The organism is Paenibacillus sp. PvP094, from assembly GCF_040546835.1.
Classification (GTDB): domain Bacteria; phylum Bacillota; class Bacilli; order Paenibacillales; family Paenibacillaceae; genus Paenibacillus; species Paenibacillus illinoisensis.
Map to the genome: position 1 here is coordinate 346,030 of NZ_JBEPOM010000001.1, position 115,343 is coordinate 461,372.

Genomic DNA, 115,343 nt, shown 5'->3' on the forward strand with positions numbered 1-115,343 from the left:
AGTGAGAATGGTACGGACGATACGCCGGCGACAGTTGGGTCAGCCGAAGCCGAAGCTGCTTTTGCCAAAGGAAAATATGATCCGCCCATTGAGTTCAGTTCGGTTCGTATGCCGAAGAAATACGTTCAGGGCGATACCAAAGAAAATAACGTACACGACCGCTGGATGCTCGAAACGCTGGGCATGAAGCATAAGGATTCGTGGTATCCGGCCAATGACGATCAATACAGACAAAAGCTGCAGCTGGCCATCGCCTCTGGCGAGAAGCTGCCTGACTTTGTATCCGTTCCAACAAACGCGGTACTCACTAACCAGCTGATCGACTCGGGTCAATTCATCGCCATTGATGAACTGTTCGACAAGTACGCCAACAAAATCCTGAAGGATCACGCTGCAGCGCATCCCGAGCTGTGGTACCCGTTCACCAAGGATGGCAAGAGATACAACATGCCGATCCTGGAGTACACCGATAACGACGATACCCTGCTCTGGCTCAGAGAAGACTGGATGGAGAAGCTGAACCTCGAAGCACCTAAGACCATCGCAGATCTTGAGAATATCATGGACAAATTCAAAAACGAGAACCCGGACGGCCTGTCTCCGGATAAAGTATTCCCTCTGGCGATCTCGCTGAAAAATAACACTAACACCTGGATGGGCTCGCTCGACTGGTTATTCGGCGCTTACGGAACGATTCAGGAACAATGGAACAAAGACGCAAACGGCAATCTGGAGTACGGCTCCATTAATCCCGGTGCCAAACAAGCCCTCGCCAAGCTGAATGAATGGATGAACAAAGGGTATATCCACACCGATTCGGCACTATGGGACGAAGGTAAGTCGGCTGAAAGCTGGACTGCTGGCACGGCTGGCATCCTGCCTGGTGCAAACTGGGTACCCGACTGGCCTGCACCGGATCTGCTCAAGAACGTACCTGGCGCGAAATACAAAGCCTACCCTATTCCGTCTGGTCCAGACGGCAAGATCGGTACGAAGTGGCAGAACTCTGGCGTCAACGCCAGTATCATGATCAACAAGGATGCCAAGCATCCGGAAGCCATTTTCCTATACTACAACTACCTGCTCGATAACCTGGCCAACCCGGCAGCGGGCAGTCCATATGAGTACGGCTTTGCCAAAGGATACGACTGGGATATCGTAGACGGTCAACCGACCAGTGACAAAGAGAAGATCAAAGACTTCTCCAACGAGTTCCCGTTCCTGACTGGTCCGGCTCGTATTCCAGATCTGTATATGAAAACCCTCGTGAAGCTGGCTGACGGCGAGAAGCCTGAAACCCCATACGAGAAACAAATGGCCGAGTTCCGCAAACCCGAAAACTGGGCCGCTGCCAAAGTCGTGATGTCGCAGCTCGACATTCGTAAACAAAACTACTTCACCGGTGCCGCCACACCAACCATGGTCTCCAAGTGGAACCTGCTTCGCCAGTCCGAGATGGAAACCTTCAACAAAATCATCTACGGCAAGCTGCCGATCGATGCCTTTGATCAATTCGTCGCCAACTGGAAGTCCAATGGCGGTGATCAGATCACGCAAGAAGTGAATGATTGGTTTAAGTCGGTGAGCGCGAAGTAAGATTGGGTTAGAGTTTAGGTTAAAAGGAAACAAACAAAAACAAGCCGAAGCGTGTAATTCTGCCGCTTCGGCTTGTTTTTTCATTTAAGATTAAGAAACAACCCTTTGTTTATGAGAACCTCTGAGTGGATTGAAGAATGATAACCAGTTTTATTTTCCGGTCAACTCATACCAAGTCTCGTACCCCTCAATGTTTGTATCTGAGTGGTCACTGGCGTCGGATGTCTTGAAATACCTAGCATAATACGCATGTTCAGTTGTCTTTTTATTTTTATCCGTATTGATATCCAGATAGATATTGGATATTTCCAAGCCCCATTTGACACTACGAGCAATTTCGTTGATGTTATCTACAGTTGAAAATTCATCCAGTTCCGTAAGAATGGACTCCAGTTCCTCTTTACTCGGCTCCTCACTCATATCTATTCTGCAAGAAAGGATTGGACGAGTAAATGTAAATTGGACTCTTTCGATTGACGGAGAAAGTTCTTTCAAGTTTTTAGTTAATTCTTTGGTTGTATCGGTGTTGATATTGTATGTAGTACTGCAACCTGTTGCAAATAGAAGGAAACAAATTAAGATTATGATCCATTTATTCATTTCGCACCTTCTCAAAGATCTCATACAACGTTCTTGTACTGACGACGCTCAAGCGACTTATGCGAAATAGGGAGCGAACACGATGCTCAGCCGATGCGGATGTGCCCGATGAGCTGCTTCCCTGCCAATCGTTTCCCGTGGACCGAGGATCCGTTAGGCTCCGATGTGTGGATATGATTTTAGTATATGTCTCCTGCAATCTAGATTAACTTTCAGCAATTCTTTACCTGTTCCGTTATATACAATCCTTCTTGGAAAATTAAACAATTCAACTGCATCCCATATGCACACCCGCCATCAATTCCGATCTTGTCATCACTAAACCAAATATCTGATGTGCCATGGATATCCATGGTTCGTGTATGTCCAAAGATAACTTTTTTGTTTAGATCCTCAAAAGTGTGTCGAATGAATTCATCTTTAATATACATAAAATCATGCTCCGACTGGTTCTTCCAGTCCATAACACTGGGATTCAATCCCGCATGAACATAAATGTGATTATGGTCTTCGTAATATAAAGGTAATTTACTTAAAAAATCGATGTGGTGACCATAAGAAGTCTTCATTGTATCCTTCACTTCATTTAATATCTCATTAGACATTTCGCAATTTATGTTATTCGTATCACAATAACTTTGAAGGGTTGGTACTCCCCCATGTTCAATAAATTTAGATCTAATCAATTCGCTATCATTATTTATTAAATCAACCAATCGTTGGTCATGATTACCCCGTAAAGCAATGGCATGATGCATAGTTACTAATTCGATTACTTTATCAACTACTGCTTTACTATTAGGCCCTCTATCTACATAATCCCCGAGCAAAATCAACTGATCATCTTTCGAATTATATTTGATAAGATTCAACATTTGATTTAATTGATCAATACATCCATGAATATCGCTAATCATAATTGTTCGCTTCATAGAGGCTCCTCCTCTTTGAGTTACTTAAGAATCCCATGAGGTAAACAAGCATGAACTCCTTTAACTCCGTTGACGATTTGATTTATTTTTATGAAATCGCTCCCAAGGTATTGGACTTTACGCCAATTTCGTATAACGTTCCTGTATTCACGACGTCTCACCGAATTAAGGCCCGTCAAACTCCTGCCGGACCGAGGACGAATGCCCGATGCGTAAGTACCGTGTTATGTAACGTAGTTCACTTCCTAGAAGCCACCTTCAAAACTTTGTCCATTCGTACTTTATATCATCAAGCTTCTCTTCATTATCATTTCCTCTGCCAATAATTCTAAATCCGTTTCTCTCATAAAATTGCTGCGCTTTTTTGTTGACTTCAAATGTATATAAAAATAGCCTGCCTTCCGAACACTGTTTGGCGTGATCCAGGAGTTTTTTCCCTATTCCTTTCCCTTGAAATTGAGTATGAATGTATAGCTGATTTACCCAATTCTCGTTACATGCTAGAATGCCTACTACTTGCTCCTCTGAAGTATCAATTGCAATATATACTTTATTATCTTGAACTAAAATGTTATTCAGATAAAATACATGATCTTCAAAAGAATGTATCTCTTTTTGCCCTATCGCTTGTTCCTTGCTTTCTCTCCACATTTTCACAGTTTGTAAAGAATAGGAAGGATCATATTCGATAATTACAAATTCCATGTATATCAACTCCAGTTTATATTAGTGAATATTTAATTCAAGGATGTCAGTGGCTTCGAAGATATATTTAAAAATCCTCATAATCTCTCCCATGTTCGTTCAATATTGTCCGACGCTATTCTTGTATCCTTTCCCATGTATTTATAGGCAATTTCTAGTATTACCTTTTCGTCCCCAAGCCTCTCTAGAAGTTCACTGTATCTACTAACCCAAGAGGCTTAAAGGAGCGTTATCAACTAGGTCCGACTGACTTAGCCTCGCAGGGTTGTGAGCTGAATCCTCTTCTCTGGTTACCTCAACTTGTAAATCAAGGGCCGAATGCCACGTAGCGTAGAAACTTTGTTATCAGATGTCTTCGTCGTCCTAAAATACACTTAAATATCTTGGTATTCATTCATTAATCTCGTAATAAATTCTGTCTTTCCAGCAGTATAGGCTTGGCGATTGTTTCTGTATTGATTAGCTAGTTGGAACTTTAAATTCGCATATTCAGACACTAATAAGGGATTCTTTCTTAGTATATCTCTGAACATTAGATGTCTTTTCAATTCTTCACTTTCCCTATTGCATACGTATAGATGATGTTCGTGCTTCTCATTGCCTTCACTAGTATAGGGTACATAAACGTCCTTTCTTGCAAATGCTTCTCTGTTTTTAATCCCCAAATCGCCTTCATGAATATATCCCAATTCTTCTAGCTTTTTGATTAGCTGTGGCAGGCAGTTCATAGATTCTAATACTACATCTATATCAATAATTGGTTTGGCTGAAAGACTCGGGATTGATGTACTTCCAACGTGTTCAATTCGTAATACCAGACCATTTAATTTGTTGGATATAATCGATTCTATTATATTGAACGCTCTTGGCCATTCATTATTGTAGCCTTCAATAATTACTGGTTTTTCAATATTCATTGAAATGCTCCTTGCGTAATTATTATTTACGGAAATTTCTGATAATGTTCTTGTATTCACGAAAAACGACCCAGCATTAGATAACTCTTATCTTAGGCAGGGTCGTTTATTGTTCGAGTGTTCTTCCATGATTATACATCTAAAAACTAAGGGGTGGTACCCCGAAGCTTGAAATATAGTGTTAAGCGCCGTTAATACTTTCGAAGCATGACCTAACAACTTTTGAGCAAGATTCCAACTCTATTTTTTATCTTGGTAAACAAACTCAACTTCACCATCTAGTAAATATCGATATTCAAATAATTGCATTGTTCTTTCCCTAATTCTCTCCTTTATAGCCGTTGTTAGGCTTACTGGTCCTTTTGATCCAAGATAACCATTATAAATAAATGTCTCCTCTACAAATTTTGTTTCCTTTAAGTGATATTGTAACCATTCTTTCTGCGATTCAATTAGTGCTTCTCTTGGTTCTCTATCCAACTTAGAAAGAAGCGTTTTATATATTTGATTCAACTCTTTATCCCAAATCTCTGTATATTTGCTTTCAAATGCCCCCCATTCCAATGTTGTAATAATCTCTTTGGAATTTTGAAATTCATTAAATTCCACTTCATAATCATGATCTATTGGATTACGAAGCATTTCATCATAAAATTCTCCTTTCAAATCAAGCTTTCCAATGCTCATGGGTAATATTTTATTGTTTGCAGGATCTGATCGACCTTCCGTTATTTCTTTTGACTCTGTTCCATCACCTGTACTCACTACATCAGAAGGCAGATCAGAATTCTTTATTGAATTAGTTTCACTGTTCAAAGTAGTCGATTGACTACTATCTTGACAAGATGAAAACATTATCGTAATAAAAAATAATAAGAGTATCTTTCCTTTCATAAGTTATCTCCTTAAATATTATCTTTAATATTACCGTTAATGGCGCATAACGTTCCTGTTAACGATTTTGCCAATGCTGAGTATCCGGCGTATGCCAGATCAAGAACGAACGTCAGCTGCGTAAACATTATGTTATACGAAGTAATTTACATCAACGAACTTCATTCAAAATCTCTATTACTAAAATGGCTTCTTCTTTATATCCTTCAAGATCGTTTAATTTAATCCATTCAGGTTCATTATCTCTGATTTGATAGAACCTAATAACGACATCTTCTCCTTCAATTGTAGAACTTAAAATTAAAATAAAGTCCCTTTCTGGATAGCTCAACTTTAATTTCTCTTCCCAATTAGAAATGAGTTTTAATCCAGTCCTTAGGTCGTCTAGATGGTAATGATTAATTGAGGCTTCCAAATCCGTACGATCATGATAAATGGTTTCTTCAATAGAACCTCTCTCTCGTAAACTTGAAGCATCAATTACAATGCAATTATCCCATACACAAAAATCGGGGTTGAATAGATTCAAACTTATCAATTCGTTTGGCTGAGCTAACCCATTCAATAAATTTTTCATTGCCTTGTTTATTTTCATACTATTCCTGCTTTCGAAATATTACGTATAACGTTCCTGTGTTCATGACGTCTCACCGACTTAGAGCAAAGCCTCGGATTCGGCCGGGAGAGGGGCCAATGCCCTGAATCTAAAATCTTTGTTATGAGATCATGGCCCCCACGGAAATACAATCACTTTTCTTAATTCGTTTTAGTTAATCTTGCTAGTACTCCGTCTATATTATCCCATTCATAAATCAATTCATTAAGGACTTTTCCTCCAATTTTAATTTGAACTGATTTACATAAGTGAGCACCATAATACTCATAAAAATAGCGTGCCTTGTTATCCTCTAGAACATTAACAAATATCTTCTGATACCCCAATACATTGGATCGAAAAAATATACTTTTAAGTAATTCCTTCCCTAACCCAATCCCTTGATATTCTTTGAGTATGTAAATTGAGGTCAAATCGCTTGAGTTGGATACCGTATTTGTTTCTCTCTTCCAACAATCTGCAAATCCAATGATTTCCCCTTCTTTATTTTCTGCAATTATCACAAAATTGTCTGTTCTTCCGATATTTTTAATCCATAATTCAGTTCTTTGTTTATACGATAGATTGCTTAAGAATTCCTCAGGAATAATCCCCTTGTATGTAGTTCTCCAACTATCCACATGAACTTTTGCAATTCCTTCGGCATCATTAATCGTAGCTTCTCTGATATGCAACATAATCATCCCCTAAATTTTCTAGTTAAACTAATTTGTTATAAAATACAATTACTGATTTATACTATTTAGAGAGATTTCTCATAGATGATGTTGGACCTTCTTGAATTACTATCACATTAATCTCTGTTATTTTTCCACCATTTCTTTTAAATCTTCAATTGTAATTTCACTTGAGTATTGAGTGTTTTTCAAAAAAATAATTCCTTCAATATTTGCATTCCTAAACACACAAGCATCAATACTATTATTAAAAAATTCCGAATTAGATAAATCTGTTTCACTAAAAATTGAAGCTTTAATGTTTGAGTTAATAAACTTAGCACTTCTAAATGAAGAACCAGTAAAATCTAATGACAACATGCATTCTTCAAATATCACTTCACTAAAATTAAAATTTCGTATTTTTCCGTACTCCGTTATTTCGACTCGTTTAAAATGCTTTTTCCCTGAACTAACAAGCTCTTTTAATATTTTGATTGTCATTTCAGTTTCTATTATCATAAATTACTCCTGTTTAAATTTCACTTTCGCACTTCGCTAAATTTATTCTATCGTTCTTGTATTCACGAAACGGCACAGCCTTAGATAGCTCTTATCTTAGGCAGGGCGTTTGTTGTCTGAGCCCCTTCTATGTTTATACATCTGACAATCGAGGGCAATAGAGCATCCATACGTGAATGCGTAGTTGTAGGATGTCAGCATCTTTTTTGAATCGACCACAATACCAAGAGTTACTCTTTTTTTATTCACCAGTTTTCATCTGCCCTTGAATTCTTTTTGTGATTAGGACAATGAGGTTTAGACCTACAATTAAAAATGAGAATGAATTAATAGTCAGTAATAGCCCTAAATCCATGCTATTTTTATCTTTCTTCAATACATAAAGAATTGCTCCCGCAGAAACAATGAATGTTACTCCAAAAAAAAATGTTATCAGCATTCTTATTCTATTGCTTTTCATCATTCTAAGCCTCTATTCTTTAAGCATTAGTATTAGCTTTTTCAGCTTTATGCTTTAAACGTTTGTGTTGATTTCCTAATAACGTTCCTGTATTCACGACCCAGCGCATGCTGGGTGTCCGGAGTATGCCCCACCAAGGGCGCATGCCCGCAGCGTGAATATGTATTTGAGAAATTACACATAACGTTAACGTTCTTGTATTCATGAACCCGTCAGGGTTGTCTGCTGAAGTGCCTCTTCGATATTTTTCCCGCAGACCAAGGCTCCAAAGGAGCCGTTGCTTGAATATTATGTTATGTGATGCCACATCTTCTTCGAACTTTCTACCTACAATTATTTATGGATTTGAAATTTGATTTTAGAAATTTGTTTATCTATTAATTTATAGATTTTTTCGATTTCATCTTCTTTAATCTTATTTTTCACCAATTCATTTTTAATTTCTTGTTGAAGTTCAATTAATGCTTCAAGTTTCAATGTTATATACCATCCTGTCCATTCCGTAACTAGGCTATCGTCAAAGCATTCTCCATCGGTATAAAAGAACATTCTATAATAACCTATTCTCTTTTTTTTGTAGTAAATGTCTAACGTAGATATAACCTGCTGAGAATAGTAACTGTCTGCGATCTGATAATCGGAATGAAAAATAGTTTTATACTCAATTGTATCTATTGAAGGCTTAATATCTTCTAGATTCAATTCATCAAAAAACAAACTAATTTCTTCTGGACATTCTTTCATGTAGTTATTGAATGCTACCCAAAAACCTTCTAAGGTTCTATCCATAATTTTATGTGTATCAATCCAGCTCTCTAGCGCTAAATTATCCAATTGAATCATCCATCCTTTAAAATCTTATGTGGTTTCACATAACGTTCTCGTATTCACGACGCCGGACCAAGGGGCGAATGCCCCGATGCGTGAACATGGTGTTATGTGATTCCAACGACTTCCTCGAATTACTTAATGGGTTTAACGTGAAGCAGTCATATACAAATTATATAAATTAGTACATTGGTCAAAACATTCCAGATATAAAATTCTGATTTCATCATTAGAGCATAACTTTAGATAACTTTCTGAATTTATGATCTCTTTGATGGGTAACATCTCAAGATAATATTCCGGGCTATTCTCCTTCATTAAGATATCTTTATATCTACTAAGTACCTTTACATAAACATTATCAATAAGTCGATATTGACACTTACTGAGCTCCATCAGGAAGAATTTCTGTATTTCTCTCGCCAAAAACGAACCATTATTATAGGGAGGAGTACCGAAAAAGCAATTACTTACAGGAGACCTGTACCAGTACTGACCTTTGTGCCAATGCTTTGTAACAATAAAAGAGTGCCACTTTCGAATATCTTCATAACGAGATGCCAACACTTGATAGTGGCTTGAATACAGTCGCTCAGTGGATTGTGATAGCAAGTAATTGATTATTTCTTCATTAGTATTTAATTGTGTGACCTTGGTTATCGAACACCAGCAAATATAGTTATTATCTATTTTTCCCAATAGGCATACTTCTTCACCAGGGCTAACATATATCTCAAAATAAAAATCTTTATTACTAATATCATAATTCGGCTTAACACTATTCTTTGTTGTAATAAGGTTGTATTCAATCATTATAATGACTCCTTTATCAGAGTTTTCGCTGGTTTCACATAACGTTTCTGTATCCACGACGTCCTACCGACTTAAGGCTCCGTCAGGAGCCGGCCGCGATGCGGTTAGTCGGTGCGGAAGTGTCCGCCTGATTCCACTTCTCTGCCATCCCCTTCGGGCGGACCGAGGAGTTGAAAGGCTCCGATGCGTGGATATGATGTTATAAGATGGCCCCGCCTTCGAAGCTTAAGCTATACCATTTCTCTTTTTCCATCTTTCAATTTGCTTTTGAAACTCCTTTGAACTAAATATACTTTCTAGTTTTTGAATTTGACTATCAATTATTTCATCTGATTTTATTGCACTTATTACTCTACTTTCTAATGCCAGGTAACGTTCCTCTTTATAAATTTTAATTAGTTGATCCATCATTCCATCTGACCAAGTTAAGTTATAAAAATGAAACCAAATGATATGCTCCTTTACACTTGAGGCGATATTGATTTCATCCTTATTTTCAGTAATTGCTTCAATAGTTGATTCATGCAATAAGCTATGTATTTCATGTTGGTCGCTGATGTCCATTAAGTTAATTAGCTTTTCAATTTCTTTATATTTCTTTTGAACTGCAGCCATATCAATCGTTTTAATTATAGTACTGAGATCAGACATTCAGATTCACCTTCAATTATTTATCATGCGGGGATTTCACATAACATCTAATTTATGTACTTCGTAGATACAACAAATTCCTTCCATAATCTGAACTACGTATATGATATCCCCATATTATTACATTTACGAAGAAAAGGTTCAAGAATAAAGGGGGACTTCGAGTAGCCTTAATCTCCCGAAGCCAACCGATCCAGGGATTTTGAATACGCTGGATATTTTTCGTACTACCAAGTTGTTCGCGCAGTCGTATGACCAAGTAGCTCCTTAATGTAGCGAAGGTCTGTCCCGTTTTCTAGCAAATGAGTGGCAAATGAATGCCTTAATAAATGAATACTAACCTTCTTCACAATTCCTGAGCGTTGTCTAGCTTTAGCTCATAAACCAAGCAATCAAATCGTCTCTTCATCTGCTTCGCTGCTCATTCTTTCCCGCTCATCCACTTGCACCTCATCGATAACAAAAAAGAGCCCCACACAAGTTGTATCAACTCATGTGAAGCCCTCTTCTACTTCATATTTCCTACGACTTTCACTCGAAGCCTTGTCGCATTTCCCGGATGATAAGCGAGCGGGGTTTCTTCCACTTCCACGAGCTCAACCGTCACCGGATCGGCGCCAGCAAGTTCCGCCTGTTTCACGGCTTTTTCCCGAGCATCTCTTAATGCTGCCTCACGGGGCTCTGTAGAATAGATGTAAATCTGCTCATATTGGCCGCTGATTTGGGCAATACACGCACCAATGGCATTAGCCACGCCCCCGTTCTCAGGCTTAATCATATGGGATACTCCGCGGATGGTGTCCGGAATCACGACACTGCCTCCGCCTACCAACACAAGCTCAACATCACCTGAAGATGTCTTCATTTTATCAATGGTCTGTTCAATGATGGCTGCAATTTCGCCCTGCACCTGTTTAGCAAAGTCTTCATCCAGATGCGCTACCAGGCTCTGATCCCCGACATCTGCAAGACCCAGCCGAACGGCAATGTCCGTTGTCGTAAGTGTATTCCCGCCAAAGACAAGCGCCTCTTTTCCGATCCTGTATCCTACGCTGTCCGGGCCAACTGTAATTTTGCCATTCTCCGAGCGTACGATGCTTCCGCCGCCCAGTCCCACTGAGATAATATCCGGCATGCGGAAATTCGTGCGGATATCGCCAACCTCGACTGCAACCGACGATTCCCTCGGGAAGCCGTCCTGCAAAACGCCGATGTCCGATGTCGTGCCGCCCACATCAAGAACCATCGTATCTTTGATTTTTGCCAAATAAGAGGCACCGCGTATGCTGTTCGTAGGTCCACAGGCAATGGTCAGGATCGGAAACTGTTTAGCATAATCTACTGACATCAAGGTACCGTCATTTTGGCATAAAAACACCGCTGCATCCAATATGCCTTCTTCTTCTAATGCCTGTACAAAGCCCTCGGTTGTCGTTTCAATGACCTTGCACAATGCCGCATTGAGGATGGTCGCATTTTCCCGTTCGATTAAACCAACCGAACCAATCAATGAAGAACAGGAAACAGGAAATTCTGCTCCGTACATTTGATGAATGAGATCGCGAACGTGGAACTCCTGATCATTTTTAAGGGATGAAAATACGCCGATGACCGCTATCGATTCAATACTACCGCGCCACTCCTCCAGAAGAGCCGTGATTTCGCCTTCATCGACTTCTCCGAGCAATTGGCCATCGTATTCGTATCCGCCCTGTACGAGAGCATATTTACCCGATAGCTTCTGAACCATATCCTCAGGCCAGGACGTGTACGGAGCAACGGAAGCCGTTGCTGGGTACCCCAGACGAATGACACCGACTTGGGCCAGCTTTTTTCGTTCAACAATGGCATTTGTGCATTGTGTTGTGCCTAACATGGCATGTGTGATTTGATTTTTATCAATATTCGCCCCCTGCAGCAGCTGCCGGAGCGAGGTTTCAATCCCTGTGCGAATATCCAAGGTTGTTGGGGATTTCACCGCATGGATCAACTGATGATCCTCGTTCAAAATGATGGCATCTGTGTTGGTGCCGCCTACATCGATCCCGATTCTATACATTCTCAGCCACCGCCTTTTTCACCATTTCCTCAAGTGGTACATAATCGTAATCATAGCCGAAGTATCTTGGACCTGCCGTCTGGATTCCCTTATCCGTTCTCCACTTTTCATGAGCGGGCAATCCAATAACCCGTACGCGTTTACCGTATTTCAGGCTCTCTGTGGTCACAGGCAACAAGGTTTCGTAATCAACCAGACAGATCAAATCGGGCGTCATCGCTACCACCTGACCATTCTTTTCAGCAATCAGGTTTTCATTTTGAAAATGAACCTTCATCTCTCCGGCTTTAAACGCCTCAATGCCTTCAAGATGCATGCAGCCGAGATTAAATCCGCCCTTGGTTTCACGGATGACATCCACAATTTTCCCTTGGAATAGCTCATAGCCGGATACCCGTTTCAACAGTTCCTCAAGCTTGTCCTTGGCATCTCGGTTCTTCGATGTAATGATTGCTCCGATCTGTTCGGACAGGGTTACGATGTGATGGACACCACTCTGCTTCATTTGTGCACCCGTTGCCGGATACAGGCTGACTAAAGAACTGGCACCCATTTCGACTGTAGCTACCCTGGCGAGCCGTTCTGTCCATTTGTTGTCAATGGTCTCAAAGATGCCAATATTCCCTTTCTCATCCGTTATGGCCATCGGTGTCGCTGGAATGCCGTCCAGGTTAAACGTCACCATCTGAAGCTCCGGGAACGCCCGGCCCATACCGTCACAGTCAATCAGAGGCAACCCCAGCTGTGCCGCAACAACAATAGGAATCATAGAATTGACGCCACCCGCTTCCATCGGAAACGTACCCGCAATCTTGTCTTTTCCTAAATAATTCGCTAATTTCTGAAAAACCTTCACAAACTCGTCACCACGAGGGAATTTCTCCACTAATACGGAAGGTGCCCCCATCATCGCGGCAGGAATGAAAAAGTCCTCATCCCCTATCTCGTCCACGGAATATAGTTTGACAGGTCCAAACTTCTTAATGGCCGAGAGAGCCATCAATTTTCCGATATATGGGTCTCCCCCTCCACCCGTTCCCAGAAATGCTGCTCCGACAGCAATATGTTCAACAGCTGTTTCATCTAAATATCTCATTTATGATTCCTCCAATATAACTGTCTTCTGAGCAAATAAACGATAGCCGATATAATATATGACAAAAGAAATGATAATTCCGGTCAACGGCTGATTTGGTAACTGCGGCAGGCTTGGGAACAAGGATAACACGACAGGCGTGCAGGCTATGATCGCGCCCACAAGCCATGAGACAACGCCCAACACGTTCACGCCCTCAACCTCTTGCCAGCGTCTCTTATCCCCTTTGCCAAGCACCCAATACGAAGCAATCATCACGCCTGCCACCGGCGGAATCATAGCCGACAGAATGGACATGATCGGAGTAAAATAGTTAAGTATGCCAACGACAGCGAGTACGGTTCCAAGGGTTCCCGCAATGCCGACAGCCCACTTTTCCTTCTCCTTCGAAACGTTGAACACGTTAATTAAGGCAAAACCACCTGAAATCACATTCACAAGATTCGTTTTCCATGTAGCCAAGATCAAAATCACACCGCCAACAAACGGCGTCATGATGCTCAAAAAGGTTGCTGTGATATCGCTGGCTTGGTAAGCAATTGTCAGGACGGCTCCTGCACCAATCATCAGCAAGCCTGCCGGAACAATCCCGAATAGCGCGGCTTTCAGGACATCAGACCGTTTTTTCGAAAATTGCGAATAATCTCCCGCGATGACTGCCCCCAGCGCAAATGAACCTAGGGTTACGGCCAGTCCATCGGTAAAATCCATAACGGCCGCAGGCTTATAATTTTGGATGATCTGCAGAGACTCCCCAGTCAATGCTTCGACCAGACCGTACACGCTGATTCCGATCAATAAAGGGACGGCAATATAACTGATCACCCGCAGCACTTTAACGCCGTACATGGCCGAAATGACCATCACGAGACCGCAGATGAGTGATGCCAGCGGTACAGGAATAGTTATACCGATCTCGGCGAGCAGATTGGCCAAAGCTTCCCCGCATACATTCGCCTGAATCCCGAACCAGCCAAGACACGCAATAGCGAGGATAATGGACAAAATCGTTCGAGACCCTGTTTTGCCAAACACCTGACCTGCGACCTGAACCGTCGGCCTTCCCAAATCCGTGCTTTGAATCCCCTGCAAAATCATGAGCAGCACAATAATGGAGTAACCTACTAACGTGACAAGCAATACCTTCGATACTCCCATGCCAGCAATCAGCGCATTCCCTACCAACAAACTTGGGATGCTGATGACTGCGCCAGCCCAGATGATCCCGAGACTGAACCAGGATTGATGCTCTTTAACGGCTTTCATATGATCTCCCCCAATCCTGTTCGTTCGAATATTGTTTTCTTATTGTAAAAGATGAAGGAGGTCAGCGTCTTTTTCAGAAAACAAAAAAAAATCCGATGTTTTTGTCTTATTGGACAAAACATCGGAACTTTTTAGTCATGAATGAGACGGTAGACCATGCAGGCGGTATAAACATCGTACGATTCCGAATTGATGGTCACATCATATCCGATGAGCTCGCAAATCTTTTTAATGCGATATTTCACCGTATTTTTGTGGACGAACAACAGCTTGCTGCAATCATCCATATTCCCCTTCGCATCCAGCAGAAAAGTCATCAGCGTTTTCAACGCGTCAGGGTCGTCCATAATTGGCTCCATGACGGACAAGCATTCTTCAGTGATCTCTTCCCCTTGTTTACTGAGGTCTATGGCTCGTTTCATGGAACGAACTTCAGCTGCGGTGTACAGTTTGCGGTGATGATAAATGCGGTGAACCTCTTTAGAGACTCCGTTAACGAGCTGATACATTCGGCGTACGTCCTGTGTGTTACGCATTCTCGGAGAATAAACGATGCTTGATATGTCAGCAATGAGACTCGTCGTTTCGATATATTCTGCTGCGATTTCATACTCATTGTATTTAGAGGAACAATTCCCTAGCAGCACGACAACGCAGTGATCGATCGTTTGAATGACCGCGGTTTTATAATATTGCAGGAGATGCGCTTTTAAGTCTTCCCTTACCCTTCTTTCCTCCGACAAATCCCGAACGTACACGAGCCACATCATTTGAATCCCGGAAACGTCAATATGGAGCAAACTGGCCAATCTGCGCATTTTTTCGCTTTCATCATTCACGATGGCTTTCACCAAAGCGTACTCGCTGACCTCATTATGCTTATCTCCCCACAAATTGATGGCCACCTGCACCACTTCGCTGATTTGATCCATTGTCTTCGGAGGCAGCTTCGTATTCTCTTTAATGAGAAACAGGTAAAGGACCTCCCCGTTTTTTTGATGAACACGTTTGTATTCAACAAAGCAGGACGAATCCAGCTCATCTTCTCCCATTCTGCCGTTTAAAATGGAAGGCGCCATGGACCGGATCAGACTCGTCACATCAAGCGATGAATTGCGCGGCCACATGACACGATTGATGATATCCAGATTGCTATTTGTCAGAACGATGTTCGCTTTCATCCGGTCGGACAGCAGTTTAAGGGTAATTTCCACACTCCGCAAATGTTCCGGCAGCAGCGAGACCTTTTCCAGTGATTCATTCACGAAATGCTCATTCACCTTCTGATTGCTTACGATTGCTTCCATGGCTTCATAAATGACTTCATTATACCTAAGCGAGTAATCGTTTCTCGGCATGCAAATGATAATAAAATTCAGCGATTCTGCCAGCTCAAGCACTTCATCGGCGATATCCGGCAATACAATGCCAACATAGTACAAAATTAATCCCATTTCACCAAGGTCATGCAAGTATTGAACCGTTTGACATTGCTGCTCCACGCTGTCCTTAATCGAATAAAAAGAGCTGATGACCAGCTCTTCAGCGTACCATTCTTCTTGAACGGTTTGAATAATTTGCGAGAAGAAATTGACATCCGCCACTTCCAACACAGATAAAGAGGAAACGGTCTGATGAAGCCTGCTTGTCCCTGTGACCACCTGAGCTCCTCTAAATGAAGGAAGCTGCAGTAAATCTTTAACGGTTACCCCAATTCAACCACCACTTTTTTGTTCAATTCATGCTGCTTCTATTGTATCTGTACGTAATCTATATCTATGATAGATCATTTCATCCAGAAGGAGTTTCTCTTCGTAAAAGCTTGTTAAAACCAGACTATGATGCTCGGCATAACGAAGCAGCCTAAGATAGCTTTCATTATATATTAGTATAACCTTAGCTATGATAAGTAACCAAGTGAGTTCCCTGGCCAACTATGAAATTTATTGCATACTCGGCTGCTTAGTCCACTAAGACGCTGAGTCGGGTATCGAGCCGTACCGATAACGCAATTTGTAAACTGCTTTATAATTTTCTCATTGCATTTAGAGCGTTCTCAAAATAGCTATAGACTTCATCTGCAATTCCCAGAAAGTCTTCAACAAGTACATCACTATCCAAGTAACAAGCATACAGATACTCAACTAAAGCGGAGTCAATCTCGCAATACTTTATTATGGCATTCTTCATCTCAATAATGTCATCTTGCCATACACCTGTATCTACTATAACCAAAGAGTACAATGCACGAATTAATCTCTTCGAATACCCTTTAATATATCTAGTTTTCAGCGTGTCATCACTAGCAGTAGAAAGTGAACGACGTATACGATCTACTTCTTCCTTGGTCTCTGTATTTAAGTCTAGAATGAACGCTGGTGAAATAACGATCGGTGGTACTTTTTCACCAATATCATTGCCATATACGCAAACACAGATGATCTTAACCCAAAAACCCCACTCATTCGGTTTACTTAATACATCGTCAATCGAGCAAATGATCGTATCAATCTTAGTGACTATTGGATATTCTTTCAAAAGCCTGTCTTTAATATTTGTCAATCTTTCGTAATCAATATCCTTGGGATTTGCACAGACAATAGTAAAGTCCGCATCTGACTTAAAAGGTGTAGCAGTTCCTTTGGGAATCGAGCCACACATATAAATGCTATGAATCTTACCTTTAAATTCGGTAAGGATCTGATCTATATACTTATCAACCAAATCCTTATATTCACTTTGTATTTCAATTTTATTTATAACTTTTTCTAGTATCATATAGACTCCTCCTAAATTAAGAACTTCTTTCGGGCTAACGTTCCCGCATTCACGACGCTTGGCGTATGCCAAGTATGTCCGGCAGCCTCTGCTTTATCTCCTGCGAAAATAATGTTCTTTATTACTTGACGCCTTTGAGAAAATACCTGAATTGACTGCTCTGCTAATGTGCGAAATTCCTGAATCCCCTTAGTTTCCGAATTCACTTCACCTTTAGAAATGTTTCGAAAATGAATATTTTTCATTTAAAACTCCTATCATTCCATCAATGTTAAACGTGTTATATGCGCTCAGGTATTTTTCAATAAGATCTTTTAGATTTGAGTTCTCCAAGTCGAATCACACTCCTAGATTTTGATATTACATATTTGTCCTGATTTCAGATAACGTTGCTGTATTCACGAATCCGAGAGGGTTAAAGGAGCGTAGCGACTGGGTCCGTCAGAACTTGCCTCTCAGTGGTTGTCGCCTGATTCCGCTCTTATCTTAGGCTGGGGCGTTTGTTGACTGAGATTTCTTCCATGATTATACATCTGTCAATCAAGGGGCGATAGCCCCGCAGCTTGAATACTGTGTTAAACGCAGTTGCTGACTTCATCGAATTATCAAATACTAGCTTTCAGTTTGTTTTATATGATGCAGCATATGGTTTATACTCTATAAAATTGTCTATCCCACCAACGGAGGCGTTTAGTTAAGCAGGACTTCGAAAAGTACACTGTATCTCGCGGCAATAATAAATGAGTAAAATTAGTTTGAATAGATTCTCCCAATTATCCATCGAAATACTCCTTTCATCAGGAATGCCAATGAAATAGATAACATTCATCCCGTGATGCATTTATGACCCGATATGGCCTTCTTTATCCATAACCATTCGCAACACGCTTTGCTTTCCTCGAGACACAAAAAAAGACAAGGCGATCTAAATGGTATTGATCATAAAAAAGTACTGGATAAGGAGAGAACCATATTAGGAATAAGTAAATGGCATACAGGAAAACATAAATCCGGGAACTTCATTAACTAACGGATCTAGGAGGTTGGCAAATGGCAAAGTTTTTCATTTTAACAATATTATTATTGGTGGCAGGCTGTTCGTCCCATAACAATATGATGCAAAAACAAGTGACTCCTGAGCAAAAACAAATTTCAATTCATGATCATGCTGCTGCACCAAACTCTGTCCTCACACAAGCATCATCAACAGCTACATCTAGGCAAGAGGGATCTATTACAACAAAAGAAGCCCAAAATGGAATTCCATTGGATTTGTTGGATCTGATTCGAACACCGGATGGAAATACAGTAAACCAGGCACCTGCAGGAAATCTTGAAAATAAGGAGCCAACAGGACAAGTACAGGAAGGTAAAAAAAATGCTACGGATAAAACAGATTTTGAGCAGCAGGTTCTGGATCTGGTCAATCAAGAAAGGGCCAAGACGGGATTAAGTTCCTTGAGTAGGAATGAAGAATTATCAAATGTGGCTATGGTCAAGGCACAGGACATGTACAACCACAGTTACTTTGATCATAATTCGCCAACACATGGATCCCCCTTCGATATGATGAAGGAATTCGGGATCACATATAATACCGCTGGAGAAAACATCGCAAAAGGGCAAACCACCCCTACCCAGGTTATGAAGGAGTGGATGAATAGCCCTGGCCACAAAGCAAATATACTGAATAATAGTTATACTCATATCGGTATTGCTTATTATAACAACACATGGGTCCAGGAATTTACTGGGTAGCGCCTTTCATCTCCCAACAATAAAGTATCAAAAACCCGCAATTCATGTCGGGTTTTTGATACTTACAGATCCTGCATACGCCACCAGTAGTTTTGTTTCCTCGAACCGGATTAAAGTAAAGATGAGCACAGCCAGTTCAATAAGAAATTGCCACTCCATATAGCTTTACCAAAGCACACACTACTGATCAATCATGGATAACAGTAGACGATTGAACCGGCTGGTACTTCTTCTGGGGAAATTTCTTTCCCCAAACATATACCGATATTCTTTTTGCCGGCTACAAATGATTAATTTGAATAGAAACGACTCCATACACTTGCTCTTCCCCGTCCATTTTTTTGATGATAATCTGGTCACCGATCATCTCTTTGATTTTTGACGGAAGTTTTTCATCCAACTCTTCATTGGCCCCCATAACGATGGTTCCGAATTCAGGTGTTTCAAAGACTAAACCAACGCCAAACAACATTTTTGCTTCCATTCTTTGACCACCTTATCCCTGATCTATGAATAACTCACCTTTGAAATCTCACACTCTGAGGGTGGCATTACGAAGTCTAACCTTGGCATCTCTCAATTATGCTTAAGTCATCCTTTTATCTCTTCCCGCTTTTTCTAAACATACAAATTCCAACCCACAACAAAAGCAGCCAAGATAAATGCCGAGATGCCAGACATAATGTACATCACCTTTTGCTTTTTGGCGTAACTACTCTTCCGCAGTTTGTAAATGAGCAAACCAAGATACGCCACTGCCAGGACTACATATAGCAGATTAAACCCTAAATTGATGCGTAATGAAGAATAAGCAGGATAACTTGGAAGTCTGGTAAGGATGATAAAAAGATTGAGTAGGAGCAACCCACCTGTGAAATTAATGGCAAAATAATATTTATCGAAATGGGTTGAAAGATTTCCTCGTTTTTTAAGTTTGTAAAGAAGCATCCGGATTATGTAACCGATCAGAGCACCTAAGCTGAAAATGATGGCTAGCGCAACAGGAATAAGCGATATTGTAATCAAATTCACCTTTAGATTCGATACAGGTAAGTAATCCATGTAAGGAGTATAGGAAATTTTCTCAACAATGCCATGATGCTCGACCACATTATAAACACTACTTAACTCCGCTTTTGAAAATTTGCTTATATCAAGCAGCCTAAATAAATCGGTAAATCTAGAGGCGGGCCGTCTTGCAGATTGAAAATATCCCCCTCCCTCAGAAGTAACCGAATTAACGTATGTGCTGTTACCGAAAATCTTGCTAATAAGTCCATAATAATAGACTTCCTCAAAAGCAATGTTTGTCATGACCACCATTCCAAATTTGGATTCTGGATCAAAGACAACTTTGCTTGAAAACCCTTTTAAATTCCCCTCATGAAGCAGTGTAGGTACCCAATATTCCATCTCAGCGAACCCATGCGCAAATCGTGGAATCGAAGTTCCGTCATAATACAAACTGGTTGACAACATTTCGTCTAACGTATCTCTCTTGGCAAATAATACACTGTTATCATCAACAGGCATCAGCGCTGCAAGGAATTTCCCTAAATCTTCAGCTGTCCCCATGGCTGCCCCTGTAGGATAGAACGTTACGTATACTCTGTTCTCAGAGATCCGTTTTAAATCTTTCGTGTACCCTTCAATCTCATTCCTTCTCTGCACGAGGTCTGGACGATCCTGCCCCGTTGGATGAACCGTAGTGTCGTTCATATGAAGCGGTTCAAAAATATGTTGATTAACATATTCATAATAAGGTTGGCCACTTACCAATTCCACGATGTATCCACCTAGACCAACGCCATAGTTCGAATAACCGACGACGCTATTCGGTTTGTATATCTGTTTCGGCTCATTTTTACGCAGCGTTTCTCCTAAATCATAATCTTCATTCTCGTCGTAATAATACACTTCGGTCACTGTTTGATCTTCCCAACCCGCATTGTGATGCATCAGGTTCAATAGGGTAATTGGTTCATCGTATTTGAGCTTTTTGAAAAATCCTTCTGGCAGATATTCTCTAATATCCGTTTCCAGATCAAGCTTCCCTTGTTCGACAAGCTGCATAAGACTCGTATAGACCAACAGTTTAGAGATAGAAGCCCATTCAAAAACAGTGGAGGTATCTGCCTTTCGCTGATTCTCAATATCCGCAAAGCCATATGCTTTATTTACTATGAACTCGCCATCTTTGATCGCCACAACAGAAACGGCAGCGGTATACTTCTCATACGACTCAACATAAGAATCAATGGTTTTCTCTAACTCTGTTAAAGGAATCCTGGATGGTGTTGTCTGAATCAGTTCTTCTTCCGCGTTGACAGGTACCGCACATGCGATAATGACGAGCACGAGTGTCAAAACACAAGCGATTACTTTGTTTACCGTGTGAAAACTACGATCTTTTGGGCGATTTTTCTGCATCAGCAACTCTCCTAATATATAAATGTATGTCACATACTCTATTTTTTACGTATGCGTTTTCAAATGAGTTCCCACTAATTTAAGTTATTCTCAAATGCAATTAAACTCCATTCAGGAGAGAGCGCAAAGAATTTAACCTTTTAGGTAAACCTAGATCATGGTACAACACAGCACCTGTACGATGAGCAGCAGAGTGCACGCGCACGCGAGAATCTTATTAGACGGATCAGGGCCACAACTTTGCCTGCCAGTATCGAAGCCAGTTCTTCGGACAGCAAGCCGTTCGTCGGTGATAATTCGTAATAGTCTGCTTAGCCTCGGTCAGTTCACCGAAAAGGCTCAGGATGGTCTATTTCATTAAAATCACAACTCATATTGTATAACTGTACACATAAAAATGCCCCCTCACTGTAGCAGGTTTAGCTATACACCTGTTAACAATGAGAGGGACAAATCTTAGTCTTACATCTGCTCAGTTTAGAAGCTATGAGCTATTTTGTGGTTAACCCAGCAATTGATCTATTGTTGGATTCTCTCTCAGCATGCGCATGATCACCGTTAAGGCTTCCGCCCTCGTGAGATTGGCGTCCGGTTCAAACCGGTTCTGGCTCTTGCCCTCGAGCAGCCCCGCCTTTGCAGCCGCTTCAATGATCTCCTTCGCCCAATGCTTGGGTGCTACATCAACGAATGTGGCAGCATCGCCAGATGGAGTATTCTGAAAAATCAGGATTTTCGAGATCATAGCAGCCATCTCGGCTCGTGTAATCCTGTAATCAGCGTGGAAGGTTCCATCAGAGTACCCGTTGATAACTCCATTGGAAGCAAGAATTTCTATAGAGTCTCGCGCCCAGGAGTTCTGAATATCCCGTAACTCAAACGTTCCGCTTCCTGAACGCAGGGCAAATGCTTTAACAAGAAGTGTGCTGAACTCTGCTCTTGTAATAGAAGCATCCGGTTTGAATCTGCCATCTGGATAGCCCTTAATCATGCCTATCTTGGCAGCGGTTAAAATATCTTTGGAAGCCCAATGGGACGCCGCGTCCTGGAATGTCACAGCGTTACCGGCCAATGCTTCTTGAATAAAAGCTACGAGCCGATCAGTTTCAACAAGATCGTGAAAATACTTGGTCTCCTGAACTGGGGGCGTTGAAGAGTCTGTTTCAGCCGGAGTGCTCGTATCGATTGAAGTGCTTGTATTGTTTGGACTGCTCGGAGAGGATCCTGACCCCGAAACTGGCGTACCGGTTACTGTTACGTTTATATCTACCGATTGGGTTCCATACACAGCACTGACGACAGTACTGCCCGCTGTCTTACCTGTAACCCTGCCGCTGGTAACATTAGCAATTGACGGATTGCGAACAGTCCAGGTTACCAATGAGGTCACATCTCTTTGCGACTGATCTGAAAAAACAGCTGTAATGGCCACGGATGCAGTCTGTCCGCTCAGTACCTTTAACGTATTTGGAGTAGCCCTTAAACTGCTTAATGCCTGCAAGGTAATGCTCTTTGTTGCGATGCTGCTCATTTTGTCACCATCGCTTACGGTAAAGCTGATCGTGTGCGTCGTCATATTCGTAGAAACTTGTGTGTTTTTGTAAGTAACTGCTCGCAATGCGTTCTGCCACTCCGCCAACGTTGCGGTTCCACCAGCGGACGTCAGCATCAGCACGCCATTAAGTGCATCATAATTCGCCGCAATATTACCCATGCTCGCTCCATCATTCATGAAAGCAAGCACATCTTTTTCCGGGTCGAAATGACTCGTAATGCTAACCGTTGCGCTAGCTAAGGTTGTATTATCCAGGTCGGCTACCATTACACCGCTGTCAATAGCTGTCGGAGTCGAAGCTCCAGAGATGTAATTAGTCGAACCACCACTTGTGGTCACAATTGGTGTCTGATTGATAGCTGTGACCGTTACAGTTCGTGTCGCTGTATTGCTTGAATTGACGCCGTTCGTAAACGTGAAGCTAACCATACGTGTCGCCGTATTTGGCGTGATCGCCGTATCTGTATAAGTAATTGATCTCAAGGCAGCTTGCCACTCCGCCGACGTTGCAGTTCCGCCCGCTGATGTCAGCGTCAACACACCCGTAACTGCATTATAACTGGCCGTAATGTTACCCATAGTTTGCCTGTCATTGGTGAATCCCAGCACATCTTCTCCAACATGAAGATTACCTGTAATGGCCACTGTTGCGCTTGCAAGAGTAGTACTGCTATCTGCTGTTACCGTTATGCCAGAGTCGATAACGACTGGAGTTGAGGGCGCATTATCCCCAGCCACGAATGAAGCCGAACCGCTACTTGTGGTCAGACTCGGAGGCGTCATCACAGCTACTTGTACTGTATGTGTAACAGCAGCGCTGGTCTTCGTTCCGTCGTTTACAGTGTAGTTAATGTTGCGTTGCCCTGGCGTGGCGCTCGTACTCGAGAACGTAATTCCTCGCAACGCACTCTGCCACTGCGCCAGCGTTGCGGTTGCGCCTGATGATGTCAGCGTCAGCACGCCAGTGAAAGCATCATAACTCGCTGTAATATTTCCCATCGTCGCCCCATCATTGGTGTAAGCCAGTACATCTTTTCCCGCGTCGAAATGGCTCGTAATGCTAACCGTTGCGCTGCTCAATGTCGTATTGTCCAGGTCTGCTATCGTCAAACCGTTGTCCATAGTCACCGGAGTCGAAACTCCAGAAATGTAATTAGTCGAACCACCACTCGTGTTCACGATTGGTGTCTGGTCGGTTTCCGTCACCGTTACAGTTCTTGTCGCCGTACTACTTTTATTGACGCCGTCCGTCACCGTGATGCTAACCGTACGTGTCGCCGTATTTGGCGTGACCGCCGTATCTGTATAAGTAATTGATCTCAAAGCAGCTTGCCACTCCGCCAACGTTGTAATGGCGCCTGCTGATGTCAGCGTTAGCACACCAGTAGATGCATTATAACTAGCTGTTATATTCCCCATGGTCAGCCCGTCATTGATGAAATTCAGTACATCCTCTCCAGCATGAAAATTGCCTGTGATCGCCACTGTTGCGCTTGGAAGCGTAATACCGCTATCTCCGGTTAACATTATGCCGGAGTCGATAACGACCGGAGTTGAGGGCGCATTATCCCCAGCCACGAATGAAGCCGAACCGCTGCTTGTAGTCAGACTGAGAGGCACGATCACTGTTACATCCATAGTATGTGTAGCAGCAGCGCTGGTCTTCGTTCCGTCGCTTACAGCGTAGCTGATGTTGCGCTGCCCTGGCGTGGCACTCGTGCTTGAAAACGTAATTCCTCGCAACGCACTCTGCCACTGTGCCAACGATGCGGTTGCGCCTGATGATATCAGCGTCATCACGCCTGTAGATGCATTATAAGTCGCCGTAATGTTTCCCATGGTCGCCCCATCATTAATGTAAGCCAGTACATCTTTTCCCGCGTCGAAGTGGCTCGTGATGCTAACCGTTGCGCTACTCAAGGTTGCATTGTCCAGGTCTGATACCGTCAGACCGCCGTCAATAGCAACCGAAGTCGAAGTTCCAGAGATGTAATGGGTCGAACCACCACTCGTGGTCACCATTGGTGTCTGGTCGGTATCCGTCACCGTCACCGTTCGCGTAGCCGCACTGCTTGTATTAACGCCGTCCGTCACCGTCATGCTAACCGTACGTGTCGCCGTAATTGGCGTGACCGCCGTATTTGTATAAGTAATTGACCTCAAAGCGGCTTGCCACTGCTCCAACGCTGCGGTTCCGCCCGCGGATGTCAACGTCAGCACGCCAGTGGATACATTATAACTAGCTGTAATATTCCCCATGGTCCGCCCGTCATTAATGAAAATCAACACATCTTCTCCAACATGAAGATTGCCTGTAATCGCCACTGTTGCGCTTTCAAGGGTAGTGCTGCTATCCGCGGTTACCGTTATGCCAGAGTCGATAGCAACCGGAGTTGAGGACGAATTATCTCCAGCCACGAATGAAGCCGAACCTCCAGATACAGACAACACAGGACCCGTGGCTGCAAAAGTGGTCGGTGTAATATAATTACCGAGTCCCGTCTGGAAGGTTAATGCAATGGTAAGCAGGACCATCAATTTGCGTATTACGTTCTTCATTGACTATTTCCCCCGTCATTTAGAGTTAATCCTGAATTTGTAACCATTGCTGTAAGGTAAGCATCAGACTATATCTAGACAATGTGTTCTCATATTCGATGGATACTATATCTCCTTTTTTACTTAGATAAAACCCATTTTGCGACATTCTCGTAGAGAATTCCTGTGCTTTACGAACTATTTTTAGGACTTTAAGCATGTTTTTTCGATTTTTCTTTAGTGTAGTATTGATCTAGCTTTTATAACGTCTGCATTGTGAATTTGGACTATATTAAATCGTATGGAATATAATGTTCCGATGACGAAGCTTACTCTTTTTTTATCTGTCCTCGCTAAAAACTAATAAAACAGGCCACTTTTCCCCCTCCAGAGACAAAAGATGACCTGTCTATACGTCTTGTTAGATAATTCACTAGACTCTCTATGGGTGCAACAGGATTCACCCTCAGCCCCTCCAACCATTCCCAAGACCCGTTGCTCTATGGTCAATATCCCATCCTGCATAAGCTGAGTACTCTGCAGGAAAATGACTCGCTTGTACAGCCGATAATCTCTCAACCGAGATATGATAGGTATATAGGCATTATGATCTCTATAAAAAAGTATGGGACAATGCCCTCTCCCACGGCCCTATCAAAAGAACCAAGTTTGAACGAGGGTCATCATCCCAATGTGTCAGTACGGTGTTTTTTCCAAGCCTCTTATCCATGTTTCCCAATGCTTTATATAACCCATTATTCCAGTGTTATTTCCCGCTACGCTCATACCAATAACCAGGAATATCATGCGCAAGACGCATTAACGCTTCCAGGTAAAAGTAGTCGCCCCAGATCATATAATCATCAGGGGATAAGCCGCCATGAATATGATAAGACCCATGTTTAAGAAATCCTTCTGCTTCATCGTCACCGATCGTGGCATAGTTATTGATCAGCGATTCCATGCTTGTTGCCAACATCTGCTCAAAATACAGACGATCTGGATCACCAGCAGGCAAATGGGTGATAAGCTCCGCCAGTCCGGCAGCGACGATCGCTGAGGCTGAACTGTCCCGGTAAGTATCCGCAGCTATAGGAGCATTGAAGTCCCAATAAGCAACACTGTCCTCGGGTAAATGTTCAAGGAAGTAGCGGGCCATACGCTTGGAAGTCTCCAGAAATGCTTTATTTCCAGTATAGCGATAAGATAGCGCGAAGCCATATACACCCCAGGCTTGACCCCGCGTCCACGTCGAACCGTTGCTGTAGCCTTGATGAGTGGCACCGCCGATGGGAACACCCGACTTCGCATCGAAGAAAAACGTATGATACGAACTATCATCCCCTCTAACGATATAACGCCGTGTTTTCTCTGCTTGGATCTGTGCTATTTCAGCGTACGTTGGATCACCCGTCTGTTCACTTGCCCAATACAATAACGGCAGATTAAGCAGGCAATCAATAATAATCCTCCCCGCTTCTTGCTCGTTATCTGGGGCTCCCCAAGCTTGAATATAACCGCTGCCGTCACTCGTAGTCCGCCATCGTTTCATTAATACATCAGCTGCAGCAAGAGCCAGCTCCCGAGCGCCTTCATCGCCAGTGATGATCCACTGGGCTTTGGCCGATAAGCTGTATAAGAATCCGATATCATGGTGATCCAGAGAGTCATGCTGCTCAAGCCGCTGACGTAAACTTGCCACTGCCCCTTCTGCTGCCTTCCGGTAGCGTTCATCGTGTGAATATTCATAGCACAACCACAATATCCCCGGCCAGAAGCCATTTGTCCAGTCGTCGTTATCATTCAAAATATAAGTTCCATTCAGACTAACATGGGGAAACCGGGTCCCGAACTTATCCATATTATTTAGCGTTTTCGATAGAATGTCCTCAATGGCTTGTATATAACGTTGTTTTCCTTGTAATTTCGTTGTTTGCATTCCCTCGGTAGACATCAGACTTCAGTCCTCTCTTCATCTATTATGAGAAATGATCCAGAGAATGACAGTAAAAAAGGGATCAACCGAGCTCGGTCAGTTGGCCTGCCGCAAGCTCTACGACGTCCGTTTCCACGCTTACCCATACACTTTGTGCAGAGGGATTATGGACGATCCGGTAATCTGCCGAGAATCGGAGCTGCCGCAATGCATGCATATACGAAACGATTTCAGCATTCGTAGCAAACCAGATATTTTCGTTTCCGGCAACGAGTTCTCCAAATCGATCGATCAGCTCCCAGTTGTTGTCGTTCTCAAATTCATAGCTGTGCCCCCACACATACAGCAATGCCATCTTGGTATGCCTCTGCTTTAAAGCAAGTAACTGCTGCGCGTACTCCACCATTTGCCGATAATGGCAGGTCGGATGCCATCTCAGGAAGTCTGAAGGCATATTGAATCCGAACTCGTTTGCGGCAGTCCGTGCATACTCGATCCCCAGCGAAGGCAGCAGCGAGACAAGCTGGTCGTTATATGTACCAAAAGGGTAGCTCATCCCCCGCACAGGATAACCAACCAGAGCCTCCAATCCCTTTCGATCCTCCGTGATTTCCTGAACCATTTGTTCGACCGGGGACTGTTCGAGAAAAGGATGGCTGACGGTATGTGCAGATACTTCATGCCCTGTGAACAGGGGGCGTATCTCCTCCCGTGCAATAAATCCCTCTTTTCCGAGCGTACCGCTGTTTAGGTGAAACGTGCCTTTGATACCATATTCATTAAACCTCTCGACCAGCCTTCTGTCATGAATCTGCCCATCATCAAAACTCAGAGTGATGGCCTTATGCACGCCACCCGGAAAGCGATCATATCGAATTCTCATGCCAATTCCTCCTAACGTTGGTTCAAGCAAGCGTATACGAGATTTCTCAAGCGTGGATGCACATAGGGCTCTTGATTGTTCAACATATGCTGCGCATACATGACGGTCAGCTGAGAAGACGGGTCCATGATCGCCAGAGCACCGGCTGCGCCGCTCCAGCCAAATTCACCAAGCGGACTGAGCGACCCGCTGGTCTGCTTGGAACGATGTGTGCGAACACCGAGCCCGTAACCATACCCCGCAAGCTGCGACCACGTGAAATGACTGCGATTGGCCTCCGTCAGATGATCTGTTCTCATGAGATTCACCGTCTCGGCTGCGAGGATTCGAACGCCTTCGGGGCTTGTTCCTTGATGGGTAAGTGCATTCAGAAAGACGGCGTAGTCATCCACCGTAGAGAATAACCCGGCACCGCCGCTCTCATATTCCGTACCGATCCGGTAATCGTTCCCCTCCTTGGGAATAGGTTTGCCTAAGGACTCGCTATATTCATACTGTGGGGCCAAACGGCTCCGTTTCTCTTCCGATACATCGAAGCCGGTATCACACATCCCGAGCGGGCCGGTAATTTCATCCCGAACATAGGCGCCGAACCGTCTTCCATCGACAACTTCGACCACAGCGGCAAGAACATCATGGCTTAAACTGTAGCTCCACCTCTCCCCCGGTTCAAACAACAGCGGTTCTTCGGCGATGGCCGCCGCTACTTCGCGGGTTGGCGCTCTTCCGCTTGTGCGTCTTACGACTTCCAGGATTGAAGGGGAACGGATATCATAAGAGAGTCCGGCCGACATGGTAAAGAGATCCCGTACCCGGATCGCTCTCTGGGCTTTCTCCAATACCATTTCACCGCTGGGCAAGGTCACTTTCACGGCCATCTCGCCATATTCCGGAAGATAGTCCGACAACGGATCATTTAACAGGAGCACTCCCTTTTCTACCAGCTGAAGGGCTGCCGTACAGGTCAGAATTTTGGTCAGTGAATACAGCCGAATGATGTGCCTGTCGTGGATGGGAATACGTTGTTCCAAGTCAGCATAACCGCTGCGGTAGCGGAAGACCTCTTGATTGCGGTACAAAACCAAAACCTCCGCCCATGGAATACGCCAATCCGTTAGGCGGTCGATAAATATGGATAGCGGTTTGAAGTCCATCGCTTTGCTTCCTTCCTGTCTCAATATCACTCGTAATCGATAACCACCATCTGATGGCATTCAAGCTTCGGAACGGTGTAGCTAACCGAACCCTTCTCCCATTTAAAGGGAATGGACTGGACTTGCGGCGCCAAATACACATTCTTCACTTGATGGGGAGTCCGGATGGACACCTCAACATCATGTAGGGGGATGATATCCTCAATTACTTCGATATGTTTGCCACGGCGGACCGGTGACGCATACAGCAGATGATGGACCAGCCTTTTTTCTTGCTTTTGCTCCTGCAGGGTGGTTACGCCCTGGGCAGGCAGATCGGTGTTCAGCGTTTTATTAGGCAGCAGGCGGTTCAGCGCAAACAGGATCGTCTCCTTCAGGATCAGACTTCCTTGATTCGCATAATCCTCAAACACGTTCCAGGCCAGATAGATGCCACTGGCGCTCTCTACCATGCCCGGTCCTCCATAAACATCGCTGCTTGGCGTATGCTGGTGCGAACAGAAGGTAAAGACATCGCGGTTAAAGTACGGATCTTTCCTGCTTCCAAGCTCCGTTCCGCCGGCAAGTTCAAGCTTCTGGCCTTCCGTATACATGACAAAGGAAGCTTCCCCCAGGCTCGCAGGCTTGAACAACGGATGAAAAAAGTCCGGACGGTATGGATTCACTCCCACATATCTCACTCCGAAATCAATGGCGAAGGACGTGCCGTCCTGGTCCAGACCCGACCAGCCTGTGGCAAGAACCTTACCTCCCTGCTGCAAAAACAAATCCAGCTTACCCTTCAGCTCGTCATTCACCGCCACATAATCCGGTAAAATCAGCACCTGGTAATTCGAAAAATCATGCTCCGTATCAATCACATCAAATAGGATATTGCCCTCCAGCAGCATGCGTACAGCCCCTGCATCCGAATCGTTCCGACTTGCTTCTTCTTGGGCTTTAGGGTGCACACCCGCTGCTTCCAAGGACAACAACGCTACATCCGCAATGTTCGCGGCATTCACGCACCATGCTTCCTTACTTTCGACTTCACCGTAAGCCGTACCGATCAATTCATAGGTTGCCGGATCCATCCGGCCGTCAGGCTGAAGCTGATCCCCAATTGAACATTTTGCACCATTTGCAAGACTGAGAGCGGTTTCATACCGAAGTGCGTTTGGATGTTTATATCCGCCGAATTCTCCCCAAGCGGTATGAAATTTCCCGGTCATGCCAAGAAATTCGAATCCGAGCGTTTGTACGTACCTGGCCGAAAGAGGAAAATGGTCATAACCCCATCCACCTGTAGGCAGCGACTCCAGTTCCAAATGGGTATTCATTGCAGCCAAATCGCGACGACCGCGCTTGATATGTCCGCCATTATGGAAGATGGGCAGACCTGGTTTTATCGATTCCACCGCTTCCTTCACCCTGGCTGTGTAATTGGCATATGTGCTCTCCCATAGGCTCTTCATCGCTTCCTCATTGCGAGGGTCATTCTCTATACGCCGTATGGTATCCACACAGTTATGACAGTAACATTTGCGTATACCCACAATATCGAGAAACAATCCGTCTACATCATATCGGAGTATAACCTCCCGAATCTGTTCGATCAGGATATCGAGATAAGGAGAGTTCATGCAAAACTGATGATAGCCTGGCTGCATGAAGCCTTCGGCCCAATTTGTTCGATCATTCATGTCACGGATCAGCCACTCGGGATGACGCCGGGCTAGCTTTTCATCCAAACCGGCCGAAAGATACACTGGTGTTTTTACGTTGATTTCATGGGCTGCCTCGATCTGTGCCGCAAGCAAATCGAAGCTTAAACCCGGATGAATCTCATTAGCTTCCGAAGGATGATACGCCCAGCCATGATGGCACTTGGAGAACACTGTAATTGAGTCGACATGCCCAAGCTTCAACATGTCTTGAAACTGCCTTTTGTCAAAACGCTCCCCAATGGGAACAATGGCTTCCGAGGTATGGAAATCCAGATGGACTTGACGGAATCGCATGATTTCGCTTCCTTTCTCGTTCATATATCCCTAATATAGGCCTTCCAGCATTGAACGAATAGGTGTAAAGACGACTTTTTATAGCACAATTCCGACCATTCGCAATTCAGTGCATGATACAATAGGTGCATCATGAAGTAATGGAAAGGGCTGGCCTTATGAATTGTCTGGAGCTAACCATCCCCCCACTTCCGCAATTAGTGACGATTGGTCACTCCATCTGGAATCCGGGACAGCAGCACTTGAGTCGTTCGTTCAACTTGTATGACATGCTCTTTGTGATGAAGGGTACCTTGTACATGACGGAAGATGATGTGCCATTCGAAATCACAGCAGGCTCCTTGCTTGTGCTTGAGCCGAATCGTCTGCATGTCGGGCACCGCCCTTGCGAAGAAGAAACGGAAATATACTGGCTCCACTTGGCCCACCCTGAGCCTGTCCGAACGATGGACAGCGGACATATTCCATGGTCGACCCCCTTCGCGAAAGGCTCCAACCTGGATGTCACTCCGCACCGGCAGGTCATGTACATTCCCAAATTCACAAGCCTGCACACCCCGAGCATTCTTCCCTACCTGCATCGAATGATGGAGCTTCACCTAAGCTTGTCGCCCGCAACGTCCTTGCCGCTGCAGGGGCAGCTCGCTGGCTTGTTGACCGAATTGCAGTCGGCTATGCGCCTGCAGTATGCTCCACGCTCGAGAATACTGTGCGATCAAACGATAAGCTATCTCGAGGAGCATATCACCCGTCCCTTCGATGCGAAGCATATGGAAGAAACGCTCCATTTCCATGTGGACTATCTCTCCCGCTGCCTGAAGAAATATACAGGACTGAGTCCACTTCAATACCTGCATGAGCTGCAGATGAACAAAGCTAAATCTCTTTTGGAAAATACAAGCCTCCCCGTATCCGAGATTGGTGTGCTGATCGGGATTGAGAACGCCAATTACTTTATTCGCTTATTCCGAAAAAAGCTGGGAATGACACCCGGTCAATATCGAAGCACCCGCTTGGGCCGCACATGACAAAAACAGCAGGAACGTAATCGTTCATGCTGTTTTGTTATGGGTCCCTATTATTTTGTTATGAGTTCCGTTCCTATTGTTTTCCTATGAGTTCCTGTTGTCTTCTTATGAAAACGTTTAGATGTATTTGTCCCGGTATTCCGTAGGCGTACACAGGTAAATCTTCTTGAACTGGCGGGCGTAATAATTCTGATCCCGGAATCCGCTCTCTTGAGCCACTTGCAAAATGGACAAATTGGGATTACGCAGAAGCGTACAGGAATAATCCAGCCTCCGCCGGATCACATAGTCCATGGGCGTTGTTTGGAAGTTCCTTGCGAACTCGCGAAGAAACTGCCTTTTGGACAAATACGCCCTTTCCGCTAGCATATCCAGATTGAGCGGCTCCTGAAAGTGTTCCTCCAAGTACGTAATGGACTCGGCGATTCGCAGCGCTTTATTCTGAGGCCACCCGTTGTTCGCCACATAATAGCGGGAGAGCACACCCATGAGTGCCGTAAAGTAGGAGCGGATCAGCATTCGGTAACCTTCTGGCCGCTGATCATGCTCACTCAGAATGACATCCAGCAGACCGGTGACCTGCCGCAGCTGTTCATCATTCAGGGTAAGCATTCCTTTGAAGTTCATTTCCTTCCGGTAGAACGGCTCGAAATAAAATAATGCCTGGAAGCCAGCCATCAGCTTCAGTTCCTGCAGCTGAGTCATCTGGTCAGGATGAAACATGACGTTGACGTACTCGATATGATCCACGTCTTTATAGCCGTGAGACACATTGCCATGGATGAAGAACACCTGCCCGGCGGAGATCGGATACTCCCTTCCTTCGATAATGTGAGTTGCGGTACCTCCAAGAATGACAACGAGCTCGGAATAGTCATGCTGGTGGACATCAAAGTCATGAGTTAGAGGGCACTTCTCAATGCGAAAAATAAAATCCGGTTCAAGCCCCAGATCCAGATAATGGCTTTTTCTATTCATGTCGCTATTATGCTAAAGAAGGTCATTATCGTCAAGGAATTATGAAGCCATTTACAGTAACATGGGGATAAACGACATGAAACTGAGGTGGCTTATGTACCGCTATCATTTCCGTGCGCAGTGCCGCGAGAATATGGACCCGAAGCAATTGTTCCGCGAAGCTTTACCCGTACTTCAAATCCAGATGCAGGAACTCGGCGCCCGTCAACTTAGTCTGTTCCATTTCGGGACACAGCTGTTTCTTTATTATGAAAGCCCGGCTCAGTCGGTTGATCCTCATGAACTGTTCGCTCACTGCGAACACGCTTTGGAAATCTGGCCCGGAACGGGCAGTGCTAGAAGATGGGTGCCGATGACAGATATTTTCCACTATCACAAACCAGTCAGCGAGCAGCAATGGTCAAGACAAAACGCTTCGGCCCGGCCTTATGTTAGAATCGCCCATCTCAAGCCGGATCAAGTCGCCAGTTATGTGTTTTACCATTACCAATACCAAGAGGAGAAGCCGGGCGATGGAGATAAGTACGGGATAATTGCCCTGCATGAGAATCTGATGTTCTTCTACTCGGAAGATCCGGCAACCATCGAGAAGCCGTCCTATTCAGGCAAGCTTTCCACATCCCATACGCCGTCCGACTGGGCGGGAACGATGGAGCCACACTTCATACCCTGGGATTCGTCCGATGGGAACTCCAGGATCTGGCTGGAAATTCCGCTCGTGATCCGGGCATAACGATTGTCAAACGAAAGGAGTATTCCTACCATGCGAACTCAATATTGTTTAAACGGTGAATGGAATTTCATGCCTTTGTATGAGCAGGGCACTGGCTTCGAGCTTCCTGCAGAGCTGGTTTACGAAGAGCAGAAGGTTCAAGTGCCCTCCAGCTGGAGAAGCTCCTACGAAAGGCTGCCGGGAAAGAACTTCGGGATCATTCCTGAGTACGAATATGCGCCATATGATGTATTTCAATATCCGAAGGAGTGGGCGCAAGCCGAAGCGGGAGTTCTTCACCGTTCATTCCGGGTGCCTCCATCCATGAATGAACCAGGGACACGGTTCTTCCTCCGTATGGACGGGATCATGCAAAAGGCTGCCGTGTATCTCGACCATCATCTCGTAGCCATGTGGGAGGATGGTTACCTGCCTCTTCTCGTGGAGATTACCGAACTGGTCAGAAAGGATACGGAGCACGAATTTCATGTAGTCTGCGGCAGCTTTGACAAGGTGGAGATTCCTTCTGGTCAACAGAAGATCACGGGCCTTGCAGGCTCGTGGTTCGGTTCGATTGCCAGAGGGATATGGCAGGACGTATATCTGGAAAGTCGGCCGGAGATTTCACTTGCGGATGTAACGATCCGAACGTCGGTACGGGAGAATCTGCTGGACGTAGATGCTGCGGTAATCCATCCCTTGGCTTCCTCCTTAAAGACATGCCACAAGGCTATTCTTCATGTGCGCGAAAACGGTGATTCGGCGTCCTCCCCCATTCTTCAGGCTGAAGCTGATGTGTTAGCCGTGAGCGGCCAAGGGGATTCAAGCCGGCTCACGTTCCGACTGGATTGGGAGGACGCCAAGTACTGGAATCCGGAGCAGCCTTTCTTGTACAGCTTGGAGCTTGTGCTTCTGGACGGTGAGCGGGTTATCGACCGGGTGGAACAGCCATTCGGCTTCCGTGAGATCTGGACCGAGGGTTCGCAGTTTATCCTTAACGGTACGCCCATAAACTTGCGCGGTGACTCCTGGCATTTCCAGGGTGCCATTCAACAAACGCAGGAGTACGTACGCACCTGGTATGGCATGTGCAAGGAGGCCGGGGTGAACTGTGTTCGTCTGCATGCCGCGCCTCATCCGATCTATTATCTGGATATCGCCGATGAGATGGGCATGCTGATTGTGGATGAAACGGCCATCTACGGTTCGAGCAAATCTATGCCTGCCGATCATCCTGCTTATATTGCCAACTGCACAGCCCATGTCGGCAGACTGGTAGAGCGTGACCGTAATCATCCATCCATTATCCTGTGGAGCTTGCAGAACGAGATGCGCTGGGTGGACGGCCGCGATATATTCAAGCAGCATATGCCTTCCATGATGAATCTCATTCGTGAGTTAGATCCTACCCGCCCGATCATTGCAGAAGGCGATAACCGTCTCCTCCCCAAAGAACTCACGGAGGTGGAGAGCAGGCACTATAACATAGATGGCACTATTGACGCATGGGATCGGAAGGCTCCTCTCGTATTCGGCGAGCATGGCGGCTGGTGGTATGTCTGTCCGCAGAACAGCAGCATGTACGTAGGCTTTGCCGCGTATCGAAACACGGATGAATGTATCCAAGGTCTGGCCGAGAAGGAGCGGCTGTTCGTGGAGTATGCGAGGCGGCAAGGAGTTTCGGGAATCTCCACCTTCAACTTCGCCCATTATTTCATGCGGGCCATGCCGGAGCACGATATTGTGCTTCCTCCATCCGCTCCAGATACGCCGGGGCCGAAACCAAAAGTCATTCCGAAATACGCGCTAACGCTGAATAACGGTCTTCTTCCGAAGGAATATCCGCTCTATATGAAGAACCCGTCCTTCCCGATCATGGAGGCCTCTTTCAAGCCCGCTACCATGATACCGGCAGAATACAATCGTTCCTTCTTCGATGATGTGCCCATTTCCAGAAGCTTCGATGTCTATAACGATACGTTCCATTCAAGCCAAACTCGGATTGAATGTGAAGTACGTCAGGAAGGCAGACTCCTTCACCAGGAGCACTTCCTATTCGACCAAGAACCGGCGGATCATGAGATCGTGACCGTTACATGGAAACCTGAGCCTGTTAAGGATGTAACCGCTATACACGTTCATGCCGTAATGTTTCACGATGACAAGCTCGTTCATGAGCTGAATTTGCAGTACAAACTGTATCCCTCACATTATAAAACCACCCCGGTCTCTATAGGCCGACCTGTGGCCTACATAGGTCGGGACGAAGACTTCGATCGGATAAACGTCCTTGTCCCGGAATGCAGACGAATCCGGCTTGAACAGCTTGGTGAGCTTTCACCTAATCACCTCGTCGTTGCAGGCAGCGGACTGGAGGATGAGGACGGTCAACTGGAGATTACGCTCCAAAATTATGTACGGAGGGGCGGGCGTCTTCTGCTGTTGGAGCAGCTCCATCTGTCTCTGGGTCATTTGACGATTTCGCGGCAGGATTTCATCCGTGCCCACGCGGGCAGCTATACCCATCCCATCCTTCAGGGCTTGGACAATGATGATTTGATGTTTTGGGACGAAAAGATCCGTGAGGATGGCCCCCCTCCTATCATCCACGCCGCTTTCGAGAAACCGATCAAGGGCAATTTCAATATGATCTTGGAGTGCAGCGCAGGGGATTTTGGAGATGGCGGGGATCTGTGGTCACCTCTACTGGAATACCGGAACGGCAGCGGCCTCTTCATCGCTAATCAACTGCAGCTCATGGAGCACTTCGATACCGTCCCTGCGGCCTGCTGCTTGCTGCGCAACATGCTCACTTATGCAGGAAACGTCGAAGCGATATCGATCCGAACGGGTGCATGGGTTGGATCGGGAGGAACAGCAGAGCATTTCCTGCGGTCCCTTGGCCTTTCCTTCGACGTGCTCGAGAATATCACGAGCAGCCTTCTTGGGACATATCAACTTGTTGTCGTGGAGCCAAACCTCCTGTTAGATTCGAATTCCATAGCCGTTTTGAATGAATATGTTCGGCATGGCGGTAAACTCGTTGTCCTTCCCGCTGTTCCTGGTCATGAAGCCGCCCTATCTGCACTATTGAAGCGCCCTGTCTCGATCCTGAAGCATGAAACGTACCACTTGGAGGCGAATTACGATAGGCCTGCGGTCCAAGGACTAAGTCCGGTTGACCTGTTCGGTTTCGACAAGGTTTTTCTCTCGCCCAGAGAAGTCGTTAATCGTCCCTTGGCCTCTTACCGTCTGGATACGACCGATGCGGCGGTACTATGTGCAAGCGTAGAAGGGACTGCGTGGAAGGATTATTTTGTACATGGGCATACGTCGGAATACAGCAGGCTGGCATTGGTGGAGTTAAACCGGGATCATCAGCGTCCTGCCGGGAGTTTCGTACTGCAAGCGGAACAGGAACAAGGATGTATCATTTTATCTCAACTGCTCCTTGAACCGGATTCCGCCAAGTCCATACGCTTTTATAGCCGACTCTTGGCCAATCTGGGGGCTGCCATAGACGACGGTCTTCTTCACAGATCCAAAACAGACGCGCACTGGTCCGTTGAAAAGGTCATGGCCCTGCCTTGCAAGCCTTGGGTCAATTACGAGGCGATGAAGGCCTATTATACGGACCCGGAATTCTCGCTGAACAATCTGGGCGAGGGGCTCTACGGCTGGATGCTCAAGAAAGAACGAAGCTCTTCGGACGGTGCCTTTCTTATCCAGGATCCTGGGGATGAGCGCTGGTTCCTCAGCTGTTTCGTTCATGGTTTGGACCCTTCATGCAATCCGGTCGATGGTATCCTTCAAGGTAAGCTTCAAGTCAACACAAACTGCGAATATGAGATTTATCTAAACGGGAGTCATGTTCCCGAACCGGAGAGACATATCGAGCTGCGTGCGGGTATTAATCGTCTGATCGCCATCGTGCAAGGAGCCGGTGAGGACATCCGGTTTGGTATGGTATTTAGGAACTCAGCCGGTTCATATATGAGGCATCTTCAATATCGTCTGACCCTGGATGATGTAGAGCCCAAGTAAGTTTACTTTTCCGTATCTGATACTGCGACAACGGTATTAATGAATCATTCCATTTCAAAAGAGGTGGGCTGCATGCATATGAATCATCCGACTGCACTTGAAGTTCTTCTTGATCAAGCAAACGAGAGTCTATCTGCGAACAGCCATGCGATTGCCACTTGGGGGATTCCCGGCTTTTACCAGGATACGGAGGGACACACGCTCGCGAAGCGGCGGATGGAAAAGGATGCCCAGACGGCCTATACGACTGCACTGGCCTACCGGCTGACAGGAACAGCTGCTTATGCAGGCAAAGCGAAGGAAATCATCATGGGCTGGGCAGTGGTTAATCGGGAGATTACAGGTGCGGATGGACCATTGGTATCCGCCTATCTGGGGGTTGGACTCCTTCTGGCGGCGAATGAAATCAAAGAATACGTGGACTGGAGCAAAAAGGAGCGAGAAATGTTCACCCAATGGATGACCCGGGTGTGCCTGCCGGAGTGGGATCGAATCCCCCTCCGCAACAACTGGTGGAGCTGGAGTCTGTATGCCCAGTTAGCGCTGTATCGTTTTATGGATGATAAGCTTCGTTTGGCAGAAGAGGTGACCGCGCTCAAAGAACATCTCGAACACTCCCTCTCCATCGAAGGATTCATTCCGGAAGAAGCGTCCAGAGGCAAGCATTCCATGTGGTATCATTATTTCGCTCTCGCTCCGGTAACGGCCGCCGCCAAGCTCGTCCTGGACACGACGGGAGAGGATTTGTTCCGCTGGGTCTCACCTGGAGGTAAAAGCCTCAAGTATGCCGTCGAACAATTCTTCCATTATGTCAACGGACATCTGAAGGAATGGCCGTATGACGATAATCCGATCTTCCCGGCAAAGCTATCTGGCAATACATGGCCCCTTGATCTGGTTGAGGCGATGGCAAACATCTATAAGAATCCGGACTTTGAACGTTTTGTCGCCCCTTACCGTCCAATCACAGGCAATATTAATATCAACAGCGGCCTTTATCATGCTTATGCCTGGATCTATCCCGAGCTGCAATTCCAACGTTAGCTATAAGAAAAGAGCCTTTCCGAATATGATCGGAAAGGCTTCTTTCTGTCGTCTATTCTGTTGTTACCGCCTGCCCATCTCGAAGCAGGAAGGCTGCTGCTTCCTCCGTAATATGTTTGCCACTCTGGGCTTGAACCTCATGGAGGAACGCTTCCGTATTCCCATTATCCAGCTTCTTGATCAGGCTATTAGCGATCCCGCCATTATCAATCCAGGACTTCTCCCGAAAGAGGGTTACCAGTGCTTTCAGTGAGCTGACATTTGCATAAGTGGAGACCGTCACAACCGCTTCCTGTTCATTCCCCGCTTCGTCTGTGGCGATTACTTTGAAGGTGTGAGCTCCCAGGGGCAGCATATAGAGAAGCACCGCCGCTCCCTGCTCGATCTGCTGATCATCAAGCCTTGCTGTACTCTTCAATTCATCAACCCCGGACACCTCATCGACAGCTGTCCACGACAGATTCAGGGAGTCTGCGCTTGTATAATCTCCAGCAAGCGGCTCTGCCACCGAAATCATGGGTGCCGAAGCATCCAGATTAAACTCCAGCGATTTCGCTTCCTCCGCGTTTCCGGATGAATCCAGTGAACGGTATAGAATGGAATAACGGCCGTCCTGACTGAAGGTCAGAGAGTCCTGATAGGCCAGCCAGGTATCCCCTCCATCCAGACTATATTCTGTCGATGCGGATGCAGAAGAGCCTTCAGAAGAATGCAAGGCAAGGGTTACAGGCTGTGTATACCAACCATTCATACCGTTCGGTTCTGCCGGACTCATCACCGCCGTGGTCTCAGGAGCAGTTCGATCCGTATCAATCAGGGAAAATTGGATGTCATCGAACCACATTTCGCTGAACCCGCCAACATAGAAACCTACCGTTCCAGAAGGGTTGTGCTTGGTATCCGACCCTTCAAGTCTAAGTTCCCCGTTTACGTACACGCGGATGTCGGCACCTTCGACCCGAATGCGGATCGTATACTCCGTATCAGGCTTCAGATCCTCATCAGGCAGATTCGTCGTTTTCAGAGCTGTCCATGCTCCATTATAAAGAATCCATTGTGAAGTGCCATCCGCCAGCTTCTTGTATGTAATTTTCCCGGATGTGCTGGAGACGGAACGATCATATACATATAGAGTTCCCGTATCCGTCATGACCGCCGGCGTCTTCAGCTTGAAGGTAAGGTCATAGTCGGTATATGTCTTCGGATGAAGGGCCGAGGCGCCTTTGAGAATTTTATACTTTTTGTTGCCATCCACAGTTACGATACTGCGGTTCGGGTCCACCGGCCATCCATTCGCTCCCGAATCGAAATCCGTAAAGTGCATCACATCGGATACCTGAATGCGTACGGATGCTGATGCTTCCGGGTTGGCGACTGATGTTACGGTGATTTCAGCCTCACCTTCCGCCAAAGCGGTTACCAATCCATGTTCATCCACAGCGGCAATTCCCGGTTGGGAGGTATGAAAGATAACCTCCTTATTCTCCGCATCAAGCGGATCAAATTGAACTTGCAGCTGCTTTTGTTCCCCCTTGACCATGTTGACATGGCTCTCACCCAGTAGCAAACCCGATACTTCCCTGCTTGGAACGGTAAATTTGATGTCCTCAAACAGAAGCTCACTGAAGCCGCCGGCATAGAACCCAACCTGGCCGGATGCATTGAATGTCGAATCGCTCGCCTTTAGCTTCAATTTGTTATCCACGTAAACACTAATCTCCGGACCCTTAACGATGACTTTCATGTTATAGACCGTATCCGGCTGCAGATCAGGAGCAGCCAGCGTATTCTGCTTCACTGCTGCCCAGGCCGCATTATACAAGAGCCAGGCAGATGTTCCATTTGCATACTTCCGGTAACCAATCCTGCCGCCGCTTCCGCCAGAGTTCAACCGGTCAAACACATAGAATGTGGCATCATCTGCAATGATTTTCGGCGTCTTCATCTTAAAAGTCAGCTCATAATGGTTGAACTCGTTCTCATTTAACGTTGTTGCTCCTTTAACGAGCTTATACATATGGTTACCGCCTTCAACCTCAACAATGCTCCGGTTCGGGTCTGTCGGCCAGCTGTTTCTCCCGTTTTCGAAATCGGTATAATCGATAATGCCATCCCCAACTTCAACGGTAACCTGAAGCTCATCCGTTAAGGACGGGTTGTCAGCAGAAACGGCTGTAATCGTAGCATTCCCTATACTAACCCCCTTCAGCTTGCCGCTTGCATCCACCTTAACAATCGAAGGGTCGCTCGACGTGTATTGAATAGCGGGGTTCGTTGCGTTCCAGGGAATGACTGCGGAATACAGAGCGAATGACTTCCCAATCCCAATGGTTACGCTTTCGTTATACAATTGGATTCGATCCACAGCAATGTGATCCGGAGCCAGGTATGGACCCGCTTTTCCCTGAGTCCCCATCTCACTGAAAGGGATGGCCGGGAAGCCAGGAATCTTTTGGAACACTTCTGCATCCGCCTTCAAATTCAGATCCCCATTTGCCAGATTAACGAAGCCAGGGTCATGATCCGTAATCCAGTTGTTCGCATACTGGAGCAGGTTTCGCTTGTCATTTGCTCCCTGATTATTCGTGCCGCTTAATTTCCTCGTCGGGTTATAGATCACATTGTTCTGAAACGTGTTGGTATCCGGAAAATACCGGTTCTCCGTGAAGAAATCCGCCAGTTCCGGGTATTTCTCCATATGCGGCGTGCCTTCGAAATTATTGTTCTTTTCAAACAACGCCTTCCATTTGGGCATATAGTTTTTGGATATTTGCTGATCCGGTTGATCGCCTAGATACATGTCCGAATATTCATACGGTACTTTGGCATCAATAAAAAGATTGTTTCGGGTCCTGATATGAGCACCGCCGTTATTGAGAATGGCATCGTTACCCATGCCGTTAAATATATTCTCTTCAATGGTAATGCCCATGGTAAAGTTATCGGGATATACCCCTTGAACCCCTGCCTTGCCTTCCCCGATATTGTGGAAATAATTCCGGCGGATCACCGATCCCCGTTCCTGAGGCGACTCGCCCAGATTCATATAGATGGCACCGAGATCCGAGAAGGTTTTGCAGACGTCATAAATATTGTTGTATTCCACGAGATGGTCATTGCCAAAGATCAGCATTCCCGGATGAGGAGCGTCATGAATTTCGTTGTGTGAAACCTTGTTCCCCGCACCGGTCAGGAAGATGCTCGGATTATAGGCTTTATGGTAATAAGCAAAATCATGGATATGGCTGTTCTCCACGATATTGTTGCCTGGCTCAAGCGTCTTCTTATCTCCACCATTCAGAATCACCCCGGTCCCTCCGATGTGATGAATATGGGAGCTGATCACCGCATGATTCACTCCGTCCACTTTGGCAAAGTCGTTATACAACCAGCGGCTCTGCGTATTAATCAATACGCCCCCATTGGAGAAATTCCGTATTTCGCAGTGCTCCAATCGGACGCTGTCCCCTCCCATAATGACTGCTGCGGAGTCCCGGCCATTCTCCAGGATCAGGTCCTCAAAGGTCACATGCGACAAATTGTTCGCGTTAATCATCGGTGTTTTAAGCATTGTAACCATGATCTCAGGATGATCACTTTCAAAGGCAGCCGTAGGCATAAAGTAGAGTTTGCCTTGCTTCCGGTCGATGTAATATTCACCTGGCATATCGATCTCCTCAAGCAGGTTCTGGGCAAAATGGAAGTCCGGGTACCAGTTGGTAAACAGACCGCTCATCTCTCCGTATGCCAAGGTAATCGTCTTGTTGCTTGTATCGATGGATGCCACTTGGTTGTACGACCATTCCCAGCTGTAACCGAATATGCCATCCAACCAGATGTCATCCGCCTCTTCCCAGAGATCCGGTCTTTCGTAATTGTAGGTAAAGGTCCCGCCGCGTGTCTGCAAATCCGGGTCACTGCGGGTAGGTCCGGGATCGGTGATGGTGCCCATCTGGACCGTTCCATTGTTTGGCCAGCGGGCAAGGGTCATGCCTTGACCTTCGACATACAGCTCCATCGGAGGAACCTGACTGATGTCATTGGCTTTGTAATAACCATGCCGGCTCATTACACCGTAATCGGTGATGCCTTGAGCTTTCAGGTCTACCTGAAGAACCTTCGTTCTGGCATCCGCACTGATAATTCGGTCCAGGACATTCGTGTCCGTTACCGGAGAAAACCAGTTTTTTTGAAGTTCCAGACCGCCGTTTAACCGTACGCTTTCTCCGGGATAAGCCTTGTAGGTTATCCGCTTATTCTCCGTACCGGAGTCCTGCTCCTCCAGAAGAAAACTTTCGCTTCGATTATAGGTGCCGCCCCTTAAATAGACCGTCACACCGCCTTCAGGCAGCCCGGAACCCTTCTTCAATTGCCGGATTGCATCCCTGGCCTTTTCAAGTGTACGGAATGGAGCGGCTTCCGTTCCCGGATTCGAATCGTCACCATCATTTGAAATATAAAAGACAGCACCAGGGTTCACCGCATCTTCCGCATTCGCTCCCGTAACCGGCAGACACCCCACCAACAAGACCAGGATTAATGCAATAATGATTGGTCTCCTCATCATCTTTGGAAATACCTCCCTTATAAGATCAATCAGATAAAATGCACATGATCACTACCCTTTTACAGATCCAATCATGGTTCCTTTTTCGAAATATCGAAGCAGGAAAGGATACATGACGATCACCGGCAAGGAGCTGACAATGACTGCCGCCATTTTCAAGCTCTCCGGAGCAGGCGGGGTTGCAAGCGTCGCCGTAGTAAACGGGTCCAGTTTGCTCTCGATGAGGATCTGCCGGACAACCTGCTGCAGCACGAATTTGGATGAATCGGTGACGTAAAGCAGGTTATCCATAAACGCATTAATGTGGTAAACCAGATTCCAGAGCCCGATCGTCACAAGTGACGGAATGGACAGCGGGAGCAGGATACGGAACAGAATTCGCAAGTCCCTTGCCCCGTCGATACGAGCTGCTTCGATCAGCGCATCCGGAACGGAGCGAAAAAATGAGATCATTACAAGCACATGAAAAGCATTGGCAGCGGATGGCAGCACATAGACCCAGTGCGTGTTAAGCAGATGCAGTTCTTTGATTAATAGATATTGCGGGACAATCCCGCCATCGAAGATCATCGTGAACAACAGCAGCATGATCAGCAGCCGCTTCATGGGCAGATCGGGACGGGAGAGCGGATAAGCGGCGCAGACGGTAACCAGAAGTGTTAAGGTCGTCCCTACGACCATTCGAAACAGCGTATTCGCATATCCTGACCAGATTAGAGGATAGTCCAGAAGCCCGCGGTATGCTTCCCACTCGAAATCCCGAGGATAAAAATGAAATCCGCTTCGAAGTGCTTCTCCTCTTCCGCTGAATGAGACGGACAGAACATGAATGAACGGGTACACAACGATGAGTGCCAGGATGGACAATATAAGGTAAATCATGGCTGGTGCAATGAGCTCTTGCCATCTTTTTATTTTCATGACTGTCTTCCTCCTGCCTTTACCATAGACCGCTCTCGCCGCGGCTCAATTTTCGCACGGTCAGATTAGCCCCCAGAATCAACAGGAGCCCCACCAGCGATTTAAACAAACCTATGGCCGCGGTGTAACTGTACTGAAACTGCTGCAGACCTACCCGGTAGACATAAGTATCGATGACGTCACCTGTTTCGTAATTGACCGGATTTAACAGATTGATGATTTGTTCAAAATTTGCGCTCAGGAAACCACCAAGACTCAGAATAAACATAATAGCGACCGTGGGCATAATGGACGGGATATTAATTCGAATGATTCGCTGCCAACGGTTGGCTCCGTCAATGACGGCCGATTCATGCAGCTCCGGGTTGATCGCCGCCAAAGCAGCAAAGTAGATGATCGAGCCCCAGCCGATATCCTTGAGGATCGAAGAAATGACCACAATCGGGCGGAAATATTCCTTCTTTCCCATATAAAAGACAGGTTCCCCTCCAAACCACTTCACAATTTCCCCTACAACGCCGGACGTTGGAGAGAGAAAATAAATAATCAGGCCGGACATGACGACCCACGATACGAAATGAGGCAAGTACATGGTCGTTTGGATGAACCGCTGGAAATACCTTGACCTCACCTCGTTAAGCAAAATCGCCAGTACGATTGGTGCGGGAAAAGCAAAGATCATCTGATACAAATTCAGGAGCAGCGTATTTTTAAGTAATCGATAAAAGTCCCCATTCTGAAACAATTCTTGGAAATGGCGGAATCCCACCCACGGACTTCCCCATATCCCGTCGACGACCCGGAAATCCTTGAAGGCAATGACGACTCCATATAATGGGCCGTATTTAAATACGACGAAGAATGCGAAGGCGAACAGAAATAATAAAAGCAGCTCTCCGTGTTTTTTTATCGTTTTCATGGCGCACTTCCTTGTTAAACCGAACCTGGAAGACCTCCCGCAAGGGATCATTAATCCCTCACGGGTGCCCAGGCCAAGTCCGGGTTATTTTTTGAATTGAGCTTGGTACATTTCATTGGCTTCCTTCGTTAATTCATCGCCGCCTTTTGCCTTCCATTCCGTTACGAATGTATCAAATTCAGTCAGAGGAATTTCGCCGCTGATGATTTGCGCGAAATATTTTTGCATGAGTGACGTCAATTCCTGTTTGTATTTTCCGTCCGAAGGCAGTACAGAGAATAGCAGCGCATCAGTCCATCTTGGAGCAGATGAATACGTTTTGACCGCCTCATTCAGCTTCGGATCGGAATATTTGTCCCGATAAGCCTGGGTGGTAATGTTACCAAAAGAGAACAGACGGATTCCCAGTTGATCACGTTGCTCCTGCTTATCGAATCCAGGCAAAAATGTAGTCGCCCCCGAGGTAGCACCACTCTCAGCAAAATCCCATTGCTCCCCCTTTACACCAAGGCTGGTCATATTGATGGTCTCTTCATCATTGCTCTGTGCCTGTAAAATTTCGAACAGCTTCTCAAGCTTCTCAGGCTGATCCTTGACTTTGCTGCCGATAACCAGGAAATTGCTCTTGATTCCCCAATCCCATGAGCCGTCACCGCCAGGGCCCTTCGGATTTTTGGAGAATGCCATTTTGGCATCCGGATTCAATGCCAGCATTTCCTTGACTGTGGCAGATTCCGGCAGGGCGCCTTTGCTGATCTGCTCTTCAATGACACCGATCCGATTGTTATACAGTTTCTTACGATAGGAATCCTGTGTATCTGTAATAAATTCAGGATCGATGACCCCATCCGCATACCATTTGCGCAGCTTCGCCAAGGCTTCCTTGGTCTCAGGCATGATCGATCCATTTACAATCTGACCATCCCTCTCCATCCACATGGTCGGCTCGACACCGAATGCACCGAAGATGGAATAGAACCCGGATGACCACGTGGACGTAGCTGTTCCTGTCAACCCGTACGTATCCTTCACACCGTTACCGTCCGGATCCTTTTGTGCAAAGGCATAAACGGCTTCCTCGAATTCATCCAACGTCTCCGGGACTTTCTGAATGCCGACCTGATCCAGCCAGTCTTTACGCCACAACATCCCCAGATCGTAAGGCTTCAAATCGATAAACATCGGGATAGCCCACAGCTCGTTATTAACGGTAACGGTCTGGAAAAGCTCTTTCTTTTTCTCTATATCCGCGTAATACTCAGGCATTTTCTCCTTCAACATGTTCTGGTCAATGCTCATTAACACGCCCTGATTTTGGTAAGCGATTACATTAGAAGGATCACCGAGCATGAATATGTCTGGTATATCCCCGGAAGCTATACTGGCGTCCGTTACCTTCACGGGTTTGATCTTTACATTAAACTTCTGCTCCAGCCACTTCTGAACCTCCGAGTCATTGACAACTCCATCTGCGGCAAAGTGAATGCCCCAGGAGATTTCGATCGGATCGGAGTTTGCCCCCGGCGTTTCTCCTGCATTTGAACTCGGGCTTGAGGTATTCGTCTCGGAAGTGCATCCGGTAAGCAAGCTTGCCGTTAAACTTACAGCCAGTAAGATAACGCTTACAAATTTGATTCTTTTACTCAAAAGAACCTACCCCCTGTTGTTGGATTGGTTTTGGATTCGAGAATCCCGCATCCTGCATCACGACCCGGCCGGGTATTGGAAACGGTTTTTACATACTTAAAATTTAAGCTTTATACCTTCTGGCGCACAATCCTCTCATTCCATTTTTTTTATGTTTTTGGCTTCAGAAGCCGCGTAGAGTCACTGACGTTATTCCGTTTTTTGTATGTTTTTCAATTTCGATCTGTTCTAATTCCGCTGGTGTGATATATAATGGACTGCACAACTGTTGAGATCATCAAATTTTATTGTAAGCGCTACCACCACTGAGGTTAGGAGGGGATTGCCATGAGGGGACTTTTAGCCATGAAAAATAACTCCATGTTCGTGAAACTGCTCCTATCGATGACTGCCATAGCTTTGATCACTGTTATTCTCATTTCTTCGGTCACTTACATGATTTCGGCTGATAACAGTGTCCGTAACGCCATCGGTTATAATGAATCTGTCTTGACTCAGCAGAAGGAGCTGATTCATAAGGAGCTGACAACCATCGGAAATGCGGCCAATAGTCTGCTGATGGCTCAATCCTATGTGTACCATACCATCGGAGGCAAGCTCTCTGTAAGTTCATTAATTGATCTATCCACTCTAGTAGAAGAGCAAAAAAAGCTCAGTCCCTACATCGATTCCATTTATCTGTACTATGCCCCGCTCGAACTTGTCCTGACATCACGTCCGGAGGTAAAGACATCTCCTATAGCCGACTTTGCTGACCAATCTTGGATGGATACCTTAAATCAAGACTCAACATCTCGTACCGTCTGGTTAACGGGAAGAACGAATGGATTTTCTCCGGATCATTCTGCGACCTCCCTCATTCAGAAGATGCCACTGATTGGCCAAGTGGAGGGCGCGATCGTCATTAATTTGAATCTGGATCGACTCTTCGCTGACTACTTAAGTCATTACAATAGCAAGAAAGGCACCATCATGGTCATTGGCCCACAGGGTGAACTTCTCTATTCCGATGCTCATGACAGAGAAGCACTCCTTCAGGAATGGGATGCCGAACAGGTCACATCGGACAGCGGCTACTATATTGGCGATTCTGATCAGATCGTATCCTACACTTCATCAAATATGACAGGCTGGCGATTCGTCGATATCACCGAACGATCCGTCCTTCTGCAAGGAATGAACCGAATTAAAGTCCTCATTTGGACAGTCGCCATCCTATATATAACGGCTGCTGTTGCTATTTCCTATTTTTTATCGAGAAGACTATATCGCCCGCTGCAAAGTGTGATTTCCTATATTGTGAGCTCTGAAGGATCCGAACGGCGCGACAGATCCGGCGCCCCTAGCAGCACGGATGAAGCAGGCTTTATCCGTCATTCATTTGAGCAGATGACACGTAACCGCGATATGTTAATCAAAGAAAAGCTAAAAGTGGATGAACTCCTCACCGGAAATCGCACGGCTATTAAGGAAAAGTATTTGAACGATTTAATCCAGGGAAACGTACAGGAGGAAGCACCAAACAGACCGGACCATGCGGCAGAGCTGCTTAGATTACAGGTTAATTTCAATCGTTTTGCCGTCCTGACCCTTGAACTCGAGGAGCATCAGCCGATGAGCGGATCGGAGGATATATTCCATTCCCATCTGCTCCAATACGGTCTGATGGAAGAGCTGGGAAAGGATATCGACGGAGAAATTTTTGTCAAAGACAGCAGGCACACGGTCATCCTTCTCTCCTTACATCCGGATGCCGATGATACCTTTCCTGTGGAACAAGCCAGAAGCCTCAAATCATATTTTCTCAGTCGTTATGGGATCTCTGTGACCATCGCTGTCAGCCGCATTCACTCCGGAGAACAAGCCGTACGTGCAGCTTACAACGAGACCCAAGAGGCACTAAATATGAAAATCTACATTGGGAAGGGCGAAATTCTGCCCTATTCGATCCTTGATGAATGGAAATCGGAAGAAGGTACCTACTATTATCCGTACGACCTCGAAACGAAGCTGCAGCAATCCCTGCTGAAGACGGATAAAGAGGAATGTACTGCCGTGATCCGGGCCATCACCCGGGAGGTGCTGAAGCAAAGGCTAGGTAAGGCCAATATTCATCAGCTGTATGTTCAATTGAGCGGGGAGCTGGTTAAAACACTCGTTCAGACTGGCGGCGAGGTGACCGCTGTTATCGGTGAAGGATCGTCCTATACCGATGCTCTGGCACGCGCAGAAACCGTTCAGGATATGGAGACATGTGTGTTAACAATATGCAGTAAGATCATCGACTACCACCGGGAGAAGCGCTCCAAAATGACGGATGTGACCCTTCAGCTGGCAACCGAATTCATGGACAACCATTACAATAAGAATATTTCTGTGGATAACGTGGCAGAACACGTAAAGCGCAGCTCTTCCTACTTGGGTCGCATCTTCAAAGAGTCAACGGGCATGACGGTTAATGACTATCTCATCCAGCTGCGCATCAAGCGTGCCATGGAGCTGTTGAAGCAGACAGATGCTTCCGTTGAGGAGGTTTGCCGGGAGATTGGGTACTCAAACGTCAGCTATTTCAACAAAATATTCAAGGCCAGAACAGGACTTACCCCGGGGCAATTCCGGCACCAACACGCGGCAGACCAACGGTTAACTCAAGGAAAGGGGCCGAAGACATCCTAATTGGAACCATTTCCGAATGAAGAGCCGATCAGACCCGACCTCAACATTCCGTTGTTCTTGGCATTCCGTAAAGAGCGATATACCCTAAGATGACTCGCCTAGGTATGTTAAATGTAAAAAGAAACCGTCCCTTTGGTATGTGATTGCGCACACTTCCATTTTACAAGGAACGGTTTCTTTGGGTTTTATCATTTTCAGGAGGGGCTCTCAAGCCAACAAAGCCTGAGCAATCTGATCAATGATGCCATTGATGCCGGTTGGTCCATAACAGCCGATCCATGTCGCGGCATCTACGGAATATATATGCTGTCGCTCTTCGGTATCCAGCATCCCCCTGACACTTTGCTCTGTCGCAGACATTCCCTCCTGCATGATTTCACTGCTAAGCAAAAAGTAGTGGCTGGCATGTACGGCCGGCAGTCTGTCAACCGAGATATGATAAGCCGTGTCGGAGGGATCGGCTACAAATAGCGGGGCTGGCAGACCCAGGTCTCGATAGAGCACAGCGCCTGTACGATGTGAGGCTGTATGCACCCGAACCATAGACTCGAACGGGCGAATTAGTGCCACGCTCTTACCTGCCAGTACAGGAGCAAGTTCTTCTGACAGCAATGCAGTTCGTCGATGATAATCTGCAACGATCCGCTTGGCCTCTGCTCGCTTGCCTGTCAGCTCACCGAACAGACTCAGAATGGTCTGCCAGCTCTCATTGCGTTTAAACATGAGAACCGGAGCGATCCGGCTTAACCGTTCATAGTGCGGTTCATGCACCTCGGTACATATAATCAGATCCGGATACAGTCGTTCCACCGCTGGCAGATCGGGATACTCATACGTTCCGAGTAATTCGGTACCCTGAAGCCTTGCCCTGATATATTGAGGGAAATGGAACGCCGCACTTCCGGATCCTACACTGCCTGCAGGGGACAACCCAAGTGCAAGCAGATGATCCGCATATTGTACATCGAGTACGGCAATACGCTGTGGAGATATGGTGACATCATATTGACCTCGCAGATGGCAAATCACGGTGCCTTTTGACGACTCATACCAGGAAGCCATGCGGTTCTGCGGCAAGGGATACATAGAGAGAGCACTTGCTCTCGAAGCAGCAGTTTGCCTATAGAACTGCGGAGGAACTCCATGGTATTTCTTAAACGCCCTGCTGAAATAATACATATCGCGATAACCCATTCTCTCTGCAATTTCCCCAATAGGAGCATCAGTATGACGGAGCATCCGTGATGCACTCTCCATCCGCAGCTGGATGACGTACTCCATCGGTCCAATTTGCTTCTCCTGTTTGAACCGTCGCTGCAGCTGTCTTACGCTGCATCCCGCAATTGCCGCCAGCTCTTTCATCTCCAGATTCTGGCGATAATGCCCCGCTATATACGCAGCGACAACATCCACCATGTCTGATGCAGTCCCGCCCTGACCACGTTCATACTCCATAATGAGTTCGTAGAGCATCACCTGCAGCAGTGCATTGGCGTGAAAACGTTCCAGCCCTTCGCCCCTACTCCATTTCGCTGCAATTTTTTCCGCCATCTGAACCCATTCCGCCTGAGTTCCCGGGTGCTCAACAAACGAAGTACGCAGCGGGTGATTGCGGTGCGGGGGCAGAACAAGGGAGACTCCTTCCATGGAGACTGCCTTATACATGATCAAGATATAATCCATGTTGTCTGAGGTGGCAGTCAGTGTAAAGGAGGATCCCTCTATCACATGAGCAGCAAAAGAAGCTCCAATGTGGCAAACCTCACCATTCATTGCAAGCTTCCCTTCGCCGCCGGCCAGCAGCAACAGATTTGATGTTAATTTGGCTTCGCTAAGACTACTGCCTGGCTGCAACGTACCGCTATGCACGTCAAGCATCTTGATCGCCGTTTCACTCCATAGACTTGTCTGTTCTTGCAGCGGCATTTCTCTCATCTCCTGACAATAGCAAAGGTAAGGTTGTTGCTGCTGTCATTTTAATTGAGATTCATTCTCATTGTCAATTTTCGGACATTTGTTGCAATACTCCTCTGACATCTGATAGTAAAAGCAGCAGGTAATGCGCTTGCTCTTCGCAACAGGAACGTTGTTTTTGGTTTCTGTAAATCGGGTAAACGGATTACGTTTTACACCGAACACCTGCCCTGGCGCGCCTTGTGTCAGGTAAGTAAAATCATTCTGAACGTGCTGGCTTTCCAGCCCATCATCTGCATCAGTTGTATACAACCGGCCAATACGTACCATGATATTCTCCCAGAGAATACTCATGGATAGAGGTGCAATCGCCGCAAGGGACTTTAACAGCGGTGTAAGCTGTACCGCAAACATCTCTTCGACCACCTTTTCCCGCCACACTTCCCTGTCTCCTGTCACTGCATCTGCCTGAAGCCGATTCACCGCCAGAAAAGGAAAACGTGTACCTCCCTCATGAGCGGAGAGCGTCGGATGATAGAGGAAACTGTTCTCCAGCTCAAAGGAAACATGCTGATGATGAAAGGTCATCGCGGTCACCAGCGGAGCGGTCCACAGATAGCCAATCCGCTTGGCTAACATTGAAGCAGCAACCTTCATGTCAGGCGCATTGATATACTCCTGAAACCAGCTTATATACTCTCGGCATGCAGATTCTTCATGCAGCTCGCTCAAAGCAATGGTACGGACACTATGTTCAGGCGGCTCACCAAGCCATATCGAATGATCCTCCACCGTTTGTTGCCATAAGTCTGTCGAGAGATATTGGTTCATGTTAATTCGATCCGAGCAGGGCTTCCGAAGCCTGATCTACAATCAGATTAATAGCAAGAGGTCCGTAGTATGCGATCCAAAGTGTTGAATTTACATCATACGCACGGTTATTTTTCACGGCATCAAGAGACTTCCATACTGGATTGTTAATCATAGCCTCTGCTTCTGCGGCAAACAGCTCATCCGACAGTACGAAATAACGATCTGCGCCAATCTCAGGAACCTTCTCCATTGAGATTTCAACAGAGGTATCATCCTTGATTCCCTCAACGGTTGCAGGCATGTTCAAGCCCAGATCCTGATACAGAATACCGCCTGTACGATGCTCAATACCATGGACACGAATACCTTCTTTTCTCGGACGGATCAGGGCTACCGTTTCATCTCCCATTTTCTCTGACAGCTTCGCCTTCAGTCCAGCGACTTTGTCCTCATACGCCTGACGCACCGTCTCTGCCTCGTCCTGTTTGTCTGTAATCTTAGCGACCGTGGCTAACGTATCGCGCCAATCTTCGTAGAAATCGAGTACGAGGGTCGGTGCAATTTTGCTTACATTCTCATACTGTTTCTCCTGAAAGTCCGTCATGATAATCAGATCGGGGTCCAAGGCTACAATTGCTTCCAGATTGGGCTCGTCCCGTGTACCCAGAACCTGTACGTCACTTGGCTGATCACCTAGATATTCTGGAAAATCGGTGTTACCTCCAGCGATAACACTGCCTGCCGGCTTCTCGCCAATGGCTAACATTTGATCCAGAAACTTAACATCAAGCACAGCAATTTTATTTGGTTTTTCGTTTAGGGTCAGCTCACCCTTCATGTGCGTGATCGTTACAGGGAAAGCTCCATCGGTCTGAGTTCCTGCATTCACAGGTGTCTCCGCTGGCGTTGCCGCAGACTGCTTACCGCTATCTGTACCTGTTCCGGCACCGCAAGCCGTCAGGACAAGAATCAGGGCCAGCATCAAGCCCATTAACAATCGTGATTGGCGGGCAGTGTAGGCATTGCTTCCAGCCGCTTGCCCCTTCGTTCCTTGATTCATAATGAATCCCCCTTATGTATAATACTGATAATGATTTTCATTATCGAAACATAAGGAGAGTATAAACGATCTACACATCGCGTTACCATGTACTTTTGCGACATTTCAACCGGACTAATGCGACATCAACGAGCCCTTACCCGCCTTTTAATGTTTCAGCAAACTACGCTTGCAGTTGGTAAATGTCTGAAAAAGCTCTTCCTCCTCCGGCGTATTTCCCTATTCACCTTGCCGACAATAATAAAAACAAAAAAGGAAGGCCCTTCTCTATTCCATAGAGACTGAGACGACCTTCCAATCTTCTTTTCGAAACTGCATTAACACGTTTGATATAGAACTCACCATTTCCAAGCTACTCTGGATACTCCCTTGAGGCCTCGATCAATTCATCTTCTTCATCAAAAACGTTCAGAACTCTCTCAATATCACTCACTTCATAGCTTCTAACAACAATAAGCTGTTGCATATGAAGACCTGGTGGGTCTATGTCCGGTCGTGACAAGTTATTTAGTAAACGTTCTGGTGTATATAAGATGCTCCACCTTCTGGAGCCGTCCGTGAAATACATTGTGATCTCTATCCAATTCCATTCTTCTGGATGATCCGATCTCACTTCATCATCAAAATGCCACTTGATCAACCTTTGTCTTGAATTCCGTTCTTTTACGATAGTATAACCTCTCTTCTACTCAACTTCTTAAATGCCAAGAATTCCTGCTCGGAATTGATATAATCTAATATCTTTGCGGCACAGTCCGCTGAACGGAGTTCTTCCGTGTTCACTTCAAGATCATATTCATCATAGGCATATATGTAGTCAAACTGGGAATGGGCAAGTCCAATTGCACGATCTCCCCTGCTTTGCTCTCTTCTGGTGAGTTCTTCCTTGGAGCAGTGCACGCCCACAAACAATATCGGATAATCTGAAAGCAAATCATAAAAACCGTTAAACCACTTGTCATTGGTAATCACCGTATCCACGATGACATTCAAACCCATCTCCGAAAACAGTTTAATGGTTGAATAGAACAATGAGACAATCGGGTCAAAAAGGATATCTGTCATCACATGAGGTTCCAATTCTCTTGTAGGTTTCATATCCGGGTATGTATTGTCGATAAACTGGTCATAATTCTGGAAAAATTGATCTACAGACAAATGATGTAAGGGAATGTCTCCCTGCTTTTTCATTTCCATCGCGATACTTGTCTTTCCCGAACTTGACGTTCCGTTCAAAAAGATAATCAGTCCTCGTTCCACATGAATCACCCTCACGTATTGGCGTATCTTTCAGAAACATGTTCCCGTATCCTTGTGCTGGGTAGCCAGCACCTGTCAAATCAAGGCCCTATGCCTGCAGCTTGAATATGATGTTATGTGTAGTCATCTGCTCTTATGAAGCAGATTTACATATTCTTGCTCAATGATAAGAATGCAGCGACATTAAGCTCCACTTTCTTTATCGAGGCTTACATTAAACGAAGCTGGTATAGGTTTTTGTCCAGAATCATTGGGTATCACAATAATTTCAACCGTTAGATTTAGAGAATCAGGCAGTTCGTTTTCATTTATATTCTCAATACCAACCAAGTAATAATGCTTTTCGTCCAGCTCTATCAGACCTCCACCTGTCGAGCCAGAAGTTGAAATTAAATTCCCGTCATTATAAAGCTTACAAGAAATATTATTCTCCTTCAAACTGAACCCTTTTACTTCATATCCAACCTTGATTTCATTTTCGGTGTAATAAGCATTTCTTAAATTAATCGTACCACCATCAACCATTTGGGTCTGAATCTCAATATTTGCGTTGGGCATCTCTGGTTTTCTTAATAAATACCCCACTCTAAAATACCATATCGTCACCAATACAATTACTAGAAGAACAGTAATAGCGATAATATACTTCTTTTCTTTTATATACATCTTAATTACTCCTTACATCTTCAGTCTCCTTCAAGTTCTTGTCCAAACCTGTGCTTCAAATAATATATTATTCCTGCGCGATCAACATCTGAGAACTGTCTTGGATCATTGACCATACGCTCATAGACCTCATCAATCGTTCTCCATCCGATATTTGTCGTTTCGTCACCCTCTTGCAAGAGCTCCCCCTCCACCTGACATATAAAATACATGCCGATAGAATCCACAGGCCCTTTAATGGTTTGATATACACAATACGGCTCCAAACATTCAACTTCAAAATTCGGGTTGATTCCACATGTATCTATTCGCTTGTGACTACCTTCTACGGTTACAACGGTCAAACCTGTCTCTTCATATACTTCTCTTTTCAATGCATCTATGATGGATTCGTAAAGTTCCAATCTGCCGCCCGGCAATTCCAATGACTCCTCATTCTTTTTATTTCGAGTCTGAACTATGATTTCTGTTCTATCCCTATCATGGCGTTCAATAAAAGCTCTGGCATTAACATAGAACATGAATGATTCTCCTTTAGTTAACGTCTCATATCAAAGGGTTCATGAACATCTAATGAAGTTGTGTCTATACTAACCAAACCAGAAAATCACTCGTACATCTTTGGCGTCTCCTAATGCTGAAAGCTTTGGGATCGTTTCAAAAATGAAATCGGAGCAGGTCTGTTTAACATTTCTGTATTCCATGAATGAATCACAATAAAAACGTTCATCCCAGTTGAATTGCAAGATCTCTTCTAATAGAAGCCAGCTGTGGTCATAGAAATCGTCCTTATTCTCCATTGCAAATTCGAGCAATTCAGGAGAGAGATCCGAAGGAAGTCCTCGCGGAGAAGATATGAATTTAAGATCGTGATCATTTCTTGTATTGGACAAAATACCAAATAGATCATAATTTCTATTCCCGCTATAAAATAAACTTGGATCACTCGGTATCAGTTGGGATATTTTTTCTTCTGGATACAGGTAGTGGTTGGGATTAACATTCCAGCGATCCGCACTGATCCAGCAGGCCGTATTGTTCAGTTCTTCCTCACTCTTTGGAATTTCAATCAAGCGACCATCAGTCCATTGATATTCTCTTCGATAGTGTCTTTTCTCTACATAAAACCAAATGTCTGTCCCCATAGTCCCCTCCTGAAAAGGTTCCAAAATGATTTGAATTCAATACTTTTATAAGTCGCTGTCTTTCACATAATTATAGACATTAAAATCATCGTACTTCACGTAGAACCCTTCTCGTATAAGCTTCTGTTCTTCTGGATCGATTCCAAAAGAGAATGACGCGCCCGGACCAACACCTGTCTGACCTACGGAGAATTCTTTCATGTTCTTATCAAACAATCTCACATTCGCTGAAGTGTAAGTAGAGATTCCATCCTCATGAAAAATACCATTATATATGAACACCCCCGAGGGATTCTCCATATTAAACGCAATCCTAAACGTAAAGTAAATATCACTGCCTCTGTTCAGCACATCCAACAACAGATTAGAGTTGTGGAGCTCTGCTACACGGATATCTTGTTTCATTGGATCATTTACGTTAAAAGTAATCCATTCAGGCTTCACAAAAATTTCGACTGGAATATGTTCTGATCGTAGTGTGACTGTATACCCATCTTGATTCAAAACCTTGTCCGCTATGCCCTCATTGGTATAGTTTGACATGTAGTATTGATAAATGAATATAACGGCTAAGATAAATATAGCAAACAAAAGTATCGTCCATCTTTTTTTGTTCATATCTATCCTTTCATTTTCTGTGTTGTAACTGGAACCCATCAATTATGCAATTTAGAGGAAATCCTCTTTTGATCTTTCCTTCCAATTAAGCTCACATGACAGTGCCTTACGGTAGGTCCCACAGAGAATTCGACTGTATGCAATGAAATGTGTAACTTTTATTTTCCCCATCCACCCTTTAACTTCTCAGCAATGTATAACTGCAATCTGTGGATGTCCGAACAAACCTCTTCTTCCTCAGGTGTATTCCCATATTCCCCAAGCCAACGGGGTGTGTTGATATGCCACTCGTTTGACATATATTGTTTACGATTCCGATATTCTATCATATGGTTCAAGAGATACTCCAAAGAGCCGAAGGATTGCTTACTTCTATCGTTAACTATGATTTGTATTTTTTCAATGATCGCCTGTAGCATGTGTTGGATATATTCTTCTGTACTCATGAGCGTCTACCGATAAATAGCTTACTCTGAGTCCAATGAAGATTATAGCCATAGCGATATAGCTCAAAGTATGGATACAGGCAGTCTTCTGCTTCCTGCAAACCTTGATAGCGAGGCCACTGCAAGTAATAGGCTACCCAATAATCGCATGCGATGGAATAGTATGCTTCACTCAACAGCTCGATATTTTCGTTGTAATCGCTACGCGAGCGAAGAAGGTCTCCAAGCGCTTCGTAAACGACCTCACTATCCTCTTCATCCGCACCTTGAATCAATCTTTGCTCTAACTTACCAATTTCCCCTGGCTGTAATACAACAACTTCCTTCATACATGATAAAGCCTGGAATGCTTCCTTAGCTGCGCCAACCGCTTCGTCATCCTCCGGTACCTTGGAGAACAGGAGCTTCAAGCTTTGGATTAACTCCTCCCCCAGACTACGCAATGTGTCCTCGGAAGCATCCTCATTCCCGCCATTGAAATAACCTGGGACATATTCGCCGGCGAAATCCTCTGGATTCAACATCTCATAGATCGGACGTATTCTGTCCAGAAAACGCTGACCGTCTGGAATCGGCTCAAATACTCGTTCAACCCCTGCTCCCGTTGGCATAAACCACTGAAATAATCCATAGAAATGGTCTGCTTCAACCTCCTCATCATCTTCTGGCTCGAATTCGTCTCCGCCCATTGCTAGTAAATAGCGGCCGTATTCCTGTTGTTCCATCCATACCATCCCTCTCTTGGTTCAACCCAATCACTACTCTCTCTACCAATTACTTTTACCCTATGCTTCCCATAACCTTGTCACTTGCTCTAATTCCATCCCTTCAAATTGAAGCTTATAGATATCGGGTTTGCTGGTTTGATTCGAAAAATCAAAGCCGTAGCTTGCATCAAAGTAATTCATCATCAACGTCATGACATGTCCGTGCGTGCCAATAGCTACCTTTTTCCCCTGGTATTCTTCTAGAATTTGCTTGAACACATTTACAGCTCTATTCTGGCAAACCGTATTAGACTCTCCTCCTGGTAAAGCATAATCAAGGTCTTCAAACATTCGCTTCGAAGCAGGCATAAATTCTTCATTCCTAATATTATCATCTGAAAAATGCCTTTCCCGCAGGTCCTCCATAATATGAATGTCTATTCCCAATGCTGTTGCCAGCCCCTCCAAGGTTAAGACAGCCCGGGCATACGGACTTGAAAAGATGGTATGTATTCCTTCGTCCTTTAATATTTCTGTTATTTGGGCTGCATTCCCTTGGCCCTTCAAGGTAAGTCCTCTCGTTCTTTCCGTTCCTTCCGTATACGGTGATTCCGCATGCCTAACCATATAAATGATAGTCTTCATATGCCCTCCTTGAAAGTTAGTGACGTAGAACTCTACGTAACTTCACATGATTGATCTCTTGTAATATTCACGAATTTTTTCGGGGTAACCTTGAATATCCAACCCAAAAGTGGACATTACGGCGTAGACCCAGCGATCGATACCAAATGCTACACAACCAGAATGCAGATATTTTTTATCCATTGCGGATGTGATATCAAACTCCCTGCATAGTGTATCTTTGACATTATTAAATGAGGCAATGGAAAAGGAAATATCTGAATTGGGGATCTCCACAACTAATTCGTATTTCATATCTGCAAGCATTTGATGTTGGGCTCGTGAGGAATCCTGAGGAAAATAAAACGGGTCGTGTGCAGTTTCTATTCTACCGCAAAAACCTAATTCATTGAACAGATCCCAGATCTCCTCTAAAATATCATTTCGTATTTGAGTAACAAATTCAGGTTGTCCGAAATATATGATCTCTCTCATTGAAAATTCATTCATTCGATGTTGCCCAATTCTCCATGCTGCTTCGTGTCTAAAGCAGCTTCCTTCAGCCGTGAAAACAATTGGATCCTTGATTTCTTGATTTTTCAGCTCTTGGTAACAATGAAAACATACAGCAGGCGAAAGCATAAATTCATTTATCCTAACGAGATTTTCAATATCTTGTTCATTTTGAACTTGTTTGAGTGCGTAATAGTCATGAGGCAGTTCAGCTACAAAGTATGCATTTTGAGGAAAGTAATTTACATATTTACAAATATCCATTACTTCACGCGGTATAAGAGAGGAATACTTTCTGTTTTTTGCATTGTACTTCTGGCTGATGCTATGAAAAAGCAAATCAAATATGGAATACAGTTCTGCTGCAAGTTCTTTTTTCATTGTTCCATTCAAAACGAAGTCATTTGCCATTTCCATTTGATCTATTTTAGGATAGGTTTGCTTTGGTTGATCTTGCGTTCTAATCAAACGAGATCCCATTGCTCTTATTTCTTTTTCTTCAAGGATCATTTTGTGGACAATACCAAGCAAATATTCCGTATTCGCTTCGTTTTCACTTTCAATCAAGATCTCGCTGTTGATTTCGTCATATGTACATCCGAATATTCCCTCCATACTATAAGCCAATTTTAAAGTAAGTGCATGTGCTTGTTTATCATTCAGTACCCCTGTAACAGGAACCCGGATAGACATGATGGATGACCTCCTTCGAATTGAAATGTGATTAGACTCTGAACAGCGGAGCATAACTATTCAAATTAAAATCAAGCAGGACTTTCGATATGCTCTAGGAAAGTCCTGCTGCTGATCTGATCAGTGGCTATATTCATTGTTTTGTTTGCGACGCTCATAAATGGCCGGCATAATCATGTATAACAATAGGATCGCTATCAAGCCAGATAAACCAACAAAAACGGTAATACCTATGGGGGACAAAACATGTGCGAGGTAAACCCCTATTGCACCAATCAAACTAGCACCCTTGGTCGCAATTTTGTTCAGTGCCATATAAGAACCCCGCAAATTTTCAGGTGCAAGATCTCCTAAAAAAGATTCATAAATGGGCACAAAAAGCACTTCGCCTAAAACCGCTATGACCATGATCCCGAATAAGATCCACACTTGATTACTGTATGATAAAATCACATAGCCCAAAATATACATGGAAAATCCTATGAACATGGTTCTTTTTTCGGGCCACTTTTTAATGAACTGCGTGAAAATAATTGAAAGAGCAATGACAAGAATCGTATTCTCTGTTCTCAAATAACCGTAAACCTGTATTCCATCTAACGTCCAATTCCACAGGTTAACATTGTGGATATTATTTTCTAAGCGGATCGCTATAAAATTGGCCAAGTGGCTTTCAATCGAAAATAATAACATACTCGACAGGATGAAAAGGATAAACAGAGAATCTTTCATTACGGTTCTGTAATTGAGAAATAGATCCTTAAATACATTTCTCTTTTTGTTTTGTTCCTCTTGAGGCATGATGGTTTCTACAATAAATTTGTAAGTAATGATGAACGAGCATATGGAGGATAACAGCAGCAACATGAATAAAATGAATAAATGGTTGTTAAACAGTAACGCTCCAAGCGTCCCCCCCAAGGCTATAGACAGATTGGTAGCCCAATATAATATACTGTACATTAATTTCCTCTGAGATGAATTCGTTACATCAAGAAGCATTGCTTCGGAGGCGGGACCGTATAAACCGGAACATATACTATTCATCACAAAAAAGACTATGGTTATATAAGGAAAAGTGCTGCCTGGTAAGTTCGATACCAGCAGCATCAGATAGGTAATTACGCGTAAACCCTCTGATAAAATCATCAATTTTTTGCGCCCTATTCGATCCGAGAAATATCCTCCCAACATGCCTGCAGCAATATTACACAAAATCGCTATGGAAAGAATGATGCTTGTTGCACTAATTCCGATATATCTAGCGAAATAGATAGACATAAACGGAAAAATCATGTTGGAGGTGAGGGTACTAAAAAAAATAATGATAACTCTCAGCCTTACATTTCGATGCAATTGAAAAAAATCACTCATACGTATGTCCTATGCTTACTGGTTCAGAGTGGTATTCCCACACTGTATTTTCCTGAAACCACAAATATAATGTATGCAGTCGACTTTCTATCTCTGTCTGACTATCTCCATAGATTAATAATGAAGCAATAGCGTCTACACTTGACTCGGCACCGTTAAATGATTTTCCGATGTTTTCTTCTTTTATGGTGCATTTCAGAACCCATTCAAAGGGCAGATTAGAATTAACCGATAACAGCTTCCCCTTTTGAGGAGGTACTAACATCCAACCCGTCAGTTTATTTGAAGTCGGAGTTATGTTTGTGGTTTGACCGCATTGGGATCGTATAGATTCTTGCAATATATCAATTCCGGTTGCATACTTTACACCATCATTAATTTCCCCTCCCCCCACTCGACAGGCGATTTCACATAATAGGATCTGATCACTAGTCGTATGAAAAAACTCTGCATGAAATGCAATAGGATGGTCGGGTACGGGAAGAGCATTTAACACGGTTAGCAGTGTTTGCTGAAGTCTTTCATACAGCAGGTCTTCTGTATCTAACATTACAGAGCCTAAATAGTTATTCTCCTGAAAAGCCAGGCATCCATTGATATAACGGGACGGGCTGTATAATAACATGTTGTTTTTCTCGTATAATCCATCGATATGATACATATCTCCATCAACGAAACATTCAGCCTCCAGATTCTTATCGAGACCGTTAGCTAAAAGAAGCTCAAAATCCGTTTCATCACGAACGATTTGTACACCTACAGAAGCGGCGCTATCTACCGGCTTGACCACGATAGGAAGACCGTGCTTGCTTTTGAATTCCAGCAAATCAAATACATGATTTATTCTTACGAACGCAGGTACGTTAGCTACTTCGGAGACCTTCTCTTTCATAACCACTTTATCCCTGAAAGCAAGTGCACTTTCCGCAGTTTGTCCTTTAATATTCAGATATTCTCTAAGCTGTCCAGCTTTCAATAAATCAAATTCGTGAGCAGCAATGATCCAATCAATTTTCTTAGCTTGATGGAGTTCCACAATTGCAGAATAAACTCTTTCGTCAGTATCCATATTTTCATATCCAATTTTCTCATCAAAGAAATCACCAAAATGCTCGATATGTTTATGCTTCGAAAAGATGATGAATTCACTGTCAATACCACTGAGCCATTCTTCGTAATTGACTGTATTCGGAGAAAACCTATTTAATATAACCGTTCGCACAAGCTCCACTCCATTTCCATAATAAGTGCAGTCAGATATTAGTTTTCTTCATATCCAAATGTTTTGGATAAATAATAGAATTCGCTGTTCACCAGGATATAAAAAGAGAACAAATAGACCCCTTGCTTTAACTCCGGGCTGGGCTTCAACTTGATAAAAATGGATGAACCTTCACCTGGTTGAATTTCCAGCTTGTCTTGATGAAACTCCACGTTAATAAGTTCACTATCAATGCTAATTCCGGCAATGTTTATTTGGAGAGGCTCATTTTGCTGATTTTTTATCTCATACAATTTTGTGTCCAAACCTTCGTTTCCAAAACGGAGATATGGATTCCCTCTGATTGACAAAGGAGCCTCTGGAAAATCAGAAATGCATCCACAATGAAAACATTTATAACTTATTCGTTTCACTGACTTTCCTGGTCCTGTCAGAATCGAAGATTCGAATCTAGCACTTGAATAACCACAATCATAACAAGTAGAAGTAAAGGCAAGCGCAGTAATGTGCGTACGCTTTTCACTTATCTTTTCAAAAAATATATCTCTCTTGCTGTTCGTATAGGAAACCATCTGAGTGAAAATTTCCTGATTCAAATTCAAATATTTCTGTTCCAATTTGCGAAGTGTACTTTCCAGCTTGCTCCTCGATTGGAAGCAGTAACGATATCGACGATATAAATTAGGGATGGACTTCCAGTAGTTATAGACATCCTCTATTTTCCCTTTTAATTGGCTGCCAATAGAAACACATTCTCTGAAAAAGTCCAGGCTATCTTGATAAACATCAACACGCTTCATGGCTTCTTCTACATGATTTCGTGCGGTTAGAACCACATGCATCTCATCATGTTCAAACGGTTCGTTGGAAAACAGCATTAATTTCACGCTGCAAGGATCACTTTTAATAAAGCCGACGTATATTTTCTTCTGATTAATGGATATTTGTTTATGATCGGAGTCCAAAAAGGATATTTTCGCGATATCCAACTCCTGCAAACTCGACTCTTCCACCTGAATTTCGACCTCAGCATAAGTTTCATCAGCTAGATCTGACAGGATGGCTGTGACCTCTGAAACATCATTCATGGACACACGAGTCTTCTTTACGTTAAGCCCCCCATACTTTAAATCCGGATCACCAATTTGTGAGTAATAGTTGTTTTCAATACCGCTATACCTAAGAAATTCATTGATATACTGTGTTTTGATCCCTTCGGAATATCCATATTTCGATAAGTTATGAGCCAGAATATTCTCAGTAATATCACCAATTTTAATACTCGGTGTTGTTATGATACTCAATGCATGCCCTTCAATAAGGTTCCTAAGTATTGTATGACGGTATGGAATAAAGCTTTGAGCTCCATCACCAAGGTTACACCCATTCAAAAACAGGAATTTCGCATACAGATCGTTGATGGAAAGCCTTTTACGGTTCTCAATGCAGCATTGATCTGTGTGTGACAGACAACGTGGCGAAAATTGACTACATTCTCCCGTTGTGTTATCGTGATCGGTCTCATCTGCCTGCACACTACAAAACAAATAATCATTCATGACGATTGCACATTCCCGGCAATGTGACATATAGCTAAACTCAAGCAGCCTGCTTTGTCTGAATATTAGGTCTGATGTGCTTTCCAGGGAACAATAATCTCGAGGTAAATAATGAGTTACCATCTGACCTGCGATGCCTTGTCTGGCTTCATCCTCTCGGAGTTTAATCCGATTGGCCAGTACAGAATTCAACCGAATGGTGCTATTCAGCTTATCCTCGAGCACGATACGCTTCAACAAATACAAACGTAAAGTCGTGTAATCGGTAAATGGTAGAAATCCCATGGGCTTTGCAAAATGTGCCAGCTTGAGGTTAATTTCGCCATCCAGGCATGAATACGGCATAATAAAAAACCAAGAGTCATAGTCGTCTCTGACACTTAGCCCTTTATTTTGGATAAACTCATCCAGGCTATTCAGCCTTACCACAATCTTTCTAAAATAAATCGCATATAGTAACGCAAAAAGGGATTCTTCCAACCCCCACGTTGAACTCTCCACCCACAGACAAGCTTCGCGGCAGGCGGAGGACATCGCTGCATTATGCTGTGCAATCAATTCTTCAATGGAGTCTGTACAATGGAACTCAGAAGCATATTGGGTATTCAGCAATAGATGTGTACCATTTTCCTTTTCCAGAAAAGCAAAAATGCTTTGTTGGTGCTCTTCAAAAACAGGCACAATCCTCTTACCTGAACCAACGGCTTCCATCTGATCTTTAACAAAAAAGCGCAGCTGATCTTTCGATCGTAATGAATGAAGTGTGACCGAATGATTATCCATGTTGAATGACTTCTCCATGTTGAATCACTTCTCCATTGTCCCATTTCATTGACGTTTGAAACCAATCCACTGCCGCTAGTAATCGTTCCTCGATATCCTGTTCACTACTAGCCATCAATACGAAGGAAGCCAGACAATCATTACAATTACGGCCATAGTTAAAGTGTTGGTCAGCGGAAGCAAGAAGCTCAAAATCGATTATCTCATCCGGGTACTCCGTTTCCGGTGGCCCCAAAAATGTGCCTTTTCCTGGATGAACCAGCACATTGCCACTGATCGTCCGCGGCTCTCTCTCAATAGATTCCCAGGATATCGGGATACCACACTGCATTTGGACCCATGTTTTCATTAAATCAATGTTAAAGGCCGTTTTTAATGTTATACCAATCTTGGAACCACCCACACGACTGGCAATTTCACACAATATTAGCTCATCTTCCTCTGTGTGAAATATCTCCGCGTGGAAAGCCATAACCTCCGGGCAGGGTAAATGGGATAAAATCTGGTTTACCATCTCATTTAACCGCGTTACCAGCGGATTATCAGCTTCCAGATTGTAACTTCCAGATGGTTTAGCATCCATGTAAGCCAGACAAGAATTAATGTAGACAGAAGGCCAGCAAAATAAAAGTTCGCCCTTCTTGGCAAGACCATCAATATGATAAATTCGTCCCGATACAAACTCCTCCGCGATCCACTCTCCCTTGAAGCCTTCTTCCAACCTCTGCTCCAGTTCTGATTCTGAATGGATGATCGCTACTTCTTTGGAGCCTGTCCCGTCTATTTTCTTCACTACAATGGGATAGGAATGAGACTCAACAAACTTTAATAAGTCCAAACTTGAAGTTACCTTACAGTAAGGCGATAGTTTTATGTCCGTATGTTTCAATTTATCTTTCATCATCACTTTATTGCGGAATGCTAGAGCACTCTCCATCGTTTGGCCTGGAACACCCAAATAGTCACGTAATTCCGCTGCCCGAATCAGATCAGATTCAGAAATAGCAATGATGGCCGTAAACAGATATGTTTTATGTAGAGCAATGGCTCGTTTCTCCACATTCCCATTGACCGAGAATTGATCGAACCATTCCATGTGTTCATAGTGATTTACAACGTGATTATAGCTTGACTGATATTCGGAGGAAGACAGCATCACTAATTTTTGTTTTGTTGAGTTTAACCAGCTTTCATAGGGTGTAATGGTATGATTTCTTCGATTAATGATTAAAATAGCCACAATGGAATACTCCTCTCTATACTTTCGCAGGGGACAACTCATAGAAGGTTATGGTATCTGCATCACTACAATAGATCGCCCATTTAGAAGGTGTGCTCTTTATATCTCCAACATTAATCAGGTATTTTTCATACTGATCCAAAGGGATGGATCTCCCCAACTGAATCGGAATTTCATTGTAAAGCATCTCACCATCCACCTGATGCACACCGAATAATCTTTGATCATGGTTGTGCCCATAAAAAAAAAGCCGATACGTTAACATTTTATTTTCAATTAACGGATGAAACACATCAGGACCGCTCTCTACCCATGGCAGCTGATGACCATGGATAAAGAGCAGATTACCTTGGGCAATTTCCCTCGGATAATCTAGAAATATAGCGATATTTTCGGGTATTTGTGTTAAAGGCATCAGCTTCTTCAGCTTTTCTTCCTGATTACCGATAACGCCTTGAAACGTACGAAGTGTATCGATAAATGAATGTGTTGAATTCATAACATAGTCGGGTAATTGTTCCGGCTCCACTGCACTTTCATCCGCTGAAGATACGCTTTTTTTCTCCACTTCAAAAACATCACCCATACATATGATTTCTGCTTCAGCATGATCTTTACGTACTTGGGTTACCACTTGTTCCGCTTGAGCAAACCGACTATGAATATCGCCAATCAAAGCAATCTTCATTTCGCACTAATGTCCTGTTTTACGTTGGAAAAATGCTGTTGAATGTACTCCAGAATATGCTGGTTATCTTCTAAGCGGCCTGCTAGAATATGATCTCCGTCATGCAGAGCCGGAACAAAAGGCACACCCGTAAGCTCAATCAGTTCTTTCCTTTCAGATCTTTCCTTCGTAACATTGATATTGATATAAGAAACACCCAAGTCGGTTAATAGCTCCCGCACAGGTTTACAATAGGGACATCTTTCTCTTTGGTATAACTTAAACATAGACTGATTCCTCCGCTAATGAATGTTGAATGGCTTGCAGACTGCTTCCTCGTTCAAAGGTATGGCCCATTTCGCTTAAACTCATTTCAATAGCACCGAAAATGCCCATGATATCGATTACATCGACAGCACCCACATGACCAATGCGAATACCGGTATCTTTTATTTCACCTTGTCCGCCTGTTACGGTAAGCCCAAATTGGTTATTGAGGATTTGAAGTAACTTTTTTGCGGATACAGCACCAGGTGCCTTGGCAACGGTGACCGTATTACTTCTTACTTTTGGATCCTGAACGAACAATTCAAACCCCAACGCTTCAAGTGCAGCTCCTGTTGCCTTAGCAATTCCTTGATGTCTACGTACACAAGCATCGTAGCCTTCTTCATTCAACAATTGTAAAGATACCTGCAGAGCTTGAATCAGAGATACACCAGGGCTGGAAGGAGCCATAGGGTAGAATTTACGATAACGTTCAAAAGAAAAATAATAACTGCGTGTCTTCACCAGGCCAATAACATTCCATGCTTTAGCCGACACACTAACAAACGCGAGACCAGGAGGCATCATGAATCCTTTATGTGATGCAGCAAGTACGATATCCAGACCCCACTCGTCCATCTCTAAGGCATGAGATAACAAACCGCTGATCGCATCCACAATAACGATCGGTTCCTTATCCTTGAAAAACTGTCCAATACTTTGGATATCGTTCTTAACGCCTGTAGAAGTCTCGCTGTAGACGACTAAGATAGCCTTGGCATCCTGGTGCAGTTCGTACGTTTCCTGGATGGATTCCATGGAAGCTGATGTTCCCCAGGGAGAGCGGATCTCAACTACCTCGACACCCTGTATGCGGCAAATATCTACAAATCGCTCACCGAAATACCCATTTGACACTACAATTGCCTTGTCACCGATATTCAAGCTATTAGAAATGGCTGCTTCCATAGCTCCCGTTCCTGATGAGAGTAAAATGTAAACATCGTTTTGTGTGCGAAACCATTTGGGGAGCTCATGATTAATTTCCTCAATCAATGTCTGCATTTGTGGTGAGCGGTGATGAATGACTTCCTTTGCACCAGCCATTAAAATTTCATTGGGGACCTGCGTCGGTCCCGGAGTTGCCATACGAAGTTTCATAGTCATCTTTTCCTCTCTATAGATCAATAAAAAGGGTGCGGGTTGCTTCCTGCAAATCAAAATCAAATAAGACTACACGATGGGTGGTGGACATGGCCAATTTATAATTGCTGACAGGAAGCGAAAGACTTGTTCCTAGAATGGAACTCTTGATGTGAGAACTTCCATTCATATCACCAGTCGTACGAAAATGATGATATTCAACCTTTTTTTCATGAGGGGCGATTTCGTTTAACATCTGCAACAGATCTTGAACCGCCCCTGGCTCATAACGCATGACGGTCAAACCGATCGTACTTCCCACTGCACAAACATGTGCGATCCCACTACCTCTTTCCATTTCTCCAAGGCAGCCTTCAATCTGTTCTGTAATATCATAGGCATGATCAAAGCCTTTTGAAGCCAATTTTATTTCTTTTAACATGGCGCACTCCCACATTCGAAAATTTAGCTAACTAATGATTTCTTTTCAGCCACCATGTTGACAATGGAACCAATGGATAAAAAGTTATCGAGAACTAGATCCTTGTCTTCAAACATAATGCTGAAATCATCCTCCAATTTAACGATAATGGCTACGGATGCAAAGGAATCAATCGGCAAAATTTCTTGCTCTGCAGGTGTTTTTTCGAGCTTTGTAATGGTCATGACGATTTCGGTTACTTTTTGCTTCAACTCGTTATGCATCATTCCACCTACCTTCATGTCATTTTTTCTTTGAATTGTTCCAGTCTTGAGGTTCCTTCTATTTCATCCTCATTAGAAAGGGAGAAGAAGCGCTCAACAAATGATTTCTTCCATTTCACGGCGCTGCCATAATCCAGCTCTCCGTACTTTTCCAGGAATGTTTCATCTCTAATATTTAGAATGGGTTGGAGTACATCTGAATAATGTTCATCATACAAATAGTCCAAATAGTAGAAAGAGTAGAATAACGCTTCGGTTGCCAGCAATTCATTAGCTCGTTTCGCGAGTAAATTCCAATCCAATTGACCTCTTTCCAACAAGTTCAGCGTACATTCGCGCAAATCACAAAACTTAATCAAATTCAAATCGGCATGCAGTAATACCCATTGAACGTTGGTTGCTTCTTTATATAAATGGATCGCAATATGAATCAAAAAATCTATTTCTTCAAGTAAAAAAACAGGGGTATCTTCCAAATTCGTTTTTACTGCATTTTCTAGTAATGCTTTTGAGGCTTGATAATTTTTCTTCAGATCAACATCGTAGGAAAAATCGATATCGATATGCCTTAGGAACAGGTCATCAGAGAGTTTTACATGTGGATAAATGTTCCCGATGTGCATTTTCCATAGCATTTCCTCTTGCCTCGATACCTGGTTGATCGTATTGCTTGACCAATCGTAGTCACCAATCACATACCCAAGCGATTTAAGTACCTGAGAGACCTTGTTCCGATCCGACAAATCAATCAAGAAGTCCAAATCATTACAAATTCGAAGCCCCATATCTTTGTAGACATTTGGAAGAAGCACAAAGCCTTTGAGAGGGATGGCTTTGATCGATTCTTGGTCAAATGCCCGTAAGACCTGCAGCCCTTCCGCAAACATCAGTTCATTACGATGTTTGTTGCTAAGATAATAGGAATTGAACAATCGCTTATACATGTTTTTGATTTTCCCTGTTTGATCTAGTCGAAGTAAGTGACCTCCGATGAGCTGGAGCACCTTATGACGATTTGCCAACGAAACCAACTTATCGATATCGAATCCGTTATCTATAATTTCTTTGGCTTCTTCTTCGTTCTCTACGGTCATCTCAATACGTGAGCAGAGTAATAAGAGCCTTTCATGATCATGAAGCTGTAATTTTTCGTTCATTTTATCCTCCTGAATGAAGTGATAATGATATACTCTCATGTTCCGGCAGCACCCCTGATCCGATGATTCGGAGCGCTTGTACTTGCTCTAACATTTCTGTAATTTTTTTAACAGAGAGTTGAAGCTTTTCATGATTGACTTTTATATAATGATTCCAGGAAATGTCGCTGTTCTCTGGTATCGTTTCAATATTTTCTCCTATTCTCTCTTGATGATTGGATAACGGTTCGATGAAGCAATCCGGAGAAGATGAAACGGTTGGATAAAAAATAAAGGCCACCGGGCACTGTAATCCTGGCTCAGATGATGGCATTAGTTCCCTGAATAATTGAGGATCAACGGCTACCTTATGTTTAGGTGACCAAATATCCTTAATTTCTTCGGCGTTAATGTTCATGTTTGCCTTATTAATTACTTCAGGGTATTTGGTTAGTGTTCCTATGCCGATATGAGGGTAATCCGGCCAACCACTGGCCATCAGAACACCATTTTTTTCAAATAAAAACGTTTTGTCTCCGCTCATGATCTGATAGCCGAACCGGTGTACTAATTCCATGATTGTCGTTGTTTTTCCCGAGCCTTTTGGACCTGTAATCAAATAGGCTGCGCCATTACGGAAAGCACATGAAGCATGAAGAATCACGGTTCCTTCATTTTCTTCATTCTTAATTACGACATCTCTAATCAGCTCAATTAAAATTAAATTAAATGCTTCAGAGGTGACGTCTTCACTTGTAACATCAATGAATTTAGCAGAAGCATCCAAAGTTAAGAGCGTATTGGTATGCTTGCAAAATAAATGTTCCTTTTCTCCGACGTGTTGACGGACAGCTGGAATCGTAAAAAATGGAGAAGCACTTTTACGAATATAGAGAGGTTCCCAATCATGATGTCCAGCATAATTCGCAAGATCTGCTTGTCCCTTCCGTATACGAATGGTCGCGATACACGAAGAAGTATCACCCTCTGGTTCACGGATGACAAAATGTGTGCTGAAGAAGTCAATCACCCGGTCTATATGAACTCCATCTTCAACCAACATAACTAGATTTGTGTTCAGAAAATGAAGTGTAATCGTTCTGATCTCAAACACCTCTATTCGTTTAGAATTACTTCGTAATATGATTGTGATCCCTATAGGCTCTTCGCATCCCGGCCAACGATTTCTTGATAGGATGCGCATCCTCCCACTCAATCAAGGAGGTAATGAGTTCCTGGGTTACAGGGTGAAGACTTTCTCTATAGGCTTTATCCTTCATCCATGGACGTGATGTATATCCGCCCTTCGCTTCATCCTTGGCCTGCAAGCTAAAATGGACCGTTCTTCTTTCACTACCTGCCTCTGCAGATCCACGGTGAAGTATTAAAGCATTAAATAATACGAGATCACCAGGTTCGCAATACAGTGTGACTTCGTTAGGGAGTGGAGACGATTCCCTGTCTAAAATTGCTTGCAGTTCTTGTTCATTCAATGCCCTGGTATGCGTACCAGGAACCGCTTTAAAAGCTTCATCTTCGTATAAGGAAAGATTGGCTAGCAAAAACGTCGTTTGCCCCGGTTGATCAAAATCATAGGGATCCTGCTGATCACGGTGCCAAACCAGATTATAATCCACTCTTTGAGGAGCCCAAAAGGAATGCATTGTCCAAAATCGAAGTTGATTACCGATGATTTGGGATATAGGAGACATGATCTTTGGATTAGCTAACAACTCGTCAAAAGAAGGATCACGGAGTTCCGGAGATAAGATGTCCGCCACACCCCATGTATCGTAGCCCTCATCCTTCTGGGTGTAACGGGTCTTGAACTGTAAAGGATCACTGTTAACTTTTTGATAGACCAATTCTATAGCCGATCTTAATCTTTCCAACTCCTCGGCTGATATTACATTCTTCAATAAAATGAATCCATCCGTATGATAGGATTGCAACTGATCGATGGTTAACAAGGCAAACAGCTCCTTTATCGTTATTTACTTATAGCCGGCACTTCCACTTTTTTATATCGTTGCTCTGTATAATAGTTTTCGGCATCAAGCATTTCTTGAAGCCCCTGCAATTTAAAAACATCTTGAACCGATGCGATTTTATCTTCAATCTGTAAGGTATTCCCTGCTAATTTGATTTGCTGAAATGTCTGTCTGATAGCGTGGATGGAAGTTCTTAGTCCATGATTTGCATAAATCACCATTTTCACTCCATAGTCTTGCAATTCTGAGGCACTAATCTGAGGATAGGTTGTGGGTACCAGGATGATGGGTAATCTATTGGAATAGAGACTTAAAAAATGTATAATTTCGGACGGATCATTTTTCTTGGAATGAATTAATATGGCGTCTGCCCCTGACTCTTCATAAGCCTCTGCTCTTGCTACAGCCTCATCCATTCCAGCACCCGCAATGAGCGCTTCAATACGGGCAATCACCATAAAATCAGGGTTACGCTGTGTATCCTTAGCAGCTCTGATTTTTCCCGAGAACTCTTCAATAGTAGCGAGCTTTTGTTCTCCGCCAGCAAAACTATTTAACTTAGGAAACAGTTTATCTTCCATGCAGATTGCAGCTATACCATTTCGTTCATATTCACGTACCAAATGCATCACATTATTGACATTTCCATATCCCGAATCACAATCGGCTATCACCGGAATGTTGGTTACAGCGTCCATTGAAGCAGCGGCTTGCAAATATTGTGTCATCGTGAGAATATTCGCATCTGGCACAGCATTTACTGCCGAGATTTCCAGACCACTTGCCCATATGCCGTCAAAGCCCGCTTCTTCTACCAGCTTTGCACTTAATCCGTCATGTGCCCCTACGATTTGGATAATTCTATCATCAGCAAACAAACTTCTGAGTTTTTGTGCTTTCACATTAAATCTCCTCACTTTTTGGGAATGGGACTTCCTTGTTCGGTCTGAATGATGTCACCTATCTTTTCCACGAGATCCGCGTCGACTTCAAGCGGCATCAGCTGACCAATTCGGTAGCCAAGGTACATGGGGTCAAGGCCCTTCGTTTTACTGACCCGTTCAATGTGCTGATAATAATAATAATGCAGGTTATTGAGTCCACAGATTATTTCCGGCTGGGCAATGGTCATTGGCACCGTTAGTACCTTTTCAAGGAAATACGCTGAAAGCTGTAATATGGGCGCTAATTCATATTCCCCTTCATACCGCTTCCACTTATTCATAACCGCTGCGAATTGTTCCGTCGCCAAATTACCTGCTCCTCTAGCCATCCCACATATGGATGTGTCAATGTAAGATACGCCCAAGTCCAAAGCTCTCAGCGCATTAGCAAATGACAGCCCAAGATTGTTATGTCCATGAAACCCAAGGGGGAGTTCGGTCTTATTCTTCAATGCATTGACAATGGCTGTAATATCGTCAGGATGAAAAGCACCATAAGAATCTGCAAAATAAAAGACGTCAGCACCTGCATGTTCAGCCTCTTGGGCAATCATGGCTAATTTACCGGCTTCAATGTAACTCGCTGACATCAAATTAAAACAAACCTTGAAACCCCAGTCTTTCAGAACAGAGACATAAGTTAATGCTTTTTGCACATGTTGGGGGTATGCAGCAACACGAATCCAAGCCACACATGAGTCTCGCAAGTCTTCAAGCTGACGAAGGGTACAAACTTCAGGAATTACCATGACAGCGTATTGTGAATACCTGAGTTGTTGCGGAAGGGAAAGAATAAATTCAGCATCACATTTAGCAACGCTTCCAACCTGAGTGGAACGATTGCTGCCCGAACCTCCGCGATATCCAATCTCAATAATCTCAACGCCCGCATGATCCAATTGATGGATCAGCAGATTAATCTCTTCAGATGTAAACATCCATTGGTTCAGATTTCCGCCATCTCTCAATGTACAATCCAACAAAGATATTGGGCTAATGGTTCAAACCTCCGTTTCACAGCTGCAAATCAAGAGACACTTACAGCCAAAGTAGACATAAAGCGTTGTACAATTTCTTGTGGTGTCCACTCTACACGTTTTCCAATTTTCCCTGCATTAGCTTCTACCTTGCAATGGAACATTACAGGACCTTCTTCCACTTTTTCCGGGAATTGATCCAGTGATTCAATAACATGCACCTTGTTATACCCTATATTCTCCAGGGTTTCTTTTGAATTTGAGAAGGGAACGGTGTGTTGTCCCCCTGTGCTCTCATGCATTTCGTTATCCAGAACGACATGGATGAGATTGGAGGGTTGGTGCTGGGCAATCATAAGCGTAAACCCAAAATTCATTGCGAACGACCCATCCCCATCCAGAACGATAAACGTGTTATGAGGATTCGTTATGGCCAATCCTAAGGCAATAGGTGCAGCCATCCCCATGGAACCTACCATATAAAAATGTTCCGGCCTATCACTGGCATTATACAAATCTCGCGTGATGTATCCGCAAGTTGATATAATATGGGCATCTGGATAAACTGTAAGCAATTTTTCAATGACTGCTATTTTCCTCATATTGCCTCCTTAAATCGCCTCTTTGATCAGCAAAGCTACCGGCATGCTGTTCTTTTCAATAAGCTCCGTGCATGCTTTAACAGAAGCTGCACCATGTTCTTTGTCAAATTCCACATAAGGTATTTTGATAGCATCCAGTATATGAAGAAGCCTCTCGCCAATCAGATCATGTTCGACTGCATCATTCTCATAAGCCCCTCTCCAGCTGATGATTAACAAAGCCGGAAGTTGATAGATTGAATATAAGGATGTCAGGACATTCATGGAATAGCCGAGACCTGAATTTTGCATCAGAATTGCACACTTTCTGCCACCTAGATGCATACCTACTGCAACCCCTAATGCGGAATCTTCCCGAATTGCGGGCATATAGATAATCTCTTTCTTTTCAACATACTCCCTATCTTCCAGAATTCTGAATAATCCCTTTAATAAGGAGCATGGCACTCCCGTATATGCATTGTAGCCTTGTTCAAATAATTCATTTGTAATGCTTAGTGCTTCGTTACTCATTCACAATATCTCCATCTCTACGTTAGTTTGTCTAAACCGTTATCTAACTTTCTCCATAATGCTATCCAAAGAAAGTGAAGAAGAAATGATCTTATTGGAATAGGGGTGCTCCTTCTCAATGTGATACATACGAAGGGCATCGGTATCCTTCAAGATATGACCTGTCAAGATGCATGCCACCGTTTCGTCCCTATCGATTACCTTTTCTTGTATTAACTTTTTGACACCGGCTACCGTTGCAGCGGATGCAGGTTCACAACCGATTCCGGAAGCATCTACCACAGCCTTAGCATTTAAAATTTCCTCATCTGTCACAAACATGGCTACACCGTTGGTCTCCTCGAGCGTACGCTTCGCTTTGCGCCAACTTGGTGGATCACCAATATTCAGGGCTGAAGCCAGGGTGTATGGATTTGGCTCAGGTTCTAGCACTTGTTTTTGTTCAGCAATCATCCTATAGAATGGGCTGGCTCCTTCTGCCTGAATAACAGCCACTTTAGGCAATTTATCAATAAAACCCAATGCGAACAGGTCGGAAAGGCCTTTTCCTAAAGCTGATACATTACTCAGCGCCCCACCAGGTACCACAATCCAATCTGGCAGTTCCCACTTCAAGTCTTGCGCAAGTTCATACACAATGCTTTTCTGACCTTCAATCCGAAAGGGGTTAATCGAGTTGCAAATATAGAGGCCCAGTGATTCACTATTTTCCTCTAGAAATTTAATGCCATTATCGTATGTACCTTCGAAGGAGAAAATATTCGCACCATACGCCAAGGTCTGAAGTACCTTGTTTAAAGAAATATTCTTGTTAGGCACAAAAACATAGGAATTGGTTTGTGCGATTGCGGCATACATAGCGAGTGAAGAGGATGTATTTCCTGTGGAGGTGCATGTGAATCTGCTGTATCCCATGGATTTCCCATGTGTGACCGCAACGGTCATTCCATTATCTTTGAAGGAACCGCTTGGGTTTTCACTTTGCGCCTTCAACCACACTGATCTTGCCCCCACATATCTCTCCACGACTGCCGAATTATACAGCCCTGTATTCCCTTCATACTTTGAAATCACCAACTCTTCTTCCACGTCCGGAAAAATAAGTTCTTTGTATCTCCAAACGCCACTGGCATAGATGGACCGGCGGTCAGACAAACGTTGATGAAAAAGATGCTTGAGTTCGTCCGAATCGACTTTACTAAAGTCTTGTTGAATATCGAGCATTCCATTGCATGTACATGTATAACGGAATTCGCTATACTCAGTCTCACAGTTTATACAGATATATTTCATGTTTAATTGATAGACTTATTGAGTCTATCCTATCCCCCTCTTATTCTGACTTTAGATCATCCTGTCACGGTATTTAAAGATGATTCCCAAAAAAATGATATTTTCTGTTTAATTCCATAATCTCCGTCTTTTAGACTCAATTCTAGTCGAATATCCAAAATAAGGTTTTATTTTCCACTATGTTACACTAAGACGTTACTCTTGAAAAGCGCTTTTTGCATAATTTTAAATTTAAATCAAAAAGTCAATTTTTTATCACAAAATCCTCTAAACCATGACAAATTTCGAGCATGAAACAGAGGAGAAAACAGACTGCTTCGGAGTATCGCTATAAGTTAAATGGATATTCACAAGGTACTTCGTACTAGGAGGAAGGCGAGCTATAAACAGACCAACCGGTAAAAGGAAGAAACGGTTACACCGAGCCAAGGAGCAAGGTACGGATGATCCATATCAGAACATGTTAGATGAGAGTGGTGATTGTTACTGAGGGCATTACCAAAACAAAGAAAGAAGGTCTTCTTCTTCCCAGATGGGATGTAGATGACCTTCCGAATAGTTAAAGATATAGATACAGATGTTGTGAAAGGGAAAGCATCACGCGGCTTGTGCAATGGCAGGCCGCGTAAGGGTGTGGTGCTGCGCTCATTCAGGCAGCACCTTATGGGAAAGCGCCATGACCGCAAAGCCGTGGCGCTTCTTCCGCTGCATGACGCCGATCCGGCGGCCTATGCAGCTTCTTCTTGGCCGCTGCACCTACATGGCAGCGGCTTCTTCTCCCAGCGGCAGCGTGTAATACTGCGCCTGCTGGTCTTCATGCTGCTGGTACACAACGACCAGCAGCGTCCGGCCTTTCGCGGCAAGCGGGCTGGCGCCAGCTAGCACACGCTCAAGCCGGAACGGAAGCACGTCCAGTACGGCGTGCTTCTGCAGTTCCTTTTCGCCGAGACCAAGGTCGGCGAAAGCTCGGGCACCCATGACCGTCTGTGCGGTCATGGCCGAGGTCATCGGCAACGCACGCGAGGCGCTGCCGTCCCCCCCGTCCGCCGCTCCATCCGCGGCGGACTGATCAGCTTCGCTGCCGATCACACCCGCCGCATCTGCGGCAGAGTCTTCCCCGGCAGCAGCCGAACTTCCCGCAGCGACACCTGCACCTGTGCCGCTGCTTTCCAGCCATGCCGTGCCAGCGGCACCGGCAACGCGAGGCAGGCGAACGTCTTCGGGACGTTCAGCCAGCGTTTTCATATACATCGCCCACTGATCCTTCTCCAGCGCATCGTCCCACCAGATTTTGCGTGGTTTGTACTTGTGGCCAAGGAAATAATCCAGCTTCATCAGGCCGAGCACGATATCCATATGCGGCGTGTTCCGCGATTCCAGGAAGCTGTGCAAACGGGTGAACAGATCTTCGAGCTGGTGACCGATCTTCTGCCAGCCCTGACCCTCCCAGTAATCCCCGAACGCCTGGAAGAAGTCGAACGGCGAGTCAAATTCCTGCTCCATCAGATACTTCAGCGTATGGTCCATCCGGTGTGCGTTCCAGTATTTCTCCAGTACATCCTCGAGCCGCTTCAAACGCACAATGTCGCTGAATGGCAGCACGTCACTGCCCAAAATCTCATACGGCGCGTGATCCATATACGTGTAATTGTACTTTTCCGCATCCAGACGCAGACCCGTACCACGGAGCATTTTGAGGAATCCGAGCTGAAGCTCTTCCGGCCCCAGAGCAAAGACATCATTAAACGTCTTACGGAACGTGTTGTAATCTTCCTCCGGCAGTCCGGCGATGAGATCCAAGTGCTGGTCGATTTTCCCGCTGGCTTTTACCTTGTTCACCGTACGGCTCAGCTTGGCAAAGTTCTGACGGCGTTTCACCAGTTCATTCGTCGGATCATTCGTGGACTGCACCCCAATTTCGAACCGGAACGTGCCCGGTGGCGCATTCTCTGCCAGATAATCGAGTACCTCCGGACGCATGATATCAGCCGTAATTTCAAACTGGAACACTGTCCCCTGATGATTCTCGATCAGGAATTTGAACATCTCCATCGCGTAATCGCGCTTAATGTTGAATGTTCGGTCCACGAACTTGATCAGCTTCGCACCCTTCTCAATCAGATACAGAATGTCCGACTTCGTCCGCTCAATATCGTAATACCGCACACCGACCTCAATACTCGACAGGCAGAATTGACAGCTGAACGGACAGCCCCGGCTGGTCTCAAAATAAACAACCCGTTTCCCGAGATCCGGGATATCCTCTTCAAAACGGTGCGGTGACGGCAGATCGTTCAGATCCGCCTTCGGCCGTCCTGGCATGAGAATGACCTCTTCCCCTTTGCGATACGCGAGTCCATACACAAAGTGGAACTTCTTGCTTCCCTCCAGCTCCGTCAGGAGCTGATGCAGCGTCTCTTCCCCTTCACCCATGACGATGAAATCAACATTGGGAATCCGGTTCATCCAATATTCCGTGTCGTAGGACACTTCCGGCCCGCCCAGCAAAATTTTCACGTCAGGCATAACCTTTTTCAGGTTATCAATGACCTTGATTGTCTCTTCAATATTCCAGATGTAACACGAGAATCCAATCACGTCCGCGCCGCGCTGGTACAGGTCAGACACAATATTCATGACTGGATCCTTGATCGTATACTCCGCCAGCTCAATATCAAAATCCTTCTCACTGTACGCCTTCAGACACCGCAAAGCCAGCGAGGTATGGATGTACTTTGCATTTAATGTAGAGAGAATAACCTTCATGGTTCACAACCTTTGCCTGGGCACCCAGACCATATTTTTTTGGTAAAAGTAAAACGCCACAGCCATCCAGCTCCGGATGCTGTTCATGTAAACCTATATTGACACCCAGAATTGGATGCTGTTCGTGTTAAATCTCTATAAATAGCCATTCCACGTATCATGGACATATTCCGATTTTGTCTTTCAAAGGGTGGACACCCTTTTCAAAAAGACATCCACTCCCTGAGCCGCTCCAATATACTACATATTGACCCATGGACACTCATCGGAACCATATCCTGTGTAAGCCAACAATCGCTTTCTTCAAAGGCAATGTCCACCTTATGAAAGACAATCTATCTCATTTCGTCCACCATATAAAGACACTTGAGACACTCAGACCCATATAGCCTCACCAATGACTGGATTCAAGTTTTGTTCACGATCCATAATCCATGATTAACAATCCACGATTCACAATCAAAGTTCAACATCCATCATTTCATAAGCACCTCTGGAGTTGAAGCCTTGCCCTTTTACTTACTCATATTCGTAAAAAGCATCATCATCCGTATCCACTTCTTCACCCGTCTGCTTCTGGAAGAACTCAAGGAATGGCAGACCGTACTTGCGATACTTGACCTCACCGACCCCTTTAATCATCAGCATGTCACGTTCCGTCTGCGGACATACCACACTCATCTCGCGAAGCGTTGCATCATTGAAAATAATATACGATGGCACATGCTCTTTCGCTGCCAGATCGCGCCGGATCAGGCGCAGCTGCTCGAATACCGTCTCGTTGACCGCCGATGGCATCGCATCGCGTCCGCGACGTCCGCCATAATTCGTACCCGAAGCCGTAGCCGCTGTCTTGCGCACCACACGCTGCATCACTTCACGCTGGCCTTTCAGCACCTCCACGGCCAGTGGCTGTAAACGCACAACCGGATACTGTCCCTCGGACAGCATCAGATATCCTTCGGATACCATGACGTTGATAATTTCGGCAATTTCACGTTCCGTGCGGTTACCCATCACGCCATAGGTCGGCAAGGAATCGAAGCCGTACTCCAGTACTTTCTTGGCACGCGAGCCTTTGAGCACCGACGCCACCAGAGATACGCCGTACCGCTCACGCATGCGGTGAATACAGCTGAAGATTTTCTGCGCATCAATTGTCATATCCACCAGCTCGCGGTCGTCCGTACAGGAACTGCAAATGCCGCATGGCTTGTCCTCATGGATCTCACCGAAATAATCCAGCTGCGCACTGCGCAAACAACGTGTCGTGTAACAGTAGTCCACCATCTGCTGCAGCTTCCGGTAATCATTCTGTTTGCGGTCGCCCTCCATCGGGTTCTGCTCGATCAGAAACTTCTGGGTAATAATGTCCTGCGCTCCGAACAGCAGAATGCATTGACTCGGCTCTCCGTCCCGTCCCGCACGTCCGGCTTCCTGTACATATGCCTCCATGTTCTTCGGCATGCTGTAATGCAGCACGTAACGCACGTTGGACTTATCAATTCCCATCCCGAATGCATTTGTCGCGACCATTACCCGGATATCATCGTACAAAAACTGCTCCTGGCTCTGGGCCCGTTCATCGTCCGTCATCCCTGCATGGTAGCGCCCTGCCGGCAAGCCTGCCTGGAGCAAACGCTGATGCAGATCGTCCACGTCCTTACGGGTCGCGGCGTACACAATCCCCGGCTCGCTGGCATGCTCGCGCGCGTAGTTCAACACAAAATCCTTCTTGCTCTCGCCGCGCAGCACGCTAAACGCCAGATTATCCCGCCCAAGTCCGGTCACATAGGTCTGCGGGTTCTGCAAACGCAGCAGCCGCAGAATATCGCCCATGACCTCGGGCGTTGCCGTCGCCGTAAAGGCCGCAACCACCGGCCGCTCCGGCAAACTGTCCACAAACGGCGCTACCGCCAGGTAGCTTGTCCGAAAATCATGGCCCCACTGCGACACGCAGTGGGCCTCATCCACAGCCACGCAGGAGATGGGCAGCTGCCCCATCTCGTCGCGGAACCAGTCCAGCTCCAGTCGCTCCGGCGCGACATAGAGCAGCTTGAGCTCACCGCGCTGCGCCGCGCGGATGCGATCATTCACTTCTTTGCCGCTTAACGTACTATTGATATAAGCGGCGGCAATGCCGGCGGTCGTGAGCGCATCGACCTGGTCCTTCATCAATGAAATGAGTGGGGAAACGACCAGCGTCAGCCCCGGATATAACAGAGCGGGAATCTGATAACAGATCGATTTTCCGCCCCCGGTAGGCATTATGCCCAGCGTATCTTCGTATTCAAGCAGGCTGGAAACGATCTTTTTTTGACCCTCGCGAAAGTCGGGGTAGCCATAATATTTTTGCAGGAGACCCTGCGCTTCTTCTAAAGTTGGTGCTTGCACACTCATGTAAAGACTCCTTACTTGTCACTGGTGTTCATCCACCAGCTTGGTCCCATCCGATTCTGACATCCGAACACGGCACCATTGCCGCATCCTTGACAACAAAATGGCGTTCTCATGACTTGTCCGTCAAGCAAAACGCCGCTCTCTTTAGTTTAACGGGCCAGCCCCGAATGAGCAACCGCGTTTTACTGTAAAACGTTTGAAGTGCTACGCCAAAACAAAAACAACCGTTCATCCTGTTTGGACAAACGATTGCTTTTTTGTTCTTTTACCTAACTTTTACTCATCCCCGAGTAGTCAACTCTACTTATACAAATTAAATATGTGAGAAAACTGTTCCTTGGAACTTATAATTGTAAATTGGAATTGTAACAATAACTGTAACTGTAAATGTAAATGTAATTTGTAACTCCACTTTAATCTTTCAACGCTTCTACCTCAGATTCCGACAAACCACTGGCCTTCGAGATAACCGAAACTTCGATTCCTAGCGAGAGCATATTTTTTGCAATCTCAATCGCCTTTCTTTTTTCACCTTCCACTAGTCCCTTTTCAGTAGCCCACTCAATCATTGAGGCTTCGTCATGCAAATACTTTTGCCGCTCTTCATACAAACGACGCGCCTCTCGATCCTGACTTAAAAACTCCAGCGTATCCATTGCTTTCTTCAGCGTAGGTTCATTCATTTGCAGCACCTCTAGTAAGATATATCATTCATATTAGGATATTTATAACTTATTTGTAATCATTAAATCAATTCCTATGATATCATCATTTAATGCAGCTTTAACTGATTCATGAATAAACCACCTACATATCCATTTCATTTGACTCCAAAGGAGGCAAAACATCAATGGAACGACATCATCAGGCTAATTCGAGTCCATCCACAACCAAGTCCCGCAAGCTATGGATACGCAGACATCCCATCCTCACGACAACCACCTTATTGATCTTCATACCGTTATTCATGCTCGTCGCCTATTTCAACCTCCGTCCTTACTTCTCGACATTTGACCGTTCCGAACAGGGGGAACTAAGCTATTCTATGCCTTCACGGAATGGAGAATATACGGCTGAGATTTACGGTGTACCTTACGGCGGTGCAGCCGGTGGAGTAACCATCTGGGTGGATGTGAGGAAATACGAATGATTCGGATGCCTCCCGTGTGAAAACCATCTATCGTGCCGCGCATCACGGGAATAACCATCTGGAATGGGAGAGCGAAAATACACTTCGGATCGAAAACTGGAGTGAATACTCGGATGAGACCATGACGCTCAACATTGACGACGAAATCTATGATGGCCGAGGCTGGGCCTGCAAAAGCCTGCGCATGAAGGACCAGTATGTTCGGTGTTTATCCCCTGAAAAATAAAATCCAACACAAAAGCAGCTCTGCTCGCCAAATCTCTAGGCAAGTGAGCTGCATATTTCACTTCTATTAACCTATCCTTGTCTTTACGACTGTTCTAGCTCCATTATCCATACAGTTTTTTAACCACAAGACTGTTTATCGTTAAGCGCACAACGCATTGCAACGCTGCCTCTACACTAACTCGTTATTCTTCCTACTAAAGAACTCTACTCCAAACTACTGAAATGTCTGTTCCTTCTACTTCCGGGACTGCCCTTCGTCCTGCTCTTCCCGATTACGAATCTCTTTGCGTAAAATGGCTTCCAGCTTCTGACGATTATCCAGCAAGCCGGGATCGCTCGGCAGATACTCCCGGGCTTTCGTGTTATGCATAAGTGCCTGCTCCCAATTGCCCAGATGGGCATAACAGAGGGATAAACGTGCATGCGGCAGCCAGGTACGGCAGGCTGCCGGTACCGGGCGCAGACCCGTGTCGCGGCTGCTCACATCTACAGCCTGCATATACCAGTAGATGGCTGAGACCAGTTCCTGTCGTTCATGAAAGCAGGCCGCGATTGCACAGCAGAAATCCGCATGCGGCAGATCGTACTGGAACGACTGCAGCAGTGCACCCAGCTTGCGTCCCGGCTGACCCAGCCGCTCATAGCACTCTGCGAGCCGCGCACAGGCAATGAGCCGATCCTCGCGATAGCCGCTGGGCTGCTCCAACAGCTTCGCGTACCCGCGAGCCGCCGTCGCATAACGCTGGCGGTCATAACATTCGCCTGCATAGTAGAACAGCAGGCGACCCTGGGCTGCGCCCTCTTCGGCGATCCATTTGCGCAGAATGCGCACGTTACGCGCCGAATGATGGCCCGCTTCGCGGCGGTGCGTGACGGCAATGTCTGCCGTAATGACCCCACTCGCCGGGAAGCTGAGCTGCTCGTGCAGCCGGCCATGCCAGCGGCACCCGGCATCCCGCTTGACCAGGCGAAGCCTGCGGTCCGTCACGAGCGGACTCCCCTCCGACCCCTCGGCCAGCGTATAGTTCAAGATCACAGCTGCCGTCTCCCCCTCGGACGGCAGCTGCTGCTTCAGCTTCTCCAGCTTCGCCCGTTCCGCTGGCAGCAGCACATCATCCGCGTCCAGCCACAGGATATATTCTTGCGTGGCCTGATCGAAGGAGTAGTTTCGAGCCGCGGCAAAATCATCCGCCCACTCATACGTAAAGATCCGGTCGGTATACTGCGCAGCGATATCCATCGTACGGTCGGATGAACCGGTATCCACAATGACGATCTCGTCCGTGATTCCGGCTACCGAATCCAGACAGCGCGCAAGCGTGCGTTCCTCGTTCTTCACAATCATGCATAGACTGATGGTGATCACGTTTCAAGCCCCTTCCTGTCATACGCGCATTACGTTCTGACCGCCAAGCTGCTTTTAGTCTGCCATTCAATTGTCCGAATTTCCCATCGACTCCCTGTACAAACGACAATCTGCAACTATGCCTGCCTATCCCTAATGCATCTGCCTAATCCCGTTACCCTTCCACATTATCCTGACGACGAAGCCGCTTCACCTGCTCCACCGCTTGATCCAGCGCCTTCTTGCGCAGCTTCATCAGGCGAAGATGGTTCTGCTCCACCTCGGCAAAGTGCACATGATCCAGCTGCATCCACTCCGTTACTTGTTTCAGGGTTGGCGACATATGCAACTGCGTTTTCCGCCGCTTGCGGGCCACGCAACATAAATATTTATGATGAACCTCCAGTTTCAAGACTTCAAAATACGGCATCAGGCACATCGCCAGGTTACCTGCATAGAACGTCTGCTTGTGGTCATAGAACGGATGATAACCATACGGCACAGTTACAATCAGCGTCCCTTCCTCCTGCAGCAGCCGGTGAACCTGAAGCAACAATGTCTCCGGATGGGCAAAATGCTCCAGCACTTCTCCGAGCAGCACGGTATCGAAGGTGGTCTTTACTTTCCACTGCGTAATGTCCAGCATGCGAAAATCCACATTGTTCCGAACAGGTTTGGACTCTTTGGCGAGCTCTGCCTGCGCATACCGGATACTCTCTTCTTCCAGATCGACCCCTGTTACACGAAACCCCTCACGCGCCAGTAAAATGGAGGTAATCCCCTGACTGCATCCAACGTCCAGAATTCGTTTACCGGTTGCTTCCCGGCACATCCAGTGGATACGGGTCCGGGTGGCTTCATGGGAATCTTCCGAGTTGATCTCGCCATAATACCGTTCACTTACCCGATCATGATTCGCCATGGGTATCCCCCGATTTCTCTTGAAGATGTGCAGGTTCTTCCTTGACTCCACCCTGAACTTCCGCTGTGTACGGCAGCACATGTTCCTTTTGTTCATCTTCTGTCTCTGGCACTTCATTCATTACCCGGACACTTTGCACCGATGTTTCCTCAGGCCGATGGGGCTGTCCCAGCACCACAATATGGCCTCCATGGCACCCGGCTGTTGCATTCCGAGTATCGAAAATGAGCTTTGCATGATCCGCCATTTCCTGATAATTGAAGCCCGAATGGTCGGTCGTGATGATCACCAGGTCAGCCCAAGTCCACAAGCCCGGCACAGCGGGCTGAGACTGAAGCACGGAGCCATCATCCTTGCGGAAGACCGGCACCATGGGATCTGTGAAAACAACCTCTGCTCCCGCTGCGCTCAGCAGGCGGAAGACGTCCAGCGCCGGCGATTCACGCAAGTCGTCGATATCCTTCTTGTAAGCCATGCCTGCCAGTACAACGCGTGCTCCCTGAACCCGCGTACCCGCCTGTTCCAGCAGTGCTGCTGCACGCTGAACCACACGTTCCGGCATCTGTCGATTGGTCGCGTCTGCGAGTGTGATGAATTGCAGATCTGATCCCTGCCGATTAGCCGCCCAGGACAGATAGATAGGGTCAATGGGGATACAGTGTCCACCAATGCCTGGACCCGGATAGAACGGCATATAGCCAAACGGCTTGGTTGCTGCCGCATTCAGCACTTCCCAGATGTTCACGCCCATTTGTTCACAGGCAGGCGTGAGCTCGTTCACCAGCGCAATATTGACGCTGCGAAATGTATTTTCAAACAGCTTCGCCGTTTCGGCCACAGTCGTTGAACTGACGGGAACAATCTCATTGAGGAATGAGCCATAGAATTCTTTACCATAGGACAGGCAGGCAGGTGTTGAACCACCGATAATCTTCGGGGTGTTTTTTACACCATAGTTCACACTGCCCGGGTCCACCCGTTCGGGAGAATAACAGACATACAATTGTTCGCCTGTTCTCCAGCCTGTAGCTGCTTCGAGCGGCTGCTTCACATGCTCCTCCGTTGTACCAGGGTACGTCGTGCTTTCCAATATAACCAGGCTCCCCTCCTTCAAATAAGGAGTCATGCCATCCACCGCTGCAGCAATATATGAAATATCCGGCTGATGATCAGCCGTCAGCGGCGTAGGCACACAGATAACAATGACATCTGCCTGCGTTACTGCGGAATAATCCGTACCGGCTGTAAACAACCCGGCTTGGGTTAGTGATTGTATGATCTCGTCTTCAATTCCAATGACATAGGAATCACCCGCACGAAGTCTTGCCACCTTGAAAGCATCTATATCGATCCCGTGAACGCGATAACCGGCCTGTGCCATCTCCACCGCCATGGGAAGTCCAACATAACCAAGACCAATCACGACGGCTCTCAGGGAGCGGCTGTTTATTCTGTCTTGCATATGATCCACTTCCAAACGCTCCGCCTCCCTTGTTAGTCGATATAGCCACCTGCACGCAAAAATTCGGCAATGGCCTGCTGCTTCATCATGTCACTGTCCGAACGATACACGGAAAAGGTCACGCGAGGCAGTGTACGATATGCATCGATCAGGCGCTTGTCCGGTTCCTGCGGCAGGATTACGTAATATTGCTCATCGTATTGATAGGTACGCGGCGCCTCATAAGGCGAAATCAGCACTTCATGCAATTTCTCGCCTGGGCGTATGCCGGTAACCTTGTAGTCGCTCGCCGGACGTCCGGCCTGTTCCAGCATGACTGACGCCAGATCCGTCATCTTACAGGCTTTCATTTTCATCACAAATGTCTCTCCGCCTACCGCAGCCTCAGCCGCCTTGAGCAGCAGATAGATGGCTTCCGTACGAGTCAGGAAAAAGCGGGTCATGCCCTTGTCCGTAATGGTCAGACTTTTGCCCTCATCAATCTGGCGACGGAATAGCGGCACCACACTGCCGCTTGTACCCAGCACATTGCCGCCGCGGATGCAGACAAACCGGGTGTGTTCACTTAGCCAATTGGCGCGGATCATCATTTTTTCGCCAAGAGCCTTCGTCATGCCGTATACGTTAATCGGATCTACCGCTTTGTCGGTCGAGACATCGATGACTTTGGGAATCTGCATACGGATCGCGGCGCGGATAATATTCTGCGTACCGATGACATTCGTTTTAAACGCTTCGTCGGGCTGGTCCTCGCACACCGGAACATGTTTTAATGCAGCCAGATGAAAAAGGACATCTACACCCTTGCACGCATCCTCCACTGCGCGGTAATCCCGGATATCCCCGATGAGGAAACGCAGACGGGCATCATGGCTGAATTCCCGCTGCATCGCAATCTGGGCATATTCGTTACGCGACAGAATGCGAATCTCGGCAGGGTCCTGTTCCAGCAGGACCTCAGTCAGCTTTTGACCCCAGGAGCCTGTTCCTCCAGTGATCAGAATCGTTTGTCCTTTAATCATGGATGAATCCCTCCCTGGTCAGATCATGAATTCACGTAATACCTGAGCCATCTCTTCCCGGCTTAACCGGTCTTTTGGCGGCACCTTTTTAACCGACGTGTTGTTCGAATGAACGATATTGACATAATTGCGCGGAGCGAGCAGCTCGTGCGGCAGATCGATGACATTGCCATGCGTACCTCTGCCCGGGAGCTTCACCCGGTATCCTGCTGCATACTCGGCCGTTTTGTATAAGTAGACATAGAATTGCGGTGAACGGTGAAATGCCGGTGCCATCTCGTTATTCACGCTGTCCCACAGGTAACCGTTCTGATTGATCAGTGCCATCGTCTGCGGCTGTGGCTGCACGTCATAGAGCTGCTGAACGAAAGTTCGGTGATACAGGTCATCTGAATCCAAACGGGCAATATAGATGTGCTCGGCTCCTTCTGCAAAGGCCAGAATTGCCCGCACACTCTCGATATTGGTCCCAAAACGAATATTGCTGGGAAGGGGTTCCTGATGGGCAAGAATCTCCTGCATCAAATCTCCCGACTCCTTGGCTAGCTTCACAACCGTCAGAAAATCCTGATTCGTCTGCGCCTTAAGGGAGTGCAAGGTAAAGGTGCGAAAAATGCTCATTCTCCGCTCCAACCATTCTCTAGTAAGCCGCTGCGGGTCCATCCCGTAGTTATTGAAATTAATCTCAATCACAACTTTCCTGGACATAACATTCCTCCTCCTTCGAATCTGCCAATCTCCTGCGCGGAGATCAGATTCATTTCATAGTTTTTGACAGTCGACTCTATAGCGTATGAAAGGAAGATAGAACCGGTACGGACACTTGCACTAGTTCCTATATAAATAGATTGATATACTCCCCCAAGATTGGCCCTGCGGGTTGAACGTACAAAACGTTAAGGGAGCGCGAACATAGAATAGAGCAGTTCCATTTTCAAAGGAGGTCCGAAAGCTGCTATGAATTCAACATATCTTGAAATGGATGGTGTGCTGGATCAGCTGGAAGAGGCGATCAGAGAACAGCGTCCATTCTCTCTTGTTCGCGTTGGGGATGGCGAAAATATTGTCATGTCCCAAGAAACGGTATGGACGACGGAGCAGGTTCTTCAGCAGCGCTGGGCCATTAAGGCCAATTTGGGGCAAAAAGGGCTTACCCTTCCCAATCTGCAGCTCCGGGATGAAGTGGCTGCTTCTGTGCAGCGGGCCGATCTCGTCGGTGTGCTTCCCTACGGAGACAGCTCAATCAAAGCCCCCGATCATCTCAAACGGCCGCTGACCGACATGCTGTTCGCTCATTTCGGCATCTCCCCTGCGCTCACTTGCCATGCCTGCGTGAACCGGGAATTGGCCCAAACGCCACGCTTCTGGGAGATGCTCGCAGGCAAACGTATTCTGCTGGTTACCCGCGAGCTTGAGGCACTGCATAACATGCTGGAGCGGGAACCCTATCATCTGAATATTGCAGCTGCATTGCCCTTTGATCGTTGGGAACAGATGGGAGAAACATTACACTGGATTCAAACCAACCCGGATGCATTTGACGTTGCCCTCTTCTGCTGCGGAGTTAATGCAGTCGTCCTGGCCGAACGCACAGCTGCACTAGCGGGTAAAGTGGCAATTGACTTTGGAAAAGCCAATAACATCATTCTCAAAGGCCGTGCCAACTGATCTGCATTTATGGAACCTGACGGAGTAAACCGTCACACGCACACGCTGTACAGCAAAAAATCCCGGACTCCTGGAGCCGGGATTTTTTGCTTCTCTGGTAGATCTCAATCCAAGGATACTTCCTTGAGCGCCAGACCATGTTACACCAGCATCACTAGTTTGTTCCGGGTGTATGGCAAACTCTGCTGGTCTAGCGAATCAGAATTTTTGACGCTCTACCTTCGGATCAAAGATTACATATAGGCTAGGTCGTTGCAGCAATGCCATAGAACATTTCCGGTCCGGTACGCACTGCCGTAGATACCCCGGAAATAAACGAAGTATACACACTCTCCAGAGCAGGTGGTGCTGACAGGTCCTGTGCCGTAAACGAATGGAATTCAGCCCCTCCGTTCTGTCCTATCGTACCTTCAGCCCGATAGATTAAAAAGAACGGATCATACAAGCTGCCGCGGACGATTTCGACAACGAACGTATCTCCAAGCTCTCCGGTTACACCAACCGTGCCATTCAAGGTGATAATGGGATTCGCAACACCAAGGGTCTGAAGGCCAATCGATCCGAACGCTTCCGGGGATGGACCCAGAGATAAACCGGGCTGTCCTACGGTTCCCGAGTTCATCGAAGTTCTCATATCGAGGAACACACCCATGAGTAACACCTCCAATGCTGTGGGATACATTATTCTATGAATCTCGATTCTCGCTCGCTTGGATGGATAACAGATTCGATCCACCTATTTTTATTTGCACCCGGTTAATGGTATATTGAACTGCATAAACGAAATGAACGGATCGTATGCACACAAGCGGTACAGGCTGTTCAGAAGGAGATTAGTATTCATGAATAAACGCAATCGATCAACAGGCCGCCCATCAGCCAAAGGTAAAGGACCGGCGAGTGCCTCAGCAGCACGTTCCCCGAAAGCAAACTCTTCGACTTCGTCTTCTGGGGCTTCCACATCCCGTAATAGCGGAGCATCGAAGAAGCCCTTAATCTCGAAGTCCCCGGCAGCTTCCAAGCCCAAACATTCAGGTGCTCCTAAACGCGCGGGCAATGCCCATTATCGTAAGCAGGAACCACCTCGCCAATATAAAGTAACTGAACCGGATGAGCTGCTGAACTTCCTGCTCCAACATCTAAAATCAGGCCGGAATGCAGTCAAGTCCATCCTGGGACGGGGACAAGTATCCGTAGATCAGACCGTAGTCACCAAGTTTAACTATCCGCTGACGCCTGGACAGATGGTATCCATCAGCAAGGAAGGCGCCGTAGCCGCACCAACCATGTCAGGACTCACGATTTTGCATGAAGACGATGACATTATCGTAATTCGCAAGGATGCCGGACTGTTGTCCATTGCAGCAGATCGGAGCGATGAGATCACCGCGTATCGTCAACTGACTGAGCACGTACGCCGCACCGATTCGCGGAACCGCATATTTGTCGTGCACCGGCTTGATCGGGATACATCAGGTGTCATGATGTTTGCGAAGAGTGAAGAAGTGAAGCAGAATCTGCAGGACAACTGGAAGGACAAGGTGCAGGAACGCGTATACGTGGCGCTTGTCGAAGGTCAGGTAGCCAAACCGGTGGGCACCATCTCCTCGTGGCTGAAGGAGAGCAAAACGCTGAAGATGTACTCCAGCCCACGTCCCAATGATGGACAGCATGCGGTTACACACTATAAAAGACTGCAATCGAACCGTGAATTCTCCCTGCTCGAAGTTCGGCTGGAGACCGGTCGCAAAAACCAGATCCGCGTGCATATGGAAGATCTCGGCCATCCCATTGCAGGTGACAAGAAATATGGTTCTCGCACCAAAACACTCGGACGTCTTGGACTCCATGCGCGCGTGTTATCCTTCATTCATCCTACGACGGACGAACTCATGACCTTCGAGACGGATATTCCGAAGCAATTCCTCTATCCTTTCCGTACAGATGCGCCAGCTTCGAAGTAACCCTGATGGTGGGGCGTTTAGAGGACAAGTTGTGCTGGGAAGGAGGAAGTTAAGCTGAAAAACCTGTTAATTACCGGATACCGGGCACATGAACTGCAAATTTTCGGACAGAAGCATGAAGGAATTCCCTTCATCAAAAAGACTATCTCCTCCCGTCTCACGCCACTTGTGGAGGATGGTCTGGAGTGGGTGCTGACGCCTGGACAATATGGTGTGGACCTGTGGGCCTGTGAGGTGGTACTTGAGCTAAAAAAGACCTATCCCCACTTGAAGCTGTCCATCATCACTGCGTTTCAGAACCCGGAGGAACAATGGAAGGAAGACAAGCAGGAATACTACCGCACCATCCTTCAGGGCGTGGATTACTACGGAGCGGTGAGCAAGCAGCCTTACATCGGCCCATGGCAATTCACAGCACGCGATGACTTGCTGCTGCGCAAAAGCGATGGCATCCTGCTGGTTTATGATGAGGATGCCGCAGAGGGCAGCCCCCCGTTTTGTAAAGGAAAAAGCCGTGAAGAAGCAGCAGAATGAGGATTACACGATCATCAGTGTCACTTCCGAGGATATTCAGTCCATCGCCGAAGACGAGCGGATGAACAGTGTAAGCGAATATGAGGACTCCTCATTTTAATTCGGCTGGATAAGCCGGAATTCGTACTTATGTTTTTTTTGGCGGAAGGTTGGGTATAAGTAGTATTAAAACTGCGATTACCATGTCGTATGGATAAAGGGGAACTGCAGCCATGACATTAACGCCTGAGCAGCGCATTCAACTGCATGGGTTCAACAACCTGACCAAGTCGCTGAGCTTCAACATGTACGACATCTGCTACACGAAAACCAAAGAAGAACGCGAAGCTTATATTGAATATATCGATGAACAGTACAACGCGGATCGGCTGAGCAAAATTCTGAAAAATGTCGCAGACATCATTGGTGCGCATGTACTCAATATCGCGCAGCAGGATTATGTCCCCCAAGGGGCCAGTGTGACGATGCTTGTCTCGGAAGGACCGATCGTGGAGGTTCCGGAGGAATCATTTGAAGAATCCCCAGGTCCGCTCCCGGATAATGTGGTCATGCAGCTCGACAAGAGCCATATCACCGTTCATACGTATCCTGAATTTCACCCCAGTGAAGGAATCAGTACCTTCCGTGCCGACATCGACGTCTCCACCTGTGGGGAAATCTCGCCGCTGAAGGCTCTAAATTATCTGATCCATTCCTTTGACACGGACATCATGATCATGGATTATCGGGTTCGTGGATTCACGCGGGATACGAGCGGCCGCAAGCTGTTTATTGACCACGAGATCGGTTCAATTCAGAACTATATTCCGGACGAGATCAAAAAAGGCTTCGACATGATTGACGTTAACGTGTATCAGGAAAATATTTTCCACACGAAATGCAAGCTGAAGGCGTTTGACCTCGATAACTACCTCTTTGGTTATACCAAGGACAAGCTGAGCCAGGCGGAACAGCATGAAATTACGGAGTGGCTCAAGCTGGAGATGGATGAGATTTATTATGGCAAAAATATAAACCGTCCTTCTGTACAGAATTCCGATTCGTTATAATCCATCATCGGGCTATGCGCCCCACTAACAGGGCTTTGCTGACAACCGGGTCGGCAGAGCCTTTTTGCTGTCTTTCGGTAATTGTCTGGTATCCATAGTATAATAAACATACGAGATATTTTTCAGCTTACATGACCTAAAACCTAAAGCAGATACTAATACAAAAGAGGTGCACGCAGCATGGCTCCACGTAACTTGAATGCTTTTCACGGCTCCAAAGTCCGGCTCGCCGCCCCATGCCCGGAAGATTGCATGCGTCTGGCACGTTACACGGACAATTACGAATATTTGCGCAACCTGGATACAGACATTGCGGTTCCGCTAACCCCGGACGAGACGGGTTCATCTGCTGTCCGAAGAGACAACGGTTTTGAATTTGCCCTGCGAACACTGGAGGACAATCGATTTATCGGATTTACCGCCCTTTACCGAATTGAATGGAACAATCGCTCCGCTCGCCTTGCCATTGGCATTGGTGAAGATAAGGATCGCGGTCAGGGATACGGGAGTGATGCACTTGCCCTGATTATTCGGTATGGATTTCATGAACTGAATCTGAACCGGATTGCGCTGGAAGTGATTGAATACAATGAAGCTGCCAGACGGGCCTATCTAAAAGCCGGATTCCGGGAGGAAGGTCGGCAGCGCTCCGCTGTCTTGCGGGATGGAACCCATTATGACCTGATCTCCATGAGCATTCTGGCTGAGGAGTGGGCAGCTCAGACTGGACTTCCGCTGTCGTTTCAATCCACATCAACTTCAGCGAAACAGAAATCCGAATACGCAGCATCAACGCTGCCTGCTGCAGCTGCCTCCGACCAACCTCGCATTGGTGTCGGGGCCGTTATCCTGAACGAACGGAATGAGGTGCTTCTCGTATGGCGCAACCGCCAGCCGGAACAGTACACATGGAGTATTCCCGGGGGCAAAGTCGACCCTTACGAATCACTGGAAACGGCTGTCATTCGGGAGATCAAGGAAGAAGTGGATCTGGATATTAACATCGATCAATTGCTCTGCACCGCTGAGACGATTCGTCCGGAACGAGAAGAACATTGGATATCGGTCCTCTACTCGGCCCGGAATATCCGCGGCATCGCCCGGAACCTGGAAGAAGGCGGCGCAATTGGCGAGATCGGCTGGTTCCCGCTCCATGACCTGCCTTCCCCACTCGCCTGTTTTGCCGTACCTGCCCTAGAGGCAGCTAAGCGACTTTATATGGATTAGAATGGAGGTCATTCGGTTGAATCAATCCGAAGCAATTCACGCTTTATTTCAGGCAGCACAACACGGTGATGTGGCGAACCTGCAATCGGTTCTTGCTGCCTTCCCTGAGCTGGCCAACACCGAGAATGGAGATGGACTTACCCCACTGGGATATGCCTCGCATTATGGACAAGCAAATGCAGTTCGTACTCTCCTGGATCATGGAGCAGATGTAAATGCCATTTCGCATTCCAGGATCTCATTCATTCCTTCCAATACGGCGCTGCATGCAGCGCTTGCAGGAGAGCGTTCTTCAGAGGTCATCCGTTTGTTGCTGGAACATGGAGCATCTTGCAGTATCCTTGACAGTGATGGACAGAATGCTCTTCATTCTGCAGCATTCCATACGAATCAGGCTGAACTGATTCAACTGCTGCTTCAGCATGGTGCGGACCTGAATGCTCTGAATGCAGCGGGTCAAATTGCATTAGACATTGCGCTCGAGCGTGGCAACACTTCTACCGCCTCCTATCTGCGAGAAGCAGCTGCAACCAAATAGTAATCAACCGCATGCAAAGTGAAACACAACATGAATAACCGTCAGGACTCTTGTTGCACTACAAAGAGACGGCCTGGCGGTTGTTTGCTGTCTGCTTCAATGTAATGAACGAGAATTTGAGCAATGATCTACATATTTTTCTTAAAGCAAGAACCGATTGGCCCTTCACACGGTCTAATACGAAACAAAGCCATGAAAGGAGGCGCCATGTGACCCCTACAGAGCTTACCGTTGCCGCACAAAAAGGGGATGCTGAGGCTTTTGCAGCCTTGATGGCAATGCATCAGAGCCGCCTGTATCGGATCGCTTATGCTTACCTGCACAACGAGGGTGATGCCCTGGAAGCGATACAGGAGTCTACATACCGAGCATACCGCAAACTAAAAAAACTAAAAGAGCCTTCATACTTCGGCACCTGGCTCATTCGTATCCTGCTCAATTACTGTGCAGACGAGCGCAAACGGAAGAACCGTTACAGCCCCGTCACGGAGATGCACGAACCGAGCAGCTGGGATCGGCCCGAAGACCCGGATCTCGCCGCAGCAGTATCTGCTTTGGACCCGGATTGCAAGCAGATTATTATCCTGAGTTATTTCGAAGGATTCTCCCTGACCGAAACCGCAGAGATCCTCGACATTCCGGTTGGTACGGTCAAATCCCGACTTCACCGGACACTTGGACAGCTTCGTGCTCAGCTAGAAATGAAAGGAGATGCATGATTATGAACGATGAACAGAAGCAGTTTGAAGATTTGGAACAACGTCTGCATGGACGTAAAACGGAATACGATACGATCGCCGTCCCGGATGCTGCGGTGCAGCAGTCCGTACAGACCGGAATACGTCAGGCTGCACGCAGGCGCAAATCGCGGGTACGCTGGTACATGAGCTCGATTTCGGCAGCGGCCATCATCCTGCTGTTTACCGGATGCATCCGAGTCTCCCCCGCCTTTGCCTCCTTCGTGGAGCAATGGCCTGGCATGGAAGGCATCGTCAGCATGATTCGCCAGGACAAAGGCCTGCAGATGGCGATTGATCAATCTCTGCTGCAGAAGGTTGGTATCACCGACGAGCATGACGGTGCTTCCGTGACCATTGACGGGATTATTACCGACGAGTCACGCATGGTTATTTTTTATACGATGAAAGGCATGAAAGATCCCGAGAAGGGTGAGTATGATATCGAGTTGCTTGATGAGAATGGTGACAATCTTCCTGTTGCTTTTAGTTATTTCTCTCCTGGAGAGACTTCTGACAAGAATATCTATGAAAATTATATCGATGTTATCTTTACCGATGAAACTTCGCCTCCTGAAGAGTTAAGCGTAGTGTTCAAACCCAGAGATAAAGCACGGTCTGGTGAGTGGAAGGTGACATTACCGGTAGATAAAAATTTAACCAAAGGCATGAAAAAGGTGCTTCTGGTGAATCAAACCTTAACGGTAGATGGACAGCGTATCGAAGTGAAACAGGCTACACTTTACCCAACTCGTCTCGTGCTTGAAGTGGAATTCGATCCGAAGAATACCAAAGAGGTGTTTGGGTTGAGTGACCTCCAACTGGTCGATGAACAAGGTCGCGCATGGAGAACAAACACCTCGACAGGTGAGGATGAACGTTCCATCTACTTCGAGAGTATGTACTTCTCCATTCCAAAGAAGCTGACTTTACAGGGTTCTGGACTTTCAGGCCTGGATAAAGATGAATTGGAATTCTCTCTTAATTTGGAATCCGGCCGCATAACCGGAGGTCCTTCTACAATAGAGTTTATGGGAAGCGAAGTTGTTGGTAAAGACCGGATTCTGGAGTTCTCTGTTCCAGACATAAATGGCGGGTTCACTCTTGCTTTTACGGAAATAAAGGATGAGGCCGGCAAGACCTATGAAGTTCCAACCTCCAGTTGGCGTACTAAAGATGGGGATTCTTCAGGGATCACAACTGTCCACTCTACTGTAGAAAACGGAGCGAAAATAAAAGGCCATCTACAAATGAAGCTGAGCACTTATCCAATGAAAATCAAAGCACCGTTCTCTCTCGAAATTCCATTAGATAACTAATTTTAAAATAGCAGCTGGAATCAATAGGGATATTCTATATAATGGAAATCATATATCAAAAAACAATGATGAACAGAAACGGAGGCTTACACTATGAATCCCCCTTCCATCCGTTACCCCCAGCCGCTTGCTTCAGGAGACACCATTGGTGTGGCCGCACCTTCCAGTGGTGTGGATGAATCCCTGCATCATTATCTGAATGAGAGCAAACGAAATATGGAGCGACTTGGTTTTCACGTTCTGGAGAGTATCTGGCTGCGGCAAAATATCAAATGTGTAAGCTCATCCAAAGAGAACCGTGCAGAAGAGATAAACACCTTTTTCCATGATCCAGCTATCAAGGCCATCATTCCACCGTGGGGCGGAGAGTTTCTTATGGATATCCTGCCATTGCTGAATTGGGAAGCTCTGCGGTCACTACCGCCAAAATGGGTTCTGGGCTACTCGGATATCAGTACCTTTTTATTCGCCTATACCCTGCTCACGGGAACGGCTACAGCACATGGCACCAACTATGTGGACCTCAGATCGAACAAGCTCGATCCGGTGACCGCCCGCTGGATTGATGTATTACAGACGGGTCAGGGAGGACAGATTACGCAATCTTCCTCCACTCATTATCAATCAGCCTGGATACGGGAGTCACCCGGTTTCAATCTGGACACCCCTTCTCGCTGGAAACTTCTCGGTCAACCTGATGACGCGAACGCCGCTGTTACGTTCTCGGGACGACTCCTGGGCGGCTGTATGGATACCATCACCTGCCTAATCGGCACTCCTTACGCGCCGGTTGCATCGTATCTGGACCAGTATTGCGCAGATGAAGGCACCATCTGGTATTTGGAGAGCTGCGAGATGAACGCAGGGGATATTTATCGCCATCTGTGGCAGATGAGACAGGCCGGCTGGTTTGCTGGCGTAAAGGGCTTTTTGTTCGGCAGACCAGCGGGATATTCGGATACCGGAGATTTCAATTTTACCGATGCCTTGTCCTCTGCACTCGGGGATCTGAATGTGCCTGTACTTTACGATGTGGACCTCGGTCATATTCCTCCGCAGATTACTTTTGTGAACGGAGCACTGGGCCATGTCGATGTTCAGGCCGGACGCGGAGCACTTCAGATGTCATTTATGTGATCACCTTTTGTAGGCGGATGCATACCTTGAAGTGAGAACTTATTTCGAGGAAGGGTTGTGCACCATGTCTGAATCCACATCCACGCCATCCGCACGCGTCGTCTACCAGGCTAATCAACCGATGCTCCAATCCGTGCAAAGTGTGCGGAATATGCTTCATCATACAGCCCGGCAGTATGTGGGCCAGAAAGTACAGGTCCAAAATATCGATGGTCAGGTATGGGAAGGCGTCATCATCAGTGCTGATCGGGGAATTCTGTATCTCCAGGTTACACCAATGCATGGATACCCGGAGCCGCGCGCACTGTTTGGACCAACCATCCTGCCACTCGTGCTGTATGAGCTGCTGGTTATTACCCTGTTAATGTAGTCCCAACAATGTGCAATAACACAATATTCAAAAGGCTTCGCTCCTGTAACCTCCGGGGATCAGGGACGCAGCCTTTTTGGTGCTGCTGCAGAATATTGAGCGGATATATTAAAAATGTGTGTATGACTTTATCGCTCGTGCGGTATGTTTCCGTGTTAACGTGTGAAATATGATACAATGGTGTCGGCCCCAGGCCTTATCTCATAAGAAACGGAGCATGATCCCGCTTGGAATACAACTCTCTTGATCCCCTTCCCACGGTCCAGACCGAGAAGGAGATTCCGGAAAAGAATACGACTGAACAGTCCCGCGTGATTGCCATCTGCTTGTTGGCAGGCAAAATCATGCTGCAAAGCGGGGGCGAAACCTACCGTGTGGAAGATACGATGAAACGGATGGCTGCCGCCCTGGGACTCCCTCATTCACATAGCTATGTTGTACCGACAGGTATCTTTTTCTCGGTGGATGCTACCGAACCAGCCAAGCTAATTCGGATCTCCGAGCGCACCACAGATCTGGATAAGGTATCCGAAGTGAACGCCGTCTCCCGCCGCATAGGCCAAGGGGAACTCTCCGTTCAGGAAGCCCATGATCTGCTGCTGCAGATTGAAGGTAAACCCTCTTCCTATTCTGCACGGGTCAAACTGTTTGCCGCGGCACTATCGAGCGGTTGTTTTACCATCATGTTCGGCGGAGGCTGGGATGACTTCCTGCCTGCCGTGATCTGCGGAGGAATCGGTTATGCCGCAGTTATTGTTTTTCACCGGCTGGTGCTGGTCAAGTTTTTCGCAGAGCTCAGCGCTTCTTTTGTTATCGGCTTGCTCGCCTTCTTACTTGTTGCTATCGGAGCTGGACATGAACGCGACAAAATCATTATTGGATCGGTCATGCCGCTCGTACCCGGACTCCTGATTACCAATGCGGTGCGTGATTTGATGGCTGGACATCTGGTGTCCGGGTTATCCAAGGGAGCTGAGGCGTTCCTGACGGCGTTTGCCATTGGTACAGGCATTGCGGTTGTATTTTCACTTTTTACGTAAGACGGAGGTATGCAGGTTATGCTTCATTTTATAGAACAAGCCCTGACCAGCTTTGTCGCTTCGGCTGCGTTTGGCATCATATTCAATGCTCCACGCCGCATGCTGCTTCATGGCGGCTTCGTCGGCATGATCGGCTGGATTATCTATGTCGTGCTGGAATATGCAGCAGATGCCGTTCCTGCCACACTTGCAGCTACCATCGCTGTTGGTGTGATCAGCCAAATGTTCTCCCGTCTGTTCCGGGCGCCGGTCATTATCTTCAGCGTTGCGGGTATCATTCCACTCGTCCCTGGTGGTCTCGCTTATAACGCCATGCGCAGTTTTGTACAGAATGACTACAGTGCTGCCATCGAGATGGCTGCCAAAGCACTAATGTTATCCGGAGCCATCGCTGTAGGACTTGTCCTCTCTGAAGTTCTCAACCAGATGATACGCCGGCTGCCTGGCGTACTAAGAGCCAAGTCCTAATCGGTTCTGGAATTACATATCGACTTATACATCAGACGGTCATAGAAAAGGCCCGCTGCATCAGGATTCAACCTGATTGTAACGGGCCTTTTAACATGTAATGTTTTGGGTGATTGCTTGGTAAGAATGGATTACTTTACGAATGTGTTTTTCACCCGGACCGACTTCAGAAAATATGGGATGAAGATGCAGCATGTCAGTATCGATCTGATGGTTAAATTCCGTGCGGGAGTTGTATCGAACGCGTTCAGCGCTCCTGGAATCTCAGTCTGACCAATCATGATCCATGTCCCGATGGCAGCCAGCACGTTAGCCAAGTACAGTATGATCATCATGCGTGGAAACTGCCTTTTTTTCATATACAACAGGACCAAATTCACAATAACGATAATCAGAAGAATGACGTTACTTATCGCTCCGTACCATAATAACGGGTTCATGACACGATAGTACAGGTCCAGATCCGCTTCACTGAACATTCCCCGACTGGCTGGATTCATGATAACAGAAACCTGGGACAGATCCACAACCAGTAACAGCAGCGAAGCAATTAAGCTAATCTGAATTAAAATAAGCCAGCCGCCCAATCCGGATATTCCAGGCAGCTCCACCCTTGTCCCGGGTTCAGAAAATAATGATCTTGTGTCAACCTCGGTGATACGTTCTTGATCTCCCATCTCATCCTCCCTCTAAACTGTTAAAACGTACATTATACCTCATGATCCATATTTTGTGTTGTAAATCAGGAGATATAATCCAACAGGTTGGATCCTAGCTCTACCGTCCTGCACGGTTCATTACTGATGCAAACAAATCTGCCGCTGCACCACTTCCCGAACGCATGTAATGTTCCGCATCGGTGTGGTCAAATCCCATCCAGACAGCTGCAGTCCACTTGCTCGTGTAACCGACGAACCACAGATCCCGATTACCCTCCCTGCCGATTCCAGGAACTGCTGCCTGTGTCGTTCCCGTCTTCCCCGCCACCTTATACCGGCTCAGCTGGGCCCGGCTGCCGGTTCCCTGGCTAACCACATTTTGCAGCATCATGGTCATTGTATTAGCCGTATTGGATGTAATCACCTGCTTGTTCTCGGGTCGATACGCGTAAATGATTTGTCCATTCGTGTCCCTAATCTCTCGAATTAGATGTGCTGTATTGAATCTGCCATCATTCGCAAACACGGAATAGGCCTGGGCCATTTTCAGCGGTGATACTCCTTTATGTACACCTCCCAGCCCAATGGAGAGGTTCAAATCTTCCTGATCCAGTTCAATCCCCAGTCGGCTTGCAAACTCATGTGCCTGCTTCAGCCCCGTCTGATTCAGAAGCCATACCGCTGGTGCATTAATGGATTTCTGGAGTGCAAATGACATCGTGACAGAACCTCTATACTGTCCTCCCAGATTGCTTGGTCGATAACTGCCATACGATGTGCGTTTGTCAGGCAGCATGCTCTCCGGCTTAAAATGACCCGATTCCAGAGCTGGACCGTACGCAATAATCGGCTTAAATGCCGAACCAGGCTGCCTTGCGTCGGTGATTGCCCGGTTCATGCCACCTGTCACTGGATTTCGTCCACCCATCATCGCTTTCACTTCACCATTATGCTGATCAACTATAACCATACTTGCCTGTACCTGTTCATCTTCCCGATCATCGTTAAAATGTGAGGGGTCACGGAATGCTTCCTCCATGGCAAGCTGCGCCTGGCTGTCGAGTCCGGTGTGAATGGTCCATCCTGCAGATTGAATATCCGTTTCTCGCCTGCCCGTGAGACGAGCAGCTTCCTTCATCACTGTATCGACCGCAGATATATAATCCGGCATAGGTTGATCTGCTGCAGCTGACACAGATGCTGCTTCGGGCGGTGTATAGTCCACGCGGCGCGCTTCCTGCATTTGTTCTTGGGTAATCAGCCCCTGTTCGTACATGAGAGTAAGGATAACGGAACGTCTGTGCTTGGATCGCTCATAATCATCCACCGGATTATAGATGGAAGGCCCCTTGGGAATACCCGCCAGCGTAGCGATCTGCCATAGCTCAAGCTGATGCAGGTCTTCATGGCCGAAGTAACGCCTTGCGGCGGCTTTTACTCCATACTGCTGGCGCCCCATATAAATATGATTCAGATACATTTCCAGCAGTTCATCCTTGTTAAATCTCTTCTCCAGCGAAATGGCTATCGACATTTCGTTCACTTTCCGCACGAGCGTTTTCTCTCCGTTCAAGTACAGATTTCTGGCCAACTGCTGCGTAATGGAGCTGCCTCCCTGACTCCAATCCATATGTGCGATATCCTGCACAACAGCCCGGCTTATACCGATATAATCGATCCCTTCATGCTGATAAAAACGGCGGTCTTCCGTAACCAGAAATGCCTGTATTAACAGCTCCGGCATGTCTTCGAGATCCGCATATTCTGCAAACCCGCTCGACTGCGTACGGAATCTGGCAATTTCAGCTCCAGTCGAGTCAGTAATAACGGTCGAAGAGGCTTTGGCTGTGGCCTCCGGATGATTACGCACCATAGCCTCACCGTATAGAGCCATATAGAGACAACCCATTAGTAACAAAACAACAACGACTACTGCTGCGTCAAAAATATAATAAATTCCCTTCTTTATCTTCTTTCTCAATATCCCTGCTCCTTGCCTTCCTGTTCTTCCGGGAAGGCATGTTCACGCGCATCCAGGTGAACGGACTCAAGCGCATGCTGTAACAGTAATGTCTGTTCATAGGCAAGCCTAACCCAATGCTCTATCTCGGCTTCGTCTCGGCAGTGTCCTTTCATTATTTCCTCCAGAGCAGAACGAACACCATACAGCATCAGTTTAATCGGCAATTCGGATTGCGCTGAACCTCGCTGCACTTCATCTCTTTTCATCATTTCATAAGCATGATTATCGAGACCTGGAGAACATTCAGTCAGTGAAGCGAAATCTTCACGTCCATTCAACTGTCCCTTATGCATGCAAAGCGCGATCTCATTCAGGTTGGCTGCGATCTGCCGGAGCTCACCTCGATTCAACACCTCAATCGGGGCGGGGATCTGCCCCGCAGCCATCTCCTGTGTTCCCAAGGTAATCCGATTCATATCGTCTGAAATTTTTTGGGATCGAATCCAAAAAAACAGAGCAAATAAGGCTCCTCCGATGAATATCAAGAAGGGCCTTGTTCCGACATGGTTGATTCCCCAGTGGACCATACGAGTGAACCCTGTCGCCTCAGACAAGATGTGATGATAAGCGAAACGTGACATGCGATAAACGACAAACAGGAGCATGGCGCTAAGCAGCGCACTTGCTCCACAGATGTATATGTATCTTAATCTGACTGTACGTAATGAACCTCTCATATTCGGTCTCCTCCTCCATTTAAGTAGATCCTTGTGGATTGAGGTTAAGCTTACCGAATACTTCTTAATAAGGAAGTGGTTAACTTCTTATCATTTTCTTAAGATAGGCTGCTTCTGTTACCTTCCCTGTTCCTCTGAAACATGATGAACAGAGGCAGGAGCCAGCGGGAAGCGGGTCACAAAATCGGTTCTGCCATTCTCACTGAATGCGGCGATATGGCCATGATGCAGCTCAATCATGGATTTGGCAATAGCGAGGCCAAGCCCCGTGCCTCCCGTTTCGCGCGAGCGGGATTTGTCGACCCGGTAGAACCTTTCGAATAAATGAGGCAGATCCTGAGCCGGGATAGATTCTCCATAATTACTGATACGGACCACTGCTTCTCCCTCATCAAGGGATAATGCAATTTCAACCACTTTCCCTTGTGCTCCATACCGGATTGCATTGCTGAACAAGTTCTCGTAGGCCCGGACAAGCTCTCCCGGAGCTGCCATAATCCACAGCGGCTCCTGACCGCCAGTGATCTTGTACGTCATGCCTGCCTCTTCCAGCATGGGAGCAAACTCCTCAGCCAGCTGCATCAGGAACGGATTCAGATTAAGCGGTGTCAGAGACATGGGAAGGCTTCCACCGCTAACACGTGTATACTCGAATAAATCATCAATCAATTTCCGTAAGGTTAAGGATTTCTCATATGCAATGCTGACATAATAACGCATTTCAATCTCGTCCTGGTACCGATCCTTCTCGATGTACTCCAGGAAACCAAGAATGGAGGTCAGCGGCGTTCTAAGATCATGAGAGATACCCGTAATCAGGTCATTCTTAGCAGCTACCGCACTTCGCTCTTCCTGCAGAGATTGCTGCAATTGCTCGGCCATCTGATTGATGCTGGCAGCAACCACGCCGAATTCGTCCGATGTCTTCACCTCGATCCGGTGTGACAGTTCCCCTTTGGCCACCTCCTGGATGCCGTCAGTAATTTCATCCAGAACCAGCATCACCCTGCGCGTGAACAGGAAAAAGAACAGTACAAAAGCTAGCACGCCGATCATAATCATCAGCGGAACAGAACCAACATGGTTAATCAGCCAGCGGATTCCTCTGGCTGGAATGGAGTAATCGGGATATACCTGAGCTGCCAGAATCGATTGCACAACCTTGCTGCCGCCATACAGAATAGCTGACGTCAAAATCCCGCTCAGCATAAAGGCATAGATAAACTTCCACCGAACCGTATTAATCAATTTTGAATTCATTTACAAGACTCCCTGCTCATGTGCTTCAACTGCCATGCAACGTAGCGATATAATCGAGCATTCGTGTTACGGTTTAATCATTTTGTAGCCGACACCCCACACAGTTTGAATAAACTTCGGATGTTTGCTGTCGACTTCAATTTTCTCGCGAATCTTCCGGATATGTACCATCACCGTATTATTTGATTCCATAAATTCTTCTTTCCATACCTGTCTATAAATTTGCTCCATGCTTAATACAGAGCCTTGATGACGTGCAAGCAGTTCCAGGACGGCAAATTCTCGCGGAGTCAGCCGAACAGGCTGCTCGTCTACCCAGACCTCATGTGTATCCGTATTGATGACCAGATCATCGATGACCCATTCATGCTCCTTGTGTTCCCGTCCTTCATTGAACGTATAGTACCTGCGAAGCTGGGATTTGGCCCGGGCAACAAGTTCGAGGGGATTAAACGGCTTGGTCACATAATCGTCCGCACCAATGCTTAGTCCCGTTATCTTGTCGATATCCATGCTCTTGGCGGACAGCATGATGATGGGCATCTTCTGCTCTTCCCTGATCTTCATGCACGCTTCGATTCCGTCCATATTCGGCATCATGACATCCAGAATAATCAGATCGATCTGTTCTTTCTTCAGTTGTTCCAGTGCTTCGAGTCCGTCACTTGCCGTCAAAACCCTGTAACCTTCATTGCCGAAATAAATCTCCATCAGTTTAATAATTTCCTGCTCGTCATCCACAAGCAGAATGGTAGCTGGCTGTGCCACGGCATTATTCCTTTCGATTCCATGAATCATTGATTCTTCAAATTATACCACCGGGGAACGAATCTGCGAAAATCATCATGATCTTCCCGAACACGCTCAATCTTGTCCATCATGTCATTCGTTTCTTCCGGCTTCACCTGCTGGATCCATACTACAGAAGATACAAGCGCCATTGCTGTGTATAAGGAATACAATCTCCAGAACTGCTCGTCAGGCTCATTCCCGCCAAAATAACCCTGAATCTGTCCAATGGAATAGGGAATACTCGTCTCGGATGCAAACAGGCCCAGCTTCAGAAATTCATGAACCGGATCACCCTGGTCAAAGCGGTTGAAATCTATGACTCCTGCAAGCTTATCATCCTTGATGACAAGATTGCCCGGATGAAAATCATCATGCTGGAATCCATCGGGCCGATGTTTCATCCAGTCCAGATTCTCCTCGATAAATGCCAGAACATGCTGATCATGTTCCATTTTGACAGAACACTGTCTATACTTCTCCACATAACGCTTATGCTTCTTGCTCTTGCGAACGTACCACGATTCTGCTTGGTCCTCTACCTTGAAGCGATGGATCTTTCGCAGTTCTGCACCTGCTTCCATGCCTACATCCCATTGACTTTGTTGGCTCATGTGGGGAAGAGCCTCCGATGCTTCTTCACCCTCGATATAGCCAAGCAGCATATAACCATTCTCTTCATCCAGCCGTCCCATGCTTATCGGTAATGGACAGCGGACCCCCAATTCCCGCATGGCAGTCATGCATTGATATTCAGTCCTTTTCAAAGATTCCTGAGACAGGTGATATGTACGCAGCAAAAAATGCCCCTGATCCGGGACAAAGACCTTACATTTCAGATCCGATGAATAACCCCTCAACAAGGGCTCCACCTCTGTTACCTGATGCAGTTGAGGAATGTTCTGGAGCAAGCCTTGTAACGCCTGATATGTGAGATTCCGTTTCAACTCATGGCCTCCGCTCTTATTGTATAGATAGTATCGTCCGTCTATTGATCCTTTAACCTATTGCAGTACCGGACTCGCAAGCTTCTATGTATTGTATTAGAACGATCTGATTCAGGCAGTACCAAAAAACCTATGTATTCAATTAGTCAAACAATACGCCTTGGACTCTCTCCCCGTCAGGGTCAGCATTGTATATAGCTGCCCTCTATGATGATAAACGTGCCCCATAATCTCGAGCAGCCATTCCAGACGACTATAGGACGCCCCCCAATAGGAATCGGTTACCTTCAGCAGTTCCTCCGTGTTAAATTGCCTGTACCGTTGATACAAATACATCTGATTCTCAATAAGAGCCTGCTTGATCTCGCTTAACGTACGGGGTTGATTCTCTTCATAAAATGCAGCCATCTCCTCTTCCGAGGCACCTTCTGATATGTACACGCCTGCACGACAGATCATCGACAAATGCGAGAGCAGCTCACCAACCGGTGGTTTCCCCTCAATCGGAGTCAAAGTCAAATCCTGTTCGGACAGCTCATCACAGATATCAATCAATGATGCGACTGCCACATCAATATGTTTGAATGCAGATTGAATCACCGATATCACTTCCTTTTCATCCCATTATACAGAACGTATGATCGTATTTCAATCAGTATTACACCCCCTATATATATAAACAAGCTACCTAGCAAAACCAACATTCACGAACAAAAAAAGTCCCTCCTCCATCATATAGACGGAATCAGGGACGTTTTGTTGCTTCTATACATTCAATCTGGATTTTAACTTGAGTATAACGAACAATAGGTTTGATCAAATCTTCCGGCAAACAGATCAGACTTACGAATGAAAAACTGCAGTTCTCCGCAGTCCCACCACTGGAAACCAATGGCGTCATGGGTATCTATCTTAAGAAGCAGCAGTGTATCCTCCAGTTCCTGCCGTGTGCGGTCCGGATCACCGCCATAATGGACGGTCAGCTTGTTCTCGCATTTCTCTTCATCATACTCGTATTCTTCACCAAGTACGATCTGTAACAGGGCTTGATGCTCTGCATCCGGGTGCTGGCCGTCAGGGTAACCGAACATTCCGCCCCAATTCTGGGTACTCGGATGATTCCAGTCCGATTCGAATTCAAGATACCGCTCATACAGCCCCCCTTCCGGGTCTGCCACTTCATTCTCGCCCGTCTGCTGTACGGATAGTGCATTCAGCGCCTGGGCATCAACATAAGCATATGTAGGAAACTCCAAATTAGGCAGTACCGTAACGGCATGTGCAGCAAATTCGGTCTCCAGCGCGGTAACGCCTTCAGGCTCACGCCTAGTCAAGTTATGCGAATCCGGCTCATAGATCACATGATGTTCAATATTGTAGGCGGGCTCATCGACTCCAATAAAAAAGTAGAGCATTCCCCGTTCAGGCAAGCTCACGCGCCCATCATTCGGGGTATATGGAAGCAAGTCCACAAGATTCAGCTGGGCAAGAAAAGTCATCGGCACACCATCCTGTGTCAGCGGCCACTGGATATGCTCAGGGAGGTCCGGATTGCCGCCCACACGTGAATTGCCCGTTCGGCGATATTCATCGAGTGTCGATACATCCAGCCGGATTCCCCAGCGACTTGAGGATACCAATAGATCAGCGGCAGTGCCCAATCCGTACTCCTCCAGCGTTTTGCGAGCTTTTCTAGTCAGACGTTCACATTGTTCGGGTTTAATCATTCAGATCCTCTCCTTCAGCCAATACATCTATGGTGAGACATATTCACGTTCACACCTGTATATTCTTCCGGGACGAGTTCTTTCCCTGCTTGTGGTCAAAAAAAGAGACCCACAGAACCATCCGCAGGTCTCCTTTCATATACAACCTTGTTAACGAATCTGCTCAGACGAATCACGCTGTAAAGCCCGAATGTGCTCTTCTCCATCGAGAAACTCATGAGCCTGATGCGCAGCCATCACGCCATGGTAGCTAATATCCAGTCCCAGATCTTCCTCTTCTTCCGTGGAGCGAACAGGTACCATTTTGCCAATGAGCTTCAGACCGAACCAGGTCATGACAAAGCCCCAAATGACAAGCGCCGCGAGTCCCAGTGCCTGAACACCGAGCAGCTTCCAGCCACCGCCCATGAATAACCCGCCGTCTGTGGCGAACAGCCCTACAGCAATCGTCCCCCACATCCCGGATGCCGCATGAACAGGGAAAGCACCAACCGGATCATCGATCCGGCGACGTTCAAGCCAATTGGTTGCTGCCATCATGAGCAGGCCGGATACCGCACCGATAAAGATCGCTGCTGCATCGCCAACAAATGCACAGCCTGCCGTAATCCCCACCAGACCGGCAAGGGATCCATTAATGACGGAAGGAGCATCTGAACGTTTGAAGCGGAACAGCGTGTATAACATCGTAACCGCTCCACCCGAGGCAGCTGATAGCATGGTGACAATCGCAATATGGCCGATTCTTGCATCCGTGGCGCTCAGTGTGCTCCCGGCGTTGAAACCGAACCAGCCAAACCACAACAGAAATGCACCTACGGAAGCAAGCGGAAGATTGCTGGGAAGAGCAATTGCACTCACGCCATGAGGCGTGTATTTGCCTTTGCGCGGACCAATAATGATCGCTGCAGCCAAGGCCGAGAATCCTCCCAGGGCATGAATGACAGCCGATCCGGCAAAATCCTGCATGCCCAGCTCGCTGAGCCAACCGCCGCCCCATGCCCAGTGACCGCCAACCGGGTATATTATAGCCGTCATCAAAATGATATACAGGAGGTAGGCCCGGAAGTTGATCCGTTCTGCTACCGCACCTGATACGATGGAAATAACGGCGATGGTGAACGCCGCCTGGAACAGCCAGAACGTTTCAAGCGATACAGGCACGTCGATATGAGACAGATCACCATTCAGGAAGAATCCCGTAACTCCAACAAACCCTCCGGCATCAGAGCCGTACATCAATCCGAATCCAACAGCATAAAACAGTAATGTGCCTATCGTAATGTCGGCAAAAACCTTCATAATAATGTTCACACTATTTTTATAACGGACAAACCCGGCCTCCAGGAGGGCAAACCCACCCTCCATCAATAAAATCATGGCCGCACTCAGTACCACCCAGACCGTATCGATCCCGGAGCTTAACGTCTCCAAAGTCATGCTTGTACATCCTCCGTTTCACTAAGCTGTCTGATCTCGCGGATCATATCGGGCGGAAGCTCAATCTCGCCTTTCTCCTTGATGTGAGGATGCTCGATTTGCTCCATAATCCGATCCAGTTCACGAATATGACGGCGGATCTGTTCCATCTTGCGAAAGCGCTCCTTCACCTGCACCATATATTCCACGGCCTGATGATGGGAGGCAGGACGGCCTGCGAACCACTTCCGCACGGGCGACATGGATTGATAGGCGACTTCCTCCGCACGCTTCTTTTGTTCAAATTGTTCAATTTTATGTTTGAGGGTTCCAATCTCATTTTCTTTTTTGACCTTCAGCTGCTCGATAAGGTACAATAAATCGGACGATGATATTTGCAATGCTGTATGGTGGTACACCTCGTCGATTACTAACATATCATGTCAGGACTCCTTACATATCAAGTTACTTGTTACCGATTATAGTTTGCCGTGGTCTGCTCGTCAATCTTTTTTTGGAGTCCAATTATTTGGATGAGAAGTCGTTCTTCGCAGACGGCTTTATTTTTGTTTGTATAATTACACATAACAACATTAATTCGGCATGAACCCATGTATAAGGAGAGGAATGCACATGTTAACTCGCAATGACGATATTCGGCATGAGATCTGGCAGACCGTCTCGGAGCTGGACGAAGAACAATTGAACCGAAAACCTGCACCGGAGCAATGGAGTGTTATGCAGGTACTCCGTCACTTGAACCTGATGGAGCGCATCATCGTGAAGCAAGCTGAGCTTGCTCTGCAGAAGGAACAAAATGTGACCGTCGATAAAAAACCTTACGAGCTTTCACTGGACCGCAGCCGTTCCCTTGATGCTCCACCCCATCTGCAGCCTCCAGCAGAGCCGGAATCCCTAGCTGACGTTCGCCGGGATCTGGAACAATCCCATCAGGCATTGACTGATTTCGTCCAAAACAATGACTCCTCCCTGCTGCGGAGCAGGTCTTTCCCTCATCCTGTATTTGGAGAGATGGACCTTGCCCAGTGGGTTGATTTTGCAAGCTATCATGAAGAACGCCATCTCGGGCAGATCAAGGATATCAAGCAGGCGCTCGGATTTTAAGAGCTCTCCTCATCCAAAATAAAAACGTAAAAAACCTCCAATGCACGTCAGCGTGAATTGGAGGTTTTTTTAGTTCGAAGTAGTCATTAATAATTAAAATACTGATCATGGCTCATAGCCTGACAGCAGATCATTTACATTATTTTTTTGCCCAAAATCGCCAGATCCCGGTTCACACCGTCCAGTACAGCCACTTCCGGATAGTAGCCCCATTGCTCAAAGCCATGCTTGCGCAGCAAACCAAGACTTGGTTCATTATGTCCAAAGACAAAGCCAAGAATCGTTGTAATTCCCAGCGCAGGACAAGCAGCAAAAATTGTATTTAACAAACGTCCACCAGCCCCGATACCCCGGCATTGCTCATCGACGTACACACTGACTTCCACCGTACCGTTGTAAGCTGGCCGCCCGTAAAATGAACTCAGACTGGCCCAGGCCATAACTTGTCCTTCAAGTCTCATCACCCAGAGCGGACGACGGTCCGGTGAATGCTCCTCAAACCAAGGCACGCGCTGCTCAACCGTAACAGGCTCCAGGTCTGCTGTCACCATCCGGCTCTCGATTGTGGAATTATAAATCTCCACAATTCTCGGCAAATCCTCAAGACGCGCATATTCAATCTGCACACTATCCAGCTTCATCTCTACTCCCCCATCATTCCAGATCGAACTCTAGTATGACGAATATTATAACGGAGAAGGCAAGCAGACGTCATCCCCCAAACATTCCTATGAAAAAGCAAGGGAATATCATACCATGAACGGTTTACTCCATTGCATTTAGTTGATTGCTTTACTCTCCACAGGTGAAGAAAGTCTAATCAAGGTCGATGGCTGTCCAAATGCCATGGAAGAATCTATAAAGCTCTCTAGAGATTGAACAGAATCTGTCAAAACCTTGATTAAATAATTGTACGATCCAGCCAGCCGATGACACTCCATCACACTTGTATGATCTTTGCAAAACGCTGTGAACTGTTCACACTTTGTATTGTTATAGAGGATAAACGCTGTGATAGGTTTGTCTATTTTGTCCGGATTGATGATTGCTTTATAGCCAGCGATAATCCCTTTCTCTTCAAGCTTCTTAACTCTCTCGTTCACTGCAGGGGTAGATAACCCTACTTTTTTCCCTAATTCCGTAAAGGAACACCGGGCATTTTCCTGCAAGTGTAATAGTATGTCTCGATCAATCTCATCCATGGTTATAACTCCTCATTAAGAATTTTAAAGTGAAACACTATTTTTTCAATTAAAAAGAAAGTCATTCTATAAAATTACAATCAGATCATTATGTAAGGGAAGCAACGTATTTATTAAAATTAAATCATTAGAACGTTTCAAAAAAATAAAAATACAGGAGGTCTTTACCTTTGTCTTTGGAAATGAGAAATACCTGTGAAACATGCGAAAGCAGGCTCCATACGGATTCTTTAGCGTATATTTGTACGCATGAATGTACTTTTTGCCATGAGTGTACTGTGGAAATGAAGTATGTGTGCCCTAATTGTAAAGGAGAACTTGTACAAAGGCCAAGAAGTGAAGCTTCATTAAGTTGTCCCCTTTCACCTGTTAAATGAACAAAAGCAGTCGATCATGGATCGGCTGCCTTTTTTAAAATTTCTCGTTGAGCTTCCTTATTCCCTATCCTCAATATCATTCATGAATTTCAAGACAGCTTCATTCATCTCCTTGGATTGGGTCCAATGAAGGTAATGATGACCTTGCAAAGGGATGATTGTACTCGCAGGATGATCCGTAAGTTGGGTTTGTAAAAAAGTAAATAGCGATTTACCATCCTCCCTCACCCTGTCATCTTCTCTGCTAAAAAACAACACAGGCATATCTGATGGAAATGATATATGAGCTGTTTTTTTCACATTATCACCCAATTCATTGGTCTCTTGAACGACATTTTCGTTGTAAGCATTCCATGCTGTAATGGCTTTGGTCATTGCTAGATTCTTGTCCGAATAAGTACCCTCACTCGCAAGGGGAAGATAATTACGAGCATCCAGGGAGATGGCGAGTCTAGCCAATCCAGCGGGTGCCACATATCTCATATAACCTGGCATGGATGGAGGAGTTTCATTGAAGTAATCGAGAGCTGCTGGCCACGTTGCGTCTATGCCTACAACCGCCTTAACCTCTTCAGGATATTCACGAGCATAGTACATGCTATACATTCCGGAAACAGAATGCGGCATTAACACATATGGCCCAGGGATATTCAATTGCTGCAGTGCACTTCTCAGTTCCCCAACGATGTGTTCCACCGTTCTTTTCTCATCGGTCATATCACTCCAGCCATATCCGAACGGCTCTACCACGACAACTTTGTTATGTGTGGACATTTCATTCATTAAAGGCTCAAAATCCAGTACAGGCGAGGCAGTTCCCAGGCCGCTTAATAACACAATGGTGTTTGGTCCGTTCCCTTTTGTGTAGACATGCATCCGTCCATTCTCCACTTGGATATACTTTCCTATTGCCGGGTATTGATCTCTTTCTACCAGCTTCATGATGTGATGAAAGCAAATCCAGATGAGTACAACCGACAACATGAATACAAGCATTCTCTTGAAGAGGGTTAGAATCTTACTTTTCTTTTTGACACTCACTTGATACTCGGCTCCCCTCCATATTTTTTTCGTCGTCAAAATGCCTTTTTCATTCCTCCATTTGTTATTGATGCTTTACGTTGAGAACGATCATAACCCTCCAGGTTAAAGGTGAAGTACGGACCCAGTTTAAGTTAAGTTTAAATTTTTGGTTTTTTTCATCTTTCTTGATAGTGGATGGTCAGTGGTGTATTGCAATTTGAGTGCTGTTGCCTGCCTACAGGAAATATTCATGCACTTCCACCTGTTAAAAGAAGCCAACCCGTCATATAAGGACGGGTTGGCTTCGCTTCTTGAAAGGCTCTTTTCGTAAAAATTGTTACTTTCAATTATAACAATGAGCAATTTACTTTTTATGGTATTATATAAATCAAAACATCCTAAAAGGAGTGTGTAATATTGAGCAGTGAGAGTACAATCATTATTTCTCCATTAAGTTATGACTTAATAGAGGATATCAATAAGACAAATGATTCTTTTAACATATATGGTAGAGTTGTCCCCAGTTTACAATCAGGAAGATGGTCTTATACAGAAGAACTTTATGATGAAACGAGAGAAACACGTTTTCCAGATGACCAACTTGATTGGAGCCATTATATAAACCGAGAGGATAAAGCTTTGTTTTTAGCTTATATGAATAATACTTGCGTAGGACAAATTAGAATCATTAAGGATTGGAATCGCTTCTGTTATATTGAAAACATTGCTACTAAAAAGGATTATAGAGGCAGTGGCGTCGGAAAGCTGCTCTTGCATAAAGCAGAAGAGTGGGCCAAACAAAGAAATCTGATCGGAATGTCCCTGGAAGCACAAGATGATAATCTAGGTGCATGCCGATTTTATGTGAAACAAGGATTCATACTAGGTGGAGCTGATACACTGAAGCAGTCATATACTCCTAATATTGAGACCACTCTATACTGGTATAAGTTATTCAAGTAACGGGGCTTTAGAGAATACAATACAGTCTCTCCAACATAGGAGTGGCTGTTTTTTTATATCTCACATGTCGTCTATTTTTACGAAAGTCACCTCTGGAAAGTAGCTATTCGGTCCTTTCAATAAGGTTCCATTTTGATGTTTTAGATACAAATCGAAGAAATCTAGCATGTAGGCATTGATAGCGAAGTTAGCTCTTGCGGGCGCAATCTTTCCTGTAATGCCTAGCAGGTTGAAAATTGGTGAAATGAACTGTACATCGGTAAAATTCAAGTGTTCCGTATTTTCGATATAAAGGATTTGCCCCCCTTCGTCGGCCGCTAGTCGCATCCGGTCAAGTTCTAACTTTTTGTCTTCCGTTACTTGATCCTCCCACTCTCTTGTTGAACCCATACGTTTAAGCTCTTCATCCGTGTATACCCGGTTTTCCATCACCATTTTTAATTTTTCGAAATAGCTTTCCGAGTTGATAAACAAAAACGGCTTTTGCAGACCCTCTCTGTCACTCAAACGATAAAGCCCTCCATCAAGGTCTATTCCGACCGCGATTCGCGGATCGTATGAAGCGTCATAAGCTGTCGCTCCGCCGATAGAATGACCGAACACCCCAATATGACCGAGATCCAACCTTCCCTTTAGATTACTTGGGATCTGTCCCGATTGGATAAGCTCGAACTGGTCCAGCGTAAAGATTACATCGTTAGTTAACACTTCTCCCAACTTGTCGCGAATGCTTCTACTCTCCCTATAATCCTGAT

Annotated in this window: 103 protein-coding genes and 4 pseudogenes (2 of these 107 only partly in view); 25 read left to right on the forward strand and 82 right to left on the reverse strand. The window is 45.9% G+C overall.

Translation table 11 applies throughout. From position 1 onward, the window contains the following. Window positions 1-1,596, forward strand: the 3' portion of a protein-coding gene (locus ABIC22_RS01805) for a type 2 periplasmic-binding domain-containing protein (RefSeq protein ID WP_354477630.1). Its footprint begins 84 nt before the window's first position; 1,596 of the gene's 1,680 nt are visible here — the last part of the coding sequence; its start codon lies beyond the left edge, outside the window; the stop codon is at window positions 1,594-1,596. Between the two features lie 150 nt (window positions 1,597-1,746). On the opposite strand, the gene ABIC22_RS01810 is transcribed toward ABIC22_RS01805, so the two are convergent. The 19 genes and pseudogenes from ABIC22_RS01810 to ABIC22_RS01900 form a co-directional block, all read right to left on the reverse strand. Continuing rightward, a complete protein-coding gene (locus tag ABIC22_RS01810; RefSeq protein WP_354477633.1) occupies window positions 1,747-2,196 on the reverse strand; it encodes a hypothetical protein in 450 nt (149 codons plus the stop codon). Window positions 2,197-2,408: 212 nt separating this feature from the next. Beyond that, window positions 2,409-3,128: a metallophosphoesterase family protein gene (locus tag ABIC22_RS01815; RefSeq protein ID WP_354477636.1), complete on the reverse strand. Its 720-nt coding sequence runs from the start codon at window positions 3,126-3,128 to the stop codon at window positions 2,409-2,411. Window positions 3,129-3,386: 258 nt separating this feature from the next. Then, the gene (locus ABIC22_RS01820; RefSeq protein WP_354477639.1) at window positions 3,387-3,833 is read right to left on the reverse strand and encodes a GNAT family N-acetyltransferase; all 447 of its coding nucleotides are present in this window, start codon (window positions 3,831-3,833) and stop codon (window positions 3,387-3,389) included. Window positions 3,834-4,207: 374 nt separating this feature from the next. Next, a complete protein-coding gene (locus ABIC22_RS01825; RefSeq protein ID WP_354477642.1) occupies window positions 4,208-4,750 on the reverse strand; it encodes a GrpB family protein in 543 nt (180 codons plus the stop codon). A gap of 240 nt (window positions 4,751-4,990) precedes the next feature. Beyond that, window positions 4,991-5,644: a lysozyme inhibitor LprI family protein gene (locus ABIC22_RS01830; protein WP_354477645.1), complete on the reverse strand. Its 654-nt coding sequence runs from the start codon at window positions 5,642-5,644 to the stop codon at window positions 4,991-4,993. Between the two features lie 151 nt (window positions 5,645-5,795). Next, complete coding sequence (locus ABIC22_RS01835; protein WP_354477647.1) at window positions 5,796-6,239, reverse strand: hypothetical protein; 444 nt, start codon at window positions 6,237-6,239, stop codon at window positions 5,796-5,798. Between the two features lie 161 nt (window positions 6,240-6,400). Next, window positions 6,401-6,934, reverse strand: a complete 534-nt coding sequence (locus ABIC22_RS01840) for a GNAT family N-acetyltransferase (RefSeq protein ID WP_354485813.1) — start codon at window positions 6,932-6,934, stop codon at window positions 6,401-6,403. 129 nt (window positions 6,935-7,063) lie between these two features. Beyond that, entirely contained in the window at window positions 7,064-7,438 is a 375-nt protein-coding gene (locus tag ABIC22_RS01845) for a pentapeptide repeat-containing protein (protein ID WP_354477650.1), read from the reverse strand. Window positions 7,439-7,679: 241 nt separating this feature from the next. Continuing rightward, window positions 7,680-7,901: a hypothetical protein gene (locus ABIC22_RS01850; RefSeq protein ID WP_354477653.1), complete on the reverse strand. Its 222-nt coding sequence runs from the start codon at window positions 7,899-7,901 to the stop codon at window positions 7,680-7,682. A gap of 330 nt (window positions 7,902-8,231) precedes the next feature. After that, complete coding sequence (locus tag ABIC22_RS01855; RefSeq protein ID WP_354477656.1) at window positions 8,232-8,732, reverse strand: hypothetical protein; 501 nt, start codon at window positions 8,730-8,732, stop codon at window positions 8,232-8,234. Window positions 8,733-8,873: 141 nt separating this feature from the next. Continuing rightward, window positions 8,874-9,539, reverse strand: a complete 666-nt coding sequence (locus ABIC22_RS01860; protein WP_354477659.1) for a hypothetical protein — start codon at window positions 9,537-9,539, stop codon at window positions 8,874-8,876. A 225-nt stretch (window positions 9,540-9,764) separates the two neighbouring features. Next, window positions 9,765-10,190, reverse strand: a complete 426-nt coding sequence (locus ABIC22_RS01865) for a hypothetical protein (RefSeq protein ID WP_127539561.1) — start codon at window positions 10,188-10,190, stop codon at window positions 9,765-9,767. A 233-nt stretch (window positions 10,191-10,423) separates the two neighbouring features. Then, a pseudogene (locus ABIC22_RS01870) lies at window positions 10,424-10,546 on the reverse strand (tyrosine-type recombinase/integrase); the annotation flags it as partial. 152 nt (window positions 10,547-10,698) lie between these two features. Continuing rightward, complete coding sequence (locus ABIC22_RS01875) at window positions 10,699-12,249, reverse strand: hydantoinase/oxoprolinase family protein (protein WP_354477662.1); 1,551 nt, start codon at window positions 12,247-12,249, stop codon at window positions 10,699-10,701. Further along, a complete protein-coding gene (locus tag ABIC22_RS01880; RefSeq protein WP_183522879.1) occupies window positions 12,242-13,345 on the reverse strand; it encodes an S-methyl thiohydantoin desulfurase family protein in 1,104 nt (367 codons plus the stop codon). The genes ABIC22_RS01875 and ABIC22_RS01880 overlap by 8 nt, the downstream gene beginning before the upstream one ends. Then, window positions 13,346-14,611, reverse strand: a complete 1,266-nt coding sequence (locus ABIC22_RS01885) for a cytosine permease (protein ID WP_354477665.1) — start codon at window positions 14,609-14,611, stop codon at window positions 13,346-13,348. Window positions 14,612-14,742: 131 nt separating this feature from the next. Then, the gene (locus ABIC22_RS01890) at window positions 14,743-16,272 is read right to left on the reverse strand and encodes a PucR family transcriptional regulator (protein ID WP_483312523.1); all 1,530 of its coding nucleotides are present in this window, start codon (window positions 16,270-16,272) and stop codon (window positions 14,743-14,745) included. Window positions 16,273-16,636: 364 nt separating this feature from the next. Next, entirely contained in the window at window positions 16,637-17,389 is a 753-nt protein-coding gene (locus ABIC22_RS01895) for a nucleotidyltransferase domain-containing protein (RefSeq protein WP_354477668.1), read from the reverse strand. Between the two features lie 11 nt (window positions 17,390-17,400). Beyond that, window positions 17,401-17,634, reverse strand: coding sequence for a hypothetical protein (locus ABIC22_RS01900; protein ID WP_354477671.1), 234 nt, complete (start codon window positions 17,632-17,634; stop codon window positions 17,401-17,403). Window positions 17,635-18,439: 805 nt separating this feature from the next. On the opposite strand from ABIC22_RS01900, the gene ABIC22_RS01905 reads away from it, so the two are divergent. Beyond that, window positions 18,440-19,147 (forward strand): CAP domain-containing protein, encoded by a 708-nt coding sequence (locus tag ABIC22_RS01905; RefSeq protein ID WP_354477674.1) that lies wholly within the window; start codon window positions 18,440-18,442, stop codon window positions 19,145-19,147. A gap of 280 nt (window positions 19,148-19,427) precedes the next feature. Here the strand turns inward: ABIC22_RS01905 and ABIC22_RS01910 are convergent, their stop codons facing one another. The 7 genes from ABIC22_RS01910 to ABIC22_RS01940 form a co-directional block, all read right to left on the reverse strand. Further along, the gene (locus ABIC22_RS01910; protein ID WP_354477677.1) at window positions 19,428-19,631 is read right to left on the reverse strand and encodes a hypothetical protein; all 204 of its coding nucleotides are present in this window, start codon (window positions 19,629-19,631) and stop codon (window positions 19,428-19,430) included. 134 nt (window positions 19,632-19,765) lie between these two features. Further along, complete coding sequence (locus ABIC22_RS01915; RefSeq protein WP_354477680.1) at window positions 19,766-21,577, reverse strand: serine hydrolase domain-containing protein; 1,812 nt, start codon at window positions 21,575-21,577, stop codon at window positions 19,766-19,768. A gap of 502 nt (window positions 21,578-22,079) precedes the next feature. Continuing rightward, the gene (locus ABIC22_RS01920; protein ID WP_354477683.1) at window positions 22,080-25,688 is read right to left on the reverse strand and encodes an S-layer homology domain-containing protein; all 3,609 of its coding nucleotides are present in this window, start codon (window positions 25,686-25,688) and stop codon (window positions 22,080-22,082) included. A 745-nt stretch (window positions 25,689-26,433) separates the two neighbouring features. Then, window positions 26,434-27,621 (reverse strand): glycoside hydrolase family 88 protein, encoded by a 1,188-nt coding sequence (locus ABIC22_RS01925; RefSeq protein WP_354477686.1) that lies wholly within the window; start codon window positions 27,619-27,621, stop codon window positions 26,434-26,436. A gap of 64 nt (window positions 27,622-27,685) precedes the next feature. Then, a complete protein-coding gene (locus ABIC22_RS01930; RefSeq protein ID WP_354477689.1) occupies window positions 27,686-28,486 on the reverse strand; it encodes a polysaccharide deacetylase family protein in 801 nt (266 codons plus the stop codon). 11 nt (window positions 28,487-28,497) lie between these two features. Further along, window positions 28,498-29,640: a serine hydrolase domain-containing protein gene (locus ABIC22_RS01935; protein WP_354477692.1), complete on the reverse strand. Its 1,143-nt coding sequence runs from the start codon at window positions 29,638-29,640 to the stop codon at window positions 28,498-28,500. 26 nt (window positions 29,641-29,666) lie between these two features. Beyond that, the gene (locus ABIC22_RS01940; RefSeq protein WP_354477695.1) at window positions 29,667-31,640 is read right to left on the reverse strand and encodes a beta-galactosidase trimerization domain-containing protein; all 1,974 of its coding nucleotides are present in this window, start codon (window positions 31,638-31,640) and stop codon (window positions 29,667-29,669) included. Between the two features lie 140 nt (window positions 31,641-31,780). On the opposite strand from ABIC22_RS01940, the gene ABIC22_RS01945 reads away from it, so the two are divergent. Next, window positions 31,781-32,668, forward strand: coding sequence for a helix-turn-helix transcriptional regulator (locus ABIC22_RS01945; RefSeq protein ID WP_354477698.1), 888 nt, complete (start codon window positions 31,781-31,783; stop codon window positions 32,666-32,668). A 117-nt stretch (window positions 32,669-32,785) separates the two neighbouring features. On the opposite strand, the gene ABIC22_RS01950 is transcribed toward ABIC22_RS01945, so the two are convergent. Further along, entirely contained in the window at window positions 32,786-33,646 is an 861-nt protein-coding gene (locus ABIC22_RS01950) for a helix-turn-helix domain-containing protein (protein WP_354477701.1), read from the reverse strand. 76 nt (window positions 33,647-33,722) lie between these two features. On the opposite strand from ABIC22_RS01950, the gene ABIC22_RS01955 reads away from it, so the two are divergent. The 3 genes from ABIC22_RS01955 to ABIC22_RS01965 all read left to right on the forward strand — a co-directional run bounded on the left by ABIC22_RS01955 (window position 33,723) and on the right by ABIC22_RS01965 (window position 39,446). Beyond that, window positions 33,723-34,379 (forward strand): hypothetical protein, encoded by a 657-nt coding sequence (locus ABIC22_RS01955; protein ID WP_354477704.1) that lies wholly within the window; start codon window positions 33,723-33,725, stop codon window positions 34,377-34,379. Between the two features lie 30 nt (window positions 34,380-34,409). Then, on the forward strand, window positions 34,410-38,402 hold the full coding sequence (locus ABIC22_RS01960) for a glycoside hydrolase family 2 TIM barrel-domain containing protein (RefSeq protein ID WP_354477707.1): 3,993 nt from the start codon (window positions 34,410-34,412) through the stop codon (window positions 38,400-38,402). A 72-nt stretch (window positions 38,403-38,474) separates the two neighbouring features. Beyond that, window positions 38,475-39,446: an alginate lyase family protein gene (locus ABIC22_RS01965; protein WP_354477710.1), complete on the forward strand. Its 972-nt coding sequence runs from the start codon at window positions 38,475-38,477 to the stop codon at window positions 39,444-39,446. A 52-nt stretch (window positions 39,447-39,498) separates the two neighbouring features. Here ABIC22_RS01965 and ABIC22_RS01970 read toward each other — a convergent pair whose 3' ends face one another. The 4 genes from ABIC22_RS01970 to ABIC22_RS01985 form a co-directional block, all read right to left on the reverse strand. Further along, window positions 39,499-44,013 (reverse strand): Ig-like domain-containing protein, encoded by a 4,515-nt coding sequence (locus ABIC22_RS01970; RefSeq protein WP_354477713.1) that lies wholly within the window; start codon window positions 44,011-44,013, stop codon window positions 39,499-39,501. A gap of 51 nt (window positions 44,014-44,064) precedes the next feature. Then, complete coding sequence (locus tag ABIC22_RS01975; protein WP_183522861.1) at window positions 44,065-44,934, reverse strand: carbohydrate ABC transporter permease; 870 nt, start codon at window positions 44,932-44,934, stop codon at window positions 44,065-44,067. A 19-nt stretch (window positions 44,935-44,953) separates the two neighbouring features. After that, entirely contained in the window at window positions 44,954-45,853 is a 900-nt protein-coding gene (locus ABIC22_RS01980; RefSeq protein ID WP_127539580.1) for an ABC transporter permease, read from the reverse strand. Window positions 45,854-45,937: 84 nt separating this feature from the next. After that, window positions 45,938-47,500, reverse strand: a complete 1,563-nt coding sequence (locus tag ABIC22_RS01985; protein ID WP_354477717.1) for an extracellular solute-binding protein — start codon at window positions 47,498-47,500, stop codon at window positions 45,938-45,940. A 327-nt stretch (window positions 47,501-47,827) separates the two neighbouring features. On the opposite strand from ABIC22_RS01985, the gene ABIC22_RS01990 reads away from it, so the two are divergent. Then, window positions 47,828-50,176, forward strand: a complete 2,349-nt coding sequence (locus tag ABIC22_RS01990; RefSeq protein ID WP_354477720.1) for a helix-turn-helix domain-containing protein — start codon at window positions 47,828-47,830, stop codon at window positions 50,174-50,176. Between the two features lie 207 nt (window positions 50,177-50,383). On the opposite strand, the gene ABIC22_RS01995 is transcribed toward ABIC22_RS01990, so the two are convergent. From ABIC22_RS01995 to ABIC22_RS02145, 31 genes and pseudogenes are all read right to left on the reverse strand, one after another. Continuing rightward, window positions 50,384-52,102 (reverse strand): helix-turn-helix domain-containing protein, encoded by a 1,719-nt coding sequence (locus ABIC22_RS01995; protein ID WP_354477723.1) that lies wholly within the window; start codon window positions 52,100-52,102, stop codon window positions 50,384-50,386. A 45-nt stretch (window positions 52,103-52,147) separates the two neighbouring features. After that, on the reverse strand, window positions 52,148-52,921 hold the full coding sequence (locus ABIC22_RS02000) for a (2Fe-2S)-binding protein (protein WP_354477726.1): 774 nt from the start codon (window positions 52,919-52,921) through the stop codon (window positions 52,148-52,150). Between the two features lies 1 nt (window position 52,922). Then, complete coding sequence (locus tag ABIC22_RS02005) at window positions 52,923-53,963, reverse strand: ABC transporter substrate-binding protein (RefSeq protein WP_354477729.1); 1,041 nt, start codon at window positions 53,961-53,963, stop codon at window positions 52,923-52,925. A 663-nt stretch (window positions 53,964-54,626) separates the two neighbouring features. Continuing rightward, the gene (locus ABIC22_RS02010) at window positions 54,627-55,223 is read right to left on the reverse strand and encodes a chloramphenicol phosphotransferase CPT family protein (RefSeq protein WP_354477732.1); all 597 of its coding nucleotides are present in this window, start codon (window positions 55,221-55,223) and stop codon (window positions 54,627-54,629) included. A gap of 183 nt (window positions 55,224-55,406) precedes the next feature. Continuing rightward, window positions 55,407-55,889 (reverse strand): hypothetical protein, encoded by a 483-nt coding sequence (locus tag ABIC22_RS02015; protein WP_127539586.1) that lies wholly within the window; start codon window positions 55,887-55,889, stop codon window positions 55,407-55,409. Window positions 55,890-55,909: 20 nt separating this feature from the next. Continuing rightward, complete coding sequence (locus ABIC22_RS02020) at window positions 55,910-56,410, reverse strand: NUDIX hydrolase (RefSeq protein WP_354477735.1); 501 nt, start codon at window positions 56,408-56,410, stop codon at window positions 55,910-55,912. Between the two features lie 69 nt (window positions 56,411-56,479). Further along, entirely contained in the window at window positions 56,480-57,034 is a 555-nt protein-coding gene (locus ABIC22_RS02025; protein ID WP_354477738.1) for a hypothetical protein, read from the reverse strand. A 45-nt stretch (window positions 57,035-57,079) separates the two neighbouring features. Beyond that, a complete protein-coding gene (locus tag ABIC22_RS02030; protein ID WP_354477741.1) occupies window positions 57,080-57,652 on the reverse strand; it encodes a hypothetical protein in 573 nt (190 codons plus the stop codon). A 442-nt stretch (window positions 57,653-58,094) separates the two neighbouring features. After that, the gene (locus tag ABIC22_RS02035; protein ID WP_354477744.1) at window positions 58,095-58,823 is read right to left on the reverse strand and encodes a hypothetical protein; all 729 of its coding nucleotides are present in this window, start codon (window positions 58,821-58,823) and stop codon (window positions 58,095-58,097) included. A 60-nt stretch (window positions 58,824-58,883) separates the two neighbouring features. Continuing rightward, on the reverse strand, window positions 58,884-59,450 hold the full coding sequence (locus ABIC22_RS02040; RefSeq protein ID WP_127539590.1) for a histidine phosphatase family protein: 567 nt from the start codon (window positions 59,448-59,450) through the stop codon (window positions 58,884-58,886). Window positions 59,451-59,492: 42 nt separating this feature from the next. Further along, window positions 59,493-60,635 (reverse strand): aminoacyl--tRNA ligase-related protein, encoded by a 1,143-nt coding sequence (locus ABIC22_RS02045; protein ID WP_354477747.1) that lies wholly within the window; start codon window positions 60,633-60,635, stop codon window positions 59,493-59,495. 120 nt (window positions 60,636-60,755) lie between these two features. After that, window positions 60,756-62,009 (reverse strand): MDR family MFS transporter, encoded by a 1,254-nt coding sequence (locus ABIC22_RS02050; RefSeq protein ID WP_354477750.1) that lies wholly within the window; start codon window positions 62,007-62,009, stop codon window positions 60,756-60,758. Next, window positions 62,002-63,231, reverse strand: coding sequence for an ATP-grasp domain-containing protein (locus ABIC22_RS02055; RefSeq protein WP_354477753.1), 1,230 nt, complete (start codon window positions 63,229-63,231; stop codon window positions 62,002-62,004). Before ABIC22_RS02055 ends, ABIC22_RS02050 begins: the two co-directional genes overlap by 8 nt. A gap of 38 nt (window positions 63,232-63,269) precedes the next feature. Continuing rightward, window positions 63,270-65,573 carry a hypothetical protein gene (locus ABIC22_RS02060; RefSeq protein WP_354477756.1) on the reverse strand — a complete coding sequence of 768 codons (2,304 nt, stop codon included), beginning with the start codon at window positions 65,571-65,573 and terminating at the stop codon, window positions 63,270-63,272. Continuing rightward, window positions 65,566-66,813: an ATP-grasp domain-containing protein gene (locus ABIC22_RS02065; protein WP_354477759.1), complete on the reverse strand. Its 1,248-nt coding sequence runs from the start codon at window positions 66,811-66,813 to the stop codon at window positions 65,566-65,568. The genes ABIC22_RS02060 and ABIC22_RS02065 overlap by 8 nt, the downstream gene beginning before the upstream one ends. 16 nt (window positions 66,814-66,829) lie before the next feature. Next, the gene (locus ABIC22_RS02070; protein ID WP_354477762.1) at window positions 66,830-67,501 is read right to left on the reverse strand and encodes a metallophosphoesterase family protein; all 672 of its coding nucleotides are present in this window, start codon (window positions 67,499-67,501) and stop codon (window positions 66,830-66,832) included. Then, window positions 67,498-67,767, reverse strand: a complete 270-nt coding sequence (locus ABIC22_RS02075; protein ID WP_127539597.1) for a glutaredoxin family protein — start codon at window positions 67,765-67,767, stop codon at window positions 67,498-67,500. The genes ABIC22_RS02070 and ABIC22_RS02075 overlap by 4 nt, the downstream gene beginning before the upstream one ends. Next, complete coding sequence (locus tag ABIC22_RS02080; protein ID WP_354477764.1) at window positions 67,760-68,908, reverse strand: pyridoxal-phosphate-dependent aminotransferase family protein; 1,149 nt, start codon at window positions 68,906-68,908, stop codon at window positions 67,760-67,762. Before ABIC22_RS02080 ends, ABIC22_RS02075 begins: the two co-directional genes overlap by 8 nt. 16 nt (window positions 68,909-68,924) lie before the next feature. Next, window positions 68,925-69,332 (reverse strand): YjbQ family protein, encoded by a 408-nt coding sequence (locus tag ABIC22_RS02085; RefSeq protein ID WP_354477767.1) that lies wholly within the window; start codon window positions 69,330-69,332, stop codon window positions 68,925-68,927. A gap of 23 nt (window positions 69,333-69,355) precedes the next feature. After that, window positions 69,356-69,598 (reverse strand): acyl carrier protein, encoded by a 243-nt coding sequence (locus ABIC22_RS02090; RefSeq protein WP_127539599.1) that lies wholly within the window; start codon window positions 69,596-69,598, stop codon window positions 69,356-69,358. Window positions 69,599-69,609: 11 nt separating this feature from the next. Then, a complete protein-coding gene (locus tag ABIC22_RS02095; protein ID WP_354477771.1) occupies window positions 69,610-70,752 on the reverse strand; it encodes a nucleotidyltransferase domain-containing protein in 1,143 nt (380 codons plus the stop codon). 1 nt (window position 70,753) lies between these two features. Next, entirely contained in the window at window positions 70,754-71,794 is a 1,041-nt protein-coding gene (locus ABIC22_RS02100; RefSeq protein WP_354477774.1) for a phosphoenolpyruvate carboxykinase (ATP), read from the reverse strand. A gap of 67 nt (window positions 71,795-71,861) precedes the next feature. After that, entirely contained in the window at window positions 71,862-72,701 is an 840-nt protein-coding gene (locus ABIC22_RS02105; RefSeq protein ID WP_354477777.1) for a phytanoyl-CoA dioxygenase family protein, read from the reverse strand. A 20-nt stretch (window positions 72,702-72,721) separates the two neighbouring features. Continuing rightward, a complete protein-coding gene (gene aepX / locus ABIC22_RS02110; RefSeq protein WP_127539603.1) occupies window positions 72,722-73,624 on the reverse strand; it encodes a phosphoenolpyruvate mutase in 903 nt (300 codons plus the stop codon). 11 nt (window positions 73,625-73,635) lie between these two features. Continuing rightward, window positions 73,636-74,649, reverse strand: a complete 1,014-nt coding sequence (locus ABIC22_RS02115) for a beta/alpha barrel domain-containing protein (protein ID WP_354477780.1) — start codon at window positions 74,647-74,649, stop codon at window positions 73,636-73,638. Window positions 74,650-74,693: 44 nt separating this feature from the next. Beyond that, window positions 74,694-75,245: a thiamine pyrophosphate-dependent enzyme gene (locus ABIC22_RS02120; protein ID WP_127539605.1), complete on the reverse strand. Its 552-nt coding sequence runs from the start codon at window positions 75,243-75,245 to the stop codon at window positions 74,694-74,696. A gap of 9 nt (window positions 75,246-75,254) precedes the next feature. Next, a complete protein-coding gene (locus ABIC22_RS02125; RefSeq protein WP_127539606.1) occupies window positions 75,255-75,758 on the reverse strand; it encodes a hypothetical protein in 504 nt (167 codons plus the stop codon). Between the two features lie 39 nt (window positions 75,759-75,797). Further along, a complete protein-coding gene (gene thrC / locus ABIC22_RS02130; RefSeq protein WP_127539607.1) occupies window positions 75,798-77,051 on the reverse strand; it encodes a threonine synthase in 1,254 nt (417 codons plus the stop codon). Window positions 77,052-77,807: 756 nt separating this feature from the next. Beyond that, window positions 77,808-79,817 (reverse strand): B12-binding domain-containing radical SAM protein, encoded by a 2,010-nt coding sequence (locus tag ABIC22_RS02135; RefSeq protein ID WP_354477785.1) that lies wholly within the window; start codon window positions 79,815-79,817, stop codon window positions 77,808-77,810. A gap of 519 nt (window positions 79,818-80,336) precedes the next feature. Next, complete coding sequence (recQ, locus tag ABIC22_RS02140; RefSeq protein WP_354477788.1) at window positions 80,337-82,217, reverse strand: DNA helicase RecQ; 1,881 nt, start codon at window positions 82,215-82,217, stop codon at window positions 80,337-80,339. Between the two features lie 413 nt (window positions 82,218-82,630). Continuing rightward, a pseudogene (locus ABIC22_RS02145) lies at window positions 82,631-82,912 on the reverse strand (Rpn family recombination-promoting nuclease/putative transposase); the annotation flags it as partial. A gap of 155 nt (window positions 82,913-83,067) precedes the next feature. Here ABIC22_RS02145 and ABIC22_RS02150 point away from each other — a divergent pair. Beyond that, window positions 83,068-83,367 carry a hypothetical protein gene (locus tag ABIC22_RS02150; RefSeq protein WP_354477791.1) on the forward strand — a complete coding sequence of 100 codons (300 nt, stop codon included), beginning with the start codon at window positions 83,068-83,070 and terminating at the stop codon, window positions 83,365-83,367. A 16-nt stretch (window positions 83,368-83,383) separates the two neighbouring features. Continuing rightward, on the forward strand, window positions 83,384-83,593 hold the full coding sequence (locus ABIC22_RS02155; RefSeq protein ID WP_354477793.1) for a hypothetical protein: 210 nt from the start codon (window positions 83,384-83,386) through the stop codon (window positions 83,591-83,593). 237 nt (window positions 83,594-83,830) lie between these two features. On the opposite strand, the gene ABIC22_RS02160 is transcribed toward ABIC22_RS02155, so the two are convergent. The 5 genes from ABIC22_RS02160 to ABIC22_RS02180 all read right to left on the reverse strand — a co-directional run bounded on the left by ABIC22_RS02160 (window position 83,831) and on the right by ABIC22_RS02180 (window position 89,054). After that, window positions 83,831-84,961, reverse strand: a complete 1,131-nt coding sequence (locus tag ABIC22_RS02160; RefSeq protein ID WP_354477796.1) for a glycosyltransferase — start codon at window positions 84,959-84,961, stop codon at window positions 83,831-83,833. Between the two features lie 154 nt (window positions 84,962-85,115). Further along, window positions 85,116-85,862, reverse strand: a complete 747-nt coding sequence (locus ABIC22_RS02165) for a class I SAM-dependent methyltransferase (RefSeq protein WP_354477799.1) — start codon at window positions 85,860-85,862, stop codon at window positions 85,116-85,118. Then, window positions 85,849-87,333 carry a nucleotide sugar dehydrogenase gene (locus ABIC22_RS02170; protein ID WP_354485817.1) on the reverse strand — a complete coding sequence of 495 codons (1,485 nt, stop codon included), beginning with the start codon at window positions 87,331-87,333 and terminating at the stop codon, window positions 85,849-85,851. Before ABIC22_RS02170 ends, ABIC22_RS02165 begins: the two co-directional genes overlap by 14 nt. A gap of 23 nt (window positions 87,334-87,356) precedes the next feature. Beyond that, window positions 87,357-88,346: a polysaccharide biosynthesis protein gene (locus ABIC22_RS02175; protein ID WP_354477802.1), complete on the reverse strand. Its 990-nt coding sequence runs from the start codon at window positions 88,344-88,346 to the stop codon at window positions 87,357-87,359. Window positions 88,347-88,364: 18 nt separating this feature from the next. Continuing rightward, window positions 88,365-89,054 carry a glycosyltransferase gene (locus ABIC22_RS02180; protein ID WP_354477805.1) on the reverse strand — a complete coding sequence of 230 codons (690 nt, stop codon included), beginning with the start codon at window positions 89,052-89,054 and terminating at the stop codon, window positions 88,365-88,367. A gap of 249 nt (window positions 89,055-89,303) precedes the next feature. Here ABIC22_RS02180 and ABIC22_RS02185 point away from each other — a divergent pair, with 249 nt between their 5' ends. Beyond that, a complete protein-coding gene (locus tag ABIC22_RS02185) occupies window positions 89,304-90,014 on the forward strand; it encodes a GT-D fold domain-containing glycosyltransferase (protein ID WP_354477808.1) in 711 nt (236 codons plus the stop codon). 244 nt (window positions 90,015-90,258) lie between these two features. Here the strand turns inward: ABIC22_RS02185 and ABIC22_RS02190 are convergent, their stop codons facing one another. Beyond that, complete coding sequence (locus ABIC22_RS02190) at window positions 90,259-90,666, reverse strand: hypothetical protein (RefSeq protein WP_354477811.1); 408 nt, start codon at window positions 90,664-90,666, stop codon at window positions 90,259-90,261. A gap of 190 nt (window positions 90,667-90,856) precedes the next feature. Between ABIC22_RS02190 and ABIC22_RS02195 the strand changes: the two genes are divergently transcribed. From ABIC22_RS02195 to ABIC22_RS02250, 12 genes and pseudogenes are all read left to right on the forward strand, one after another. Continuing rightward, window positions 90,857-91,978 carry an RluA family pseudouridine synthase gene (locus tag ABIC22_RS02195; protein WP_127539618.1) on the forward strand — a complete coding sequence of 374 codons (1,122 nt, stop codon included), beginning with the start codon at window positions 90,857-90,859 and terminating at the stop codon, window positions 91,976-91,978. A gap of 54 nt (window positions 91,979-92,032) precedes the next feature. Then, window positions 92,033-92,612 (forward strand): annotated as a pseudogene (locus ABIC22_RS02200) (SLOG family protein). 112 nt (window positions 92,613-92,724) lie between these two features. Continuing rightward, window positions 92,725-93,561: an adenosylmethionine decarboxylase gene (gene speD / locus ABIC22_RS02205; RefSeq protein ID WP_095289300.1), complete on the forward strand. Its 837-nt coding sequence runs from the start codon at window positions 92,725-92,727 to the stop codon at window positions 93,559-93,561. Between the two features lie 180 nt (window positions 93,562-93,741). Next, window positions 93,742-94,233, forward strand: a pseudogene (locus ABIC22_RS02210) (GNAT family N-acetyltransferase); the annotation flags it as partial. A gap of 123 nt (window positions 94,234-94,356) precedes the next feature. After that, window positions 94,357-94,788, forward strand: coding sequence for an NUDIX domain-containing protein (locus ABIC22_RS02215; RefSeq protein WP_354485819.1), 432 nt, complete (start codon window positions 94,357-94,359; stop codon window positions 94,786-94,788). A gap of 16 nt (window positions 94,789-94,804) precedes the next feature. Beyond that, on the forward strand, window positions 94,805-95,326 hold the full coding sequence (locus ABIC22_RS02220) for an ankyrin repeat domain-containing protein (RefSeq protein ID WP_354477815.1): 522 nt from the start codon (window positions 94,805-94,807) through the stop codon (window positions 95,324-95,326). 209 nt (window positions 95,327-95,535) lie between these two features. Then, window positions 95,536-96,045: an RNA polymerase sigma factor gene (locus ABIC22_RS02225; protein WP_354477818.1), complete on the forward strand. Its 510-nt coding sequence runs from the start codon at window positions 95,536-95,538 to the stop codon at window positions 96,043-96,045. A 2-nt stretch (window positions 96,046-96,047) separates the two neighbouring features. Further along, window positions 96,048-97,382 carry a DUF4179 domain-containing protein gene (locus tag ABIC22_RS02230; protein ID WP_354477821.1) on the forward strand — a complete coding sequence of 445 codons (1,335 nt, stop codon included), beginning with the start codon at window positions 96,048-96,050 and terminating at the stop codon, window positions 97,380-97,382. Between the two features lie 93 nt (window positions 97,383-97,475). Further along, the gene (locus ABIC22_RS02235) at window positions 97,476-98,519 is read left to right on the forward strand and encodes a S66 family peptidase (protein WP_354477824.1); all 1,044 of its coding nucleotides are present in this window, start codon (window positions 97,476-97,478) and stop codon (window positions 98,517-98,519) included. A gap of 64 nt (window positions 98,520-98,583) precedes the next feature. Then, the gene (locus tag ABIC22_RS02240; protein ID WP_095289295.1) at window positions 98,584-98,889 is read left to right on the forward strand and encodes a hypothetical protein; all 306 of its coding nucleotides are present in this window, start codon (window positions 98,584-98,586) and stop codon (window positions 98,887-98,889) included. Between the two features lie 344 nt (window positions 98,890-99,233). Next, window positions 99,234-99,929, forward strand: coding sequence for a threonine/serine exporter family protein (locus ABIC22_RS02245; protein ID WP_483312574.1), 696 nt, complete (start codon window positions 99,234-99,236; stop codon window positions 99,927-99,929). 18 nt (window positions 99,930-99,947) lie between these two features. Next, the gene (locus ABIC22_RS02250; RefSeq protein ID WP_127539625.1) at window positions 99,948-100,397 is read left to right on the forward strand and encodes a threonine/serine exporter family protein; all 450 of its coding nucleotides are present in this window, start codon (window positions 99,948-99,950) and stop codon (window positions 100,395-100,397) included. 131 nt (window positions 100,398-100,528) lie between these two features. On the opposite strand, the gene ABIC22_RS02255 is transcribed toward ABIC22_RS02250, so the two are convergent. From ABIC22_RS02255 to ABIC22_RS02300, 10 genes are all read right to left on the reverse strand, one after another. Next, window positions 100,529-101,074: a DUF2569 domain-containing protein gene (locus ABIC22_RS02255; protein ID WP_354477827.1), complete on the reverse strand. Its 546-nt coding sequence runs from the start codon at window positions 101,072-101,074 to the stop codon at window positions 100,529-100,531. A 100-nt stretch (window positions 101,075-101,174) separates the two neighbouring features. After that, the gene (locus ABIC22_RS02260) at window positions 101,175-103,037 is read right to left on the reverse strand and encodes a transglycosylase domain-containing protein (RefSeq protein WP_354477830.1); all 1,863 of its coding nucleotides are present in this window, start codon (window positions 103,035-103,037) and stop codon (window positions 101,175-101,177) included. Continuing rightward, a complete protein-coding gene (locus ABIC22_RS02265) occupies window positions 103,034-103,756 on the reverse strand; it encodes a HAMP domain-containing protein (protein ID WP_354477833.1) in 723 nt (240 codons plus the stop codon). The genes ABIC22_RS02260 and ABIC22_RS02265 overlap by 4 nt, the downstream gene beginning before the upstream one ends. Window positions 103,757-103,873: 117 nt before the next feature. Next, on the reverse strand, window positions 103,874-105,016 hold the full coding sequence (locus ABIC22_RS02270; RefSeq protein ID WP_354477836.1) for a sensor histidine kinase: 1,143 nt from the start codon (window positions 105,014-105,016) through the stop codon (window positions 103,874-103,876). 66 nt (window positions 105,017-105,082) lie between these two features. Next, complete coding sequence (locus ABIC22_RS02275) at window positions 105,083-105,814, reverse strand: response regulator transcription factor (protein WP_170948143.1); 732 nt, start codon at window positions 105,812-105,814, stop codon at window positions 105,083-105,085. Next, window positions 105,811-106,752, reverse strand: a complete 942-nt coding sequence (locus ABIC22_RS02280) for an aminoglycoside phosphotransferase family protein (protein WP_354477839.1) — start codon at window positions 106,750-106,752, stop codon at window positions 105,811-105,813. The genes ABIC22_RS02275 and ABIC22_RS02280 overlap by 4 nt, the downstream gene beginning before the upstream one ends. A gap of 138 nt (window positions 106,753-106,890) precedes the next feature. After that, window positions 106,891-107,352, reverse strand: a complete 462-nt coding sequence (locus tag ABIC22_RS02285) for a DinB family protein (RefSeq protein WP_127539631.1) — start codon at window positions 107,350-107,352, stop codon at window positions 106,891-106,893. A 185-nt stretch (window positions 107,353-107,537) separates the two neighbouring features. Beyond that, a complete protein-coding gene (locus tag ABIC22_RS02290) occupies window positions 107,538-108,479 on the reverse strand; it encodes a YwqG family protein (protein WP_354477843.1) in 942 nt (313 codons plus the stop codon). Between the two features lie 150 nt (window positions 108,480-108,629). Beyond that, complete coding sequence (locus tag ABIC22_RS02295) at window positions 108,630-109,919, reverse strand: ammonium transporter (RefSeq protein WP_127539633.1); 1,290 nt, start codon at window positions 109,917-109,919, stop codon at window positions 108,630-108,632. Next, a complete protein-coding gene (locus tag ABIC22_RS02300) occupies window positions 109,916-110,335 on the reverse strand; it encodes a hypothetical protein (RefSeq protein WP_127539634.1) in 420 nt (139 codons plus the stop codon). The genes ABIC22_RS02295 and ABIC22_RS02300 overlap by 4 nt, the downstream gene beginning before the upstream one ends. A 196-nt stretch (window positions 110,336-110,531) precedes the next feature. On the opposite strand from ABIC22_RS02300, the gene ABIC22_RS02305 reads away from it, so the two are divergent. Beyond that, window positions 110,532-111,023 carry a DinB family protein gene (locus ABIC22_RS02305; RefSeq protein ID WP_164764325.1) on the forward strand — a complete coding sequence of 164 codons (492 nt, stop codon included), beginning with the start codon at window positions 110,532-110,534 and terminating at the stop codon, window positions 111,021-111,023. Between the two features lie 134 nt (window positions 111,024-111,157). Here ABIC22_RS02305 and ABIC22_RS02310 read toward each other — a convergent pair whose 3' ends face one another. Together ABIC22_RS02310 and ABIC22_RS02315 are read right to left on the reverse strand one after the other, a co-directional pair. After that, window positions 111,158-111,664, reverse strand: a complete 507-nt coding sequence (locus ABIC22_RS02310) for a GNAT family N-acetyltransferase (protein WP_127539636.1) — start codon at window positions 111,662-111,664, stop codon at window positions 111,158-111,160. Window positions 111,665-111,802: 138 nt separating this feature from the next. Continuing rightward, window positions 111,803-112,225: an Lrp/AsnC family transcriptional regulator gene (locus ABIC22_RS02315; RefSeq protein WP_354477848.1), complete on the reverse strand. Its 423-nt coding sequence runs from the start codon at window positions 112,223-112,225 to the stop codon at window positions 111,803-111,805. 170 nt (window positions 112,226-112,395) lie between these two features. On the opposite strand from ABIC22_RS02315, the gene ABIC22_RS02320 reads away from it, so the two are divergent. Further along, a complete protein-coding gene (locus tag ABIC22_RS02320; RefSeq protein ID WP_354477850.1) occupies window positions 112,396-112,602 on the forward strand; it encodes a DUF1272 domain-containing protein in 207 nt (68 codons plus the stop codon). A 57-nt stretch (window positions 112,603-112,659) separates the two neighbouring features. Here the strand turns inward: ABIC22_RS02320 and ABIC22_RS02325 are convergent, their stop codons facing one another. Continuing rightward, window positions 112,660-113,643, reverse strand: coding sequence for an alpha/beta fold hydrolase (locus ABIC22_RS02325; RefSeq protein ID WP_354477853.1), 984 nt, complete (start codon window positions 113,641-113,643; stop codon window positions 112,660-112,662). 399 nt (window positions 113,644-114,042) lie between these two features. Here ABIC22_RS02325 and ABIC22_RS02330 point away from each other — a divergent pair, with 399 nt between their 5' ends. Continuing rightward, a complete protein-coding gene (locus ABIC22_RS02330) occupies window positions 114,043-114,588 on the forward strand; it encodes a GNAT family N-acetyltransferase (RefSeq protein ID WP_354477856.1) in 546 nt (181 codons plus the stop codon). A 60-nt stretch (window positions 114,589-114,648) separates the two neighbouring features. Here ABIC22_RS02330 and ABIC22_RS02335 read toward each other — a convergent pair whose 3' ends face one another. Beyond that, a protein-coding gene (locus tag ABIC22_RS02335) for an alpha/beta hydrolase family protein (RefSeq protein ID WP_354477859.1) crosses the window boundary here: on the reverse strand, window positions 114,649-115,343 show its 3' portion. It continues 814 nt past the right edge of the window; the window shows 695 of its 1,509 coding nt (coding positions 815-1,509); the start codon falls outside the window, past its right edge — the gene reads right to left on this strand; it ends in the stop codon at window positions 114,649-114,651.

Bases quoted from the DNA above. Each gene is read 5' to 3' on its own strand.
- ABIC22_RS01810 (WP_354477633.1), bottom strand. From the start codon at position 2,196: ATGAATAAATGGATCATAATCTTAATTTGTTTCCTTCTATTTGCAACA.
- ABIC22_RS01815 (WP_354477636.1), bottom strand. From the start codon at position 3,128: ATGAAGCGAACAATTATGATTAGCGATATTCATGGATGTATTGATCAA.
- ABIC22_RS01820 (WP_354477639.1), bottom strand. From the start codon at position 3,833: ATGGAATTTGTAATTATCGAATATGATCCTTCCTATTCTTTACAAACT.
- ABIC22_RS01825 (WP_354477642.1), bottom strand. From the start codon at position 4,750: ATGAATATTGAAAAACCAGTAATTATTGAAGGCTACAATAATGAATGG.
- ABIC22_RS01830 (WP_354477645.1), bottom strand. From the start codon at position 5,644: ATGAAAGGAAAGATACTCTTATTATTTTTTATTACGATAATGTTTTCA.
- ABIC22_RS01835 (WP_354477647.1), bottom strand. From the start codon at position 6,239: ATGAAAATAAACAAGGCAATGAAAAATTTATTGAATGGGTTAGCTCAG.
- ABIC22_RS01845 (WP_354477650.1), bottom strand. From the start codon at position 7,438: ATGATAATAGAAACTGAAATGACAATCAAAATATTAAAAGAGCTTGTT.
- ABIC22_RS01850 (WP_354477653.1), bottom strand. From the start codon at position 7,901: ATGATGAAAAGCAATAGAATAAGAATGCTGATAACATTTTTTTTTGGA.
- ABIC22_RS01860 (WP_354477659.1), bottom strand. From the start codon at position 9,539: ATGATTGAATACAACCTTATTACAACAAAGAATAGTGTTAAGCCGAAT.
- ABIC22_RS01865 (WP_127539561.1), bottom strand. From the start codon at position 10,190: ATGTCTGATCTCAGTACTATAATTAAAACGATTGATATGGCTGCAGTT.
- ABIC22_RS01875 (WP_354477662.1), bottom strand. From the start codon at position 12,249: ATGTATAGAATCGGGATCGATGTAGGCGGCACCAACACAGATGCCATC.
- ABIC22_RS01880 (WP_183522879.1), bottom strand. From the start codon at position 13,345: ATGAGATATTTAGATGAAACAGCTGTTGAACATATTGCTGTCGGAGCA.
- ABIC22_RS01885 (WP_354477665.1), bottom strand. From the start codon at position 14,611: ATGAAAGCCGTTAAAGAGCATCAATCCTGGTTCAGTCTCGGGATCATC.
- ABIC22_RS01895 (WP_354477668.1), bottom strand. From the start codon at position 17,389: ATGATACTAGAAAAAGTTATAAATAAAATTGAAATACAAAGTGAATAT.
- ABIC22_RS01900 (WP_354477671.1), bottom strand. From the start codon at position 17,634: ATGAAAAATATTCATTTTCGAAACATTTCTAAAGGTGAAGTGAATTCG.
- ABIC22_RS01905 (WP_354477674.1), top strand. From the start codon at position 18,440: ATGGCAAAGTTTTTCATTTTAACAATATTATTATTGGTGGCAGGCTGT.
- ABIC22_RS01910 (WP_354477677.1), bottom strand. From the start codon at position 19,631: ATGGAAGCAAAAATGTTGTTTGGCGTTGGTTTAGTCTTTGAAACACCT.
- ABIC22_RS01915 (WP_354477680.1), bottom strand. From the start codon at position 21,577: ATGCAGAAAAATCGCCCAAAAGATCGTAGTTTTCACACGGTAAACAAA.
- ABIC22_RS01920 (WP_354477683.1), bottom strand. From the start codon at position 25,688: ATGAAGAACGTAATACGCAAATTGATGGTCCTGCTTACCATTGCATTA.
- ABIC22_RS01925 (WP_354477686.1), bottom strand. From the start codon at position 27,621: ATGTCTACCGAGGGAATGCAAACAACGAAATTACAAGGAAAACAACGT.
- ABIC22_RS01930 (WP_354477689.1), bottom strand. From the start codon at position 28,486: ATGAGAATTCGATATGATCGCTTTCCGGGTGGCGTGCATAAGGCCATC.
- ABIC22_RS01935 (WP_354477692.1), bottom strand. From the start codon at position 29,640: ATGGACTTCAAACCGCTATCCATATTTATCGACCGCCTAACGGATTGG.
- ABIC22_RS01940 (WP_354477695.1), bottom strand. From the start codon at position 31,640: ATGCGATTCCGTCAAGTCCATCTGGATTTCCATACCTCGGAAGCCATT.
- ABIC22_RS01945 (WP_354477698.1), top strand. From the start codon at position 31,781: ATGGAAAGGGCTGGCCTTATGAATTGTCTGGAGCTAACCATCCCCCCA.
- ABIC22_RS01950 (WP_354477701.1), bottom strand. From the start codon at position 33,646: ATGAATAGAAAAAGCCATTATCTGGATCTGGGGCTTGAACCGGATTTT.
- ABIC22_RS01955 (WP_354477704.1), top strand. From the start codon at position 33,723: ATGAAACTGAGGTGGCTTATGTACCGCTATCATTTCCGTGCGCAGTGC.
- ABIC22_RS01960 (WP_354477707.1), top strand. From the start codon at position 34,410: ATGCGAACTCAATATTGTTTAAACGGTGAATGGAATTTCATGCCTTTG.
- ABIC22_RS01965 (WP_354477710.1), top strand. From the start codon at position 38,475: ATGCATATGAATCATCCGACTGCACTTGAAGTTCTTCTTGATCAAGCA.
- ABIC22_RS01970 (WP_354477713.1), bottom strand. From the start codon at position 44,013: ATGATGAGGAGACCAATCATTATTGCATTAATCCTGGTCTTGTTGGTG.
- ABIC22_RS01975 (WP_183522861.1), bottom strand. From the start codon at position 44,934: ATGAAAATAAAAAGATGGCAAGAGCTCATTGCACCAGCCATGATTTAC.
- ABIC22_RS01980 (WP_127539580.1), bottom strand. From the start codon at position 45,853: ATGAAAACGATAAAAAAACACGGAGAGCTGCTTTTATTATTTCTGTTC.
- ABIC22_RS01990 (WP_354477720.1), top strand. From the start codon at position 47,828: ATGAGGGGACTTTTAGCCATGAAAAATAACTCCATGTTCGTGAAACTG.
- ABIC22_RS01995 (WP_354477723.1), bottom strand. From the start codon at position 52,102: ATGCCGCTGCAAGAACAGACAAGTCTATGGAGTGAAACGGCGATCAAG.
- ABIC22_RS02000 (WP_354477726.1), bottom strand. From the start codon at position 52,921: ATGAACCAATATCTCTCGACAGACTTATGGCAACAAACGGTGGAGGAT.
- ABIC22_RS02005 (WP_354477729.1), bottom strand. From the start codon at position 53,963: ATGAATCAAGGAACGAAGGGGCAAGCGGCTGGAAGCAATGCCTACACT.
- ABIC22_RS02015 (WP_127539586.1), bottom strand. From the start codon at position 55,889: ATGTATATAAAAGAAAAGAAGTATATTATCGCTATTACTGTTCTTCTA.
- ABIC22_RS02020 (WP_354477735.1), bottom strand. From the start codon at position 56,410: ATGTTCTATGTTAATGCCAGAGCTTTTATTGAACGCCATGATAGGGAT.
- ABIC22_RS02025 (WP_354477738.1), bottom strand. From the start codon at position 57,034: ATGGGGACAGACATTTGGTTTTATGTAGAGAAAAGACACTATCGAAGA.
- ABIC22_RS02030 (WP_354477741.1), bottom strand. From the start codon at position 57,652: ATGAACAAAAAAAGATGGACGATACTTTTGTTTGCTATATTTATCTTA.
- ABIC22_RS02035 (WP_354477744.1), bottom strand. From the start codon at position 58,823: ATGGAACAACAGGAATACGGCCGCTATTTACTAGCAATGGGCGGAGAC.
- ABIC22_RS02040 (WP_127539590.1), bottom strand. From the start codon at position 59,450: ATGAAGACTATCATTTATATGGTTAGGCATGCGGAATCACCGTATACG.
- ABIC22_RS02045 (WP_354477747.1), bottom strand. From the start codon at position 60,635: ATGTCTATCCGGGTTCCTGTTACAGGGGTACTGAATGATAAACAAGCA.
- ABIC22_RS02050 (WP_354477750.1), bottom strand. From the start codon at position 62,009: ATGAGTGATTTTTTTCAATTGCATCGAAATGTAAGGCTGAGAGTTATC.
- ABIC22_RS02060 (WP_354477756.1), bottom strand. From the start codon at position 65,573: ATGGATAATCATTCGGTCACACTTCATTCATTACGATCGAAAGATCAG.
- ABIC22_RS02070 (WP_354477762.1), bottom strand. From the start codon at position 67,501: ATGAAGATTGCTTTGATTGGCGATATTCATAGTCGGTTTGCTCAAGCG.
- ABIC22_RS02075 (WP_127539597.1), bottom strand. From the start codon at position 67,767: ATGTTTAAGTTATACCAAAGAGAAAGATGTCCCTATTGTAAACCTGTG.
- ABIC22_RS02080 (WP_354477764.1), bottom strand. From the start codon at position 68,908: ATGAAACTTCGTATGGCAACTCCGGGACCGACGCAGGTCCCCAATGAA.
- ABIC22_RS02085 (WP_354477767.1), bottom strand. From the start codon at position 69,332: ATGTTAAAAGAAATAAAATTGGCTTCAAAAGGCTTTGATCATGCCTAT.
- ABIC22_RS02090 (WP_127539599.1), bottom strand. From the start codon at position 69,598: ATGATGCATAACGAGTTGAAGCAAAAAGTAACCGAAATCGTCATGACC.
- ABIC22_RS02095 (WP_354477771.1), bottom strand. From the start codon at position 70,752: ATGAACGAAAAATTACAGCTTCATGATCATGAAAGGCTCTTATTACTC.
- ABIC22_RS02100 (WP_354477774.1), bottom strand. From the start codon at position 71,794: ATGTTGGTTGAAGATGGAGTTCATATAGACCGGGTGATTGACTTCTTC.
- ABIC22_RS02120 (WP_127539605.1), bottom strand. From the start codon at position 75,245: ATGAGGAAAATAGCAGTCATTGAAAAATTGCTTACAGTTTATCCAGAT.
- ABIC22_RS02125 (WP_127539606.1), bottom strand. From the start codon at position 75,758: ATGAGTAACGAAGCACTAAGCATTACAAATGAATTATTTGAACAAGGC.
- thrC (WP_127539607.1), bottom strand. From the start codon at position 77,051: ATGAAATATATCTGTATAAACTGTGAGACTGAGTATAGCGAATTCCGT.
- ABIC22_RS02135 (WP_354477785.1), bottom strand. From the start codon at position 79,817: ATGAAGGTTATTCTCTCTACATTAAATGCAAAGTACATCCATACCTCG.
- recQ (WP_354477788.1), bottom strand. From the start codon at position 82,217: ATGAGTGTGCAAGCACCAACTTTAGAAGAAGCGCAGGGTCTCCTGCAA.
- ABIC22_RS02150 (WP_354477791.1), top strand. From the start codon at position 83,068: ATGGAACGACATCATCAGGCTAATTCGAGTCCATCCACAACCAAGTCC.
- ABIC22_RS02165 (WP_354477799.1), bottom strand. From the start codon at position 85,862: ATGGCGAATCATGATCGGGTAAGTGAACGGTATTATGGCGAGATCAAC.
- ABIC22_RS02175 (WP_354477802.1), bottom strand. From the start codon at position 88,346: ATGATTAAAGGACAAACGATTCTGATCACTGGAGGAACAGGCTCCTGG.
- ABIC22_RS02180 (WP_354477805.1), bottom strand. From the start codon at position 89,054: ATGTCCAGGAAAGTTGTGATTGAGATTAATTTCAATAACTACGGGATG.
- ABIC22_RS02185 (WP_354477808.1), top strand. From the start codon at position 89,304: ATGAATTCAACATATCTTGAAATGGATGGTGTGCTGGATCAGCTGGAA.
- ABIC22_RS02190 (WP_354477811.1), bottom strand. From the start codon at position 90,666: ATGGGTGTGTTCCTCGATATGAGAACTTCGATGAACTCGGGAACCGTA.
- ABIC22_RS02195 (WP_127539618.1), top strand. From the start codon at position 90,857: ATGAATAAACGCAATCGATCAACAGGCCGCCCATCAGCCAAAGGTAAA.
- speD (WP_095289300.1), top strand. From the start codon at position 92,725: ATGACATTAACGCCTGAGCAGCGCATTCAACTGCATGGGTTCAACAAC.
- ABIC22_RS02230 (WP_354477821.1), top strand. From the start codon at position 96,048: ATGAACGATGAACAGAAGCAGTTTGAAGATTTGGAACAACGTCTGCAT.
- ABIC22_RS02235 (WP_354477824.1), top strand. From the start codon at position 97,476: ATGAATCCCCCTTCCATCCGTTACCCCCAGCCGCTTGCTTCAGGAGAC.
- ABIC22_RS02240 (WP_095289295.1), top strand. From the start codon at position 98,584: ATGTCTGAATCCACATCCACGCCATCCGCACGCGTCGTCTACCAGGCT.
- ABIC22_RS02245 (WP_483312574.1), top strand. From the start codon at position 99,234: ATGCTGCAAAGCGGGGGCGAAACCTACCGTGTGGAAGATACGATGAAA.
- ABIC22_RS02250 (WP_127539625.1), top strand. From the start codon at position 99,948: ATGCTTCATTTTATAGAACAAGCCCTGACCAGCTTTGTCGCTTCGGCT.
- ABIC22_RS02255 (WP_354477827.1), bottom strand. From the start codon at position 101,074: ATGGGAGATCAAGAACGTATCACCGAGGTTGACACAAGATCATTATTT.
- ABIC22_RS02265 (WP_354477833.1), bottom strand. From the start codon at position 103,756: ATGAGAGGTTCATTACGTACAGTCAGATTAAGATACATATACATCTGT.
- ABIC22_RS02270 (WP_354477836.1), bottom strand. From the start codon at position 105,016: ATGAATTCAAAATTGATTAATACGGTTCGGTGGAAGTTTATCTATGCC.
- ABIC22_RS02275 (WP_170948143.1), bottom strand. From the start codon at position 105,814: ATGATTCATGGAATCGAAAGGAATAATGCCGTGGCACAGCCAGCTACC.
- ABIC22_RS02290 (WP_354477843.1), bottom strand. From the start codon at position 108,479: ATGATTAAACCCGAACAATGTGAACGTCTGACTAGAAAAGCTCGCAAA.
- ABIC22_RS02295 (WP_127539633.1), bottom strand. From the start codon at position 109,919: ATGACTTTGGAGACGTTAAGCTCCGGGATCGATACGGTCTGGGTGGTA.
- ABIC22_RS02300 (WP_127539634.1), bottom strand. From the start codon at position 110,335: ATGTTAGTAATCGACGAGGTGTACCACCATACAGCATTGCAAATATCA.
- ABIC22_RS02305 (WP_164764325.1), top strand. From the start codon at position 110,532: ATGTTAACTCGCAATGACGATATTCGGCATGAGATCTGGCAGACCGTC.
- ABIC22_RS02310 (WP_127539636.1), bottom strand. From the start codon at position 111,664: ATGAAGCTGGATAGTGTGCAGATTGAATATGCGCGTCTTGAGGATTTG.
- ABIC22_RS02315 (WP_354477848.1), bottom strand. From the start codon at position 112,225: ATGGATGAGATTGATCGAGACATACTATTACACTTGCAGGAAAATGCC.